The following is a 112,298-nucleotide window of genomic DNA, read 5'->3' as shown; positions in this document are numbered from 1 at the left end:
CGATCTTTACAGGATATTGAGGCTTTTATTTTATTGATAAACTCTTCCGCATCTGTGTTGTTAAATATAATAACCACAAACTCCTCGCCTCCTGAGCGGGCAATGAAAATGTCTTCGGAGATGAATGCCCCTAATTGCAATCCCGTATCTTTAAGAACTTTATCACCAAAATCATGGCCGTAAGTATCGTTTATGTTCTTGAAATGATCGATGTCGATAATGCAAAGGGTGCCACTTTTCGGCTCTAATTCTCTTAACTTTATATTAAGATGCCTTCTGTTTGGCAGCCCCGTTAACTCATCAGTTAATGATAATTTGACTGCGGCTTTGTAATTCCGATTTATGTATTTGACGAAGTTATTGAAGGACAGCGTGATAAGAAATATAGCCGGGGCATAAAGAAGCGCTGCAACCAGCGATGCTGAATCACGGTCTATCACTCCCAGCCCACCGGCAAGGGACACAAGACTTGAATTTAACAAAAGAAACAAACTGATCCTAAAAATCGCAAGGTGCTTTTCTTTTGATTGAATGTTAAATGACTTTCTTATGATCCATGTCAGAATTAAAACGGTGCAGGTATTAATAAGGAAATAGAAGTTAACTTTGGACGGGTTACCTATGGTAAACGCCAGAATAAAAATTATCGTCATTGTAAAACAGACGAATGCGATAATCATTCGATAGAGCAATCCGCGTGCCGACCCGGCCCCTTCAATAAGCTTGTCGTGTATTTTAAAGTTCATTTTCATTCCTTTGCTAACTTCGGGGCATAAGTGCTAATTATTCAGGCAGCCGGGGATATAATATTATATTGTTTTAGCCGCTGGCAAATGGGCACCCTGGAACACTACTCGTCCGTATCAATTAAGCGAACATCAGGATGCCGCTCGGTTGCTGCCTCGTGATAAATATCGCCCAGCCAGCCGGATAGCTCCTCTACCGTTAAATAAGGCGGGATCGCGACGTCATAAATGCGTGATGATTTACCCTCGTTGGGGTCAACGCGGTAGAGCAGCCATTGCTCACCGACTCGCTTTACGCCGACCCGGCGGCCAAAAACATCGAATTGCAACATGTTCGCTCCTTCTCAATACCCGCACCTCCGCCAATGATAAAAGCTTTGCGCGGCGTTGACGAGGTGATTGTCAGTCAGGCATCGCAATGGCTGTAAAATTCAGACATAAAAAATTTCGCTATATGTTGCGGAGTTGTTTCAATGAGTTAATGAGGCACGCCGCGCCCGGAGGAATTTTCCGGATTGAATCCCGGTTTTTCGCCGATCTTGTTGTGTTAGTTTTAGCATTCAGGGAATTTTAAGGGAGTGGCTATAGGTATGGATAAAAGCGTGACTGAGGAATTTCATCCCGACATGTTGCAGGTGGTAGGTACGGCTGTGATGCAGCTGCTTGCCCGGGAGCAGGCAATATCGCGGGAATCTATAGCCGATATGGTGCAGGTGGTTTACGCAAACAATCTGGACGACCTGGCGGTACAAAGGGCGGTTGATTTGCTCATTCTGGGATAAAACCAGACTGCAACTCAAGAAAACGGCCCACGGGCTGTTTTTTAACATCAGTTAAACCAACGTTTAAATCCCGGTTTTCTTTTCATACCCAAATGTTATAATTGATAGTGGTTATCATTATCAAATGGAGGTTTCATGAGTAAGATGCTCATTCTTTGCACGACTCTACTGTGCGCCACGGCGGCCCATGCCGCAAATAAACCGGCGTCCGAACTAGTCTGGACCGAAGCTGAAGAAGAAGGCTGCCGGGGCAATGTTTGCGTCAATAATGATTCGAACAAAAAGCCGGATATGTTCAGCAGGCTGGACAAAACGGAACGTCAATTGCTGACCGACCCTTATTCTAAATACGATCGCGATAGCAGCAGTACAGCCCGTGCCGGCGTTACGTTTAAGTGGGATTAATATAACCGAGCTTTGCTAATAATGAGAGCCGCCCGGCTCTCATCTTTGTTCAGTAAACCCGCCATACAAGTCAGAAAAAGCGATGCTGCGTGAGCACGCCTTTATCATCAATTAAGCCCTGAGCCACATGAACAAAATAGCGGCTAAGCTCTCCATTCTGCTCTTTCTCCATTTAATAATAAGCAACTTAAATGCTACTGTAAGATCAAACAGATAAGCCGGAGGCAAGATGGATAAAAAAGCAAAAGACGATGAGCTGTATCAGGAAATGTGCCGCGTTGTGGGAAAGGTGGTGCTGGAGATGCGCGACCTCGGGCAGGAGCCAAAGCATATCGTCATTGCCGGAGTGGTAAGAACGATGCTGGCCAACCACAAAATCAAACGCTCGGCGCTGACGGAAGAAGCCATGGAGCATGTTATTAAAGCGCTGGGCTACGAACTGTAAGCCCCTTTTACTCAGAACATAACCCCATCAGGAACCGCCTATGATTGCCAGCATCCTTATTATTCTGGTCGCATTGATTCACGTTTATATTCTGGTCCTGGAAATGCTGCTTTGGGATAAACCCACCGGACGCAAGGCTTTTGGCCTGTCTGCGGAGTTTGCCACCCAGTCCAAAACGCTGGCGGCCAATCAGGGGCTGTATAACGGCTTTTTAGCTGCCGGGTTAATTTATGGCCTGCTGGCGAGCAGCGCGGGCTATGAATTTAAAGTATTCTTCTTAATATGCGTATTAATAGCAGGGTTATTTGGCGGCTTTACTGCGAGTAAAAAAATTCTTTATGTTCAGGCAGTACCCGCTGCGCTGGCATTAATTGCGTTACTCAGCGGAGTATAAACGAAGAAAACCCGGCCATGCCGGGTCACCACAAGGCTATCATCATTAATATAATAGGTGATCGACCGGATCGTTTTTAAAGTGGTTCCGGTCCCCCCAGAGGAGGAGAAATATAGGCATATTTCGCTAACGGAATGAGGGTTCACAGCGTCAGCGAAGGCTCGAAATTATCCTGAGTCGGGGGCGTTGGCAAGAGCCGGAGGGTGATATTTTCTAATTATGAATTTTGAAACTAAATTTTCCAGAATAATCGGCCTGAAGAGTTTTTCAGATTCGTCTATGCTTTAAGTTCTGTGTTGTTTTTTTGAATGGACTAAGCGAATTTATCAGGAGTTTATATGGGATTCTGGCGCATCGTTTTCACTATTATTCTGCCGCCGCTGGGCGTGCTGCTCGGCAAGGGGTTTGGCTGGGCTTTCCTCCTAAACATCATTCTTACGCTGCTGGGTTACATCCCGGGGCTCATCCATGCATTCTGGGTGCAGACCCGGGATTGATCTGCTGCGGTTATCGCCAGCTCGGCCCACTTCGGTGGGCTATTTATTTCACTTAAATTAAAAAGAGTTCCTCAACCTGCAAAAATAATGCTTTTGTTTATCTGTTATTAAGGTTTTCTTAATAATCCTGTCATTAATAAATAGTTAAAATAATTTCGCCAGGAATTATTTTTTTATTTAAAGTCTTTGTAAAACAAGGATGTACAAACCGTTACACGAAAGCGCCGGGCAATACGCTAAGGTAATCCGGTTTATTGAGGTAGCGTTTATTTTAGCGGCCTTACTATGCCCATGTTTTCACTCCTGAGGTTATAATAATGAATCATCTTTTGATAACCGGCGCTACAGGTTTCCTGGGCGGCGCGGTTTTAGCTCGATCACTTTCTGAATCCTCTTTTAGCTCTGTTTTATTATTGGTGCGAGCGAATTCGCCTCAGGAGGGCGTGGCAAGAATCAGGAATAACCTGGTTAACTTTGGCTGCGACGAAGCGCAACTGGCGCGGATCACCGAAAAAAATATCCTGCTGGGCGACCTGGCCGAGCCGGAACACTTCCTTGATGACGAAAGACTGTCGCAGGTTACTCACGTTATAAACTGCGCGGCGGTGGCTTCCTTTGGCGAAAATGCGCTGATCTGGAAAGTTAACGTTGAGGGCACCCTGAAGTTTGCCCGCAGAATGTCACAGGTTGAAGGCCTGGAGCGTTTCCTGCACGTTGGCACCGCGATGTCCTGCGTGCCGGAAGCCGGGACTCTGGTGACCGAAAGCATGACCCGCAAGCCGGAAGAAGAGCATCTGGTTCAGTACACCTGGTCCAAGTCCACCATTGAACATATGATGGCCGAGCAGTTCCCGAACCTGCCGCTGGTTATCGCTCGCCCGTCCATCGTGGTTGGCCACAGCGAGCAGGGCTGCCGCCCGTCCAGCAGCATCTTCTGGGTGTTCCGCATGGTGCTGATGCTCGGCAAATTCATGTGCTCGCTCGACGATAACATCGACGTTATCCCGGTGGACTACTGCGCTGAAGCGCTGCTGTTGCTGGCGAAGAGCGACTCTCTGAAAGAGAAGGTCTACCATATTTCCGCCGGCGACGTGAGCAGCACCCGCTTTGCCGATATTGATATGGCGATGTCCGGCGCGCTTAACCAGCAGCCAATTTGCACCAATTACGAGCAGGTAGATTACAGCGAGCTGGTGAAGAGCCGCAGAAGCTTCAAGTCTATTTACGGGCCGTGTAACGAACGCCTGATGCTGAGGGCAATGCGCCTGTACGGTGAATTCTCGATGCTGAACGTGCGTTTCTCCAACGAGAAGCTGCTGGACCTGGGCATGTCTCCGCCGCCGCGCTTCGTGGACTATATCAGTCGTTGCGTGGAAACCACTCGCGAATACTCGATCCCCGAGCTGATGAAAGTCGACTTTAAATAACGAAGAAGGGAGCAAATGCTCCCTTTTTTATCAGCCATAGAAAAAGGAGCTTTCGCTCCTTTTGTCATTTCAGGTTTACCATTTCATTTCGCCGGTATTCACCTTCGCACTCATCTCAAGAGAACTTTCATCCGCGAGCTTAGGATATTTTTGCTTCATCTCCGCGATAACCGGTGCGCTTTTGCCTTTCTTCAGCGCCAGTTCGAAGTCCGCTAAATAATCCCCGGTGAAAACAACCGGAGCCGTGCCCAGCTTCACTTCACCGATAAAGTGGCCCGGGATCACGCGCTCAGGCTTCAGGGCAGCCATTTCGTCCAGCACGTCGCGCCATTCCTGGCGTGCTGCTTTAGTCTGCGAGTCTGCCGTCCAGACGTGAATGCCGGAATCTACGGCCACGCCGCCGAGGATGGTTTTATTCGCAGGGATCCACAAATAGGCGGCGTGAGAAGCGGGCTGGCGCAGTTCTACCTTTTCACCGTCGACGGTAAACGTGGTGGCATGGGTCACCTGAGGCACAAAGACTTTCTGCGGCGCGCCGTCTTTGAGGATCGGGCCCCAGTATTTAATTTTTGCGTCTTTGGTTTTATTGATGTGTTCAACGACCAGCGGAGTGGCTTCAATTTTCACATCCGGCCAGGCCTTAACAATCGGTTCCAGGCCAAAGTAAAAGTCCGGGTCACCGGCGGTAATCAGGATGCGGGTCAGTTTTTTACCGCTGTGCTGGATAATTTTGACCAGCTCTGCGCCGTCCTTAACGCTGAACTGGGCGTCAACCAGCGTTGCTTCGGTTGGGCCGGAAATCAGGGTGGAGGTCACAGGGAACACGCCCTTATCCTGCGGGTTGTAGACTTCAAGCGTTAACGGTGCGGCAAAGCTTGCGCCGCTGAATACCAGAGTGGAGATGGCCGCAGCCAGAGCATGTTTCTTCATATCATTAATCCTGATTAACTGAGTTGGTTAGCCCGTTTGGGAATAAAAGTAGTTTAAATTGCATTATGTGAATCGTAACGGCCTTATTCAGGTAACATGAATTTCATAAATCGAGCAGATAGGGTGAGAAATGGACAGAATAGTGGCGGCAAAGGTGTACACCAGAATTTGCGAACTCGGCAGCCTGAGCGCCGCGGCGCGAGCGCTGGATATGTCCCGCCCGATGGTAAGCCGCTATCTTGAACACATGGAGCGCTGGGCGGGGGAGCGGCTGCTGCATCGCTCCTCGCGCAAGTTAACCTTAACGCCTGCGGGCGAGCGGGTGCTCAGCCAGGCCCGCAGTTTAAATGAAGTTGCCGAGGGGATAACCGGCCAGAAGCAGCAGGATTTGCCCTCAGGTACCTTGCGCGTAGCCTGCTCGCAATTTGGTGCCCGCTATTACATCGTGCCTTTCTTGTCTGACTTTTTGCGCAACTACCCGGATGTCCGCGTTGAGCTGCACGTCAGCAGCCAGGCGGTAAACATGATAGAAGAGCGCATCGACCTCGCTATCCGCATCACTAACGACCTCGACCCGAATATTATAGCCCGCCGCCTCGGGGAGTGTGATTCGGTGCTGTGCGCCTCGCCCGCCTATATAGAAAGCAAGGGCATGCCGCGTTCGCCAGCCGATCTCGCGCACCATAATTGCCTGCAATACAGCTATTTTCTGCGCAACATTTGGCAAATGGTGGACGAGCAGGGCGAGCCGCTTAGTGTAGAGGTGAGCGGTAACTTTAGCGCCAATGACTCGGTAGTGTTGATGGACGCGGTGGCGGAGGGCGTGGGGATAGCCATGCTACCGGTGCAGGATGCGCAGCAGCGGCTTGATAGCGGCGAACTGGTGAAAGTGCTGGAGGATTGCCCGCCCAGAACGATGGGCATTTACGGTATCTATCGCAGCCGCAGCTATCTCCCGGCGGCGCTGAGGATCTTTTTAACCGCCCTGGCGGAGCGGCTGGCAAAATAATCTAAGAAAAATCTCACTAATTGGCCGCTGTACCGTTTACTTTTTATTCCAGGAATGTTCTGATCTCGCGGCGAAAAATGTGAGGAAGAAGTCGATGTTTCAATTAAAACCGGGCACCCTGGCGATGGTCATTGGCGCCCGCACCGCAGCAGGGCGGGTGAATATTGGTAAAGCAGTGGAACTGTTTGGCCTGTGCCAGCCGGGCGAGCGCTTTGTTAATCCGGTTACCGGCGTGGTAACGCAGCTGCCGCCGGAGGCGAATTACCCGCTATGGCTGGTCACCGGCGAAGTTATCGCATTTGATGGCCGCCAGGGTTACGCGTTTGTGCGAGCCGAGCACCTGATGCCGCTGGATAAAGATTTTTCCCTGGAAACCGACGAGCTGCATCTCAGCCATTAATCCACGTAGTGGCGCAGAAAATCGGCCAGCACCAGAGCATGGTTTTGGTCGGCATTTTTTGCGCCATACAGCAATGTTAACGTTCCTTCCTTTCCGTGTTTTGCCAGCGCTTTTGCCGCGCTGAGATTCTGTTCCAGCTCTTTTTTATAGCAGCGGCTGAATTCGGTGAAGTCGATGGCCTCGCTGTGAAACTCTTTGCGCAGTGCGCTGGACGGCGTCAGATCCTTCGGCCATTCATCGTAGTGTAAATCCGTTTTTTTAACTCCACGCGGCCATAACCGGTCTACCAGCACCCGGTAACCATCTTCCGGGGTGGGGGTCTCATAAACACGTTTGCAGCGGATCATGCTCTCTCCTTATCAACCTCTTCCAGTCTTTCCAGCAACTGCGGGATTTGGTGGTCGGCAAAAACCTCAATTCCGTGCTGGCGCAATAGCGCCGAGGCGACGCCCTGTCCCGGAATTGTCGCGCCTTCAAATTGCCCGTTGTAGATCTTTTGGCTGCCGCAGGTTGGGCTGCCGTCGGTAAGGATAGCAAAGCGGCAGTTATTTTCGCGGGCAGTTTGCAGGGCCAGCCACGCGGCCAGCAGATAGGGTTGGGTGACGTCGGTTCCGTCGCTTTCAACAATCGCGGCTTTGCCAAGAAATGCCGCTTCTCCATCGCCGCCCAGCAGCTCTGCGGGCAGACGCGGGGTCGCTAAACCGGCGGCCAGCTCCGGGCAGTGAACCACCAGGCGTTCTTCCTGCTGTAGCCGTTCAAGTGCGGCTCCGATTTGCGATTTTTCGCTGCCGTTGTAACGAACTTTGAACCCCATCAGGCAGGCGCTGACCAGTATTTTTGCTTTCATGGAAGTTTTATCTGCGAAGTGAACCTGCCACGGTACTACATTGCCCGCAGGCTTGGGAAGAGGGGGCGACCTGCTAATTTTTGCTGTTGTTAGCCCAGGGCAAAAAGCCTAATCTATCGTTCCTTATGTTGTTCTCCTCCCTCAAACATAAGGCCAACACAAGCATGTCAGACACACAGCTGAAGTCCACTTTACGCATTGCGCTTATCGGTGATTATAACCCTGCGGTTATCGCTCATCAGGCTATTCCTCTGGCATTAGATAACGCGGCCGCCGTGCTTGGCGTCAACGCCGACTACGACTGGCTGCCTTCGCCTGAAGTCACCAGCAATGAGGATCTGGTCGGTTACGACGCCATCTGGTGCGTTCCGTCCAGCCCCTATCTGAATGAAGATGCGGCTTACCTGGCCATTCGCTTTGCCCGCGAAAACAATATTCCATTCCTTGGCACCTGCGCGGGTTTTCAATACGCGGTGGTTGAATATGCGCGCAACGTCCTCGGCTGGCAGGATGCAGGGCACGCGGAAACCGCCAGCGAAGGCCGCCTGGTGATTGGTCGCCTGAGCTGCTCGCTGGTGGAAGTGTCTGATGTGATTGAGCTGAAAGCGGGATCCATCGTCGGCAGGGCTTACGGTAAAACGGAGATTGAAGAGGGCTACCACTGTAACTACGGCGTGGCCGATCTGTTTGCCACCGCGCTTGCCAACGAGCCTCTTAAAGCAACGGGCTGGGATAAGCAGCGCGAGATCCGCGCGGTAGAACTTGAGGGCCATCCTTTCTTTGTGGCAACGCTATTCCAGCATGAGCGTAACGCCCTGAAAGGCAAGCCTTCGCCTCTGGTTGAGGCCTGGCTGGCCGCCGCTGAGAAATAACAGATAAAAGCCCGCATTTTTGTGCTGCCACTGTGCGGGCAACATTAATGATGTTGGTACGACCCGATATTGATGTGTCGCATACTGGAATGAGCTTATTTTGCAAGTTTATAATGTCTCAAAACAATCTATAACTTAAGCTTACTCTATGTTTTTATAATTAAAATTAATAAACAGAGTTGGCTGGGGAAATTAATGACAAGTAAATCAATTGCGGCTAAAGTAAATTAAATGTGAAATATCGGTACTTTATGATCTTCAGTTTTAGATGAAGATATAACGGCTAATATGTCATGCTACGATTTCGTAGATTAATAAAAAAGGGATCGGTATCAGTCTCAACCACTAAGGTTGGTCTTGCCCTGATGGGCTTTTAAAATGGAGCAGTAAAATGATTAATCAACAATTCAGCCTGACGCAAAAGCAAATATCAGACTTCCGGGAAAAAGGATTCCTTTTACTGGTCGCAAAACATGAAGGCGAACGTCTGGTGGATAGCCCATTGTTTGCCGGACAGGACTACAGAGACCTCTCACTTTAGTTTAAAACTATCGGGGCTCGCTGCCCCCATTGAACAGGGCGCCATCATGTCTCAGATGTATCTCTATATCTTAATTGCAAACCTTACAATTGCGAGCCCGGGGCCGGGAGTGCTGCTCACTTTGACGAATACGCTAAATTACGGCCTGAGGAGTGCTTTAGCCGGTATCATCGGTGTATCAGGCGGTATGGGGGTGATTTCTATCGTCGCTGCCAGCAGTTTAGGGATAATTATTACGACCTCTCAGCTTGCACTGATCATAGTTAAAATTGTTGGTGCAGCCTATCTTGCCTGGTTAGGGGTAAAGCTATTTCGTAGCACGCCAAAGAAAATGAGTGATAGTGGCAGGTATCGTCTCCTGCCTTCAAAATCATCACGGTTTCGTCAGGGTTTTTTTGTCTCAATTTTTAATCCAAAACCTATCGTTTTTTTTATGGCCTTATTTCCTCAGTTTATTAATTATGAAAAATCTTTTATTTGGCAATTCTGTTTGCTTTCGGCAATCTTTTGCATCTTAGTTGTCCTTATTCATTTTATTTATGCGTTATCTGCAAGCACGGTTAAGAAAAGGCTGGCTAATGGTAATATGTTTTCCTGGCTGAACAAGATCGGTGGTTGCGTATTCATGGTTTTTGCTACCGGCTTGTTGATTTCAGCTCTGGTGCCCTATATAAATTGATTATATTTGAAGTTCAGGAAGCAGCTCTTAATACCAGAGCTGCTTCATTTTTCAATTAAACTCAAAACCACTATATTCAAGCGGTTTAGATTTCAATAATCTTTTTTTTTGTCGCCCTAAGGATCAAAAATGCCGGGCGGCGCAATTCTTTAGCAAGGGCGGGGCGCAGAGCCAGAGCCTCGGGTGTGGGCTTAGTTTCCAGCATTCGGGTGAGCGCAAAGCCGCTGTCCAGCAGCGTATTGATATAAGTTTCCGTGGTGCGGTGGTACTTTTGCACGTCCTCAACAAACCATCTGGTGTGGCGCAGCCCCTGCTGGTGGTAATGGTTTACCGGCCAGATGGTTTCCTCTTCGTAAGGCTGCCAGCCCACCGGGAAGGCGGTACACATAGGGTGTTCAACGGAGAAGATGAATTCCCCGCCTGGCTTGAGGGCGGCGAAGACTCTGTTGCTCAGCGCGGCAAAGTCTTCGATGTAATGTAGCGCCAGCGACGAGATGGCTAAGTCCCACGGGCCGGACTGTGCCGGAAATTGTTCTATCGGCAAATTATGGTAACTAATATGCTCATCCTGCGTGGCGGCGCGGGCCTGGGCCAGCATCTTCTCCGAGATATCAAACCCGGTAACGCTGGCCGCGCCGTGGCTGCGGGCAAAGCGTGCGAAATCGCCAAACCCGCAGCCCAGATCGAGGATCGTTAGCCCATCCAGCGCGGGCAGCAGAGAATACAGTTCGGGAATTTCCAGCAGCCCGTTAAGGCCGGAGTCGTTCTCGCGTAGCTGGCGGTAGTTTTCAAAAAATACCGGGTCATCAAAAATATTCTGCGGCGCTGCCGTGGTGTTTTTAGGGTTCATTCGATCCTCCTTGTTCATCGCCAGGCTATCAGGCGGCGGTTTTCTCCGCTGCACCTATCTCTTTCTGGCGGCCAGCATAAGCGCCAAATACCGCCATTACCACCGAAAGTAGCGCGCATCCCAGCAGGGGTAAAGCCCAGCTTCCCGAAATATCGTGGACTTTACCCATTACAGGCGGCCCGAAGGCGGCAAGCAGGTAGCCCACGCACTGCGCCATGCCGGAGAGCGCCGCGGCCTGGTGAGCGGAGCCGGTACGCATCCCGATAAACGAGAGGCCGAGGATCATCGCCGCGCCGGAACCAAATCCGCCGAGCGACACCCAGAATATTGAGAAGTCAGGCATCAGCCACAGCCCCAGCGTCGCCATACACCACAGAACGGCCATCAGGGCCGCTATACCGCGCTGATCTTTCAGCCGGCTGAGGATCAGGCCGACAAACAGGCCGGGAATAGCGGTGGCGAGCTGCAAAATACCGTGAATCGACCCGGCTTCTGCCTCGTTATAGCCGTGGCTGATAAGAATCGACGGCAGCCAGCCGATTATCACGTAATAAATCAGTGAGTTAATACCGAGATACAGCGTAACCTGCCAGGCCAGCGGTGAAGACCAGATGCCTCTGCTTTGCATCGCCGGGTTGCCGGAGAGGTTCATTACCGTGTGGCTGCCCAGTTGCGGCAGCCAGACAATCAGGGCAATCAGCGGGAAGATCATCAATGACAACATCGCGCCCGACCAGCCAAAACCGTGCAGGGCAATCGGGACCACCATCACGGAGCCAAGCGCGGCGGCAACGCCCATCGTCAGGGAATAAGCACCGGTAAGTTTTGCTACCTGTCCGGGGAAATCGCGCTTCAGCAAGCTCGGCAGCAGGACGTTACCCATCGCAATGCCGCAGCCGATAATCGCCGTGCCGAGGTAAAGAAACGCGGCGTGGCCCGCCGAGCGCAGGGCGATACCGGCACAAATAATAACCAATGCCCCGAACAGGCTGCGTTCGGTGCCAAAGCGGCGGGCGATCCCGGCGGCGAGCGGCGATACTACGGCAAAGGCCAGCAGCGGCAGGGTGGTCAGAATACCGATTTGCGCGGTGGAGAGCGCCAGCGCGTCGCGCACCATATCCAGCAGCGGCGCGGCTCCGGTAAAGGTGACGCGCAAAGTGGTGGCAATCATCAGAATACCGAGCAGAAGCACAAAGCGGCTCTTCTTGCTCGCTGAAGTTATCGAGGTCATGAGAGAGTATCCAAAAGTACGGGAGGGCAAAGATACACGCTTCTGCCTTTTTACGAATCAAGCTAGAATGACAGATTATCGCTAAATTCGGACAAGTTATGGAACGCGATTTAGATCTTGAGGGCTTTGACCCGGATAGCATTATAACGCCCGCGCTGGCGTTCAGGATCCGCGCGGCGCAAAGCTACAACGAAAAGCCAATTCATACCCACCGTAAAGGGCAATTGATTCTGGCACTGCACGGAGGCATCACCAGCGAAGTCACCAACTCAATGTGGATGGTGCCGCCGCAGTATGCGGTTTGGGTGCCGGGGCAAATGCCGCACAGCAATAAAGTCACCGCCGATGCGCGCCTCTGTTTTCTGTTTATTGAACCGGGTGCGGTCGCGATGCCCGATCAATGCTGCGCCCTTAAGATTTCGCCGCTGGTACGCGAGATTATCCTGCGCCTGTCTAACGTGCCGCATGAACACCTGGGCTGCGCGGCCACTCAGCGGCTGGTGCAGGTGCTCTTTGACGAACTGCCCAATCAGCCGGTAGAGCAATTGCAGTTGCCTATCTCTTCTCACCCGAAAATCCGCGCGATGGCGGATGAAATGGCAAAAAACCTGCAACAGAGGCGCACTCTGGCACAGTGGGCGGGCGAGATGGCGATGAGCGAGCGGAACCTCTCGCGGCTGGTGGTGAAGGAAACGGGGTTGAGTTTTCTGCGCTGGCGGCAGCAGATGCAGCTGATCATTGCCCTGCGGCTGCTGATTAGCGGCCAGACGGTGCAAAACGCGGCAGAGTCGCTGGGCTACGACTCCACAACCGCGTTTATCACTATGTTCAAAAAGGCGCTTGGGACCACGCCAGGGCGTTATTTAAGCACCCTGGCCGGGGACGATTTTACAGACTAGCGAGCTTAAACTGGGAAACGGCGGTATTCAGCTCGTAAGTTTGCGCTAGCAGAGATTCGGCGGCGGCAGAGGCCTGGTTCACCATTGCCGCGTTCTGCTGGGTGGTGACGTCCATCTGGCTGATGGCTGTGCTGACTTGCTCAATACCGCTGCTTTGCTCATCGCTGGCGTGGGTAATTTCCACCATCAGGGCGGCAACGCGCTTAACGTCCTGTACCACTGTATTAATGGTTTTACCCGCCTCGTTTACCAGCCTGCTGCCGTTAGAAACCTGATGTACCGAATCTTCAATCAGCCCTTTAATTTCTTTTGCCGCACTGGCGCTGCGCTGTGCCAGGCTGCGAACTTCACCGGCTACCACGGCGAAACCACGCCCCTGGTCACCCGCTCTTGCCGCCTCTACAGCAGCATTCAGCGCCAGAATGTTGGTCTGGAAGGCAATGCTGTCGATAACGCCAATGATATCGGTGATCTTGTTGGCGGAGGTGGAAATATCATCCATGGTTTGGACCACCTGAGCCACCACCGCGCCGCCCTGTTCAGCACTGCGTGAGGCGGTGCTGGCAAGCTGGCTGGCGCTTTGGGCGTTTTCTGCGTTCTGTTTGACCGTGGCGGTCATCTCTTCCATAGAAGAAGCAGTTTGCTCGAGCGCGCTGGCTTGTTCTTCAGTACGCGAGGCAAGGTCAATATTGCCGCTGGCGATTTCGCTGGAGCTGGTGGAAATTTGATTGCTGCTTTCGTGAACCAGATGAATAACCATCGTCAGCTGCTGGCACATGGTTTCCATCGCCGCCATCACGCTGTTTCGGTCCCCGTCGCGCACCTTAACCTCGCGGGTCAGGTCACCGCAGGCCACGGCGTTTGCGATTTCGGCCACTTCGCTCGGTTCCCCGCCCAGAGAGCGGAAAATCGTGCGGTGTACCCACCAGCCAACAACCAGCAGCAGCAGCACGGCGGCACCGGAGCCAATCAGCTGCCAGCGGGTTGAGATGTCGTTGCTGTCCCTGGCGTTTTCAACCGCGTTATCGGCATATTGGTCGGAGGCCTTAACAAGCGACTCGATCCCTTTTTGATGGGCAAAAAAATCTTTATCTGCGGCTTTGAGTTTTTCAAACAGCGGCGTTGGTGCGCCAGAGCGAATCAGCTCCACCAGCTCGTTGGCGTCTTTGATCATCGCCACTCCGGCCTTGTACTGCTCGCCGAGCAAGTTGTCCTGTAATTCCGGGGGGAGAGTGGTTTTCCAGTAATCCACACGCTGGTGCCACTGGCTGCTCAGGCGTTTGATTTCCGCATCGGCCTGGTCAACGTTCAGCGTGCCTTCTACCACGCGGGACAGCACCAGCCGCAGCTCAATAAGATAGATAGGCGCGGGCTTAATGTCCGACATTAAATCCTTGGCCAGCAGGCCGCTTTCGGTACTTTGCGCACTCCGGTGACTGCCGTACAGAGAAATAGCGGTAACCAGAGCAGACATCAAAATCGAACAGCAAATTAACAACAACAAATTGTGAGCCAGTGATTTCATTTTGCCTCTCCTGTTATTTTGAAAAGTTATCGGCGAGGAAGAGGGGAAACTTTGCCGCCTGATGCCAAAACCACAGGGTTAATCACAAATTTAGGCTAAAAAAGACCGATTTTTTATTTTTAAAATAATAACTTAGCAAAACTATTTGTTAAATCTATAAGCGAATGATTTAACCCTGCTTTAACTAATACAATTTTTGCATATGTAATGCAGGATTAAGTATTGGCGAGGGGAGAAAGCTTATGCGAGCGTAAAGGCATAGCTCGCTCACAGACGGGATAACAAGGGAAATCAATGGCACAGGTAAAGTCTTTATCTAAAAAAACTGCACACAACACAGCGCGCGGCAAAACCGCTCTTGCCTCTCTGGTTCTGGCCCTGTCCGGCCTGACCTCCGCCGCGGTCCACGCAGACCAGCTGGCGGATATCCACAAGGCTGGGGTAATCAAAGTAGCGACATTTGACGCTAACCCTCCGTTTGGCTCCATAGATGCCAAAACGCACGATATCGTGGGTTATGACGTTGATTTTGCTAAAGCGCTGGCAAAAACGCTGGGCGTAAAGCTGGAACTGGTGGCCACTAACCCGGCAAACCGTATTCCGCTGTTGCAGTCCGGCAAAGTGGATTTGATCGTCGCGGATATCACCATCACGCCCGAGCGTGCTCAGGTCATCGATTTCTCCACACCGTACTTCGTGACTGGGCAGCAATTCTTGGTTCCGGTTTCCGGGCCGGACAAGCTTGATGATTACGCCAAAGGGCGTGTGGGTGCGGTAAAAGGCACCACAGGAGAACAGGCGCTTCAGCAACGTTTCCCGTCAATTCGAGTGCTTTCTTATGACGATATCCCGCTCGCCTTTACCGCTCTGCGTAACGGCAACGTGCAGGCGATAACGCAGGACAGCACTATTCTTGCCGGGCTGCTGGCCGAAGCGCCGGATAAGGCGAAGTTTAAAATTCTGCCGGACCTGCTGAGTAAAGAGGAGATTGGCGTCGGAGTGAAAAAGGGAGAGCCAGCCTTGCTGAAAGCCGTTAACGACGAGCTGGTGAAGCTGGAACAGAACGGCCAGGCAGAGCAAATCTACAACGCCTGGTTTGGCCCGGACAGCAAAACGCCACAGCCGCGCAGCTTTAAAATTGTAGCCAAATAATATGTTTAAAAGACCGCCTCATTTGTCCGCAGCTTCGGCTGCGGATTTTTTGCATCTGGAGTCCGCCAGCGTGGAGTTTCGCAAAGCCAGTAAAAGCTATGGCGATAATTCCGTGCTGCGCGCGATAGATCTCAGCATCACGCCGGGCGAAGTGGTGGCGATTTGCGGCCCTTCCGGGTCGGGAAAATCCACGCTCATCAGGCTGATTAACCAGCTTGAAACGCTCAGCGATGGCGATATTTATATCGACGGGAAACCCACCCGGCGGCTGAGCGGTGCCGCGCTTCGCCGCCTGCGTAGCCGGATCGGTTTTGTCTTCCAGCAATTCAACCTTTATGCCCATTTAACCGCCGAGCAAAACATTACGCTGTCGCTGACTCATGTGCACGGCTGGAGCCGCGATAAAGCGCGTGAGAAGGCGCTGGCGCTGTTAGCGCGGGTGGGGCTGGCCGAGAAAGCTCATCACTACCCGGCGCAGCTTTCCGGCGGGCAGCAGCAGCGCGTTGCTATTGCCAGGGCGCTGGCCTCTTCCCCGCAAATCATCCTGTTTGATGAGCCAACTTCGGCGCTGGACCCGGAGATGATAGGCGAGGTGCTTCAGGTGATGAAGGATCTTGCTCACAGCGGCATAACCATGATTGTGGTCACGCATGAGATGCAGTTCGCCCGCGAAATTGCCGACCGGGTGGTGTTCATCGACGGCGGCGAAATCCTCGAGCAGGCGGCTCCGGCTCAGTTCTTTCGTTCGCCGCAGCACCCGCGGGCGCGCCGTTTTCTGCAAAAGGTTCTCGACCCGCTGCATGCGGATGCAAGGGATGAGTGATGAACAACTATTTTGACTGGGCCGGGGTGCTGACCGGCGCGCCGCGCGAGTGGCTTATCTCCGGCGTGCTGACTACCGCCTGGGTTACGCTTGCCGGGAGCGTAATTGCCACGCTCTGTACCTTGTTGTTGCTAGGGTTGCGGCTGGCGGGCGGGCGTTGGGGGCGTTTTATCGCCGCAGGCTGGGTGTCTATTTTCCGCAATACGCCGCTGCTGGTGCAGCTTCTTTTCTGGTACTTCGCCGCGTGGAACGCGCTGCCGCAAAGCTTACGCTGGTTTATCAACGACGATCACAGCTGGTCTCAGCTGCCGGGAGGCGTCTGGTGGCTGACGCCTGAATTCCTCTGCGCGGCCTGGGGGCTGGGGCTTTTTACCTCCGCATTTCTGGTCGAAGAGATCCGCAGCGGGCTACAGGCGGTGGGGAAAGGGCAAACCGAGGCGGCGCTTTCGCAGGGTTTTTCCGGCTGGCAGCTGTTCCGCCGCGTGCTGCTCCCGCAGGGCGTGGTCAACGCCTGGCAGCCGGTGGTCGGCCAGTATCTTAATTTGATGAAGCTCTCTTCCCTGGCGACCGGCATCGGCTTTGCCGAACTCACGAGTCAGGTGCGCAGAATCGAAAGCTACAACGCACATGCGCTGGCGGCCTTTGCCGTCGGAACAGTACTTTACCTGCTGTTGGGGCTGGTTATGAGCGGACTGTTTACGCTTTTTGCGCCGGGCAAGCACAGGCGGGAAGGGCAGGCTGCTTTAAAAGTGGAGGTGCAGCATGATAGCTAATCTGACCGTTATTTCGGATAACCTCGACTATTTGCTGTGGGGGCGAATGGCGCAGGGCGAGCCGGGGGGCGTGCTGTTAACGTTGTTGATGGCGGCCGGTGCCGGAGTGCTGGCGCTTATTTTCGGGCTTTTGTTCGCCTGCTTAGCCTGGCGTTACGGCGGAGTGGTGCGCAGAGTCTTGTTTATCTGGGCCGATCTTATCCGCGGTATTCCGCTGATCTTCGTTATCTTCTGGCTCTATTTCCTGCTGCCTGCAATCACCGGGCGTGACCTGCCTGGGCCGCTGACCGTCACGCTGGCGCTGGCGTGGTTTACCTCGGCGGCGGTAATGTACACCGCGCTTGCCGCCCTGGAGTCGCTGGCGAAGGGGCAGAGCGAAGCGGCCGTGGCCGGGGGCTTTACGCCGTGGCAGTCTTTAAGGCTGGTTCTGCTGCCTCAGGCGCTACGTAACGCATTGCCGTCTTTCGCCGGGCTGTTTATCTCGCTTATCAAAGATACTTCGCTGGCGTTTATCGTCAACGTGCCGGAGTTAACCACCGTTGCCGGGCAGGTTAACAGCCGGGTGCAGATATACCCGGCGGCTATCTTTATCTTTACCGGGCTGGTGTATTACCTGCTGTGCAGCGCGCTAGCCTGGCGGATTAGTCGCTGGCAGCGCCGCGGAGCTATTGCTTCCCCACTATAAGGGAAACCAGGCCCGCGGCAATCAGCGGCCCGACGGGAACGCCGCGGAACAAGGCGACGCCAATGACGGTGCCTACCAGCAGGCCGCCAACCAGGCCTGGCTGGTTGCCCATCAACGTTACGCCGCGCCCGCCCAGCCACGAAACGGCGATACCCACCACGATGGCAACCAGCGACTTCCAGTGAGTAAAGGAGTGGAGCAGGCTGCTGGCGGGCAGAGTGCCGCTGGCAATGGGCGCCATCACGCCGATGGTGAGGATAATAATCCCGACGGTCAGGCCCTGTTTTTCAATCCACGGGAAAAAGGTACTGAGCGGCGTAACCCGCACGATGATAAGCACGAGAATGGAGACGACGACCGTGGTGTTGTGGCTAACAAAACCCAGCCCGGCGAGGCCCAGAAGTATTAATAAAGTTGAGTCGAATATCATGAGGTTTCCTTGCAAAAACGAGCCAAAAGAAGATTTTTATCGTTATTCATTTGCTAATGTACCCGCCGCTTTATTTCTTAGCATTCATCATTTTGTCATTTTTGGTGTTTAATAATTGACCGATGTAATGGCTAAAGGCGGCAAGGCGATGAACGATCCTGCGTTTTTCGATACGCTCTGTATTACGGCAGTATTCCTGGTGATAGCTTCGGCGCTGGTGATGTCGGTACTTTATCTCGAGCGCCGCTGGTAGCTATGCCGTGCGGTGAAAATCCACCAGCTCGGGTTCGGCAATACGAAGGTAATCCTGCGCATTCATTACTACTGATTTTTCCAGCAGCCCGGCGTTAAAGGCTATTTCGTCGTAGCGCTCAAAAATAGACGGGTCTGCCACCAGTTTAAGCTGAGGATGAAAGCTGAACGGGGGGATAGCACCAAATACGCAGCCGGTTAGCTCATCCACTTCCGCAGGGCTTGCCAGCGAGGCCTTCAGCCCGCCAAGATGCTGCGCCAGCAGGCTTAAATCGGCCTGTTTATCTGCCGCCAGAATCGCCAGAACGTGCAGTTTCAGACCGTTGCCTTTCACCTTACACACCAGCGCTTTTGCCCCCTGACCAAGTTCGGTGCCGCGAATAGCCGAGACTTCCTCGCACTTGCCTGCCGCAACGTGGCTGACCACCCGATAACGAGCCTGATTCTCCTCCAGCAGGTTAACCAGCTGCTGATGAACCTTTTCACCTTTGATTTCGGTTGTCATTGCCTGCCTCTGTATAAACATTTTGTCCAGTATTCGATGTTTTATCTATTCAGGATGATAAATGCCGCAGGTCTGAAAATCCAGCTGGTAGCGTTCTCTTTTCATTGTCTTCGATTCTTTTAAAAGGGGGGGCTGTGAATATATACAGTGATGTCGGCCAGTTTCAATGCCTGAATTGGTAGGGTGACAGCGGGGGAGAGTTGGTGGAGAAGGAAGAGTAAAGGCCGTTGATGATCGGCCTTTACTTTGTGTGATCGCTAAATGGCGTTGGCCATGCAGTTGGTAATAATGTTTCCCAACGCTTTCTAAATATCATCCATGGTGTGGCCGACCACAATTTCCAGGGCGTTGCGGTAGACATCGCACATCACAACATCGTCGGTGGTTTCCAGAGCCTCCACCAGCCAGATGATAATGGCTTTGTTAGAAACAGACTTATTGGCAGACAGAATGGCCGTTATTGCCTGAGAAATAGCCGCATTCTCCTCGGCATGCCGATCTCCGGCGCTTCTGATGTAGTCGGTTAATGCTTTGTCAGAAAGCCCGGTATGCATTTCAGAGGTATTGGAAATTAGCTGTGTCATAGTCACTCACCGTTTTTCAGTTATTGGCCATGGGCCGCTAGTGGACATTTTTTGCGTTACGCTGGTTAGTCTCTACCGCTATTGAACGCGCTTCTTTTTCTCTCTTTCCCGCCGAAACCCGGGAAATATTGCCCTCAATTTCTTCGATAATTTTTTGCAGCACTTTGCGCCGCCGTGTGTCTTGTTCGGATATAAACATCGCCTCTAATTTGGCGACTAAGGCGCGAGTATTTATTGCGCTGTTACTTTTGAGCAGGGATAAAGCTGCCTCACCGATCATCTCGTCCGTTAATTGTTCATCATCGCTTCTCTTCACGTCTTTACTCCTGATTTCCTCGCCAGTATTTGGATAAGTGCTGGCATGAAGTCATTAGCCGGAGCCTGAGAATGAGGAAGAACTCAGTATTTGCAACACTGTGGCTTATCCCCTGTTGGGGGGCACAGACCACTAATCTGGTGGAACTCCGGTTTGGCCATCACGTTAGCGAGTGAAAAGCATGCCCAACAGCGCCTGATAATGCTTTTCTTCTTCGGGTTCCGAAACCTTGTCCAGGCGCGACAGTAATTTTGTACAAATCGCTTTTCTGTTCAAATTGCGGCCATCGCTAAGAATTTCTAGCACGATCTGCCCCATGGTCTCCTGCTGAGAGAGAGGGATTGCGTTGCTGAAATAACGAGCAATATCATTTTCTGCCGTGTTCTGACCGGGCATAAAAGTGTTCTGTCGCATAAGCCGCTCCTGTAATTTAAACTTTGCAAAATGTTAACTAAGTTATGCAATTGCTATAAAAACTGTACACAAAGGTGTATTACTTCGCTTGCTATTTTTTGATTAAAAGTGCTATTTGTTATTTATCAGTTAGTTATTTTTGGTTTTGTTTAAATTATTTGTGCGTCAACTTGTACAGGATAAACTCAGGGGGAATGCAAAAGAAAATGCGGGATGTTGTTCAATTGTTTAGGTTTTGTTGGGTTTGTGGCGACGTCTCAGCGGCTATCTGTTAAATTATTAGCTTATCCTTCCGCAGGGAACGCTCATGCTCACGACTATCATCTATCGCAGCCATATTCACAGCAGCACGCCTTTCGAGGTCTTGCAGGAGATGGTTTATGCCGCAAACGCTAAAAATATTGACGCGGATGTGACGGGAATACTGCTTTTCAACGGCACGCATTTCTTTCAACTGCTGGAAGGCCCTGAAGAATGTGTAGATAAAATTTATCACGCTATTTGCAAAGACAGCCGCCACTACAACATCGTTGAATTGCTTTGCGACTACGCGCCAGCCCGCCGCTTCGGGCGAGTGGGAATGGAGCTTTTTGATTTAAGAGAACACGATAAACACGATGTATTACAGGTCGTTCTGGAAAAAGGTACCAGCCGGTATCAGCTGGCCTATGATGACCGTGCTTTAAGTTTTTTCCGCACCTTTATCGAATCGACTGAAAAAGAAAATTATTTTGAGATCCCCCAACGCGGCACGTGGGAATTTGTCGTTGATGCGCCAGATAGCGGAGCTTCCGGCATGGATGACCCGCGTGCAAAGACTGTTTTTCAGCCGATTGTTGACCCCATGGCGCGCTCGGTAGCGGCGATTGAAGCATTAACAGCGGATGCGGTTTTATCACCTGACTCCGGCAATGAAGATATGAATGACAATCTTTACCTGCGCGATCTGCTGAATGCTAAAGCGGCCTTTGCCGCAGCACAGGGTGCGAATATTGGCCAGCAAACGCTATGCATCAACCTTCTGGCCATGACCCTGGTGATAATCCCCGGGACCGTAGAACAACTGCTAGCGGAAATTGAGTCTAACAAGCTTGTACCCGAGCAGGTGGTGATTGAATTTACCGAAAGTGAAATTACTCCGCATATTGGCGCCTTTACCGAAGCCATCAGGCAGCTTAAATCCGCAGGTATCAAGCTGGCGATAGATAATTTTGGTGCCGGTTTTGCAGGGCTTCAACTGCTGGCACAGTTCCAGCCCGAAAGACTCAAAATTAACAGAGAGCTTATTCGGGATATTCATAAAAGCGGGCCGCGGCAGGCTATCATACTGGCGATTATCAAGTGCTGCGCCTCGCTTGAAATCGCGGTCTCTGCAACCGGCGTTGAACAACCGGAAGAGTGGATGTGGCTGGAGGCGGCGGGGATTTCTCACTTCCAGGGTAACCTGTTTGCTAAACCCTGTGCCGGGGGCCATTTTGCGATTGCCTGGCCGGAACGACAGGCCGAATTGTGATGTCTGTCGAATACCCTGCCTGGCAGCCATTTAATTTTTTCTTGTACAACACCGGAAAAAATTGTACACATTGAACAGATTGACGGGTGTTTTAATGGAAGCATGAGAACTGTGTACGGGGAGGGACACTATGGCCTATTACACTATCGGCGATGTAGCAGAGCGATGTGGAATCAACCCGGTCACGCTGCGTGCCTGGCAGCGCCGATATGGTTTGCTAAAGCCTCAACGTAGCGAAGGCGGTCATCGGCAGTTTGATGATGCGGACATTCAGCGCATTGAAGAAATTAAATACTGGATGAGCAAAGGCGTTTCCGTGGGCAAAGTGAAAGCCCTGCTTGAGCGCACCCACGTTCCCGAAGAGCAGCTGTGGGTGACGCTGCAAGAAGAAATGATGCTACTTCTGCGAAAGGTTAACCCCGCAAAGCTACGTGATAAAATTGTTGCTTTGAGCCGGGAACACAGTGCAGATCTGCTTATCGATAATCTTTTGTTACCGGTGAGAAATAAACTCAGCCAGGATGAATCTACGGCCTCTTTGATGTGCAGCCTGCTGGATGGCGTGTTGATAAGGCACTGCGCACAATGCCTGACAGAAGGGCAAAGCCAAAGTGGGGAGGAGGTGCTGCTCATCGGTTGGCAAACAGACGACCGAACAGCGTTGTGGCTTGAGGCGTGGCGTCTATCCCGCAGAGGTATGCAAGTTAACGTGCTTGCGGAGCCTGTTGAAACTTTTCGCCCGGAGCTTTTTCCGGGGCAGCACATTTTTTTGTGGATGGGGAAAGCGCTATTAGAAGAGCAGCAGCATCAGCTCGCTCACTGGAAACAGTGGGGATATGACATCGAACTTCATCAATAAACGGACGTAAACTTAATTCATTTTATCCGTCCCGTTCCTCTGCCATTGATAAAAAAGCCGGTGATTCACCGGCTTTCGGTTTTATGCTAGCCATGAGCATCGCTGGTTTGCTTTTGAAACAGTTCTCGGAATACAGGATAGATATCATCCTGATCGCGAATATGCTGGATAGCAAAGTTATCAAAGGTGCTTTGCAGGTTTTCATATTCACGCCACAGGGTCTGGTGCGCCCTGCGGGTGATTTCTATGTAGCTGTAATAGCGCACTACCGGGAGTAGTTTTTTCGCCAGTATTTCGTGGCACAGCGGCGAATCGTCCGCCCAGTTGTCGCCGTCCGATGCCTGCGCGGCGTAAATGTTCCACTGCGCCGGATCGTAGCGCTCCTGAACCACTTCATCCATCAGCTTCAGGGCGCTGGAAACGATGGTGCCCCCGGTTTCCTGCGAATAGAAGAACTCGTGCTCGTCTACCTCTTTGGCCTGCGTATGGTGGCGAATATAAACCACTTCCACGTTTTTGTAGGTCCGGCTCAGGAACAGGTAAAGCAGAATATAGAAGCGCTTCGCCATATCCTTGGTGGCCTGATCCATCGATCCTGAAACGTCCATCAGGCAGAACATCACCGCCTGGCTGGAAGGCTCCGGGCGTTTTTCGTAGTTTTTGTAGCGTAAATCGAAGGTGTCGATAAACGGCACGCGGGCGATTTTTTCCCGCAGTTCGGCTATCTCTTTGCGCAGGCGTTCTTCTTCCAGCAACTGGGCCGGCTCGCTGCGGCTAACGGCTTCGAGACTCTCTTCCAGCTCATGTAGCAGGCGGCGCTTACCGGCGCTCATCGCCGTGCGGCGGGCCAGAGAGTTTTGCAGCGAACGAACGACGCTGATGTTGGCCGGAACCCCGTTTGAGGTAAAACCGGCGCGGTGTGATTTGAATTCCGTTATCTGCCGGTGCTGATTGCGCTTCAGGTTCGGCAGGGCGAGATCCTCGAACAAGAGATCGAGATATTCATCTTTGGAGATCTGGAATACGAATTCATCCTGGCCTTCGCCGTCCTGGCTTGCCTGGCCCTGGCCGCTCCCACCGCCACCTCCGCCGCCCTGAGGGCGTTCGATGCGGTCGTTTTGCACAAAGTGGTCATTGCCCGGGTGGACGCGGTGACGCAGGCCGCCGCGCCCCTGATGAAACATAGGTTCGTTGATATCTTCATTTGGAATGGAGACGGACTCACCGCTCTCCACGTCGGTAACCGAACGCTTGTTAATGGCCCCGGAGATCGACTGTTTAATTTGCGCCTTATAACGACGCAAGAAGCGCTGGCGGTTGACCGCGCTCTTGTTTTTGCCGTTAAGCCGCCTGTCTATAAAGTAGGCCATAGTTCCCCCAACTGCTTATGCCAGGTGCGCAAAGGGACCACGCCGCCCGGCGTGGTCCGCAGCAAACTCCCTTAAGAAGACTTACGCACCCGCAGATACCATTCGCACAGCAGGCGAACCTGCTTGCGGGTGTAGCCTTTCTCCATCATACGGTCGACAAAATCATCGTGTTTTTTCTGCTCGTCGGTGGAGGTTTTGGCATTGAACGAGATAACGGGCAGCAGCTCTTCGGTGTTCGAGAACATTTTCTTCTCGATAACCGTACGCAGCTTCTCGTAGCTGGTCCAGTTCGGGTTGCGACCATTATTATTGGCACGGGCGCGCAGCACGAAGTTCACGATTTCGTTACGGAAATCTTTCGGGTTGCTTATCCCGGCCGGTTTCTCAATTTTCTCAAGTTCCGCGTTCAGGGCTTCACGGTCAAACAGCTGGCCGGTGTCCGGGTCGCGGTATTCCTGATCCTGGATCCAGAAGTCGGCGTAGGTCACATAACGGTCAAAAATGTTCTGCCCATATTCCGAGTAGGATTCGAGATACGCGGTCTGGATCTCTTTGCCGATAAACTCCGCATATTTCGGGATCAGGTAGCCTTTCAGGTACTCGAGGTATTTCTCGGACTGATCCTGAGGGAACTGTTCGCGTTCGATCTGCTGCTCCAGCACGTAGAACAGATGCACCGGGTTGGCCGCCACTTCAACGTGGTCGAAGTTGAACACGCGGGAGAGAATTTTAAAGGCAAAGCGGGTGGAGAGCCCGTTCATCCCTTCGTCCACGCCTGCGTAGTCGCGGTATTCCTGGTAGGACTTGGCTTTCGGGTCGGTGTCTTTCAGGCTTTCACCATCGTAGACGCGCATTTTTGAGTAGATGCTAGAGTTTTCCGGCTCTTTCAGGCGCGACAGGATAGAGAAGCGGGACAGCGTTTCCAGCGTGCCTGGAGCGCAAGGCGCATGGGACAGCTCGCTGTGGTTAAGCAGCTTCTCGTAGATTTTGATCTCTTCCGAGATGCGCAGGCAATAAGGCACCTTGACGATGTATACACGGTCAAGGAAGGCTTCGTTATTCTTGTTGTTGCGGAAAGTCACCCATTCCGACTCGTTCGAGTGCGCCAGGATTATCCCGTTGAACGGCAGGGCGGAGATACCCTCGGTGCCGTTGTAGTTTCCTTCCTGAGTGGCGGTCAACAGCGGGTGCAGCACCTTAATGGGCGCTTTGAACATCTCGACGAATTCCATAATCCCCTGGTTGGCACGGCACAGTGCGCCTGAATAGCCGTAGGCATCAGGGTCGTTTTGCGCATGGTGCTCCAGCTTACGGATATCAACTTTACCGACCAGGGCGGAGATGTCCTGGTTGTTCTCATCGCCCGGCTCGGTTTTGGCAATAGCGATTTGGGCAAGAATAGAAGGCCAGACTTTCACCACGCGGAATTTGGTGATGTCGCCGCCGAATTCGTTAAGGCGTTTTGCCACCCACGGCGACATAATCGTGCCGAGGTAGCGGTTAGGGATGCCGTACTCTTTTTCCAGAATATTGGCATCTTCCTGCGGATTGAACAGGCAAAGAGGATGGTCGTTCACCGGGCTGCGTTCGCCGTTGGCGCTCAGCACATAAATCGGCACCCGCTGCATAAGCGCTTTCAGGCGTTCCGCCAGCGATGATTTACCGCCGCCCACCGGCCCCAGCAGATAGAGGATCTGTTTCTTCTCTTCCAGGCCCTGGGCCGCATGTTTCAGATAGGCAACAATCTGTTCGATGGCTTCTTCCATGCCATAAAATTCTTCAAAAGCAGGATAGCGGGCAACCACCCGGTTCGAAAAGAGACGGGACAGCCGTGGCTCTGTGGCAGTATCCACCATCACTGGCTCACCAATGGCCGTCAATAGCCGTTCTGCCGCGTTGGCATAGGCACTGCGATCTTGTTTACAGATAGCAAGAAATTCCTGCAGTGTGAACTCTTCGTCCTTGGCAGCTTCATAACGCTGGCGATAGTGATCGAATATATTCATGGCATGCCGTCCTTTCGTTTTTTAGCACAGGTTAAAGAGCCGTTGGAATGTGTAGTAGAGGCTCCCCGGAAGACGTCTGCTTAAGTTACAGCAACCCTTATGCCAGGTTGATGACGGGCATCAGCGCTGCTTTCCTGGTCGTTCGTCTCCCTAAAATAAAGCGTAGATGGCATTTGCAAAACTTGCATACGGCCGAAACTCAATTTCAATGACATATCAATAACTCATCATAAAAATTTCGCTTTTGAGATAAGCGAGGGAAACACCGTTCATGCCGCTGCCATAAATATGAAAACCTCCCGTCATCGAGTTACGGGATGTTTATGGGTTGGTTAAAGGTTGAGATTAAGTAAATTATTTGGGATGAGAGCCAAGGGCGGTTAAACTTCTTCGGCTGATTATTTGATTAAAGGACTGAAAGGATTGTGACCAATTTCAAACTTCTCGCATTAGGCGTGCTGCTTGCTTCTTCCGTTACCGCGGCTCACGCTGAAGGGCCGTGGTCCGTTGGTGCTGGTGCTCTGGTATCGCCAAACCCTTATAAAGGTGATCAGAACCGCGTTTATCCGGCTCCTTTGTTTGGCTATGAAGGGGAAAACTTCTACTTCCGTGGCTTCAACGCGGGTTACTACCTGTGGAATGACGAAGCGGACAAGCTTTCCGTTACCGCTTACTATTCGCCGCTGCATTTCAGGCCGAAAGACAGCAACTACGACAGCATGCGCGCGCTGGACTACCGCCATTCAACTGTGATGGCCGGTCTTTCCTGGGTGCATAACACCGATTACGGGTTCCTGCGTACCGTGCTTGCCGGGGACATCCTCGACAACAGCAACGGGATCACCTGGGATACCGCCTGGCTGTATCGCTACAATGCTGACCGCTTAACTCTGACTCCTGGAGTGGGTGTGACGTGGGACAGCAAGAAGCAGAACGATTACTACTACGGCGTAAGCGGCAAGGAATCTGCCCGCAGCGGCCTGAATGAGTACGACGCGGGCAACAGCTGGTCGCCGTATGTTGAGCTTTCGGTTAACTACAAGCTGACCGACGACTGGAATATCTTCGGCATGGGGCGTTATGTGCGCCTGTCTAAAGAAGTGACCGACAGCCCAATGGTTAACAGCAACTGGACCGGCGTTCTGCTGACCGGGGTTAACTATAGCTTCTAATTGGTGCAACTAACGCACTAAAACGGGGCGATTACGCCCCGTTTGCTTTTCTGTGGTGCAGGGGCTAAATCTGTTGCCCCGCGCTGGTGAAAGGTAGCTTAGCCTTTCTTCGCCACGCTGATGGTCTGGCTCAGGCGAGTTGGTTTTTCCGCAGCGGCTTTCTGCTTTTTAGAAGCACAGGCCGTTTCCACACAGACGAAGGTTTTGTAGCCGTCGTCCGGCATATCGCCCATTGAAACGGAGAGCGCCGGGCCAGGGTTCCAGCCGACGACGTTATAGTGATGGTGGTGAACCACGTTCAGGGTGCGCTTCAGGCTGCTTGCGTCGTGGATAACGCTGCACTCTTCCGGCTCCAGGTAGAGGCGGTCGGTACGGTCAGGGAAGGTCTGCACGCCGTCGGTCAGCTGACCTGCGGTTTCGTTCAGCACTTTATCAATATATGGATTACCCAGCCCGCTGACTTTCACATCGGCAATGTCGCCCACGTTGAAGTAGGTATGCAGGGCGGAGGTGGTTTCGAATTCGCCGTGGGCTTCCAGCTCAATTTCGCAGGTTTTGCCCAGCTTGAAGCGCGCGTACAGCGTGAATTCGTGCGGCCACAGCTTCAGCGTTTCTTCGTTATGATGCAGTTCAAAAGTCAGCACCGCGCCGTTGGCGTCTTCATTATGGGCGCTGAGCGTCCAGGGTAGATTGCGGGCAAAACCGTGTGCCTGAAGGCCAGCTTGCTCAGCCGGGCCAAACCACGGCCAGCAGATAGGCACGCCGCCGCGCAGGGCTTTACCTTTATGGAACGGGGTAATGTCGCTCAGCCACAGCACTTCGTCTTCACCGGCAGGCTGCCAGGAAAGCAGGTGTGCACCCTGAAGCGCAAAAGAGGCGCGAACCTGAGGGTGGTCAACGACGATGACGTCGAGCTGATCCTGCTTGCGCAAAGAGAGGGCGGGGCTAATTTGTTCGATAACCGGAAGGGCAAAAATTTTAGTAATCATTGGCTCAACCTTATTATTTCCCGGTGCACGTTCGGGTTAAGGCCAGCTGCGGCGTTAACCGAAAGGTGGGCGAGGGTGGAAGCAATAAAAAAGGGCGACATGCGTCGCCCTTTAAAGGATTAATTACTCATCTCAACTTATTTGGAGATGTGAGCAATCAGGTCCAGTACTTTGTTTGAGTAGCCAGTTTCGTTGTCGTACCAGGAAACCAGTTTCACAAAGTTGTCGTTCAGTGCGATACCAGCTTTAGCATCGAACACGGAAGTGCAGATTTCGCCGTTGAAGTCGGTAGAAACTACGTCATCTTCGGTGTAGCCCAGAACACCTTTCATGGTGGTTTCTGAAGCAGTTTTGATTGCTGCTTTGATCTGCTCGTAAGTTGCTGGTTTTTCCAGACGAACGGTCAGGTCAACAACGGATACGTTAGGAGTAGGAACGCGGAACGCCATACCGGTAATTTTACCGTTCAGTTCTGGCAGTACAACGCCTACCGCTTTAGCAGCACCGGTAGAAGAAGGGATGATGTTCTGAGCTGCGCCGCGGCCGCCGCGCCAGTCTTTGTGAGACGGGCCATCAACGGTTTTCTGAGTTGCGGTGGTAGCGTGAACGGTGGTCATCAGGCCTTCAACGATACCGAAGTTGTCGTTGATAACTTTAGCCAGTGGTGCCAGGCAGTTGGTGGTGCAGGATGCGTTGGAAACGATATCCTGGCCAGCATATTTTTCAAAGTTAGCGCCTTTAACGAACATTGGCGTTTTGTCTTTGGAAGGACCAGTCAGAACCACTTTTTTCGCGCCAGCAGCGATGTGCTTACGAGCGGTTTCGTCAGTCAGGAACAGACCAGTTGCTTCAGCAACAACGTCAACGTTCACTTCGTTCCACTTCAGGTTAGCCGGGTCACGTTCTGCGGTAACACGGATAGTTTTACCGTTAACAACCAGGTGGCCGTCTTTAACTTCTACAGTACCGTTGAAACGACCGTGAGTTGAGTCGTACTTCAGCATGTAAGCCATATAGTCAGCGTCTAACAGGTCGTTGATTGCAACGATTTCGATGTCAGAACGTTCCTGTGCAGCACGGAAAACGATACGGCCGATACGGCCAAAACCGTTGATACCTACTTTGATAGTCATATATTCCACCAGCTATTTGTTAGTGAATAAAAGGTTGGCTGTAAAATTACAAAAACCTTACGCAGCGTCAAGCGGAATCGTGTCAATCATTGCGACAAATCAATCCTGTGGACATGCTTTGTACGACTGAACGCCTCACACTTCCTTTTGGGCTAAAGTCCAAATGGGGACGATGCGGGGGATTTTAAACGCCAATTCCAACAAAAATGTGATTCACGTCACGTTTTGTGCCGTGCCAGAATTTCAGGGCTAAGTTTAGAACAAAAACCAGCACGGTGTTGTTAATTTTTTGTTAGAATAGCGCCGTGAGCTGTCCCAATTGAACTGACCGAGATGTACACCTATGTCTAATCAATTACCCCCTGATTCAAATAAGAAAAACCTCAGCGAAATGCAGTATTACGTGACCCAGAAGCACGGCACTGAACCCCCATACTCCGGGCGGTTACTGCATAATAAGCGCGACGGGATTTATCACTGCCTGGTCTGCGATGCGCCGCTGTTTCTTTCAGAGAGCAAATATGACTCCGGCTGCGGCTGGCCCAGCTTCTATGAGCCGGTGGACCCGGACGCCATCCGCTACCTGACCGATAACTCCCACGGTATGGAGCGCGTTGAGATCCGCTGCGGCAGCTGCGATGCGCACCTTGGGCACGTCTTCCCGGACGGCCCGCAGCCTACCGGCGAACGCTATTGCGTGAACTCCGCCTCTATGAGCTTTACCGACGGGCAAAACGGCGAGCAGGTTGACGGTTGAAGAATCGATTCAGCTAATTATTCCTCTGTGGGGTGAAAAATGAGCAATCTGGATGATATGTTGAGCGTGATGACGCCGGAAATTTACCAGCGTCTGGCGACGGCGGTAGAGCTGGGTAAGTGGCCCGACGGCGTGGCGTTAACCCAGGAGCAGAAGGACAACAGCCTGCAACTGGTGATGCTGTGGCAGGCGCGCCACAATACCGAGGCGCAGCATATGACCATCGACACCAGCGGCCAGATGGTGATGAAGAGCAAGCAGCAGCTGAAAGCGGATTTCGGCATTGAGCCTGCTCCGTTTGTCACCATGAAGCTGCAATAAGCAAAAAGGGAGGCACCGGCCTCCCTTCTTTTTCCAGGTTAAAAGTTACTTCGCGTGCTTAATGCCCAGCGATTCGGCGAGTTGCTTCGCCAGCTGGTTGTTATCATCCGCGCCGTACTCCCAGAACATCGCCCCGCCAAGACCTTTCTCTTTGATGTACTCGGCTTTGATTTTCACCGAGCGCGGATTTTCATAAGAAATCGCAAACAGCGGTTTGCCTTCAGCAGACTTCAGCGTCAGGTATGGCACCTTCGCGTCGTCGTCCCACTCTTCGGTAAAGCGCTTCTGCGGATCGTTCAGTATCTTCTTCACCAGATCGTTGTATTTAACGTAGGTGTCTTTCGTCAGATCCACGCCCAGGGCGGTTTTGAACAACTCAAGCTCCCGCTCGCCAAAATAAGGCTGGGTCACCGGGTTTTTCTGTGCATCCGGTTTTGACCAGTCAATACCCGGTTCGACGGCACGCTTAGGCACGCGGCCATAGAAGCCAATGCCGAGGTTCATTTGCTGCGGCTTCAGCCCGGCTGCCAGATAGTTATTAACCACGAAGTCCGCACTGTACTTATCAGCCTCGGCAACGGTTGGCCACTTTTTCGAGTCGTAAAGGTTGGAGTTGAAATACTGCGTGCCGTACGCCATGTCGTAGGTCATCAGGTTGATGTAGTCCAGCAGGGGGGCGATAGCTTTCACATCCACCCAGCTTTTTGGGCTTTCGGCATTTGCGCCAACGGCAATAGTTACCAGCTTTTTATCGCCCACCGCATGGCGCAGCTCTTTGAGCAGGGCGGTGAAGTTGTCCCTGTCTGCATCCAGCTTATCGACCAGCCCCCAGGCACCGTTCACCGGGAACTCCCAGTCGAGGTCGATACCGTCCAGGCCGTAGCGGTCCATCACTTCCTGAACAGAGCGGATAAACACCGCGCGGTTTTCCGCAGAGGCGGCTGCTCCGGAGAAGCCGCGAGCGCCCCAGCCGCCAACGGAAAGCAGGACTTTCAGCTGCGGATTCTGCTTACGCAACACCGGGAGTTTTTCCAGGTCGGCAATGACTTTAGGCGAGAGATAAATCTGGTGCAGTTTTGACGCGTCTTTTTGCGCTTCGTTCGTTTCGCCTTTCTCGTCGTTATAAATCAGGCCAAAGGAGTAGTTAAGGTGGGTAATCTGGCGTACGTCGAGCTTATTGATATCGCCGCCAGGCCCGGCGGTTACGTCGCCGCCGCCGTTAAAGTAACCCACGGAAAGCAATGATTCAGCTTGCGCAACGCCGCTAAAGGCTAACGACACCGCGGCCACAATGGGCAACAGTTTACGTGTGAATGGCATAATGATTCCTCTTTGACGGGTACAACATAAAGCTTCCCGGCCACGCAGAGCACTGACGAAAACGGCGGAAAGCGAAATCAGCTAAACTGCTGAATAAATTCATTGATTGTGATTATGAGAGCGCTCCCAGGATAGGGCGAGCAAAAAAAGCTTAGATTGTGAGCGGAATCGCTACAAGAATGCGGGGCGGTGGATCGCCCCTGGAATTATTGGCGGGTGGATTACTGGCAGGTAAAGTCTGCGAGGGTCATTAACGTTGCGCCGGCAACCGCCATATCCTGGAACGCGAACAGGCTGTCCTGCGGCTGTATATTCACGCCACGGCAGCCGTCGGTAATGACCGTGACCTCGTAGCCCAACTCCAGCGCATCCAGCACGGTAAACTTCACGCAGTAGTCTGTTGCCAGACCGAGGACAATAAGCTCCGCGATGCCGTGCTCACGCAGCCATTCGTCCAGCCCGGTTTTCTGCCGATGGCCGTTATCGAAGAAGGCGCTGTAGCTGTCAATCGCCGGGTTTTCACCTTTATGCACGATTTTGTCGATAGCTGAAGCGTTCAGCAGCGGATGCAGCCGGGCGCCTTCGCTGTTTTGTACGCAGTGATCGGGCCACCAGGTTTGTGCCAGCCCGTCCAGCTTGCCCTGGCCGTAAGGCTCCACATTTTGAACGCTGGCAAAACTGCCGTGGTTTGCCGGGTGCCAGTCCTGGGTTGCAACAACGCTTTCGCCGCGCGCCTTAGCCAGCTCGATTAACTGGTTCGCGATGTCGATAGTGCTGTCGCCCTCGGGGACGGCAAGCGAGCCTCCGGCGCAAAAATCATTCTGTAAATCAACCAACAATAAAGCGCGCTGCTTCATGGCAACTCCTTATTCGTCCGGCGTTAACTCGCCGCGCAGGTTCAGAGGCATGGCCTCGCGGATTGCCTGTGCGCCCAGCCCCTGGCTCAGCAAATAGTGCAGCTTGGTCAGGGTGGCTTCAACCGTCATGTCTGAACCGCCAATAACGCCTGCCTGCGCCAGCGCGTTGCCGGTGGCATAGCCGCCCATATTGACTTTGCCGGACATGCACTGCGTGAGGTTAACCACCACGATACCGCGCGCGCTGGCCTCCTGTAACTCTTTAATAAACGCCCCCTGCTGCGGAGCGTTGCCCACGCCGTATGAACGCAGGATCAGCGCTTTTACCGGCTGGCGCAGGAAATTGCCCACTACATCGGCGGAAATTCCCGGGTAGATGGTGACCACGCCAATGGGCTGAGGGGTTATCGGGTGAACAATCAGCTCGCCTTCACCGCCCGGCGCAGGCGGCGTATTCAACTTGCGGATGTGGATCCCGGCTTCCAGCAGCGGGGCAAGGTTAGGTGAAGCAAATGCGTCGAAGCCATCGGCATGCGCTTTGGTGGTACGGTTTCCGCGGTAAAGACGGTTGTTGAAGAACAGCGTCACTTCGTTGATCGGGTAGTTCGCCGCCACATAGAGTGAGTTCAGCAGGTTGATCTGCCCGTCGGAGCGCAGCTCGGCCAGCGGAATTTGCGACCCGGTAACGATAATCGGCTTGCTGAGGTTTTCCAGCATGAAGGAGAGCGCCGAGGCGGTGAACGCCATGGTGTCCGTGCCGTGCAGGATAACGAAGCCGTCGTATTCGTCGTAATGGGCTTTGATATCGTCGGCAATGTGCTGCCAGTCTTCGGGCGTCATGTCCGAAGAGTCCATCAGCGGGTTGTATTCGTGAATGGTGAAGTCAGGCATTTCCGGGCGATGGAATTCGGGCATCATCGCCAGCTGGCGCTGCAGGTGGCCGGAAACGGGGATATAGCCGTGTTCAGAACGCTGCATACCGATAGTACCGCCGGTATAGGCAACGTAGATGGATTTCTTTTGCATGGGGTAGCTCAACGCTTTCGATATTTGCGGCAGAGTATAGAGAGGATGGCGGAAAAAAAAAGCCCGGTTTAACCGGGCCGGGGATTCTTATAAAGTTCATTGTCCTAAATAAATCCGAACATCGGTCTAATAAAAACAATGAATTGTGTACTCTGGTTTACCCCAAACGGGCGAAAACCACGCTTTTCGGCTGTTTGTCATCAAGTAAAGCCCGGTGTAACCGGGCTTTGTGATTCATAAGCTTAAGTTAACGCACATCGCCACAGGTAAGGCAGAAGGCGTAACGGTTTTGCGGGTCGTTCATGGTGCCGAACTTATCGTTCTGGGCTTTAATCGCCAGCGCGGCATCGGCCAGCGGAGCAGGCAGGTAAGCCTGAATCGCCTGCGGCAGCGCCGCGCGAACTGAACCGGTCATGGCGTTAAACACCATATCGGTAAAGGTTGCGTCATCCTGCCAGAAGGCGAGGTGCCAGGTCTTCAGTTTCGCCAGCTCCGCAGCTTTGGCAACCGCATCGTCAAAGTCACCCAGGCTGTCCACCAGACCGTTGGCTTTGGCGTCTTCCCCGGTCCAGACGTGGCCCTGGGCAATCTGGTCGATTTGCTCCGGGGTCTTGCCGCGTGAAGCCGCCACCAGGCCGATAAAGCGCTTATAGCCGTTTTCAATACTCAACTGCATCATCTGCTGAACTTCAGGTGGCAGTTTTTTGGTAACCGCCACGTCGGCCAGCGGCGAAGTTGAAACGCCGTCGGTATGCACGCCAATGGAGTCCAGCGTGTTTTCTACGGTGTTAATCACGCCGAAGATGCCGATGGAACCGGTCAGGGTGGTTGGGTTGGCGATGATGTAGTTCGCAGGCGTGGAGATCCAGTAGCCGCCGGAGGCCGCCATGCCGCCCATCGAAACGACAATCGGTTTACCGGCATCGCGCGCGGCAACCAGCTCTTCACGGATGGTTTCAGAAGCGGTGACGCTGCCGCCAGGGCTGTTAACCCGGAAGACAATCGCTTTTACTTTCGGGTCAAGACGCGCCTCGCGAATTTGCATCGCCGTGGTGTCGCCGCCGACCTGGCCCGGCGTTTCTTCCCCGTCCATGATTGCGCCGTTGGCAAAGATAACCGCAATGGCCTCACCTTGCTCAACCGGTTTCTTCACGTTGTAGTCGTAGATGCTGGTGTAGCTAAAGTCTTTGTTGGCCTTGCTCCAGCCGAACTGCTTGACCAGCGCCTTATCAACTACCGCGCTGCTCGCCAGCTCGTCTACCAGTTTGTTATCCAGCGCGTATTTTGCCGTGTCGCCGCCCAGCTTTTGCAGGCTGTCCAGCAGCGCCTGAGCGCCAGGGAACACCTGCTGAGCGGTTATCTGGCGGTTAGCCGCTACGGTATTCAGGTAGTTTTGCCACAGTTCGCCAATCCAGCGGCCGTCCGCATCGCGGGCAGCAGGGGACATATCGTCGCGAAGGTACGGCTCAACTGCGGATTTATAGGTGCCGACGCGGAATACGTGCGTGGAAACCTTCAGCTTGTCGAGCAGCGTTTTGTAATACAGCGCGTTGGTGGCAAAGCCGTGCAGGTCAACCGTGCCTTGCGGTGAGAGCCAGATCTTATTGGCGAAACTTGCCAGGTAATATTGGCTCTGGTTGTAGCTGTCGCCCATCGCATATACCGGCTTGCCGCCGTCGCGGAATTCGCGCAGCGCTTTACCGATGTACTGCATGGAAGGCTGATCGGCCCCGGCAAAATCTTTCAGATCAAGCACGATCCCGGTGATATTGCGGTCATCTTTTGCCTGGCGGATCGCATCGACGATGTCGAACAGCGAGTTTTCCTGTAGCCGGTCTGAACTGGCACCCACCAGCTGGCGGCCAATGACGCCCAGCTTGTTGCTGACCGAAGGCTTATCGACCACGACGCCGGTGATGTCCAGGAGCAGCGCGCCGCGGGAAGGCTCCGTCGGCGTGCTTTTTACCTGCATCCAGACGCCGACTCCAACCAGAATCAGCAGGATGAGGAACAAGTTGAGAATAAATTCCCGAATAAAGTTAAGCAGACGCCAGGTCCACTTAAAAAAGCCGCTAATAAATCGCCCAATGGTGCGCATGTATTCTCCATAACCTTCAATAGGGGGATTGACCCGCACGCCGCAATCACTCTGGCTAACGCGGCGAAAGTAAAGGCTATCCTAAAGAGAGGGCGGGGAAATGTCAGCAGGAAATCGGGGTTGCGCTGTAACAAAAACTACGGCTGTGTTAATTTTGTGAATGAAAATCATTTAACAGACTGGTGACAAGCTTTGCACTTTGCCAGCCATTTCATGCAACTAAGGGGCTTTTAAATGGATGCACTTGAACTCTTGATTAACCGCCGCAGCGCGTCCCGCCTGGCAGAACCTGCCCCTGCCGGAGAAGTGCTGGAGAATATCCTGCGGGCCGGTATGCGCGCCCCGGACCACGGCACGCTGCAACCGTGGCGGTTTATCGTGATTGAAGGCGAGGGGCGCGAGCGCTTCAGCCAGCTCTTAGAGAAAGCGGCGATTGCCGAAGGCATGGATGAGAAGGGCGTAGAGAAAGCGCGTACCTCTCCGTTCCGCGCGCCGCAAATTATCGCCGTGGTCGCCCACTGCGATGCTAATCATAAAGTGCCGGTCTGGGAGCAGGTGGTTTCTGCGGGCTGTGCGGTAATGGCGATGCAGATGGCGGCGGTAGCTCAGGGCTTTAACGGCATCTGGCGGAGCGGCATCTGGACCGAAAACGACACGATCCGCGAGGCTTTTGGCGGCCGCGAGCAGGACAAAGTGGTCGGCTTCCTTTACCTCGGCACCCCGCAGCTAAAAGCGTCTACTACCATTAGCGTGCCGGATACTTCCGCCTTCGTTTCCCGCTTCTGAACCTCATCATTTGTTAACCCTGCCGGGCCGTTTCCGACGCCAGGCAGGTGACTCTCTTACTGTTTCTGGTGCTTAGCGAACTCGTCTTTGGCTTTCTGCAATTGCTGCTGGAAGGCCGGGTTAGTGTGCAGGGTTGCCACAACCGCAGAGCCGACCACGCGCGCGGCGTCGATGTCGCTCTGCCAGTGGTAGCCGCAAATTACGCGGCTCTGGCCGAGTTCGAACCCACGCTTGAGGATGTCGTTCTGGCGCTGCGGGTTAACTTCCGCCAGCACCAGCGCGGTGGCCCAGCCGATGGACGTGTGGCCTGAAGGGTAGGAGCCGTTTTTCGACAGCTTATCCTGCTCTTTGGTGTTGCAGGTCGGCACGCCGTAGAAGGCGAACGGACGAATGCGCATGTACTTCTCTTTGGCTCCGCGCGTCGCCAGGTCACCGGCATCTTCAATCATATTGGTCAGCAGCTTGTGCAGTTCAGGCGAATCTTTCTCGGTAATCGGTGAGCCAAAAGCGCCGGAGAAGGCGTTAGCCACGCCGCCGCCGCTGAGGTTGGCGTCTTCTTCCGCCAGCTTACCGCGCTCGGTGGAACGCAGCAGTCGGCCTTTCTCGTACATCGCCTGGTCATTTAAAAAGGCGATGCTGCCGATTTCCGGCGGCGGAGGTAACAGCGCCAGGCTGTCGATGGCCTGGGCGTTTGTCAGGTAATAGAGGTCAGGTTTGGTTGTGGCGTCGTTCCCGGCAAGGGCAAAGGCGGCTGAGGAAAATAAACCGGCAATACAAAAAGCAATTACGCGTTTTTTCATTCTTATTCCTTACTTGCGTTAACAGTCCAGAGAAGTGCCTCCCGGTTGTAACATTTCCGTCATAATTAAGTAAAAGCGGGCGTCGCCAAAATGTGGCGCAGGTTCACAAAACCGCTGGTTTGCCTGCATAGTGAGCAACGGGACGCGAATTAAGATAGACAGACTTACTCCCGGGGCGTTTGAGCGCTACCATATCAGGTACAGAATTTGGCAAAGAAAGGAGATGTTCATGAAGCAAACCGTTCGTTTGACCCAGTACAGCCACGGCGCAGGATGCGGCTGCAAAATTTCCCCTAAAGTTTTAGAAACAATTTTGCACAGCGAGCAGGCGAAGTTTGCCGATCCTAATCTGCTGGTGGGTAATGAAACCCGTGACGACGCGGCGGTTTACGACCTGGGCAACGGTACCGGCATCATCAGCACTACCGACTTCTTCATGCCGATTGTTGACGATCCTTTCGACTTTGGCCGCATCGCGGCGACCAACGCCATCAGCGATATTTACGCGATGGGCGGTAAGCCTATCATGGCGATTGCTATCCTCGGCTGGCCGATCAATACCCTGGCGCCGGAAATTGCCCGCGAGGTCATTGAGGGCGGGCGCTTTGTCTGCCAGCAGGCCGGGATTTCACTGGCGGGCGGCCACTCAATCGACGCGCCTGAACCTATTTTTGGCCTGGCGGTCACCGGCGTGGTGCCGACCGAACGAGTAAAGAAAAACAGCTCCGCCGAAGCAGGCTGCAAATTGTTCCTCACCAAACCGCTCGGTATTGGCGTGCTGACCACAGCCGAGAAAAAATCATTATTGCTGCCTGAGCATCAGGGACTGGCGGCGGAAACCATGTGCCAGTTGAACAAGGTCGGCACCGAGTTTGCCGATATTGCGGGCGTCACCGCGATGACCGATGTCACCGGGTTTGGCCTGCTTGGCCACCTGAGCGAGATGTGTCAGGGCGCGGGCGTCCAGGCGGATGTCTGGTTCGAGTGCGTGCCTAAACTGCCGGGCGTTGAAAGCTACATCGAACAGGGCTGCGTGCCCGGCGGCACTTCGCGTAATTTTGCAAGCTACGGCCAGCTGGTTGGCGACATGCCGGAAGCGTGGCGCAACCTGCTGTGCGACCCGCAAACCTCCGGCGGCCTGCTGCTGGCGGTGCGCCCTGACGCTGAGGCCGATGTTTTCGCCGTCGCGGAGCGTAACGGAATCAAACTCAGCCCTATCGGGGAGCTTAAAGATGCCCGCGCAGGCCGCCCAATGATTGAGATCCGTTAATTTCATGCGGCTGTTTATTGCGGAAAAACCGAGCCTGGCGCGTGCCATTGCAGACGTGCTGCCTAAGCCGCATCGTCGCGGCGATGGGTTTATCGAATGCGGCAACGGCCAGGTGGTGACCTGGTGCATCGGCCACCTGCTGGAGCAGGCGCAGCCGGACGCATACGACGGGCGCTACGCCCGCTGGAACCTGGCAGACTTACCCATCGTGCCTGAAAAATGGCAGCTTCAGCCGCGCCCCTCGGTGACAAAACAGCTTAATGCCATAAAAAAGCTGCTGGCTCAGGCAACCGAAGTGGTTCACGCGGGTGACCCGGACAGGGAAGGGCAACTGCTGGTGGACGAGGTGCTGGACTATTTACAACTGTCCCCGGAAAAGCGCCAGCAGGTGCAGCGCTGCCTGATTAACGACCTTAACCCGTCGGCGGTGGAGCGGGCGATTTCCCGCCTGCGTGCCAACAGCGAATTCATTCCTCTCTGCGTCTCGGCGCTTGCCCGAGCCAGAGCCGACTGGCTGTATGGCATCAATATGACCCGGGCTTATACCATTCTTGGCCGCAATGCGGGCTACCAGGGCGTGCTCTCCGTTGGCCGGGTGCAAACGCCGGTGCTCGGGCTGGTGGTGCGCCGCGACGAAGAGATTGAGAACTTCGTCGCCAAAGATTATTTCGAAGTGAAGGCCCATATCGTCACTCCTGCGGACGAGCGCTTTGTCGCCACCTGGCAGCCGAGCGAATCGTGCGAGCCGCATCAGGATGAAGAGGGCCGCCTGCTTAACCGCAAGCTGGCGGAGCATGTTGTGGCGCGGATTAACGGCCATCCGGCGCTGGTTACCGCCTATAACGATAAACGGGAATCAGAAATTGCGCCGCTGCCGTTCTCGCTCTCCAGCCTGCAAATTGAGGCGGCGAAGCGGTTTGGCCTCAGCGCGCAAAACGTGCTCGATATCTGCCAGAAGCTCTACGAAACCCACAAATTAATTACCTATCCGCGTTCCGACAGCCGCTATCTGCCCGAAGAGCATTTCGCCGGCCGCCACGCGGTATTAAACGCCATCAGCGTGCATCAGCCCGATTTGCTGCCGCAGCCTGCGGTAGATGCAGACCTGCGCAATCGCTGCTGGGACGACAAAAAAGTCGATGCCCACCACGCCATTATTCCGACCGCGCGCAGCAGTTCAATCTCGCTAAATGAAAATGAAGCTAAAGTTTACGGTCTGATCGCCCGTCAATACTTAATGCAGTTCTGCCCCGACGCGGTGTTCCGCAAATGCACCATCGACCTGGATATCGCCGGGGGCAAGTTTATTGCCAAAGCGCGTTTCCTGGCGGAAGCGGGCTGGCGTGCGCTGCTGGGTAACAAAGAGCGCGATGAGGAAAACGACGGTACGCCGCTGCCGGTGGTGGCAAAGGGCGACGAATTGCTGTGCGAGCACGGCGAAGTGGTCGAGCGGCAAACTCAGCCGCCCCGGCACTTTACCGACGCCACGCTGCTCTCGGCGATGACCGGGATCGCGCGGTTCGTGCAGGACAAAGATCTTAAAAAGATCCTGCGAGCGACGGACGGCCTGGGTACAGAAGCGACCCGAGCCGGGATAATCGAACTGTTGTTTAAGCGCGCTTTCCTGGTGAAAAAAGGGCGCTATATTCATTCTACGGAGCCAGGCAGAGCGCTTATCCATTCGCTGCCTGAATTAGCCGCAAGGCCGGATATGACGGCGCACTGGGAGTCAACGCTGACGCAAATCAGCGAGAAGCAGTGCCGCTATCAGGACTTTATGCAGCCGCTGGTGCAGACGTTGTACGAGCTTATCCACCAGGCGCGTACCACGCCGGTGCGCCATGCTTTTAAGGGCATCAAAGCCCCGGATGATGGAAAAAAATCGAAACGTTGGGCCAAAAAAGAAGGAAATGATGATGCCAGTAAAAAGCCTGCTCGCCGCCGCCGTGGCGCTAATGATGAGTCTGCCGGTGATGGCGGTTCAGCACCGTCAGCCTGACGTTGACGTGGTGGTACCCCCGGAAGTGTTTACCAGCAGCAACCAGCAGCAGGCCGCGCCCTGCAACCAGTGCTGTATTTACGAAAACAAAAGCTATACCGAAGGGGCGGTGGTGAAAACCGAAGGTATTCTGCTCCAGTGCCAGCGCGATGAAAAAGTGCTGGGGACTAATCCGCTGGTCTGGCGACGCGTGAAGCCATAAACGCTTTCAGCAGGGGAATATCCGCCGGGGCGAGGGCATAGTTCAGCGCCTCCGGCGGCTCGCACCAGACCAGGGCGCTGTGGCAGTGGGCGGTTAACTCGCCCTGAAAAGCCGCTACATGCCAGGCGTGCAGATGAATTACCCTGCCCGAAATCTCGCGCCGGTGGCTGGCAACATAATCGCCAATGTTTGCCGCAATGCCCAGCTCCTCCAGCAGTTCACGCGCCAGCGCCTCAGGCTGGGTTTCATCCGCTTCCACTTTGCCGCCCGGAAACTCCCAAAGTCCCGGCTGATCGCCATCTTCAGGGCGGCGAGCCAGCAGAATTTTTCCCTCGCGCTCGATAATAGCCGCGACAACATCAAGGTTTTTTAGCATCAGTGTCCATTCTCCGTGGGGCTGGCGTGGCATAATACCCGCCATCAAGGGTTATCTGAAGAGCTGAAGGATGATGGAAAGCAAACGCGCGGCCTGGATTGCGCCTCTGAAAGTTTTGCCAAAAATCCTGCGCCCGATTGTGGCTATGCAGGAAAAACATTTTGGCGCACCGCTGAACCCAACCCGCTGGTGGGGAAGGCTGCCGTATTTATTCTGGCTGGTGGCGCTGTTTGTTGGTTTTCTTGAGCGGCGGCGTGCAAAACTCGACCCTGTCACCCGTTCACTGGTGATGACCCGGGTGTCACAGCAGTGCAGTTGCGAATTCTGTATTGATGCCAATAGCCTGAGACTTGCCGAGCGTAGCGGCTCGCTGGACAAAGTGCTGGCGGTGGCGAACTGGCGGGAAGAAACTTGCTTTAGCGAACAGGAGCGCGCCGCGCTGGCCTATGCTGAAGCGGTAACGGCCACGCCTCCGGCAGTAGGAGACGAGCTGAAAGAGACGCTCAAAAAGCATTTCAACGAGCAGGCGCTCACCGAGCTAACCGCGCTGATTGCCTTCCAGAATCTCTCTGCCCGCTTCAATGCCGCGCTGGATATTCCCTCTCAGGGTTTATGCCCAACGAACGGGAAAAAATAGATGTTCGACAGCTACCTGCATCCCCGAATCAAGCCTGCATTAAATCGTATGGCGGGCGTTCTCGATAAGCCTGCGATTACGCCAGATGCCGTTACGCTGGCGGGTTTCGTTATCGGCCTGCTGGCGTTGCCGTTTCTGGCGCTGCACTGGTACGGCGCGGCGCTGGCCGCGATTCTGGTTAACCGCCTGTTTGATGGCCTGGACGGCGCGCTCGCGAGGCGAAGAGGGCTGACCGACGCGGGGGGCTTCCTGGACATCGCGCTGGATTTTCTGTTTTACGCCCTGGTACCGTTTGGTTTTATCCTCGCAGATCCGGCGCAAAATGCGCTGGCGGGTGCATGGCTGCTGTTTGCGTTCATTGGCACCGGCAGCAGCTTCCTCGCCTTTGCCGCGCTGGCGCAAAAACACAACATCGCCAACCCCGGTTACGCCCATAAATCATTTTACTATCTTGGCGGGCTGACCGAAGGCAGCGAAACCATTCTGCTGTTTGTGCTGAGCTGCCTGTTCCCCGGCTGGTTTACCCTACTGGCGTGGGTATTTGGCGCGTTATGCTGGCTGACGACGCTGAACCGCATCTGGAGTGGCTATCGGACGTTGAAGCGGATGGGAGGCCCCTCTTTATAAGGGGATCCACAGAGATGCCCTTGTCCCCTCAGCTCAGCAGACCATTACAGAAGGGGGAGCTGCCATTTATGCCAACCCGGAGGTAATTCCGTTCACGCAATATCCCGCTGCTTATGTAGCTCCCGGACTCGTGAACGTCTCAGGGGAGTCACCGTCACTCCCCCGAGACCCCGGACTCCCGGCGAGATAAATCGCCGCAAGCGGTAAACCTCCATTTTATCTCCCAGCCCCGGGTCGGCTGCGATGCGTTCCCGACGCTCACAGCCTCCGCCCGCTCCCGGCGTCCGGACCCTGGTCAGTCGGAGAGAAAACGGAGGCGATTTAAGCCGGAACAACGGCCACGCTTTTGTCTCTCAGCCACATTCAAACCCCACGTCGCGTTAAAACTAAAAGCCACGATCTTGTTCCCGGCGCCGGGGGCTGTCAGGGGGAATGGCGTATTTCCCCCTGACACGTTCACCGTTCGCGGCAGTGACAGAGATAATCTGCTGTGCGGGTGAACGGAACAACTGCGGGCTGACAGATTTCCCTCTGATAGAGGGTAGAGTGAAGGTTACTCTGGCTTACGTTCCCCGCTAACAACCGGGTTTTTAGGATCGGCGCTCCATTCATACCAGCCGCCGTCGTACAGGCTGACGTTCTTCCAGCCCATTGCCCGGGCATACATCAGCGTTTCCGAGGCGCGCCAGCCGGTGCCGCAGTAGAAGGAAACCTGTTGCTCCGGCGTGATATTCCACTCTTTCCACATCGCCGCTATGTCGCTCCCGGTGCGCATTGTGCCGTCCGGGTTGTGGAAATCTTCCATATGCGTGGAGTCCGAACCCGCGTGGCCCCAGCGTGCGCCGGCGATTTCACCTTTTGGTTTGATGTAGCTGTAGCCGCTGGTGGTGCCGATAAACTCAGGCCAGGAACGAATGCTGACCAGCGAGGCATCTTTGCGGTGTAGCAGGGCTCGGGCCTGCTCCATGTCCAGCACCAGCTGCGGCTGGCCGGGGATGGCGGCCCCGAAATCAGGTGCCGGTTCGACCTTCTCAGGCAGCCCGCGTTCAACCGGTAAATCAGCCGCGCTCCAGGTCGTCCAGCCGCCGTCCAGCAGGCGAACATCTTTCACCCCGGCGTAAAGCATGATCACCGCTACGCGCGCCGCGGCGTAGACATCGCGCCCGTACAAAATCACCGTTGTGTCGTGGCGGATGCCGTGTTTTGCCAGCATCTCTTTGAGTTTCTGGTCAGAAACTTTGTTCCACAGCGGCTCGCTTTCCACCTCTTCGGTATTGATATAGTCCGCGCCCGGAATATGGCTGAGCAGGTATTTCTTCGGCTTGCCCCAGCCCGCTTCTATAACCTTCCAGTCGCCAGCAGGAGCGGCAGTAACCGGCTTTTTATTCTGTAAATCATGGAGCCACCGGGGGTAAACCAGCTGTTCAAAATGTGCCAATTTTTGCAGGCGGGAAGGCTCTTTCAGGCCATCTGCGAGCATCGCAACGTGGCTGAAGCCCAGTTTTTCGAGGCGGTTTTTTACCGCCTGAGCGTTATCGCCGTAAAGTGCAATGAGGCTGGTTTTATCCAGCTGATGCTGTTTCACCCACTGCCCGAGCTGCTCATCGTTCATCAGCGTAAGCCAGCTGGCTGAAAGATTGAGCGCGGCCGGTTCATGCCCGCCCGTGTCGTTAAGCGACTGAGGCCAGCCGTTGTAAAACGCGCTCGGGCGCGTATCGATAACGGTGCCGCTTTCAGCTTTTACGCTGGCGAAGTTAAGACTGGAAGGCATAGCGGCGGCGAAGGAACATTGTGACAGCCCGGCAAGCAGCAGGGCGGTGGTTAACTGAGAAACACGTTTCATCTAATAACCTGAAGGATAGCAAAAGAGACGCCATTCTATTCACCCCCGGTTCTGGCTTCTTTGCGATATCTCATGTTCGGTTCCTTAAAGCCGGATAACCTGGCTGCCCGCTGGGATATCCTGAGGATCGTGGGTGACCAGCACCACCGGCAGCCCCAGACGTTCGGCTTCCTGCCAGACAAATTGCCGGAATGACTGGCGTAGCGGCAAGTCCAGCCGGGAAAATGGCTCATCCAGCAGCAGCGCTTGTGGCTCGGCCAGTAACGTGCGCAGCAGGCTTATTCGTGAACGTTCGCCGCCGGAAAGCGTAGCCGGATCTCTGCGTTGATAGTTTTCCAGGCCAGCACTCTCCAGCGCCTTTGCCACCAGGCTTTGCCGGTGCAAACGCCCCTTTGCGGCCGCCGGAAGCGCCATCATTAAGTTTTGCTCGACGTTAAGATGGGGAAACAGCAGCGCATCCTGAAACAATATCCCCGTGCGGCGGCGCTCAACCGGGAGCGTCTCTATCCTGCGCTGGTTAAGTAGTAGCGTTCCGCTGGCGCTAAAGGGCGGGTGTAAATCCCCGACCATCCAGTTTAAAAATGTTGATTTCCCGGAGCCGGACGGCCCCATAAGGGTGACGACTTCGCCTGCGGCGACCGTAAAACTGATGCTCCCGAGCAGCGGAAAATCGTCTTTAAAAATGGAGCAATCTTGCACGCTGAGCATTAGCGTAATCCTTTTCGATAGAAACCGGCCAGGCGGCTTAGCTGGGCCGTGGCGATAAATACCAGCAGCGGAAGCAGGGTTTGCAGTAGCGCCTGGATAGCAAATTGCTGCGGATCGCCGCCGCTGCTGAGCGCTACGGCCTCGGTAGTCGTCGTGGTAAAGCGCCCCGCGCCCGCATACAGCGTGGGGAGATATTGTGCGATGCTTACCGAGAAGCCTACCGCCAGAGCCGCCAGCAGGGGGCGAATCAGCAGGGGGATTTTTATCAGGCACAATATTTTGCCGCGTGACCAGCCAAAAGTTCTCGCCGTAAGCACTGAACGAGCGTCTATGCCCTGCCAGGCGGGGCGGAGAATAATCAAAGTATAGGGCACGACCCAGAGAAGATGGCTCCAGATAAGCGCGCCCGGGCTGCCTTCCAGCCTCAGCCTGAGCAGCAGCTGATATTGCCCTGCGGCCAGAGGGAGCGCGGGAAGCAACAAAGGAAGCAGCAGCCAAAAATCATGGTGCCGCTCGCCGCCTTCCAGCCACAGCAGCACGATAATGACCGCAAGCAGGGCGCTGACCAGCCCGGCAAAAAGGCTGGTAATGAGCGGCGAAAGCGCGGCCTGCTGCCAGCCGCCCAGGGAAAAGGCTTCGGGGAACAGCGCCGGGTAAAACCATCCTTCCGCGCAGGACCATACGGCTAAAATAGCGGCGGCACACAGCCCGATGAGCGATAAGGTTCGGGCCAGGATACGGGCGAAACAATTGAGACTGAAATCGCTACGCCGCCCGGAGAAATGCGCGCCGGTTTGCCTGACCAGGCTCCACAGTAAGCGCCCGCCAAAAATAAAACCGCCCAGCAACAGCAGTAAAATGCAGGATGCCGCCAGGCCCATTGCCTGCCGTTGGGTATCGCTGTCGGTCAGCCATTGCCAGGCCAGCACGGCGAAGGTCGGCGGATTATCGGGGCCGAGTATCAGCGCGACGTCGACAACCGAAAGGCTATAAGCCGTAATTGCCACCAGTGCCCAGCCAAGCCGGGGTAACAGCTGCGGCACCAGCACCCGCAGGCGCGATTGCAGCTCGCCGTAGCCGAGGGAGCGGGCGACGGTTAGCTGCTGGCTTATCCGCTGCGCTCCGAGCTGAGCGCCCGCAAACCACAGCAGAAACCAGGCCTCTTTCAACGCCAGCATCAGCCCCAGGCCCACGCCGTAATTATCCGCTGACAGGGAGAGGCCGAGCGCCCTGGGCAGCCAGCCGCCATCCGCAAACAAAAAGTAAAAGCCGCTGGCAAAAGCCACGTGGGGAAAGGCCAGCAGCGGCGGGAGGCGGCGAAGATAGCGTTGCCAGCGCTCTCCCGGATAGAGGCCGCACAGAATAATTAGCGCCAGCAGCAGCGCCCCGGAAACGCTAATTAAAGTTGAGACAAGCGTTGTCTCCAGCGCCTCGGTCCACTGGGAGTCGCGCCATAAAGCCAGCCATATTTCGCCCGCCAGCAGCGGTTTCGCCATTAAAACGAATCCGGGCAACAGCGGCATAAATACGATGCCAGCCGCCAGCCATGCCGCGCAGGCAAAGCCCTTTTTCATCGGGAACCGTAACGCCGGAGCCAGGCCTGCTCAATCGCCGTCACCCAGGCTGCATGAGGTTCTGCGAGGAACGGCACCGGGCGCTGGCTGCGCGGTGCCAGTTTTTCCAGCTGTGTTTTTTGGGCGGCGGGCAGGCTGCTGCTATCCAGTACGCTTGCGTCCCCCCAAACGGCGGGATCGGCCTTGCGGATTTGGGCTTCCGGCGACATCAGAAAATTCGCCACTACCTGAGCGCCCGCTTTAGCGCTGCTGTTGGCCGGAATAGCAACAAAATGCACGTTCCCCAGCATGCCGTTGTTAAAGCCAAACGAGCGCGCAGAAGCCGGGAGCTGGCGGCGGCCGATCAGGTTGTCAGCGTGGGCCGGGTTGAAGGTCAGGGAAAACAGAAGCTCGCCGTCGGCTAGCATGCGATCCATCCTGGCCGGGGTTGGCGGGAAGCTTTTTCCTTCGCGCCACAGGTAAGGGTGAAGCTGGTCGAGATAGTGCCAGAGCGGGGCGGTAACCTGCTCAAAAGTCGCCGGATCGGGCGCGGCCTTCAGCGTATCGGGCGTTTTGGTCAGCACAATCAGCAGTTGCTCCAGGAACGCGGTGCCGGTGAAATCCGGCGGACGTGGGTAGCTGATTTTCCCTGGATTAGCTTTGGCAAACGCCAGTAGTTGTAAGGGCGTTTGCGGGAAAGCGGGCGTGCGCTGCTCGTCGCCGATAAACATCAGTTGGGCGCTGCCCCAGGGGGTTTCTGAGCCGTCAACCGCGACGGAGAAATCTTCCCGCACCGGTTTTTTGCTGTCCACATAGCGCCAGTTGGGCAGGGTTTCGGCCCAGTTTTCGCTGAGCAAGCCCGCCTGCTTGAGCACGCTAAAGTTTTCGCCGTTCACCCAAAGCAGGTCTACCGAGCCACCGTTTTTTCTTCCGGCGGCGGCCTCGCTCTGAATGCGCCTCACCGCATCTGCGGCGTCCGCCAGCTTGACGATTTTAAGGTTCACGCCGTAGTGGGTTTTTACCTCAGCTTTTACCCAATCCAGATAGCTGTTTACGGCGGGGTCACCGCCCCAGGCATTGAAGTAAACCGTCTGGCCATTTGCCTGCTGGCTGAGGTTTTGCCAGCTGCCTTGCCCGGCCATAGCTCCGAAGCTGGTCAGCGTCAGGGCGAGGAGTAAGGCTCTTATTCCGGGAGCAAAAAGTTGCAAGATAAAGTCCTCAGTACGTTATTTAGCGGTTCGCTTTACCAGCCAGCGCGAAGCCAACGGCAGCAGACCGAGCAGGGTGAACATCAGCATCATGCCCGGAGAGACAATATCCCGCAGGCTCTCAATCTGGCTAAGCTGCCTGCCGGTATTGATATACACCACGATGGCGGGGAGCATGCCCAGCAGGCTGATAAAGGCATAGCGCGTGATGCTAATCGGCGTCAGCCCCATTAATAAGTTCACCAGTACAAAAGGGAAAACCGGCGTCAGCCGCAGCGCAAAGAGATAATGCCCGCCGTCGCGTTCCACCCCCTGATTCACTCTCTCCATCATGCGCGAAAAGCGCCTCTGTACCCAGTCGCGCAGCAGGTAGCGGCTGAGCAGCATGGCGACTGTCGCACCGCAGGTTGCCGCCGTTGCGACGAGCAGCGTACCGAACGCCAGGCCGAATAATGCTCCGCCCATCAGCGTGAGCAGCGTTGCGCCGGGGATAGAAAATGCCGCAATAAGAAAATAGCTGATGAAGAAAGCGCTCGCTGCCAGAACGGGATGTTTGGCATGCCAGAGCGTGAGCTGAGCCTGAGAGTGCTGGAGCGCCGCCAGGCTTAGGGTTCCGGGAGGCAGCCAGACCAGAAACAACGCCATAACAAGCACCAGCAGCAGGAAGATGATTTTACGCACGCGTCGTCCTTGCTTCTCGCCCGATGGTATCCATTTTTATCTTCTCTGTACTTTAAAGGCAGGGAGTATAGCGGAGTGTTTGAGGGGTTGAGGAGGCATGGTTTTCACAACTTTCCCGCTTCTTGAGTTATGTCATGAAGCGGGCAAAAAGCGGATACAGGCTTATACATTTCTGCACGCACGCCTGCGCTCAGCCCGGGCGTTTAGTTTGCTTTGGACATTTGTTTAATCAGCCAGTGGGAGACCAGCGGCAGCAGGCCAATCAGGGCAAAAAGCAGCAGAATGCCGGGAGATAAAATATCCCGCAGGCTCTCTATCTGGCTAAGCTGGCGGCCGGTGCTGATGTAAAGCACGATGGACGGCAGCAGTCCGAGAAGGGTGATAATAGCGAAGCGGGCGGCGGAGATAGGCGTCAGCCCCATCGCCAGATTAATGATTGAAAAAGGCAGTACCGGCACCAGCCGCAGGGCAAACAGATAGTGCGTAATATTGCTTTTTAAACCCTGGTTCAGCTTTGCCATCGTCGTTGAAAACCGGGTTTGCACCCAGTCATGCAGAAAATAGCGGCTCAGCAACATGGCAACGGTTGCGCCGCTTGCCGCCGCGGTCGCCACCAGAGCTGTCCCTTCTATCAGGCCAAACAGCGCGCCGCCCATCAGAGTCATTATCCGGGTGCCGGGAACGGAAAGGGCGGAAATCAGGAAGTAGCCGAGGAAAAAGGCGCTCATCACCAGCGCCGGGCGCTCGGCATGCCAGAGCGCGAGCCGGGCGTGATATTTTTGCAGCGTTGCCAGGCTGAGCGTGCCCGGCGGCAGCATAATGAACAGCAAGAGCAGCAGCGTGGCCAGCAGCAAAAACAGGAATTTACGCATTCTGTTCGCTCCTCGTCAGGGTAATAAACCGCATCTTGCTGTCCTTTTCAGGTGACCATTTGAGCTTTAGTATTCCTCTTACAGCTTAAACTGCGCCCAAACAGGCGCGTGGTCGGACGGTTTTTCCATGCCGCGGATCTCGTAATCAATGCCGGTTGCCACGCAGTGCGGTGCCAGTCCCTTGCTTGCCAGCAGCAGGTCGATACGCAGGCCGCGGTTATCGTCAAAGCCTTTTGAGCGGTAGTCAAACCACGAGAATTTATCCTGTGCTTCCGGGTTCGCGTGGCGATAAGTATCTACCAGCCCCCAGCCGAGCAGGCGTGCCATCCACTCGCGCTCTTCCGGCAGGAACGAGCATTTGCCGGTACGCAGCCAGCGTTTGCGGCTATCTTCGCCGATACCGATATCCAGATCCGTTGGGCTAATGTTCACATCACCCATAATCAATACCGGATTTTCCGGGTTTAACTCGGTTTGCAGGAAGTTTTGCAGATCCTGATAAAACTTAGCTTTGGCCGGGAATTTGGTCTCATGATCGCGGCTTTCACCCTGTGGGAAGTAGCCGTTGATAACGGTAAGGTTGCCAAACGGCGACGGGATTTCCGCCATGATAATGCGGCGCTGGGCGTCTTCTGCATCGCCAGGGAAGCCTTTGCGCACCGAAATTGGTTTTTCTTTGGTCAGGAGCGCTACGCCATAGTGGCCTTTCTGGCCGTGGTAAAAGACGTGATAGCCGAGCTTAGCCACATCTTCCAGCGGGAACATATCGTCATGCACTTTGGTTTCCTGCAGACCGATAACGTCCGGCTGATGCTGTTCCACGATGGCTTCAAGCTGATGCGGACGGGCGCGCAGGCCGTTGATATTAAAAGAGACAAATTTCATAGTCGCTGCCAGGTTGTCAGGTTAATTGTTGCAGGATGGTAGCAGAAAACGGCGCGTGTTGCTGCGTTGTGGGCAATCGCTGTCATAGGCGCGCAGGGCGAGCGAAAATAAAGCAACAATTGCACCAAAATTGATCCATATGCGCAAAAAGGGGGCGAAAACGGCAGGCAAATCCCGAAGGCGATCACAATTCCAGCATTATATTTTACCACTGCATAATATTTCGTGTTTTCGTGTCGCGATTCAGGCATCACGTTAAAACTATGCACTTTCTATTCATTTTTTATGAATAACGCTAATTCCTAACTCGTTGATTTTTCGTTTCACCCCTCGGTTTATGCAATTTTAGCGCTGGCTGGCACGAAGCCTGCAATCTACATTTACAGCGCAAACACTCAATTATTTAACATTTAATAAACTTTTTGTTTACCGTGAGGGGTCACTATGTCGCAGTCAATTACACGCCAAAATTTCGACGAATGGATGATGCCGGTTTACGCCCCTGCGCCTTTTATTCCGGTACGCGGCGAGGGTTCCACGTTGTGGGATCAGCAGGGTAAAGACTACATCGACTTCGCGGGCGGTATTGCGGTTAACGCCCTGGGGCACGCTAATCCAGAATTGCGTAAAGCGCTGGAAAGCCAGGCGGCGAAGTTCTGGCATACCGGCAACGGCTACACCAATGAGCCGGTTCTGAAGCTGGCTAAACAGCTTATCGACGCGACATTTGCCGACAAAGTGTTCTTCTGCAACTCCGGAGCAGAGGCTAACGAAGCCGCGCTGAAGCTGGCTCGTAAATACGCGCATGACAACTTTGGGGCGCAAAAGAGCGGCATCGTGGCGTTCAAAAATGCGTTCCATGGCCGCACTTTGTTTACCGTTACCGCCGGCGGGCAGCCTGCATACTCCCAGGACTTTGCGCCATTGCCGCCGCAAATTAACCATGCGGTATTTAACGAACTACAATCCGCCCGCGATCTGATTAATGATGATACCTGCGCGGTGATCGTGGAGCCGATGCAGGGTGAAGGCGGCGTAGTACCTGCCACGCCTGAGTTCCTTCAGGGGCTGCGCGAGCTGTGCGACAAGCACAATGCGGTACTGATTTTTGATGAGGTGCAAACCGGCGTGGGCCGCACCGGCTCGCTGTACGCGTATATGCATTACGGCGTAACCCCGGACGTGCTTTCTACCGCAAAAGCGCTCGGCGGCGGCTTCCCGATAGGCGCTTTGCTGGCGGGCGAACGTTTTGCCAAAGTGATGACCGTGGGCACCCACGGCACCACGTATGGCGGCAACCCGCTGGCGTCCGCTGTGGCGGGGCGCGTGCTTGAAATTATCAATACGCCTGAAGTGCTGAACGGCGTGAAGCAGCGCCACGAATGGTTTGTGGAGCGCCTGAATCACATTAATCAGAAACATCAGCTGTTCAGCGAAGTGCGCGGTCTGGGGCTGTTAGTCGGCTGCGCGCTGCGGCAGGAACACGCCGGTAAAGCTAAACTTATTTTGCAGGCCGCCGCGCAGGAAGGTCTGATGATGTTGATAGCCGGAGCCAACGTACTGCGTTTTGCCCCGGCGTTAACCGTCAGCGAGGCGGAAGTTCAGCTCGGTCTGGATCGCTTTGAACGTGCCTGCGAACGCTTCCTTGCGGGAGTCTCATCATGATGGTTATCCGCCCGGTTGAAAGAGGCGATCTGTCGGGGCTGCTTGCGCTTGCCGGGAAGACCGGCGGCGGGCTGACCTCGCTGCCCGCTGATGAAAAAACGCTGGCCGACCGAATCGAACGCTCGCTGCAAACCTGGCAGGGCGGGCTGCCGAAAGGAGACCAGGGCTATGTTTTTGTGCTGGAGGATTCCGCCAGCGGCCAGGTGGTCGGCATCTGTGCGATTGAAGTTGCCGTCGGGCTTAATGACCCCTGGTACAACTACCGGGTCGGCACGCTGGTGCATGCCTCTAAAGAACTGAATATCTACAATGCGCTGCCGACGCTGTTTCTGAGCCACGATCACACCGGAAGCAGCGAGCTATGCACGCTGTTTCTTGACCCGGCATGGCGCAAAGAGGGCAACGGCTACCTGCTGTCTAAATCGCGTTTTCTGTTTATGGCCGCCTTCCGTGAGCGGTTTAACGAGAAAGTGGTCGCCGAGATGCGCGGCGTGATTGACGAGCACGGGCATTCCCCGTTCTGGGAAAGCCTTGGCAACCGCTTCTTCTCGATGGAGTTTGCCCGCGCCGACTATCTGTGCGGCACCGGGCAGAAAGCTTTTATTGCCGAGCTGATGCCGAAGCACCCGATTTATACCGACTTTCTGTCTAAAGAAGCGCAGGCGGTTATTGGTCAGGTGCATCCTCAGACTGCACCAGCCCGCACCGTGCTTGAGGCCGAAGGGTTCCGCTACCGCAACTATGTGGATATCTTCGACGGCGGCCCGACGCTTGAGTGCGATATCGACCGCGTGCGTGCCATCCGCAAAAGCCGCCTGCAAACCCTCGCTATCGGCCAGCCCGCGACGGACGAACTGCCGCTTTGCCTGGTTGCCAACGAAAATTACCACCAGTTCCGTGTGATGCTGATTAAGGCTGACCCGAAAGGCGAGAAACTGGTGATTGATGCCGCCACCGCCGATGCGCTGAAGTGCGCCAGCGGTGACACCGTACGCGTGGTGCGCCTGTGCCCCGAGGAGAAAAAAGTATGACTAACTGGATCAATGGACATTGGGTTCCCGGACGCGGCGAAGCTTTATTAAAACACAACCCGGTAAACGGCTCGCTGCTGTGGGAAGGGCTGGTGGCCGATAAGGCGCAGGTGGAGGAAGCCTGTAAAGCGGCGCGAGCGGCTTTCCCCGGCTGGGCAAAACGCCCGTTTGCCGAGCGCCAGGCGATTGTTGAGCGCTTTGCTGCGCTGCTGGAAGCGAATAAAGAAGCGCTGGCCGAAACCATTGCCCAGGAAACCGGCAAACCGCGCTGGGAAGCGGCTACTGAAGCTACGGCGATGGTGAATAAAATCGCTATATCGATTAAATCGTATAACACGCGTACCGGCGAAACACATTCCACCCTGCCGGATGGCGCGGCAACGCTGCGCCACCGCCCGCACGGCGTGCTGGCTGTCTTTGGCCCTTATAATCTGCCGGGGCACCTGCCGAACGGTCATATCGTGCCGGGGCTGCTGGCCGGGAATACCATCATCTTTAAGCCGAGTGAGCTGACGCCGCGTATTGGCGAGCAGGTGATGAAGCTTTGGGAAGAGGCGGGCATACCTGCCGGGGTGCTGAACCTGGTGCAGGGCGGGCGTGAAACCGGCCAGGCGCTCTCCGCCCAGACGGATCTTGACGGCCTGCTGTTTACCGGCAGCGCGGGCACCGGCTACCAGCTTCACCGCCAGTTTGCCGGGCAGCCTGAGAAGATCCTCGCCCTGGAAATGGGCGGCAATAACCCGCTGATCGTTGAAGATCCTCAGGACATCGACGGCGCCGTTCATGTTGCTATCCAGTCTGCATTTATTACCGCCGGGCAGCGCTGCACCTGCGCCCGCCGTCTGCTGGTGAAGCAGGGCGCTCAGGGCGATGAATTTATTCGCCGGCTGGTAGAAGTTTCAGCCCGCCTGCAGCCGGGCGAGTGGGATGCCATGCCGCAGCCGTTTATCGGCGGGCTGATTTCGGTACAGGCCGCAGAGCGCGTGCTGACGTCCTGGCAGGAGCACCTGGCGCGCGGCGGCAAACCGCTGCTGGAACCCAAAATGATCTGCCCCGGCACCTCGCTGCTGACGCCCGGCATCGTCGATCTTAGCGGCGTGGGTAACGTGCCTGATGAAGAAGTCTTTGGTCCGCTGCTGGCGATCTACCGCTATGAGAGCTTTGACGACGCCATCCGCATGGCTAACAACACCCGTTTTGGCCTGGCAAGCGGGCTGATTTCGCCTTCGCGTGAGCAGTTCGACCAGCTGCTGCTGGAGGCTCGTGCCGGGATTGTGAACTGGAATAAACCGCTGACCGGGGCGGCCAGTACCGCACCGTTTGGCGGAGTCGGGGCTTCCGGCAACCACCGGGCAAGTGCCTGGTATGCGGCAGATTACTGCGCCTGGCCGATGGCTTCCCTGGAGAGCACCGGCTTCCCGCTGCCGCAAACGCTTAGCCCGGGGCTGGATTTTAGCCGCGAGGAGCAGCCATGAAGAAAGCGCGTGAAGCCAATTTCGACGGACTGGTGGGCCTGACCCACCATTACGCCGGGCTGTCGTTTGGGAATGAAGCCTCCACGAAGCACCAGTTTCGCGTTTCTAACCCGAAGCTGGCGGCGAAGCAGGGGCTATTGAAAATGAAGGCGCTGGCGGATGCCGGTTATCCGCAGGGCGTGATTGCCCCGCAGGAGCGGCCAAATGTCGGCGTGCTGCGCCAGATTGGCTTTAGCGGCAGCGACGAGCAGGTAGTAGAGCGGGCGGCTCGCCAGGCTCCGCAACTGCTGTCTGCCGCCAGTTCGGCTTCTTCTATGTGGGTGGCGAATGCCGCCACCGTTGCGCCCTCCGCCGATACGCTCGACGGCAAAGTACACCTGACGGTTGCCAACCTTAATAATAAATTCCATCGCGCCAGCGAAGCGCCCACGACGGAAAACGTGCTACGTGCGATGTTCCGGGACGGCAGGCATTTTAGCGTTCACGCCGCGCTGCCCCAGGTTGCGCTGTTCGGCGATGAGGGTGCGGCAAACCATAACCGCTTCGGCGGGGAATACGGCGAACCGGGCACGCAGCTGTTTGTTTACGGGCGCGAGGCGATGCAGAGCGGCCACGCTCCTGCTCGCTACCCGGCTCGCCAGACTTTAGAGGCCAGCCAGGCGGTAGCGCGTTTAAATCAGGTGCGGCCGGAGCAGGTTATTTTTGCCCAACAGAACCCGGCGGTTATCGACCAGGGCGTGTTTCACAATGACGTGATTGCGGTTTCGAACCGGCAGGTGTTGTTCTGCCATCAGCAGGCGTTTGTTGACCAGCAGCAGCTTTATCGCCAGCTGGGTGACAAAGTGCCGGGCTTTTGCGCCATTGAAGTTCCGACGAGCAAGGTTTCAGTTGCCGATGCGGTAGCCACTTATCTATTTAACAGCCAGCTGCTCAGCCGCGATGACGGCGGTATGACGCTGGTGTTGCCGGAAGAATCACGCCAGCATCCCGGCGTCTGGCGCTACCTTAATGAGCTGCTCCAGGCCGATAACCCGATTAGCGAGCTGAAGGTTTTTGACCTACGTGAAAGTATGGCTAACGGCGGCGGTCCTGCCTGCCTGCGCCTGCGCGTGGTGCTGACCGAACAGGAACTGGCGGCGGTGAATCCGGCGGTGATGATGAACGACACGCTATTTATGACGCTCAACGGCTGGGTCGACCGCTGGTATCGCGATCGGCTAACTCAGGCAGATTTAGCCGACCCTCAGTTGCTATTTGAAGGCCGCGAGGCGCTTGACGAGCTGACGCGGATCCTCGACTTAGGCCCGGTATACCCATTCCAGCAGTAGACGGAGGCACAATGATGGATTTTCTGGCGCAGACCCTGGAAGGGAAAGCGCCTAAACAGAGCGAGGGGGCAAATGCGCACCTGAGCTGGCGCTGGTGGGACGAGGGCATATTGACCCTGACGCCGCACCGGCAAACCGGCAAAGCGCTGGTGCTCTCGGGCGGCATTCACGGGAATGAAACCGCCCCGGTGGAAATTCTTGCCCAACTGGTGGATGCCCTGCTGGCGGGTGAACTGCCGCTGGAGTGGCGGCTGATGGTTATTCTTGGCAACCCGGCGGCGCTGCGCGTGGATAAACGCTATACCCACAGCGATATGAACCGCATGTTCGGCGGGCGCTGGCAGCAGTTCCCGGAAAGCGTTGAAACCCAGCGTGCCGCCAGGCTTGAGCACGCGCTTGAGCAATTCTGGTCGCGAAGCGAGGAGCAAACCCGCTGGCATCTCGATATGCATACCGCCATCCGCAGCTCGTACCATCCGCGTTTTGGCGTGCTGCCGTCGCGGCCGCTGCCGTACGGTGAAGATTTTCTGCACTGGCTGGGCTGCGCAGGGCTACAGGCGCTGGTGTTTCACCAGAAGCCCGGAGGCACGTTCAGCCACTTTAGCAGCGAGCACTTCGGGGCTCTGAGCTGCACCCTGGAACTGGGCAAGGCGCAGCCGTTTGGCGCAAATGACCTGAGCCAGTTTGCGGTTACCAAAGATGCTCTGGCGGCTTTATTGAGCGGAGGAGAGCAGCCTGCAATGGAAGCGGAGCCGCTGCGTTATCGCGTGGTGCAGCAGTTAACGCGTCTTTCAGACCACTTTGTACTGCACATGTCCAGGCAAACGCAGAACTTCACCGCATTCCCACGCGGAACGCTGCTGGCGGAAGACGGCGATAAGCGCTTTGTGGTGAATGAAGATAAAGAGTTCGTATTATTTCCCAATCCTGACGTTGCCCCGGGCCTGCGTGCCGGATTGATGCTTCAGGAAATTTAATATTTAAGCAGCTCTTCATTGCCGGGCTGCTTAATCTTTTTGTGTTATTTTAATATTTACAGAAGATTCCTGGAATGCTGCTTTATTCAGCGAGTGGATTGCTGTACACTTTCTTCATATTATCTTTAAAATCAGCGTTTTGTTATATTTTGTTTCAATAATCCCCGCCTTATTCCTTATTTTCTCCATAATTGATGCATTCTTGTTTTATACCCTTGCAATGATTTACCGATGGCATCGCTTCCTTGACGATAAGGCTCGTAAACTCATTCTCGTCAACACGGCGATGCATCTCACTGCGGGTCGTAAATTTAATTAAGAGAGAGAAGGTTAATATTATGCGTAAATTAACAGCACTGTTCGTCGCTTCTACTTTAGATCTGGGCGCAGCTAACCTGGCTCACGCAGCTGACACCACCACTCCGGCCGCCGACGCTAAAACCGATGCGCCGATGATGCACCATAAAATGATGCGCGGCCCGATGCATGAAATGATGTTCAAAGACCTGAACCTGACCGACGCGCAGAAACAGCAAATTAAAGACATTATGAAAGAGCAGCGCGGCAACATGCAGCGTCCGTCGGTTGAAGAACGCCGCGCAATGCATGACGTGATTGCCAGCGACAGCTTCGACCAGGCCAAAGCTCAGGCTCAGGTAGATAAAATGGCCGAGCAGAACAAAACCCGCATGCTGGCCCACATGCAGACTCAGAATAAGATCTACAACATTCTGACCCCGGAACAGAAAAAACAATTTAATGCCAATTTTGAGAAGCGTCTGACAGAACGCCCGACTCACGAAGGTAAAATGCCAGCAGCTCAGTAAGACTGAGCGAATAAATTAAGACCGCCGGTCCTGTTCACAATAGCGATGTACGCTGTGGACAGGACCGGCGGTTTTCTCGTTTCTGCAACATGAGGAGAAAATTGCAGGCTGCTCCGCAGTTTTTTTAGCCCGAACCTGACGATGAAAAATTTGCATTGATTCGCAGGAAAAAAATCGCTAAATCATTGCTACCAAAAATAAAAATGAAACCAGGCGCGGCGTTTTTTTGTGCGGCCTGGGCAGGTGTCATCTAAGGCTACAGCTACGGACACACTCTGCCGATAACAATGATTCAGGGCTAATTGCGCAGGCGATGCGCGAACTTCAGGAGTGGTGATGGAATTCTTTGATATACGGAAAGTGCCGGTCAGTTTATGGCGCAACGGCGCCGGGGAAACCCGGGAGATTTGCTGCTTTCCGCCCGCAACCCGGGATTTCAACTGGCGAGCCAGTATTGCCTCTCTGGCTAACAGCGGCGATTTTCCTGTGTTCCCGCAGGTTGACCGGGTAATGACGCTGCTTGAAGGCAGCGAAGTGGTGCTGGATGCCGGTAAGGCTTTTCGCCATACGCTAAAGCGCTACCAGCCGTTTACCTTTGCCGGTGACCAGCAGGTCAAGGCCGAGGTGACGCGCGGGATGTCGATGGATTTTAATATTATGACCCACCGCGACCGCTGCCGGGCGAAAGTTCGGGTTGCCGACCGCACCTTTACCACCTTCGGCACGCGGGGCGGCGTGGTGTACGTGCTGAGCGGCCAATGGCAGCTTGAAGATAAGCTGTTGTCGCCGGATCAGGGGGCCTGGTGGCAGCAGGGCACCCATACGCTGCGGTTGTTAAAAAATGAAGGGCAGCTGCTGTTTAGCGAAATTACCTACCTGTAAATCCTGAGTTTTCTTCTTTTGCTGGCCCGGAAACAGCCGCCGGGCTATGGCCTGTTCTTTAGTTCCGAATAAATTTCACAAGCGCGATCCTGCTCACCGTTCGATAAAAAAGTCCTATGACCAACTGGCGGATTTTTTGGTTTATTAGTTAGCTTGTATATACAAATACATACAGAACAGACTTTTCGACGCCACAGGATGCTGACATGTCAACGCAAAAGAAGTTATCCAGCCTTACCCCCGGTTCCGTTTCGCTAGCGATGCTGCGTGAAATTTACCATGGCACCGTGCTGCTGCGGCTTGACCCCGGCGCGGTAGCGGCCGTTGAGCGGGCGCTTGGCACGGTAGAGGCCATCGTTGCGCACGGAGATGTTGTGTACGGCATCAATACCGGCTTTGGCAAACTGGCGCAAACCACTATCGCCGCCGATAACCTTGCCGAATTACAGCGCAACCTGGTGCTTTCCCACAGCGTCGGTCTCGGTGAGCCGCTGCCGGACGATGTTGTGCGCCTGGTGATGGCCGGCAAAATAATCAGCCTGGCGCGCGGGCATTCGGGCGTACGCATGCTGCTTATCGACAGCCTGATTGCGCTGTTCAACGCGGGCGTGATGCCGGTTATCCCTGAAAAAGGCTCGGTTGGTGCATCCGGCGACCTCGCTCCGCTGGCGCATCTGTCGCTGATGCTGCTCGGCGAGGGCAATGTGCGGGTCAATGGCGAAGAAATTCCGGCTACCGAAGGGCTTAAGCTTGCGGGCGTTGAACCGCTGGTGCTTGGGCCGAAAGAGGGGCTGGCGCTGCTGAACGGGACTCAGGTTTCCACCGCTCTGGCTTTACGCGGGCTGTTTGAAGGCGAAAAATCTTTTGCCGCCGGGCTGGTGGCGGGCGCGTTGTCGCTCGAAGCCATTAAAGGTTCGGTGAAGCCGTTTGACGCGCGAATTCATCAGGCTCGCGGCCAGGCCGGGCAGATAGATGTTGCGGCGGCGGTGAGCGAACTGCTGGCCGGGAGTGAGATTGTTGACTCGCACCAGCATTGCGGGCGAGTGCAGGATCCGTATTCCATCCGCTGCGTTCCGCAGGTGATGGGAGCCTGCCTCGACAACCTGCGCCATGCCGCGCGTATTTTGCAGATTGAGGCGAATGCCGCTTCCGATAACCCGCTGGTCTTCAGCGATACCGGAGAGGTGATTTCCGGCGGTAACTTCCACGCCGAGCCGGTGGCTTTTGCCGCCGACATTATTGCCCTGGCGGTTGCGGAGATCGGCGCTATTTCCGAGCGGCGTCTCGCGCTGCTGCTGGACACCGGGCTCTCCGGCCTGCCGCCGTTCCTGGTGAAAGAGGGCGGAATTAACTCCGGTTTTATGATTGCCCAGGTCACCGCGGCGGCACTGGCCTCCGAAAACAAATCCCTTGCTCACCCAGGCAGCGTTGACAGCCTGCCGACCTCCGCCAACCAGGAAGATCATGTCTCAATGGCGACCTATGCGGCGCGCCGCCTGGGAGCGATGTGCTTTAATACCGCAGCGGTGGTTGGTATTGAGGCGATGGCTGCCGCTCAGGGCATTGAGTTTTACCGGCCGCTGCGCAGTTCGCCGCAGCTGGAGAGGGTGTTTGGTGAGATACGCGAGCGCGTTGCTTTCCTGGAAAAAGATCGCCTGCTGGCACCGGATATCGAGCAAATGCGCCTCTGGGGCGCCAGCGATAACTGGCCTGAAATGATTACCCGCCTGCTGCCTTCCTCGTCGGCGTAAAGTTTAGCGCGCCTCTCTTCCCCGGGGAGGCGCTAACCCAGCTCAATGATTTCGTATTCCCCGCTCAGCATCAGCTTGCAGAGAATTTTGTAGCCGTCATTATCGAAACCATCCGGTGGCTGCCGCAGCGTTCTTGCCTGCTCAAGCTGTTCGACGGAGCCCAGATAAAACCAGTGATCGATGATGTGATACTGCGTCAGCTCCGGTCCACTCTCCACGATAGCCACGGCCTGCTTCCACGGCCAGCAAACCAGCCGCACCTGCTCAAGCGCCGCCAGCAGGCGTGAGTGATGATCCTGATGCGTTTCCCTGCCGCAGCAGGCTCCGGCGCAGCGTTTTAGCGCCGAGCGAAAGCAGGCTCTTCCTTTGCTTAGCGGCTCCAGCCCAAGCAGCCCGTAGCAGAGCTGATGTTCATCGGCCAGCTGCTGGAGAATCTGAAGTGCCGCTCTGCGGTTGGCGTACAGCCCGTAAAGGCCTGGCTGGCGAGAGAAATCAACATCTTTGGCATAAACCACCTGAGGGATATCGCCCTGCAAAGAAAGGGAGCAAAGCTGGCGGTTACGGCGCAGGCGCTTGTTGAACAGCGGCTGCTGCTCTTTGATCATCCTTGCTTCGAGCAGCAGCGCTCCCAGTTCTCCCGCGGTGCGCGTAAAGGTTATGCGGCGCGACTGGCGCAGAAGGGGCGCTTCATCCGGGGTGCGGAAGTGGGACATTACGCGAGTGCGAATGTTGATGCTTTTACCGATGTAGAGCGGCATAACGTCGCTCTCGCCGTGGAAAACATAGACTCCCGGCTGCCTGGGCAGGCCGTCAAGCCAGGGCCTGAGGTGTTCCGGATATTCATAGACCGCCGCGGCTTCGAACTCCAGCCGCGGCGAATTTGCTCGCCTTACCACATCTGACTCCTGAATGCTGTTTATATGTCCAGTATAGCAGCGGGTAAGGCGAGGGGGAAATAGCCGTTAGCCGTAACGGCGGGTAGCGAGCCAGCAGAGCAGCGAGCCGCCCACAACCATCAGCACGCCCTGCCAGAAGGCAAAACCAGGGTGCAGGCCCAGCCAGAGCGTTGCCAGTAGGGCAGAGAGCACCGGCGTGAAGTAGGAGGCGGTCGCCAGCAGGGTCATATTCCCGCGCTGAATGCCGTAGTTCCAGGCGGAGTAGGCAACCGCGGTAGAAACGCCCATAAACAGCAGCTGGCCGGTGCCCGGCAGGGTAAAATGCATAGGGGGCTGGGTGGTGAAAATAAACTTGACCCACAGCACAACGGCGGTTGCGCAGAAAAACAGGCTGACGCCGCTTTTGCCTTCGCTCCAGCGGCGGGTCAGGTTGCAGTAGAGCGCCCAGACAATGGCTGCGGCAAAGGCCAGACCGTAAGCCAGCGGATTATCCTGAATATTGTGCCACATGGTTATCGGCGACCAGTCGCCGTCGCCCTTCATGACCTGAACAATTCCGGCAAGGGAGAGCGCCAGCCCCGGCCACAGCCAGAGATTACTGCGCTGGCCGTTGATAAACAGCGCGAAGAAGACGGTCAGGCACGGCCAGAGATAGTTGATCATGCCCAGCTCAAGAGATTGGGCGCGGGTATGGGCCAGGCCTATTGAGAGCGCCAGGCTGATTTCATAGCCAACAAATAAAGCGCCGCCAACCCAGAGATACCGAAGCGGCAGGCCGCGAATGTTGGGTAGGCCGCGCGCAATGCACAGGCAGACCGAACTGACGGTGTACAGCAGCGCCGCGCCGCCGACCGGGCCAAAATGTTCGCTGATGCTGCGCAGCAGGCCTACGGAGGTGCTCCAGAGCAAAATCGCGACCAGGCCGATAACCGTGGCCCGCTGCGGTGAGTTTTCCATGCTAATCCCGTAAAAAAGGCGGCAAATTGCCGCCCTGATGATTTATCTAAACTGAGTCTGAGGCGACTATTTCTTCCAGAAGTCGTCGAACACGGTAATCGGAGGGCGGCGTTTATGCTCGGTTTTCAGATACCAGCCTTCGATAATTTTGGCGGTCTCAGCGGGCAGCGTTTTGCCTTCCAGATAGTCGTCAATTTGCTGGTAAGTTACGCCCAGGGCGGCTTCGTCCGGTAGAGAAGGGCGGTCGTCTTCCAGGTCAGCGGTTGGCGCTTTCAGGTAAAGGTGTTCCGGGCAGCCCAGCGTTTTTAACAGCTGTTTCCCTTGGCGCTTATTCAGGCGGAAGATTGGGTTAATGTCGGTGCCGCCGTCGCCGTATTTGGTGAAGAAGCCGGTCACCGCTTCGGCCGCGTGGTCGGTGCCGACAACAACGCCTTTGCTCATCCCGGCGATGCTGTATTGAGCTTTCATGCGCTCGCGGGCTTTTTCGTTGCCGCGCACAAAGTCGCTCAGCTCAATACCCGCCTCACGCAGCGCCTGCTCGCTGGCAAGAACCGAGCCTTTGATGTTTACCGTTAGCACGCGGTCCGGCTGGATAAAGGTAATCGCGTCCTGGCAATCCTGCTCGTCGGCCTGCACGCCAAACGGCAGGCGCACGGCGATAAACTGATAGCTCTCGTCGCCGGTCTCTTCGCGCAGTTCGCTGATGGCCAGCTGGCACAGTTTGCCGGTCAGGGTTGAGTCCTGGCCACCGCTGATCCCCAGCACCAGAGATTTAATGAACGGGAAAGTTTTAAGATATGTTTTCAGGAAATCGACGCTGACGCGGATCTCCCGGGCGGCGTCTACCTGCGGCTTAACGCCCAGTGCCTGAATAATCTCTTGTTGCAGAGCCATTTAACCCCTCCGATTACCGAGTGCCCGCAACGCGCAGGCAGAAAATTTTTCTGCCTTAAAACTTACCCTGTTGCGGTTAAAACGACAAGGCTCAAAGGGTTAGGCATGCCTCGGACGGCGACTTTTAGCGCAAACCAGCGCTTAATCTCGTGGATACTCCATTTGTCCGAATTTCAGATCATTAACGGTAACAAGTTGAAAAATGTTCTTTTATATTCCAGGCTTATCTAACACGCAGGATCAACACGTTGATTGATGAGGATGATTATGAATAATAAATTTGCAGGTTTTTTAGGCGCGGCAGCAGTAATGACTATGTTGGCAGGGTGTACGGCTTACGATCGTACCAAAGATCTGGTCACCGAGCCGGTGGTAAAAGATGTTAAAAAGGGCATGACCCGTGCTCAGGTACAGCAGATTGCCGGGAAGCCTTCTTCCGAAGTGACGATGATCCACGCCAAAGGCACTTGCCAGACTTATATTCTTGGCCAGCGTAACGGTAAAGCGGAAACCTACTTTGTCGCGCTGGATGACGCAGGCCGCGTGATGAACTCTGGCTACCAGAGCTGCGCCGAATACGATACTGACCCGCAGGCACCAAAAGCTTAATGCACAAGGCCCGGTCGCTTTTGCCACCGGGCTTTTTTATGGCCCAAATATTTTGCCTGACGGCGTGGGTGTGGAAAGGGCTGAGATCGGGGGCGACGAGCAGACATGAAATCCGCTATTATGGGGATGTTGTTAACTAATCTTCTTTGAATTTCGTAGCCTATGAAACCACTTCGCCAACCGAATACTCGCCCGATAATTACCTACAAGCCTCGCGTGGAACCGGCACCGCCCGCTCATGCCTGGCGCGTGGATGGCTTCAAAGATGTCTATCTGCTGCGCGGGCAGTACATCGCGTTTGTGCTTTTGGGGGACGCCTTCCGCCAGTCGCCGCCGTTTACGCTGCCGGAGTCGGCGCAGCGCTGGGCAACGCAGGTTCGCCAGGAAAACGAAGTATAAAAAAAGGCCGCTAAGAATAGCGGCCTTTTTAATGCTTACGGTGGATTAGCGGTGGGCTAATTCCACTTCTTCATCGCTGTTCAGGATCTCTTTATCAGTCTGCTTCATCAGCTGGCTGGTGATTGTCCCGGCGGTCATCGAGCCGCTTACGTTCAGGGCGGTACGGCCCATGTCGATAAGAGGTTCAACGGAAATAAGCAGCGCGACCAGCGTGACCGGCAGGCCCATAGCAGGCAGGACGATAAGCGCGGCGAAGGTTGCACCGCCGCCCACGCCGGCAACGCCTGCGGAGCTAACGGTGACGATACCCACCAGGGTAGCAATCCATACCGGATCAAACGGGTTGATGCCAACGGTTGGTGCAACCATCACGGCCAGCATCGCAGGGTAGAGACCGGCACAGCCGTTCTGCCCGATAGTTGCGCCGAAGGAAGCGGAGAAGCTGGCGATGGACTCCGGCACGCCAAGACGGCGGGTCTGCGCTTCAACGTTCAGCGGAATGCTGGCGGCGCTGGAGCGGCTGGTGAAGGCGAAGGTCAGCACCGGCCAGACTTTACGGAAGTATTTCACCGGGCTAACGCCGTTGAACGCCAGCAGAACCGCGTGGACGCCAAACATAATCGCCAGGCCAAGGTAGGAAGCGACAACGAAGCTGCCCAGCTTGATGATGTCCTGCAGGTTGGAACCGGCGACCACTTTGGTCATCAGCGCCAGCACGCCGTATGGCGTCAGCTGCATCACCAGGCGAACCAGCTTCATCACCCAGCTTTGCAGGGTGTCGATGGCTACCAGAACGCGCTCGCCTTTCGGGGCATCATCTTTCAGCAGCTTCAGGGCGGCCACGCCGAGGAAAGCGGCGAAGATAACGATGCTGATAATAGACGTCGGGCTTGCGCCGGTAAGGTCAGCAAACGGGTTCTTCGGCACGAAGGAGAGGATAAGCTGCGGTACGGTCAGGTCGGCAACTTTGCCGATATAGTTCGACTGAATGGCTGCCAGGCGTGCGCTTTCCGCATTGCCCTGCACCAGGCCTTCCGCCGTCAGGCCAAACAGGTTGGTGACCAGCACGCCGACCAGAGCGGCAATCAGCGTGGTAAACAGCAGCGTCCCGATGCTCAGGATACTGATTTTACCCAGCGAAGAGGCGTTATGCAGCTTGGCTACCGCGCTCAGAATGGAGGCGAACACCAGCGGCATGACGATCATTTGTAGCAGTTGGACGTAGCCGTTACCGACGACGTTAAACCACTGAATGGAATCTTTCAGAACCGCACTTTCGGAACCATAAATGGTGTGCAGCGCCAGGCCGAAGACCACGCCGAGTACCAGACCGGCCAGCACTTTTTTGGCCAGGCTCCATTGTTTGTGGCGGGTTTGCGCCAGCAGCAATAGCAAAACAACGAACACCACAATGTTCGCTATCAGTGGAAAATTCATCCCCGTATCTCCTGATTTATTGTCATACAGCCGCTGTTACGCCGCCGTTATGTTGCAAAGCGTAACAGACTCCGCAGCACTGTCTTATATCCAAAAAGAATTGATTATTACCAAATGATGTTTCGGGGTTAATTAATGCTCAGCCTGGTGATTTAACAAGCTATAAAAGCTCATTTGTAAGGAATTTATCATTTGTGAGGACCAGCGCACTGCACCGTTTTCGGGCATGTTCTGCGGCATCCACACCGCGAAGCCAAACAGCGCCATGCAGAGTACACGCTCCAGCTGGTTGCCTTTTTGCGGCCTGACGACGGGGAAACGAAAGCGCCAGCGGCACGGCCAGAGCAGCGGCACTCCGGCGGGTGTCAGCATGTCGGCGATAATGTGGCTCAGGTAACCCAGCACCATGCCCTGGATAGCATCGGCCGGGATAACCCACGTTTCCGGCACTTTCAGGTAACACAGCGCCAGCCCGGCAAAGACGGCGAACAGGCTGTGGGTGAAGCCTCGATGCCCGCACATGCGCGCCACAGGTTTGGAGATCCACTTCAGCCGCTGGCCAAGAAAGGATTTGGGGTGGTCAATATCGGGGAGCAGGCAGGTCAGGATAGCGGACGGCACAATGTGCCACCAGTCGCCCTGGGCAAGTACGGGCGTAAGCTCGGCGTTTTTGGCAAATACTGCACAGGCAATAGAAAAAAGCAGGTGGCCTTCCGCCGTCATGATACAACCCGAATAAAAACTGTCGATTCATCCAGTATAGGGTTTTTGTACAGTATTCGGAAGAGGTGACGCTGTAACATTTTGTCAGCAAAACGGGCGGCCTGAGCCGCCCTGAGGCTCAGCCTTTGAGGTGTTTTTCGTTCAGCTCGACCAGAGAGGAGAGTTTTGCATCAGCCAGGCACCAGCGTGGGTCCGCACTATTTTCTTCCGCCGGAACCACTATCGAGCGCATGCGTGCGGCTTTGGTGGCGATCATGCCGTTAACCGAGTCCTCCAGCGTGACGCATGAAAGCGGGTCAACGCCAAGCTTTGCCGCCGCGTCCAGGTAAACCTGCGGGTGCGGTTTGCTGTACGGAAGATGCTCGGCGGAGGCAATAGCGTCGAAATACTGGCGCAGGTCGAACATTTCCAGCACTTTTTCCAGCATATGCAGCGGGGAGGCGGAGGCCAGGCCTACTTTGAGACCGAGTGCTTTACAGCGTTTAACCGCTTCGACAACGCCGGGCAAAAGCGGACGCTGCTCATCGACTAATGCGATGGCGCGTTCGATAACGAGTGCGGTGACTTCTTCTTTTGAAGGCCCGCTCCACGGCTGGCGTGAGAACCAAAGGTCTACCACTAAATCGATGCGCAGCCCGAGGGTGTCCGGCAGCTCATTGCGGCGCGTGATATCAACGCCAATACTTTGCAGGGTATCCAGTTCCGCACGATCCCAAAGCGGTTCCGAATCAATCAGTAGCCCATCCATATCAAAAATTGCCGCGAGGATCTGGCGCGTATCGGCCATAAAATGACTCCTTTCCGTTCGTCTTGAATAAATGATTGTGTATCTTTAGCCGGAAACAATACCTGAAGCCACCGCTTTTGCGAATTTCGCCCGCAAAGCTCAGGCGAAATAGCGCCATACAGGGTAGACTTTGTGGGTATAACGTTACGTCCTAAAAAAGGGGAGTGCATGACGTATCAACAGGCTGGACGCATTGCGATTTTGAAACGGGTTGCGGGATGGGTGATTTTTATCCCGGCGCTGCTTTCTACCGTGATTTCGGTTCTGAAGTTTATGTATCAACACAGCGAAAAACAGCCCGGCATTGATGCCGTGATGCTGGATTTTTTCCATGTGATGATTGAGATGATGCGTTTTAACACGCCGTTCCTGAATTTATTCTGGTACAACTCGCCGCAGCCGGACTTCCACGCTCAGGCGAACGTGTTTTTCTGGCTTATTTACGCTTTGATTTTCATCGGGCTGGCGCTACAGGATTCCGGCGCACGCATGAGCCGCCAGGCAAAATACCTGCGTGAGGGCGTTCAGGATCAGCTGATTCTTGAGCAGGCTAAGGGGGCGGATGGATTGAATAAAGCGCAGCTGGACGCGAAAATTGTTGTGCCTCACCACACCATTCTGCTGCAAATTTTCCCGCTCTACGTGTTGCCGGTTATCGTCATTGTTGCCGGTTACTTCTGCTTTAAGCTGCTCGGCTTCCTTTAAGACTGGCGGCCACTCCGCGCAGGAGTGGCCATCTTTTACGCCGCTAAAACCCGCTCAAGCGCTTTTTGCGCCGTGACCAGATGCTGGCCGCCGAACAAAATAGCGCGGTTCAACAGAGTATAGAGCTGGTAGATGGGCTGGCGCTCGAGGAAGCCCGACGGCAGCGGTGAAACCGACTGATAGCCATCGTAGATTTGTGGCGGCTGGTCGTTATGCAGCGGCAGCATCGCCAGGTCACACTCTCTGTCGCCCCAGTAGCAGGCCGGATCGTAAATAAACGGCCCGTCCGGACCCAGCGCGCAGTTTCCTGACCACAGGTCGCCGTGCAGCAGGGAAGGCTGGGGCTGATGAGAGGCCAGCGCCTGCTGAACAAAGTCGATAATCAGGTCAATATCGCCGTAGTCGATGCCTTTTTCCGCCGCCATCTCCAGCTGCCAGCCAATACGCTGTTCGGCGAAGAAGGTTGACCAGCGGCGCTGCCAGGCGTTGGGCTGCGGGGTGGTGGAAAGATCGTTGTCAAAATCGAGGCCGAACTGCGGCTGGTCGCTCCACTGGTGAAGTTTTGCCAGCTGCTGGCCGAGAAGAAAGGCATTGTGGGCATCAAGCGGTTTGCAGGGCAGGTATTCCAGCAGCAGGAAACTGTAGTCTCTGTCGCTGCCCAGCCCCCGGACTTTTGGCACCCGCACCGTTTTACTGCGCGAGAGCAGCTCCAGCTGGTCGGCTTCGGCGGTAAAGATGGGCAGGAGTTCGCGATCATCGCATTTGACGAAAATCTCATGGCCGGCGTAGTGAATGCGCCAGGCCGCATGGATTTCTCCACCGGGTAGCTCGGTGCGGCGCTCAATTTCGGCCTCACCCAGTTGCTCACTTAATAAATGACGGATGGCTTGCCACATGACTTTTCTCCCCAGGTTAGCTGGTAGACACTACAATCAATAGCTTATCGCCGTTTGCCGGGGCAAAACAGGCGCTAACGCACAATCCCGGCCTGCCATAAGTAAAATTTACGACTTTTGTTTCTGCCATATTTCCCAGCGGGTGATGGCCACCTCAGGCTCTTTACCCAGCGCCACGTTGCCTAATCCTCTGGCGAGTTCCTTAACCTGCTGCTCGTCTAAAGTGCTGGTCAGGCCAAAGTTGCCGGGGCCGAGTTCATGCACTTTCCCGTCGTCATCGGTGAGGGTGAGGGTGAAGCCGCCGAGCGTTAACTGATTATTCAGTTCGTTGATTTCGGTTAGCCCCTGTTGCTCAAATTTTACCGTCACCACATAGCGTTCTACGTCACTCATAGTCACTCCATTGTTATCCTGAAGGTTTAGCATAGTTCATGCTGTTGGAATGCGGAGCCTTGTGCGGCTCCGCATGATGCTGATGAAAATTAGCTTTTCAGGTAGCGATAGATATTTTGCGTATTTTCCAGCGAGCAAAGGCGGGTGCCTTTATTTAGCGTCGCGGCGCTCCCGGCCGCAACGCCATAGCGCACGATGTCCAGTAATGAAGCGTTTTCAGCGAGCTTCAGCGTCATGGCGCCGACCATGCTGTCCCCCGCGCCTACGGTGCTTTGGCTTTTTACCGGCGGGGGCACGACATGTACGCAATCCTGCGAGTCCACGCCCAGCGCGCCCTGCGGCCCAAGAGAAACCACAACGCGTTTCGCCTGGCCGCTGTTTACTATCTGCTGTGCGGCTTTACGCACATCATCCGGCTGGGTGAGTTCGCGCCCCACGAGGGCGCTCAGCTCTTTCTGATTAGGCTTAACCAGTTCTATATTGCCAAGGGCAAGCGTGGTTTTTAACGCCTCGCCCGAGCTGTCCACGATGCAGCGGATCCCTTTATCCTGCGCGGCTTTCACTAATCGGCAAAGTTTTTCTACCTCAACGCCCGGCGGCAGGCTACCGCTAATCACCAGAATATCGCCGCTGCGGATGGAGAGCGCTTTTTCCTCAAGGCGGTGAAACTCATCATCGGTTAATGCGGCACCCGGCATCACGAAGCGATACTGTTCCCCGGTTGATTGGGTATGAACGTGGAGATTCTGGCGCGTCCAGTCTCCGGACTCGACCGTATCGACGGCAACTTTCTCCCGGAGCAATAATTCGCTTAGGTGCTGCCCGGTTGCTCCTCCGACCGGAAAAATCGCCGTTGCGTGACCGCCAAGGTGCGCAATGGCACGCGCAACGTTGATGCCGCCGCCGCCCGGCTCAAAGACCGGCGAGCTGCAGCGGAGCTTTCCTTCAGGGTAAATCTGGTCAGTGACGGTTGCGCTGTCCAGAGAAGGGGCGAGCGTTAATGTGTAGATAGCTGTCATATCTGCTCCTTTTTTTAGCCATTGTCCTAAAGCGTAGCACCGAAGCGGCGGCTTAAATGTTAATTAAAATCATGATTTATCGAATGATTATGCTAAATCCACAATCTTCGTATCCTTATGAAAATAAAAGTATTTTCAGAGCCCTCTTAGATAAAAAATGAAATAAGAATCCATTGCTATGTTAATCGGGAGTTTTTATAATTTGTAACCTTTCCGGGCGGTCTGAGATTTGACCTCCGGGGAAAGATTCCGGAACCTTGATGGTTTCTTTTTTGTGTTGTGCGGATTAATAAATGAAGCTTTTAAAGACAGTACCGGTTGCACTTTTACTCACCGGTGGAGCGTTCTTTAGCCACTTTGCGGTGGCAGATGACTCAGTATTTACTGTCATGGATGACCCGACTACCGCGAAGAAACCCTTCGAAGGTAATTTGAATGCAGGCTATCTTGCGCAGGCAGGCAACACCAAAAGTTCCAACTTGACTGCTAACACCAATATGACCTGGTACAACACCGCTACCGCGTGGTCAATTTGGGGTAACGCCAGTAACACCTCTTCCAATGACGTGCGCTCTTCTGAGAAATACTCGGCGGGCGGGCGTGGTCGTTACAACATGACCGACTATGACTATGTATTTGGTCAGGCAAGCTGGCTGACCGACCGTTACAACGGCTACCATGCGCGCGATGTCTTTACCGCGGGTTATGGTCGCCAGTTGCTGAACGGCCCGGTTCACAGCCTGCGTGTGGAATTCGGTCCAGGCGTTCGTTATGACGAATTTACCGATGGCGAGCACGAGACTCAGGCGCTGGGTTATGCGTCTGCGACTTATAACTGGCAGCTGACCGACAACGCTAAGTTTATTCAGGGCGTTTCGGTGCTGGGCAGCGACGACACTACGGTGAACTCTGAAACGGCTCTCGACGTGGCTATCAGCGAGCATTTTGGCCTGAAAGTGGGCTATAACGTGACCTGGAACTCCGATCCTCCGTCAACGGCACCAAACCATACCGACAGACGTACGCAAATTACCCTCGGGTATAAAATGTAATATTAATAAGCCGGATAATATCCGGCTTTTTTTTCTTCGCGTTGTTCTTTATTTGAATAGCGTCGGGACGATCGACGAATCAGGGGATGCATTCACCTTTTCGTTAGTGTTACCAACTTATAACCAACATGAATTGACCCTGACCCCGAATATGCTCCAGTCATAATCAGGAATAACCGGCCTCATGTTGGCTGCATATTATTGCAACTGACAGACTTCTCGGCAAATTCAGATGGCGTCATCCAGCCCAGCGCAGAATGGGGACGTCTCTGGTTATAGTGTATGCGCCAGGCCTCGATTTTGCACCGTGCGTCCTCCAGGGACATGAACCAGTTCTCGTTCAGACATTCCTGCCGCAGCCTGCCATTAAACGACCCCACAGTGGCATTGTCCGTCGGTGTTCCCGGGCGTGAGAAGTCTATACGGATCCCTCGTTCATATACCCATTTGTCCAGCATTTTCCCTGCAAATTCAGAGCCATTATCGGTTTTCAGTAATTGTGGTAAGGACCGTCTGAGCGCAATGGAATTCAGCATCTCTGCGACCTCCGTTGAGCGCAGATTCTGGCCCACGCAGATCCCCAGACATTCGCGGGTGTAGAGATCAATGACCGTCAGCAGACGTAACCGACGCCCGTCAAATAAGGCGTCAGAGACAAAGTCCATGCCCCAGATATGATTCGGATACAACCCCTGAGGCTGGGGCTGCCGACGCTGTGCCGATTTATTCCGGCGCGGGCGTTTGAGACGCAGGGACAACCCCTGCTCACTGTAGAGCCGGTAAATGCGTTTATGATTATCCCGCCAGCCCTCCCGCCTGAGCATGACGTGAACCCGGCGGTAGCCATAGTGGACCCGGGTTTCGGTGATCTCCCTGATACGCAGGCGTAGCGCACTGTCGTCTGCTGCCACAGAACGATAGCGGAAAGAGCTGCGGCTGATCCGTAGCGCAAAACAGACCTGCCGCTCGCTGGCCCCGTAGCGTGCCTGCAAGTCCCGGACCCATTCGCGCAGACGCGCCAGCGTCAGGTCTTTTTTGCCAGTACATCCTGCAGCATGGCCTTGTCGAGGCTCAGCTCGGCAACCAGCTTCTTCAGCCTGAGATTCTCTTCCTCAAGCTGCCGCATGTGCTTCAGCTCCGAAGGAGAAATCCCGCCGTATTTCTTGCGCCACGTATAGAACGTGGCATCGGAAATGCCCAGTTTGCGACAGACGTCCGGCACGGACGTCCCTAGTTCAGCCTGCTTCAGGGCAAAAACAATCTGCTCTTCGGTGAATCGTGATTTTTTCATCGGCACCACCTCCGTTCAGGGAGTGTAGATCATGCCGGAATTCTGTTTCTGAATGGAGCAGGATCTTGGGTCAGGGTCAGATACAAATTTGGCTGGAGGTGATGGCCAAAATAACACTAGATTTGTGAATGGGTACGGTGGATCAAGCTTTTGGGGAGGTAGCCGAAGAGCGGGGCAGTGCACTACATCATCACCGCGAATCGCGAAAGCACTGGTTCCAGGTGGGGGGAGCTGGCGCATATGACACACAAGTGTTTTCCACTCGCTTCTTTGGTGGTGAAGGCGCTGATGGGATATGCCTTGAGGAGGAGTTTGCATGAAATATGCATTAATTACAGATGGAATAGTTGTAAATACTGTTATCTGGGATGGGCAAGGTCATATTTTTGATGATTATGAAATCGTTAAAATAGATGATGCCCCATATGGAATTGGTTGGTTTTATGAGGAAGGGGGGGTATCGATTCTGAATAAAACCCTAACCAATCAAATGTTTACAAAGGATTTCGATCAAAGCTGGGACTAGAATCACTTATCTATGTACAGCATAAGCATTGATGATATGATTTTCCGTATAATTTCCCCCTTTTAAATAAAATTGTTATGAAAATTTCAAGATTTTATGCTGTGGATGGTTTGAGAGGAATTTTTGCATGCGCAGTGCTACTAAATCATGCAATAAACTCTGTGAGTGGATGGAAAAATGACGGCCCATTCAATGGGCCTCATTTGGCTGTAGCTTACTTTTTCATCATATCTGGATTCGTTCTTACCCACGCCGTAAGGAATGGAACAACCTTTTCGTCTTACTTCCTTACCAGATTTGCAAGGCTTTGGCCTTTGACAGCAATCTCATCAATTGCGATGGTAGTAATTTACTACATTAATAGCCTAAATGGTGGGTATGTTCCTGGTGATTATGTTTTCAGTATCAGAACATGGATTGCTAATTTATCGTTCATACATGGTTCAACTCCTATTTATTTCAACTTGATCAACGAACCATCATGGAGTGTTAGTATTGAGTTTTGGGCATCTATGCTCATACCATTTCTTTTCATTAAAATATCAATGTATTTAAGGGTTCTGGTCTCAGTTCTTATTTTTATATTTCTGGCTGTTTTTTCCGGAAAAGGTTTGGGCAGTCCTGGGTTATTCGGAATGTACAACTTTATTTTTGCATCAACCTGTCTCTTGCTTGGTTCAGGGATGTATTCGATCATAAAAATGAAGTGGATGGAAAATCTTAATAGGCTTCCGCATAAAAATACTCTTCTGGTTGTGTCATTGATAGTCTGCTTTATTGGGCTTTACGCTCAACCAGCACACACAGATAGGATGGATTATTTCTACATACTTGCATTCCTACCTTTGTTGACAGTTGATTTTACTGATGATGATTCAGTGGTTAGGCGATTTCTTTACTCGGAGCCAGTTCAGTTTCTGGGTTTTATTAGTTTTCCTCTGTATTTACTTCATTTTCCAGTAATGATCACCGGTATTGCTCAGGGAGACCCGACAATTGGTGCCATTAAGTTTATTTTAGTTTCTATTTTGATTGCATATCTCTACGCTGCATTTATTGATGTCAGAATGTACAAGTTCTTAAAAAGAAAGATAAATGAGTTAATCCTTAAGAAAACTGAGGCAGTTGGAAAAAAGGAAGAAGCATGATACTGGAACCCGCGAAAGCGGGTTTTGTTTTGATGGGGCATGCATGAGGCAAAAAATTAGCGCAAAACAACTCAAAACCACGGATGGTGTCGATTCGTCTTGCGCTAATGCTCTGTGTCAGTTCGCTCTTTATGTGCAACTGAATGCCGTGTACTATTGTGCTGCGTAGTTAGAGAGCTGGAGAGGGTACTTCGGGGACAATGTTCTTCCGGACGTACACAGTTTGCAGAGTGAAGCATTCAACTCACCTCAACTCTCTGATTAATCTAAACTTCAATAGAACTGTATGTGATCTTTCGTGTGGGTCACCACTGCAGATAAGGACATAACATGCCTGTTATTACTCTTCCTGATGGCAGCCAACGCCATTACGACAAACCCGTTAGCCCGATGGATGTTGCGCTGGATATTGGTCCAGGCCTCGCAAAAGCGTGTATTGCCGGTCGCGTAGACGGTGAACTGGTAGATGCCTCCGATATTATCGACCACGATGCGAAGCTCGCCATCATCACGGCAAAAGACGAAGCCGGTCTGGAAATTCTGCGCCACTCTTGTGCTCACCTACTGGGTCATGCCATCAAGCAGCTGTGGCCGCACACCAAAATGGCGATTGGCCCGGTTATCGACAACGGTTTCTACTACGACGTTGACCTTGACCACACCCTGACGCAGGAAGATCTTGAGCTGCTCGAAAAGCGTATGCATGAGCTGGCCGAGAAAGATTATGACGTCATTAAGAAGAAGGTGAGCTGGCAGGAAGCGCGTGAGACTTTTGTCAATCGCGGTGAAAACTACAAAGTTGCCATTCTTGATGAAAATATCAGCCATGATGACAAACCCGGTTTGTATCATCATGAAGAATACGTGGATATGTGCCGCGGGCCACACGTACCGAACATGCGTTTCTGCCATCACTTCAAGCTGCAGAAAACCTCCGGTGCTTACTGGCGTGGCGACAGCAACAATAAGATGTTGCAGCGTATCTACGGCACCGCCTGGGCGGATAAAAAGCAGCTGAATGCTTATCTGCAACGCCTGGAAGAAGCGTCCAAACGCGACCACCGTAAAATCGGCAAGCAGCTTGACCTGTACCATATGCAGGAAGAAGCGCCGGGTATGGTGTTCTGGCACAACGACGGCTGGACTATCTTCCGCGAACTGGAAGTATTTGTTCGCTCCAAGCTGAAAGAGTACCAGTACCAGGAAGTGAAAGGCCCGTTCATGATGGACCGTGTGCTGTGGGAAAAAACCGGCCACTGGGACAACTATAAAGATGCGATGTTTACCACGTCTTCCGAGAACCGTGAATACTGCATCAAACCGATGAACTGCCCGGGTCACGTGCAGATCTTCAACCAGGGCCTGAAGTCTTACCGCGACCTGCCGCTGCGCATGGCCGAATTCGGTAGCTGCCACCGCAACGAGCCTTCGGGTGCGCTGCACGGCCTGATGCGCGTGCGCGGATTTACTCAGGACGATGCCCACGTCTTCTGTACTGAAGAACAGGTTCGTGATGAAGTAAACAGCTGCATCCGTATGGTGTACGACATGTACAGCACCTTCGGTTTTGAAAAAATCGTCGTCAAACTGTCTACCCGTCCGGAAAAACGTATCGGCAGCGACGAAATGTGGGATCGCGCGGAAGCGGATCTGGCCGTTGCGCTGCAGGAAAACAATATCCCGTTTGACTATCAGCCGGGTGAGGGTGCATTCTACGGCCCTAAAATTGAATTTACCCTGTACGACTGCCTTGATCGTGCCTGGCAGTGTGGTACCGTGCAGCTTGACTTCTCCCTCCCAACTCGCTTGAACGCCTCTTATATCGGCGAAAACAACGAGCGTTTGGTGCCGGTAATGATTCACCGCGCCATTTTGGGCTCAATGGAACGCTTTATCGGTATTCTGACCGAAGAGTTCGCCGGGTTCTTCCCAACATGGTTGGCTCCGGTGCAGGCTGTGGTGATGAATATCACCGATGGCCAGGCCGATTACGTTAACGAATTGACTCGTAAACTCCAAAATGCGGGCATTCGCGTAAAAGCAGACTTGAGAAATGAGAAGATAGGCTTTAAAATCCGTGAACACACGTTACGTCGTGTCCCTTATATGTTGGTTTGTGGCGATAAAGAGGTCGAAGCAGGCAAAGTTGCCGTTCGTACCCGCCGCGGTAAAGACCTGGGGAGCATGGACGTCAACGAATTGATTGAAAAGCTGCAGCAAGAGATTCGCAGCCGCAATCTTCATCAACTGGAGGAATAAAGTATTAAAGGCGGAAAAAGAGTTCAACCGGCGCGTCCTAATCGCATTAACAGAGAGATTCGTGCCACTGAGGTTCGTCTGACCGGTATAGATGGCGAGCAGATTGGTATTGTCAGTCTGAATGAAGCTTTAGAAAAAGCCGAAGAGGCAGGGGTTGATTTAGTTGAAATCAGTCCAAATGCCGAACCGCCTGTTTGCCGCATCATGGACTACGGCAAGTTCCTCTACGAGAAAAGCAAATCTTCTAAGGAACAGAAGAAGAAGCAAAAAGTTATTCAGGTTAAGGAAATTAAATTCCGACCTGGCACCGATGATGGCGACTACCAGGTAAAACTCCGCAGCCTGGTTCGCTTTCTGGAAGAAGGAGATAAAGCCAAGATCACACTGCGTTTCCGCGGTCGTGAGATGGCTCACCAACAGATTGGTATGGAAGTGCTTAACCGCGTCCGTGACGATCTGAGTGAACTGGCAGTGGTCGAATCATTCCCTACGAAGATCGAAGGCCGCCAGATGATCATGGTGCTTGCTCCTAAGAAGAAACAGTAAGGCCATCAAGTAACATGCCGCGGGGCTCCGGCCCTGCGGATTTTTGTTCGCCTACTGGTTCGTTTTATTAACAATGCGAAGTGGAAATTGAAATGCCAAAGATTAAAACAGTACGCGGCGCCGCTAAGCGCTTCAAAAAGACTGCTTCTGGCGGTTTTAAGCGTAAGCACGCTAACCTGCGTCACATTCTGACTAAGAAGTCTACTAAGCGTAAACGTCATCTGCGTCCGAAAGGCATGGTCTCCAAAGGGGATCTGGGCCTGGTAGTCGCGTGCCTGCCGTACGCATAAGTAAACTTTTTTTAATTAATTCAGAATATAGAAACAGGAGAGCTAAATGGCTCGCGTAAAACGTGGTGTAATCGCACGTGCTCGTCACAAAAAAATCCTCAAACAAGCCAAAGGCTACTATGGTGCGCGTTCTCGCGTATACCGCGTTGCCTTCCAGGCTGTTATCAAAGCTGGTCAGTACGCTTACCGCGACCGTCGTCAACGTAAACGTCAGTTCCGCCAGCTGTGGATTGCACGTATCAACGCTGCAGCTCGTCAGAACGGTATCTCTTACAGCAAATTCATCAACGGCCTGAAAAAAGCCTCTGTTGAAATCGACCGTAAGATCCTGGCTGACATCGCAGTATTCGACAAAGTGGCATTCACTGCCCTGGTCGAAAAAGCGAAAGCAGCTCTGGCTTAAGCCAGTTAAGAGAGGGAGCTTGCTCCCTCTTTTTATATACAAGATAATCAATTTATTGACTTTTAGCGCCCGGGCTCGTTCAATAGCCGAAGCGAAAACCGTCGAAATAAGGTAACTGCAAGCATGAATGCTGCTATTTTCCGCTTCTTTTTTTACTTTAGCGCCTGACTCAGGGGGCTTTGCGCGTAAGAAAAGAAACGAAAAACAGCGCCGAAAGCCTCCTGTCCGGAGGCTTTTTTTTTGCGTTTCGTTTTCGAATCAGACCAACCACCCCGGCAGTTTGCCGGCATAAGAGGAATACCATGCCACATCTCGCAGAGCTGGTTGCCAGTGCAAAAGCAGCCATAAACGATGCCCAGGATGTTGCCGCGTTAGATGTTGTACGCGTCGAATATTTAGGGAAGAAGGGCCACCTGACCCTCCAGATGACGACCCTGCGTGAACTGCCGCCGGAAGAACGTCCGGCAGCTGGCGCGGTCATCAACGAAGCTAAAGAGCAGGTTCAGGAAGCCCTGAACGCCCGCAAAGCCGCGCTGGAAAGCGCAGAGTTGAATAAACGCCTGGCCGCGGAAACCATCGACGTTTCTCTGCCTGGCCGCCGTATCGAAAATGGCGGTCTGCACCCGGTTACCCGTACTATCGACCGTATCGAAAGCTTCTTTGGCGAGCTGGGCTTTACCGTGGCGACCGGTCCGGAAATCGAAGATGACTACCACAACTTCGACGCGCTGAATATTCCCGGGCACCACCCGGCTCGTGCTGACCACGATACCTTCTGGTTCGATGCGACTCGCCTGCTGCGTACCCAGACGTCCGGCGTGCAGATCCGCACCATGAAAGACAAGCAGCCGCCAATCCGTATTATTGCGCCGGGCCGTGTCTATCGTAACGACTACGATCAGACCCACACCCCGATGTTCCACCAGATGGAAGGCCTGATTGTTGATACCAATATCAACTTCACCAACCTGAAGGGCACGCTGCACGACTTCCTGAATAACTTCTTCGAAGAAGACCTGCAAATTCGCTTCCGCCCGTCCTACTTCCCGTTCACCGAGCCGTCCGCAGAAGTGGACGTAATGGGTAAAAACGGCAAGTGGCTGGAAGTGCTGGGCTGCGGCATGGTGCACCCGAACGTGCTGCGCAACGTCGGTATCGATCCGGAAGTTTACTCCGGCTTTGCCTTCGGTATGGGCATGGAGCGTCTGACCATGCTGCGCTACGGCGTGACCGACCTGCGCGCATTCTTCGAAAATGATTTACGTTTCCTCAAACAGTTCAAATAAGGGCGGGATATCCAATGAAATTCAGTGAACTCTGGTTACGCGAATGGGTAAATCCAGCCAACAGCAGTGACGAGTTATCCGGCCAGATAACCATGGCTGGTCTGGAAGTAGACGGCGTTGATGCCGTTGCGGGCGCATTCCACGGCGTAGTGGTGGGTGAAGTGGTTGAGTGCGGTCAGCACCCTAACGCCGACAAGCTGCGCGTGACAAAAGTCAACGTAGGCGGCGATCGCCTGCTTGATATCGTCTGCGGCGCATCAAACTGTCGTCAGGGCCTGAAAGTGGCCGTAGCGACCGTTGGTGCGATACTGCCGGGCGATTTCAAAATTAAAGCGGCTAAGCTGCGTGGTGAGCCTTCTGAAGGCATGCTGTGCTCCTTCTCCGAGCTGGGTATTTCCGGCGACCACGACGGCATCATCGAGCTGCCTGCGGATGCACCTGTCGGCACCGACATCCGCGAATTCCTGAAGCTTGACGATAACACCATCGAAATCAGCGTAACGCCAAACCGCGCGGACTGCCTGGGCATTATCGGCGTGGCTCGCGACGTTGCCGTGCTGAACAAGTTGCCTCTGGTTGAGCCAGAAATGGCCGCCGTAGCGGCTACCGTCAACGACACGCTGCCGATTCGCGTAGACGCCGCAGAAGCCTGCCCTCGCTACCTGGGCCGCGTTGTTAAAGGTATCAACGTTAAGGCGCCAACCCCGCTGTGGATGCAAGAGAAACTGCGCCGCTGCGGTATTCGCTCCATTGATGCCGTGGTTGACGTAACCAACTACGTGCTGATGGAACTTGGCCAGCCGATGCACGCCTTCGATCTGAACCGCATTGAAGGCGGGATCGTAGTGCGTATGGCGCAAGAGGGCGAAACCCTCGTACTGCTGGACGGCAGCGAAGCTAAACTGAACGCGGATACCCTGGTCATCGCGGACCATAACAAAGCGCTGGCAATGGGCGGCATCTTCGGCGGCGAGCACTCCGGCGTTAACGATGAAACCCAGAACGTCCTGCTGGAATGCGCCTTCTTCAGCCCGCTTTCCATCACCGGTCGCGCACGTCGTCACGGCCTGCACACCGACGCTTCCCACCGCTATGAGCGTGGCGTAGACCCGGCTCTGCAATACAAAGCGATGGAGCGCGCTACCCGCCTCCTGATTGATATTTGCGGCGGCGAAGCCGGCCCGGTTATCGACGTAACAAATGAAGCCCACCTGCCTAAGCGCGCAACCATTACTCTGCGCCGCAGCAAGCTGGATCGCCTGATTGGCCACCATATCGAAGATGCGCAGGTTAGCGACATTCTGCGCCGCCTGGGCTGCGAAGTGACCGAAGGCCAGGATCAATGGACTGCCGTTGCGCCAAGCTGGCGTTTCGACATGGAAATTGAAGAAGATCTGGTGGAAGAAGTTGCCCGTATCTACGGCTACAACAGCATTCCAAACAGCCCGGTACAGGCAGGCCTGGTGATGGGTACGCATCGTGAAGCGGACCTGTCCCTGAAGCGTGTGAAAACCATGCTGGTGGACAAAGGCTACCAGGAAGTCATCACCTATAGCTTCGTTGACCCGAAAATTCAGCAGCTTCTGCACCCGGGCGAAGAAAATCTGATTCTTCCTAATCCTATCTCCAGCGATATGTCCGCGATGCGTCTGTCTCTGCTGACCGGCCTGCTGACTACCGTGGTTTATAACCAGAACCGTCAGCAAAGCCGCGTGCGTATTTTCGAGTCCGGCCTGCGCTTTGTGCCTGATACTCAGGCGGACCTTGGCATTCGTCAGGATCTTATGCTGGGCGGCGCCATCTGCGGAAACCGCTATGAAGAGCACTGGGATCTGGCGCGTAACGGCGTTGACTTCTATGATCTGAAAGGCGATCTGGAGTCTGTTCTGGCCCTGACCGGCAAACTTTCGGACATCGAATTCAGAGCAGAAGCAAATCCGGCCTTGCATCCAGGGCAAAGTGCTGCCATTTATTTAGCAGGTGAATGCATTGGTTTCATTGGTGTTGTTCACCCGGAGCTGGAGCGTAAGCTTGACCTGAACGGCCGCACGCTGGTGTTCGAAGTGCTGTGGAACAGGCTCGCAGACCGCGTGGTGCCTGACGCTCAGGAGATTTCACGCTTCCCGGCAAACCGCCGTGATATCGCCGTTGTGGTGGCTGAAAACGTTCCCGCAGCAGATATTTTGGTCGAGTGTAAGAAAGTTGGCGCAAATCAGGTAGTTGGCGTAAACTTATTTGACGTGTACCGTGGCAAGGGCGTAGCCGAAGGCTACAAGAGCCTGGCCATAAGCCTTATCCTTCAGGATACGGGCCGTACACTCGAAGAAGAGGAGATTGCCGCTACCGTTGCAAAATGTGTAGAGGCATTAAAAGAGCGATTCCAGGCATCATTGAGGGATTGAACGTATGGCGCTTACAAAAGCTGAAATGTCAGAATATCTGTTTGATAAGCTTGGTCTTAGCAAACGAGATGCCAAAGAGCTGGTAGAGCTGTTTTTCGAAGAGATCCGTCGCGCTCTGGAAAACGGTGAGCAGGTTAAACTCTCGGGCTTTGGTAATTTTGACTTACGCGATAAAAACCAACGTCCCGGGCGCAACCCGAAGACCGGTGAAGATATTCCCATTACGGCGCGCCGTGTGGTGACCTTCCGACCTGGTCAGAAGCTAAAAAGTCGGGTTGAAAACGCGTCGCCAAAAGACGAGTAACCTGAGTTAACAAAAGGCCGCTAACGCGGCCTTTTTCTTTTCTTGTTCTCACCCATAAACTCCCCGTAAAATCAGGCGCATAAATGTGCCGGGCTGGAGCCTTTACGCTGATGCTGAGTTTTGTTACCAGGCAACGTCGATTCGAGCGGCGCTGGCTTTTTGCGCTGATCTTCGCGATGGCCGCGGTGGCGGCGCTGAGCCTGTGCGCCGGTGACGTCTGGTTTTCGCCGCTCTCCTGGTGGAGCGATGAGGCGCATCTATTCATCTGGCAAATAAGATTACCGAGAACGCTGGCGGTGCTGCTGGTCGGGGCGGCGCTGGCGGTATCCGGCACCGTTATGCAGGCGCTGTTTGAAAACCCGCTGGCTGAACCCGGTCTGCTGGGCGTGTCTAACGGCGCGGGCGTGGCGCTGGTCGGCGGGCTGCTGCTGGGGCAGGGGATATTGCCCGGCTGGGCGCTCGGCCTGTGCGCTATCTCCGGGGCGCTTGCCATCACTCTTATTCTGTTACGTTTTTCCCGTCGTCATCTCTCCACCAGTCGTCTATTACTTGCAGGGGTGGCGCTGGGTATTATCTGTAGCGCGCTGATGACCTGGGCGGTCTACTTCAGCTCCAGTCTCGACCTGCGCCAGTTAATGTACTGGATGATGGGCGGTTTTGGCGGCGTGGACTGGCAGCAGGCCTGGCTAATGGCGACGCTGCTGCCGGTGATTATCTGGCTATGCCGCCAGCATGCGCCGTTGAACCTGATGGCGCTTGGGGAAAACTCTGCCCGCCAGCTTGGCCTGCCGGTTTGGCTCTGGCGCAATATTATGGTGGTCGCGACAGGCTGGCTGGTAGGCGTGAGCGTTGCGCTTGCCGGGGCGATTGGCTTTGTTGGCCTGGTTATCCCGCATATGCTGCGCCTCAGCGGGCTGACGGACCATCGTGTTCTGCTGCCCGCCAGCGCATTAGCCGGTGCGGCGGTATTAACCGGGGCGGACGTGGTGGCGCGGCTTGCATTAAACTCAGCCGAGCTGCCTATCGGCGTGGTCACCGCCACGCTGGGCGCACCGGTATTTATCTGGTTGTTATTGAAAGCCGGGCGTTAACCCGGCTCACTGATTAAGGGGATGCTATGCAAAGCAATGTTCTGAATACCGAAGTAACGACCATTGAAGGCGAAAACACCACGCTGGAAAACTGGCAGGGTAAGGTGCTGTTGATTGTTAACGTCGCGTCTAAATGCGGCCTGACGCCTCAGTACGAGCAGCTGGAAAACCTGCAGAAAGATTTCGAGGCACAGGGTTTTAGCGTGCTGGGCTTCCCGTGCAACCAGTTTCTGGGCCAGGAGCCGGGCAGCAGCGAAGAGATCAAAACTTTTTGCAGCACCACTTATGGCGTAACCTTCCCTCTGTTCAGCAAAATCGACGTTAACGGCGAGCACCGTCACCCGTTTTATCAGAAGCTGATCGACGCTTGCCCGGCCGCCGTTGCGCCGGAAGGCAGCGGCTTCTACGAACGTATGAGCAGCAAAGGACGCGGCCCGCTGTACCCGGACGATATCCTGTGGAATTTCGAGAAATTCCTCGTCGGGCGTGACGGTAAAGTTATCCAGCGCTTCTCGCCGGATATGACGCCGGAAGATCCGATTATTCTGGATGCCATCAAGCAGGCGCTGGCGAAATAATTTGCCACTCCTGCAATTAAACGGGGTCACCGTCGCAGACCGGCTTGGGCCGATTACCGCGACGGTGGAGCCGGGCGAGCTAATCCACCTCGTGGGGCCTAACGGGGCGGGTAAGAGCACCTTGCTGGCGCGCATGGCCGGGCTAAGCGAGGGGCAGGGCAGTATTCAGCTCAACGAGCAGCCGCTTGAGGCCTGGCTCCCCGCCGCGCTTTCACGTCGCCGCGCCTGGCTTAGCCAGCAGCAACTTCCTCCTTTTGCTATGCCGGTCTGGCATTATCTGCAACTGCATCAGCCTTCGCCGGATGCGGAACCGGCGATGATGCGCCTGGCGGAGGCTTTGTGGTTGACGGATAAGTTAACGCGGCCGGTTAACCAGCTTTCGGGCGGCGAGTGGCAGCGGGTGCGGCTTGCAGCGGTGCTGCTGCAAATTGACCCGGAGGCCAATCCTCTCGGGCAGCTTCTGCTGCTGGACGAGCCGATGAACAGCCTTGACGTTGCCCAGCAGGCGGCGCTTGACCGCGTGCTGCTGGCGTTTTGCGAAGCCGGTATTGCGGTTGTGATGAGCGGCCATGACCTGAACCACAGCCTGCGCCACGCCCATAAAGTGTGGCTGCTGCGCGAGGGTAAAATGGTGGCTCAGGGTTGCCGCGATTTGGTGCTGACGCCGCAAAATTTAGCCGCCGCTTACCAGATGCCGTTTCGCTTATTGCGCATTGAAGGGCACAGTATGCTGATAAGTCCGCTATAACATCGCGGAAAGCTTGCAATAATTTCGCATGGCAGGCTAAATTATCGGAAATTATAACGCCAGGAGATGTCTGAAAAATGCGTTTGTGGCTTATTGCAGTGGCATGCATAGTTTTGGTGGGGTGTAGCCATAATGCTCCTCATCCAAACGCCCGGCTTTCGGACTCCATCACCGTTATTGCTCAATTAAACGATCAGTTGCGTAGCTGGCACGGCACGCCGTACAGCTATGGCGGCATGAGCCGCCGCGGCGTTGACTGCTCGGGCTTCGTGTTGATGACCTTCCGTGACAGGTTTGAACTGATGCTGCCGCGTATGACCAGCCAGCAGGCGGAAATCGGCACCCGAATCGATAAAGACGATCTGTTGCCGGGTGATCTGGTTTTCTTCAAAACCGGCTCGGGAGAAAGCGGCCTCCACGTTGGGATCTATGATACCGACAATACCTTTATCCACGCCTCTACCAGCCGCGGCGTAATGCGCTCCTCGCTGGATAACGTCTACTGGCGTAAAAAGTTCTGGCAGGCGCGCCGTATCTAGCTTCTTCCGTTAAATCTGGCTGAAAATCGTGACCGTTCCCGCAAATCTGCGGGCGGTGTCAACGCGCTTTTTAATATCAGGTAATATCGGCAAGCACTCTGTTTTTCCCGCTAAGGATTGTTCAATGGTTACCCTCGAAGATGTTGCCGCCCACGCCGGTGTCTCTCGCGCCACCGTCTCTCGCGTGGTGAACGGCGATACTAAGGTTAAATCGCATACCCGGACTAAAGTCGAAGCCGCGATTGCCGAGCTGGGTTATTCCCCCAATCCTGCCGCGAGGGCGCTGGCCTCCAGCCAGAGCCACACCATCGGGCTGGTGACTACGTCTTACACCGGCGGCTTCTTTGGCTCGCTGATGGACACGGTGCAAAGCGAAGCCGAATCAAACGGTAAACAGCTGCTGGTAACCCAGGGGCGCGGCGTGGAAGAGAACGAACGCAATGCCATCCAGCGGCTCTACAATCTGCGCTGCGACGGGCTGGTTATTCACGTTCGTGCGATATCTGACGAAACCCTTGTGCAACTGGCCGAGCGCGGTAATAAATTTATCGTGCTCGACAGAGAGGTTCCGGCGCTTCGCGAGCGCTGCGTGGTCTTCGATCATCGCCTTGCCAGCCAGATGGCGACCCAATATCTGCTGGATGCCGGCCACCGGGCTATCGCCTGTCTTCACGGCCCAACTCAGCGAGCCTCAAGCCTGCTGCGTCGCCAGGGATTTCTGGACGTGATGGAACGCGACGGCATTAAGCCGGTCGCGGTGGTGGAGGGCGAGTACGACATGCCCAGCGGCTACAAGCAGACGGCGGCGCTGCTGGATAAGTATAAAATTAGCGCCCTTTACTGCTGCAATGAAGAGATGGCCGTCGGCGCTATGTTAGCCATTACCGAACGCGGTTTACGCATCCCGCTGGATATATCCCTTATATGTTATGACAGTGGAGACCGAGCGGCATTTGTTCGCCCGGCGTTAACCAGCGTCTATTTCCCCATCGGGGATATGGCGCGTTACGCAACGCGTAAATTATTAAATGAACAATGTGAGAATGAATCTTTTTTACCTTCGATCGTAGCCCGCGACTCGGTGCGTGATTTGCGTTAAAAACTGGCTATGTACGGATATCCAGGATAAGCTGCAACTAATTAAAAGATAAAGCTTAAACGTTTCAGGGATGAGTGTGAAATACACAGCGATAGCGGCTATCCGAATTTTCTCGGAGTGGCGCTGTATCTCTCTGCCGTCCAACCGGAAATCTACAGGGCTGGCAAATGATTGTTTCACTTGATATTGTTTATTGTTCTCACCTCTACTTTCACCCGGCAATGAAGCCGGATGATAGCGTTATGGGCGTGGAAATAGTGGCAAACTTTATCGGTGAGGATGCGCCGGTGCGTATTCCCGTTGAGCTTCTTACTCCCCATCTTAGCCCGCAGCAGCAGCTCTCCCTGTTTAGCGAAAAATTAGCGCTTATTGAAGAACATAAAAGTTTCTTTATCTCTCAGCGTCTGATTGCCTGGGTTCATATTAATGAAATCATTGTTGACGCGCTAATTAATGACCAGAGTTTATTCCTCAGGTTAAAAGCGCTGCCGTTTATTGAATTAACCCTGAGCGAAAGTTTCCCCGACCTGAATAGCGGAACGGCTAATTTAAGGCTGGCGAAAATTGCGGGTGATTTTTCACTGGTACTGGCTGACTTCGGTGCCGGAAATGCCACCACAAAACCTATTTTTGACGGCCTGTTCAGGCGCGTGATAATGGATCGTTTCTTTATCCAAAAACAGCTGCCGGGGCGCAGTTTTACGCCGTTTATGCTGGCCATCATCGGGCAAATTTCCCCTTTTTGTGAATCGCTGCTGGTGGACGGAATCAATACCAGCGCCGCCCGGCGCAAAGTACAGGGGCTTGGCTTTGCCGCGATGCAGGGCAAGCTCTGGCCGCTGGTGCCGCCCAATGAGTTAGTTTCTCTTTTACCTCCGCACGAGGGGCTGATGCACTAAAGCCCCTGCTGGCTGACCGTGTTTAAAAGTCATGACAGGGGCTACACTGTGGGCCGGAGGAACCATGACCAATACTTTAGCTTTTCTGAACAGCTGGCACGACGAGCTGCCGGGGTTCTACAGCGAATTAAAACCGACCCCGCTGAAAAATGCGCGGCTGCTCTATCACAGCCGGCCTCTGGCCGATGAACTCGGGCTGGATGCTTCGTTTTTTGATGCGCAGCACGCGGGCATCTGGAGCGGCGAAACACTGCTGCCGGGTATGCAGCCGCTGGCGCAGGTATACAGCGGCCATCAGTTTGGGGTCTGGGCAGGGCAACTGGGGGACGGGCGAGGCATTCTGCTGGGCGAGCAACAGCTTGCCGACGGGCGCAAAGTTGACTGGCACCTGAAAGGTGCAGGGCTTACCCCTTACTCGAGAATGGGCGACGGGCGGGCGGTGCTGCGCTCAACTATTCGCGAGTTTCTCGCCAGCGAAGCCATGCATGCGCTGGGTATTCCCACTACGCGGGCGCTGACCATTGTTACCAGCGAAACGCCGGTGCAGCGTGAAACGGTTGAGCAGGGCGCGATGCTGCTGCGGGTGTCAGAAAGCCACCTGCGTTTCGGCCATTTCGAACATTTTTACTATCGCCGGGAGCCGGAAAAGGTTCAGCAACTTGCCGATTACGCCATTCTCCACCACTGGCCGCACCTTCTGGGGCTGAACGAGCGCTACGAATTGTGGTTTAGCGATGTGGTGGAACGCACCGCCTCGCTGATTGCGCACTGGCAAACCGTTGGCTTTGCGCACGGCGTAATGAACACCGATAACATGTCGATTCTCGGTCTGACCATGGACTACGGCCCGTATGGTTTCCTTGACGATTATCAGCCCGAATTCATCTGTAATCACTCTGACTACCAGGGGCGTTACGCCTTCGATAATCAGCCTGCGGTCGGCCTCTGGAATCTGCAACGCCTGGCCCAGACCCTGTCGCCCTTTATCCCGGCTGACAGGTTAAATACCATTCTGGACGGCTACCAGCCCGCGATAATGCGTGCCTTCGGCAAACAAATGCGGGCTAAGCTCGGGTTGTTCAGCGAGCAGCAGAACGATAACCAGATCCTTAGCGAGCTGCTTGCTCTGATGAGCAAGGAGGGAAGCGATTACACCAGAACCTTCCGCCTGCTCGGCATGACGGAGCAGCAGAGCGCGGCTTCACCGCTGCGGGACGAGTTTATCGACAGGGCGAGTTTTGATGCCTGGTTTGCTCGCTATCGTGAAAGATTGCAGGCTGAGCAGATAAGCGACGCGGAGCGCCAGAGGAAAATGCAGGCGACAAACCCGGCGCTGGTGCTGAGAAACTGGCTGGCGCAGCGGGCAATTGCCGCTGCGGAGCAGGGGGATACAGGCGAACTGGAGAAGCTACATCAGGCGCTGCTTCAGCCGTTTACCGACCGCCAGGACGATATCACACGGCGTCCGCCTGACTGGGGAAAACGGCTGGAAGTCAGCTGTTCGAGCTAGTTTACTGGCGCAGGCCCACCTGGGGAACCGGGTGTTCCGGGTGGCGGAATACCCGCAGGTCGGCCTGATACCAGTGCTGTAAAACTTGCTCATCGAGCACCTCGTCCGGCGTACCGTCGGCCACCATTCTTCCCTTATGCAGCAGCACGATGCGGTCGGCCCAGAGCGCGGCCAGATTCAGGTCGTGCAGCACTACGCAAACCGACAGGGTACCCATTTGCGCCAGGCGGCGCAGCAGGCGTAAAACGTGCTGCTGGTGGTATAAGTCCAGGGCAGAGGTCGGTTCGTCGAGGAACAGCCAGCCGTGCGGCTGACCGTCGCACCACAGCTGAGCCAGCGCGCGGGCAAGCTGCACCCGCTGCTGTTCACCGCCGGATAAGCGGCAAAAATCTCTTCCGCTCAGATCATCGCAGCCGGTAAGCGCCATCACTTCGGCCACTACTTTGCCGGTAGATTCCTGCGGCCAGGGCGCTCGACCCATGGCAATCACTTCTTCTACCGTCCAGCTAAAAGCCATGCTGCTTTGCTGGCGCATCACCGCACGCTTGCGGGAAAGCGCCTCACTTGACCACTGCGTCAAATCGTCACCGGCCAGGGCAACATGCCCGCTGTCGGGCAGCTGAAACCCGGTAAGCAGGCGCAGCAGCGTGGACTTACCCGCGCCGTTAGGGCCTATCAGGGCGACCACTTCACCCGGTTTAAGGGCGACGTTGACGTCATCAATCAGCAGTCGGTGACCCATTTTCAGCGAAACATGGTGCGTTTGCAGAACCGCAGACATCAGCCTTTCTCCTTGTTGCGGAATATCATCGCCAGGAACCACGGGCCGCCAATCAGGCTGGTGAGTAAGCCAACCGGCATTTCGGCAGGTGCGACCAGGGTACGCGCCAGAGTATCGGCAATCAGCAGCAGCATTGCGCCCGCCAGCACCGAGCCCGGCACCAGCCAGCGGTGGTCGGAGCCGAGCCACATGCGCACCAGATGAGGGACCACAAGGCCGACAAAACCGATTACGCCGCTGATTGCCACCGCCGCTGCGACCAGCAGCGCGCTGAGGATCAGCAACTGGCGCTGGGTGGTTTTCACGTCAACGCCCAGGTAATGCGCTTCTTCGTCACCCAGCTGGAGCAGGTTAAGGCGTTTAGCCAGCAGCCAGATACCGACGGCGGCGGGCAGAATAAGCGAAGCGGTCGCAAGCAAGGTTGACCACTGCGCCTGGCCGAGACTGCCCATACCCCACAGCGAAAGCTGGCGCAGCTGCGCATCATTGCTTACCCACGACAGTACGCCAACCGCCGCGCCGCACAGGGCGTTGATAGCAATCCCGACCAGCAGCAGGCGTGACAGGCTATTGCTGCCTTTACGACTAAGCAGGAAGATGGCAAGGGTCACAGCAAGGCTGCCGACAAAAGCGGCAAGCATTGGAGCATATAACGCGAGCACGGCAGGCAGAGCCAGCGGGAGGACGACGGACAGTCCGACCGCCAGCGCGGCTCCGCTGCTGATCCCCAGCAGGCCAGGGTCGGCCAGCGGGTTACGAAACAGCCCCTGCATTACGCAGCCGGAAAGCGCCAGCGCGCCGCCGATAAGCGCGGCCAGCAGCACCCGGGGGAGACGAATGTTTAGCCAGATGTCGCGCAGCGCTTCATCATGAGCCTGCCACAGCACGGCAACGGACAGCCGCATCGCGCCGAGATTAGCGGCGAGCAGCGCCAGCGCCAGCAGCACCAGGCCCATTAACCACAGGGCATGATGGGGCAGGGGGCGACGTATCACGGGAGTTGCTCCGCTTTCTGGCGCAGGGCGAGAATAGCCTGCGGGGTATCAATCCCGAAGCCGAGCAGCGCCATATCGTCAACTACCATCAGCTGTTTATGCTTGCCCGCAGGGGTTTGCGCCAGGCCCGGTAAGGCCCAGACGTTAGCTTCCCCGCCGAGGGTTTTCACGCCGTCTGTTGTCACCAGCACTAAGTCAGGCTGGCTGGCAATTACGCCTTCCTGAGAGAGCGGCTGGTAGCGCTTAAAGCCCTGCATCGCATTACTTAGCCCGGCAGCATGAATTGCCGCGTCTGCCGCGGTTTCCTGCCCGGCGGCCATCGCGGTCATCCCGCCGTGGCTCATAATAAACAGCACTTTTTTACCCAGCGGTTTTTCAGGGATAGCGGCCAGCTGGTCGTTAAGCTGTTTACGCAGCTTGTCGCCCTGTTCCGTTTTCCCCAGCGCACCGGCAACGGCGGCCACTTTGGCATCGATTCCGTTGAGATTATTATCCGCCGGTACGGTAATGACCTTTACCTTGCTGGACTCAAGCTGCTTAAGCGCCAGCGAAGGCTGGGCCTGAGCGCTGGCAAGTACCAGAGTAGGGCGCATAGCGAGGATGCCTTCGGCGCTCAGCTGGCGCAGATAGCCGACATCCGGTAGTTTTTTCACGGCCTCAGGATGAAGGCTCGTGCTATCACGAGCCACCACGTCCTGACCCGCACCCAGAGCCCAGGCGATTTCGGTGACATCGCCACCGATTGTCACCACGCGCTCGGCCGCACCTGCCATTAACGGCAGGGCGAATAAGGTGAGGATCAGGCGTTTCATGCTGCCAGCCCTTTGCCGGTCAATGCGTCAATCTGAAGACGCCATTGCTCCTGCTCCGGCTGGCCTTCGGTGCGCTGGCCGTACAGCTGGGCAATCTGCGTACCGTCGGCGGCAAACAGCTCAAGGCTGGTTACGTGGCCGTCTGCGGTTGGCTTGCGCGTTACCCAGCTCTCGGCGATGGTATCGGCCATCAGGTGCAGGGTGAATTCCGGGTTGAAGATATTGACCCAGTTTTCCATCGGCACGACTTTCTGAATTTCGCCGGTGAAGATCTGCACGCAGCCGCGGTTGCCAACGAACACCATGATCTCGTTGCCGTCTTTCTTCGCCTGGTTCAGCAAATGAGAAAGCGCTTCGTTATCCACGCGGCAGGCCAGATCGTCTTTCACCAGGCGGAAAGCCTGCTGACGAGTCAACTGGTGGCGTTTCAGCAGCATAAAGAACTGATGCACGTCGGTCATGGCGCGCCATTCGCTATCGAGCTTGTCGGCTTCTACGGTTGGGGTCATTACCGCTTCTTCAACGGCTTTTAGCTCAAGCGCTGGGTTATCCGCGTGAATGAAACGGGTCAGCACCTGGCTCCATGCATCAAAGTCGGTATTGTCGGTGGTGTACACCTTCAACAGCGCATCGCCCTGATGGTCGAAGAACTGAATACTTTGACGCTCGCCGCGAGCGGTTGTTTCGCGGACGTGGAAGATGCTGGCCCACTGGTTCAGGAACAGGCGCAAGTCCAGGGCGCGAGGGTTCAGCACCAGCCCGGCATGGCCGTTCAGATGCTGGTTCTCAAAGCGGCCCACCTGCTCGTGTACCGCATATTCGTTGCGGCAGATGCATTTGGTTTCGCCAACGGCTTCCAGCGCGGCAAACACTTCTTTTACATCACCTTTTAAGCGCCATGCGTCGTGTCCGACGCGGGCATGGGTCAGTTCCGCTTCACTGATTTGCATCAGTTTGGCGATATCCCGGGCGTATTTCTTCGGGTGTTCCTGCTTCAGCTGCAACCAGCTGTCATAACGCTGACTCATGAAAAACTCCTTTACCATTGATAGCTCACGAAAATTTTACCGTTACGGCCATCCTGCGGCATACCCTGCGGTGACCAGTACTCTTTATCGAAGGCGTTACCAAACACCAGCGTGGTGGTTAAACCGCGCAGCTGCTGTTGCCCCGTATAGCTGACATAGAAATCGTTGACCGCGTAACCCGGTTGCTGAGCATAAGAGCTGCTGATGTGGGTAGAACGCTCGGCGAAGGTGCCGACCCAGCCCACGGAGAAGCCGCTGTGTGCCACAGGAATGTCCAGCGTGGTGGTCACGGTGTCCGGGTTCAGGCTGGAAATGTACTCGCCGGTATCTTCGTCTTTACCGCGGGTGCGGTTATAAGCGGTATCCAGGCTGAACAGGTCGGCGGTGTATTTGGCGTTAACGTCCCAGCCCCAGATTTTGGCTTTCGGCACGTTGTAGGACATGGTCGTCATCTTGCGCATATCGACCGTGGTGGAGATATAGTCCTTCGCTTTGGTATCGAAGTAGCTCGCTTTGAACTCCAGGCCGTCGTTAGCCATTGCCAGGTTGTCGAAGCGCAGGCCGAAACCGTATTCCTGAGTTTCGTTGGTTTCCGGGCGCAGGTTAGGGTTTGGCACCCAGTAGTTAGTCCCCATGCGAGGGATGGTGAAGTGTTTGGAATCGTTATACATTTCGCCCATAGTTGGGGCGCGGAATGCCTGAGCATAAGAGCCAAACAGCATCAGCCAGTCGGTCGGGCTAACGGACACGGCGCCGCGAGATGACCACTTATCGGCATCTACGTCTTTATAACCCTGGCTGCTGCCGCTGTAGTTGTCATAGCGGGTTCCGGCGAGGATAGAAACAGGCAGGTCACGCAGGGTGATTTCGTCCTGCAACCAGCCGGAGCCGAAGTCGATTTTCGCCTGTGGGAAACCGGTGGTCAGGCCGCCTGGGTTCTGCTGCTGGCGATAATATTCGCCGCCGTAGGTCAGTAGGTTAGCCGCAAAGCTGTCGTTAAACAGACGGCTGCGGTTTTCCAGTTTGCCGCCTTTGGTGGTTTGCTTGCGGAACTCGCCGCCCGCTCCCGGGGTTTCGGCATTGATACGCGCTTCTGACCAGTAAGCCGTCGCATCAGCGTTCAGCCAGTCGTTATCCTGCGGATCAAGGTGATATTTCAGCTGGGCGTCGCGCTGGATGGTAGAGCGGTTGGTCATCGGGTTAGAGGAAGATGCGTCCGTCGTTTGCGGGTTCTTCGGTTCGCGAGCGCTGTTGTTGTAATAGCGCAGGGAGCCTGCCAGAGACTGGGCGGAGTCGATGTACCAGGTGCCTTTGGCCAGCATGTTGCCGATGTTTTCGTCGTTCGGCGCGGTTTCACCGTCGCTCTGACGCAGATTGCCGCGGTCGCGGCTGGACCAGGCAACGACGCCGTCCAGATTATCGGTACGGCCAAATGCGCTGGCGCCCAGACCGAGGCTGTGGTCGCCGGTGCCGCCGGTGCCAAATACGCGGTAACCGCTGTTCTGGCCTTCAAACAGTAAATCAGCCGCGTCGGCGGTTTCATAGGAGATAACGCCGCCCAGCGCGCCGCTGCCGTACAGCAGAGCCGCAGGCCCACGCACGACTTCAATACGTTTAATCAGCGCAGGATCGAGGAAGGTGCTGTTCAGGTGCCCGGTGTCAGTGCCCTGGCGAATGCCGTCCACCAGGGTCAGAACGCCGCGGCGATCGTAGCCGCGCATATTGATGTCCTGGCCGTTAGTGCGCCCGGAGCCGTCGATGGTTATCCCCGGAACTTTACGCAGCATGTCGGCCGCGGACGTTGCCGTCTGGCTTTCTGGAGAGCTGCCGTCGATGACGCTAACCATCATCGGCGCCTCAAAGGTGCTGCGCTGGTTGCCGGTGGCAACGACGGTCATCTGCTCGTCTTTAGCAAAAGCGGGCAGGGCGGTGAATACGGCTAATGTGAGTAAAGACAGACGGAAACCCGCCGTGTGTGTGCAAGGCATAGCGCAACTCTCCATAGGAATAACGAAAGCGCTGGCTGCCTGGGGATGACCTGGGTGGCTGGCTAATGTCCCCGTTTTAGTCAGGGGAACGGTTTGTTTAAATTTATTTAGTCAGGATAAGCTTTCCTGCCTGAGTCTGGCGTAACAGGTATTGCTGCCCTTCATGGACGATAACCACGCGGCCGTCTGCGCCAAGCAGCGCTTTGCTGTCAATCCGGCGGGGTTCCGTTGTGGTCTGCGGGCTGGCAGGGGTGAATGGCTTTTCCATACGCTTTACTCTGTATAAAAATGACAATCAGTGTAACAATGAGAATCATTATCAGAAAAAGGCGATTCTGCGGCAAGCATTATTTGTAAGAAATATGTGAATTGCGGAATTTTGTGACAAAACGGCTGTCGTTACGGGTAACGCTATGAAATCCGGCGGGTTATTAAAATTCCCGCCGGAAAATATGGGCTAGAAACGTCGGGCGGTGGCTTCCGCCAGCATGTTGACCAGGGTTTCAGTGTCTTCCCAGTTCAGGCACGGGTCGGTAATCGACTGGCCGTAGTTCAGCGGCTGTCCGGCAACAATCTGCTGGGTGCCTTCCTTCAGGAAGCTCTCAGCCATAATGCCGGAAATAGCGCGGGATCCGTTGCGGATCTGGGTGCAGACATCCTCACACACGTCCAGCTGGCGGCGATGCTGTTTCTGGCAGTTGCCGTGGCTAAAGTCGATAACCAGGTGCTCCGGCAGGTCGAAAGCGCTTAGCGTATCGCACGCTGCGGCAATATCTTCCGCATGGTAATTCGGCTGCTTGCCGCCGCGCATGATGATGTGCCCGTAAGGGTTGCCGCTGGTCTGGTAGATGGTCATCTGCCCTTCTTTATCCGGGGAGAGGAACATATGGCTGGCACGCGCGGCGCGGATAGCGTCAACCGCGATGCGGGTATTGCCGTCGGTGCCGTTTTTGAAGCCCACAGGGCAGGAGAGCGCAGACGCCATTTCGCGGTGGATTTGGCTCTCGGTGGTGCGTGCGCCAATTGCGCCCCAGCTAATCAGGTCGGCGATATACTGCCCGGTCACCATATCGAGGAACTCCGTGGCGGTCGGCACGCCCAGCTCATTAACCTGTAACAGCAGGCGTCGGGCCTGCTCGAGGCCGTAATTAATGCGGTAGCTGCCGTTCAAATCAGGATCGGAGATAAGCCCTTTCCAGCCCACCACGGTGCGCGGTTTTTCAAAATAAGTACGCATGACAATCTCAAGGCTGCCCTGATATTTGTCGCGCAGGGTCTTGAGCTGCCGGGCGTAATCCATCGCGGCATCGAGATCGTGAATCGAGCAGGGGCCGACGATAACCAGCAGGCGTTTATCTTCGCCGGTGAGGATCTTTTCAATGCGGCGGCGGGCCGCGGTGACGTGCTGTGCCACCTCAGCGGAAACCGGGAAGCGTTCGGTCAGCTCGGCCGGGGTGACCAGGCTGTCGATGCGCGCGGTCCGCAATTCATCTGTTTTATTCATTGGGTGTCTCAGAAATTTTGTCTTCTCTGCGGCGATTTACCGGGAAGTGATGGGGATCACAATAAACCAAAGCTGACCGATTTCAACTCCCGGGCCGCTCTGATGGATGGATTACCCCAACGCAGTCTGTACACCCTAACATACAGGGAAAATCTTTTGTACTAGTTTCTTAGTACATGCGGCGATTCAGTCCCATAATGTCGAGGATCTTGGTCGCCATTTCTTCGACTGAATAATTGGTGCTGTTGAGGTAGCGAATCTGGTTTTTACGAAACAGCGCTTCGACCTCGGCCACTTCAAGGCGGCACTGACGCAGGGAGGCATAGCGGCTGTTTTCCCGGCGCTCTTCACGGATAGCCGCCAGCCGCTCGGGGTTAATCGTCAGGCCGAACAGCTTATGCTGAAGCGGTTTGAGTACCGCCGGGAGCTGAATATTATCCATATCATCGGCGATAAACGGGTAGTTGGCGGCGCGAATGCCAAATTGCATCGCCAGATAGAGGCTGGTCGGCGTTTTTCCACAGCGAGAAACACCCAGTAAAATCACCTGAGCCTGGTCAAGATTACGCATTGAAATGCCGTCATCGTGCGCCAGCGTGTAGTCAATAGCGGCGATACGAGCATCATACTTTGTCAGGTTGCCGGGGTTAAGGCCGTGGGTGCGGTGGGCAACGGGTGTAGGGTCGAGTTTTAGCTCCTGCTGCAGCGGGGCGACCAGCGTCTGCACGATGTCCTGACAAAAGCCTTCGCTCTGCACAATGATGTCGCGGATTGCGGGCAGCACGATGGAATAAAACACCAGCGGGCGCACGCCGGTCTGCTGATAAATCGCGTCAATTTGCTCTTTAACCGCCCTGGCCCGGCTTTCGTTTTCCACAAACGGCAACGTAATACTGTTGATAGATACCGGGAATTGTGACATCACCGCATGGCCAAGCACTTCGGCAGTAATAGCGGTGCCGTCGGAAATACAAAATACGTGACGATCGACTAAGTTATCCATTTTTATTCCTGAACCCTGGATGCCATTTTTCTAAAGCATAAAGTAAAACAAGGTATTCCGAGTAGCGCTAATCTTAATTTTAAAAGTGAAATAGCGTTTTTAAATTTAATAAACCATCGCAAATATAATCAATACAATACTATAACCATTTGTATAGTGTGGACTATATGATAATCAACGGTTTATGAAGTGAGCGGATCTATCCGAAAATCTCATATTTTATTTTGCTTGAACGATTCACCGGTTTCATTCCACCCTCAGAATATGCAAAGCTAAATACGAAGTCTGGTGTTTCTTGTACCCATTCATTTAAAAAAGGATTGTTTCGATGTCCAATAATGGCTCGTCACCGCTGGTTCTTTGGTATAACCAACTCGGCATGAACGATGTAGACAGGGTCGGGGGCAAAAATGCCTCCCTGGGTGAAATGATTACCAATCTTTCGGGTATGGGTGTCTCCGTCCCGAATGGTTTTGCCACTACCGCCGAGGCGTTTAACCTGTTTCTCGACCAGAGCGGCGTGAACCAGCGCATTTATGAGCTGCTGGATAAGACCGATATTGATGATGTCACCGCGCTGGCAAAAGCCGGGGCGCAGATTCGCCAGTGGATTATCGATACGCCATTCCAGCCTGAACTGGAAAACGCAATCCGCGAAGCCTATCAAACTCTCTCTTCAGACGATGCCGAAGCCTCTTTCGCGGTACGCTCCTCCGCTACCGCCGAAGACATGCCGGACGCCTCGTTTGCCGGGCAACAAGAAACTTTCCTTAACGTGCAGGGCTTTGACGCCGTGCTGGTGGCGGTGAAACACGTTTTCGCCTCGCTGTTTAACGACCGCGCTATTTCTTACCGCGTGCACCAGGGCTACGACCATCGCGGCGTGGCGCTGTCTGCGGGCGTGCAGCGTATGGTTCGTTCAGACTTAGCTTCCTCCGGCGTGTTGTTCTCCATCGACACCGAATCCGGTTTTGACCAGGTTGTGTTTATCACCGCCGCGTGGGGCCTGGGTGAAATGGTGGTGCAGGGCGCCGTCAACCCGGATGAATTTTACGTCCACAAGCCGACGCTCGAAGCGGGCAAACCGGCTATCGTGCGCCGCACGATGGGGTCGAAAAAAATCCGTATGGTCTACGCTCCAACCCAGGAGCACGGTAAGCAGGTGCGCATCGAAGACGTGCCGGAAGCCGACCGCGACCGCTTCTGCATCACCCCGGATGAAATCCAGGAGCTGGCGAAGCAGGCGGTGCAGATTGAAAAACACTACGGCCGCCCGATGGATATCGAGTGGGCTAAAGACGGGCATACCGGCAAGCTGTTTATCGTTCAGGCTCGCCCGGAAACCGTTCGATCTCAGGGCCAGGTGATGGAGCGCTACCAGCTGCACGCCCAGGGCCAAATCGTGGCCGAAGGGCGCGCTATCGGCCACCGCATTGGCGCCGGGCCGGTAAAAGTGATTCACGATATCAGCGAAATGAACCGCATTCAGCCGGGCGATGTACTGGTCACCGATATGACCGACCCGGACTGGGAACCTATCATGAAGAAGGCGGCGGCGATTGTGACCAACCGCGGTGGGCGTACCTGTCACGCGGCCATCATTGCGCGCGAGCTGGGTATTCCTGCGGTTGTGGGCTGTGGTGATGCGACCGAGCGCATGAGCGAGGGCCAGAACGTGACCGTCTCCTGCGCGGAAGGCGATACCGGCTATGTGTACGCCGAGATCCTCGACTTCACCGTAAAAAGCTCTACCGTTGACGCGATGCCCGATCTGCCGCTGAAGATAATGATGAACGTCGGCAACCCGGACCGCGCTTTCGATTTTGCCTGCCTGCCGAACGAAGGCGTTGGCCTGGCGCGTCTGGAATTTATCATCAACCGCATGATCGGCGTGCATCCGCGTGCGCTGCTGGAGTTTGACCAGCAGGAACCGGCTTTGCAGGCTGAAATCCGCTCGATGATGAAAGGCTACGACGATCCGATCGAATTCTACGTGGGCCGTCTGACCGAAGGGATCGCAACCCTGGGGGCGGCCTTCTGGCCGAAGCGCGTTATCGTTCGTTTGTCTGACTTTAAGTCGAACGAATACGCCAACCTGGTGGGCGGCGAGCGCTATGAGCCTGAAGAAGAGAACCCGATGCTGGGCTTCCGCGGGGCGGGCCGCTATGTGGCAGACAGCTTCCGTGACTGCTTCGCTCTGGAATGTGCGGCCATGAAGCGCGTGCGCAACGAAATGGGTCTGACCAACGTTGAAGTGATGGTGCCGTTCGTGCGTACCGTAGCGCAGGCAAAAGCGGTGGTTGAGGAGCTGGAGCGGCAGGGCCTGAAGCGTGGCGAAAACGGACTGAAAATCATCATGATGTGCGAGATCCCGTCCAACGCCCTGCTGGCCGAGGAGTTCCTGCAATACTTTGACGGCTTCTCTATCGGCTCGAACGACATGACTCAGCTGACGCTGGGGCTGGACCGTGATTCCGGCGTGGTTTCCGAACTCTTTGATGAGCGCAACGACGCGGTGAAAGCGCTGCTGTCGATGGCTATCAAAGCGGCGAAGAAGCAGGGTAAATACGTCGGGATTTGCGGGCAGGGGCCTTCCGACCATGAGGACTTCGCCGCGTGGCTGATGGAAGAGGGGATTGATAGTCTGTCCCTGAACCCGGACACCGTGGTGCAGACCTGGCTGAGCCTCGCCGAACTAAACAAGTAAGACTTAATCTTCCCCTCTCTTTGAAAAAAGAGAGGGGAATTATCCCTCCTGAAATAAAATCCTTCGCATCGTTAATAATCAACCCGGAACAGAGGGTGTAAATTCCCCACGCGCCATAAAAAATCAGTTTTCATTCATGTTGGCGATCACATTCCGGCAAAAAAACAAAAAATCATAAACCCACAGTTTAATTCTACAATTGTCGCTGTCTGCCGACTTTTTAATACTCAGGGTGCGTCGTGCAATACCGGCATTGAATATTGCACCACGGGTTGAAAATGCTTTTTAACCTGATAAGGCAGATAATAATGACAATATCCTCCGTACTCTCTACGAAAGATAAAATTGGCTATGGCCTTGGCGATATGGCAAGCGCCCTGGTGTGGCAAACGGCTACGCTATTTCTTGCTTATTTTTACACGGATGTGTTTGGCCTACCGGCGGCTATTATGGGCACCATGTTCCTGCTGGTGCGGGTTATTGATGCTTTTGTTGACCCCTGTATTGGCGCGCTGGTAGACAGAACGCAAACCCGCCACGGCCGTTTTCGCCCCTGGCTGCTGTGGTTTGCTATTCCGTTCGGCGTCAGCTGCATTATAACCTTCTACGTGCCGGACGTGGGCGAGACGGCAAAAATAGCCTATGCGTGCCTGACCTACGCGCTGCTCAGCTTTATCTATTCCGCGATTAATGTGCCTTACTGCGCTATGCCCGGAGCCTTAACTATGGACCCGCATGAGCGCCATTCCCTTCAGTCCTGGCGCTTTGGCCTGTCGTTTGTCGGCGGGCTGATTGTGACGGTGATTGCCCTGCCGCTGGTGGCGAGCCTTGGCAAGGGCGACGACAAGCAGGGCTATTTTTATGCCATGAGCCTGATGGGCCTGCTGGGGATTATTCTTTTTTTCTGCTGTTTCTTTTTTACCCGCGAACGGTTCACGCCACGCAATGAAACCTCTGGCTCGCTGGTTGGCGACCTGAAACTTCTTGCGGCTAACGGCCAGTGGAGAATTGTCTTTCTGTTTAATATTTTGCTGCTGACGGCGGTAGTCACGCGTGGCTCGGCGACAATGTATTACGTGAAATATGTTTTACTGCGCCCGGAAATGGTCTTTACCTTTATTGTCGGCGGGATGATTGCCGCGCTGAGCGGTGCGCTTTTATCCGCAAAATTGCTGGGGAAATTTGACCGGGTGCGGGCTTACCAGTGGACGATGGTGACCTTTATTATTTTTTGTGTGCTGATTTTCTTTATTCCTGCCGAAAACGTGTGGCTTATTTTTGGCCTCAATATCGTTTTTAGTTTTATTCAAAATTTGACCACGCCGCTTCAGTGGACCATGTTCTCGGACGTTGTCGACTACGAGGAGCATCGCAGCGGGCGACGGATGGACGGACTGGTCTTTTCGACCGCGCTGTTTGCCATCAAGTTTGGTCTCGCTCTCGGCGGTGCGGTGGTGGGCTGGGTGTTGGGCATGGTGGATTATGTGCCGAATCAGGCGCAGCAGGCGTCAGGCGTGCTCACCACTATCAACTTGCTGTTTACCTTTATCCCTGCCGGACTCTTTATTGCGATGGTCGCGCTGCTGGCGATTTACAAACTGAACAGCCGCACGGCAGATACTATCGCCCGCGAGCTGGCACAAAAGCGAGCCAACGGCGCGGGGCAGGCACAGCAGCCAACCTTTCATTCAGCTATCCAGGAGTAACCGATGACCGTAATCTACAAAGACCCGCAGCGCCCCGTAGCCGAGCGAGTTGCCGACCTGCTGGCGCGAATGACGCCGGAAGAAAAATTTGCCCAGATGCATGCTTACTGGCTGGTGCTTTCAGAAACCGGTGAACACCGTGAAAGAACGGATATGAGCGATGAGTTTGCCGGTGTTTCGGAACAGGCCTCGCTGGCACAAAGGTTGAAGTCTGGCGTCGGGCAAATAACGCGGCCTTTGGGGACGCATGTTGTTGAGGCTAAAGAGGGCGTGCGGGCCGCCAACAAGCTGCAAAAAATGCTGGTCGAGGAGACCCGACTCGGTATTCCTGCGCTGTTTCATGAAGAGTGCCTGGTGGGCCTGCTCTGCAAAGATGCCACTCTTTTCCCTTCTTCGCTGAACTACGGTTCAACCTGGGACCCGGCCCTTATTCGCCAGGCCGCCATGCACATTGGAGACGAGGCCCGCAGCACCGGCTGCCATCAGGGGCTTGCTCCGGTGCTGGACGTTTCCCGGGATGTTCGCTGGGGACGGACGGAAGAGACATTCGGCGAAGATCCCTGGCTGGTGGGGCTTATGGCCTGTGCTTATGTCGAAGGGTTGCAGGGTAAAAAACGCTATTTGCTGGCGACGTTAAAGCACTACGTGGGGCATTCGTTCAGCGAAGGTGCGCGTAATCATGCGCCGGTTCATCTGGGGTTTTGCGAACTAAATGATACCTTCCTGCTGCCGTTTGAGATGGCGGTGAAGCTGTCGCACGCAGGCTCCGTGATGCCCGCCTATCACGATATCGACAATCAGCCCGGCCACAGTGACGGCTTCCTGATGACGGATATTTTGCGCGAGCAGTGGGGGTTTGACGGCATCATCGTAGCGGATTACGGCGGCGTCAGTCTTCTACATCAACATCACGGCGTTGCGCGGGATGCGGCGGAGTCGGCGGCGCTGGCGTTTAATGCCGGGCTGGACGTGGAATTACCCAAGGATGATTGCGTCCGCCATTTAGGCGATGCGGTGGAACGCGGGCTTATCAGTATGGCAAAAATTGATGAGATTGTTGCCCGCACGCTGGCGGTGAAGTTCCAGCTTGGCCTGTTTGAACGGCCTTATGCCGATGAAACGAAGGTCGTGCTTCAGAGCAAACAAGCGCGGCAGGTTGCCAGAGACGTTGCCACGCGTTCCGTTACGCTTCTGGAAAACAGGGCGGCAATACCGCTGGCAGAAAATCAGAGGATGGCCGTGATCGGGCCGACCGCCGACGATCCTCTGGCGCTGCTGAGCGGCTACAGCTTCCCGGTGCATTTGATAATCAGCGACATGCTTGAGGAAACAACGCAGGTCACCACGCCTCTGGCGGCGCTGCGCCATTACCTGGGCGATGAGAAGGTCAGCTATGCCAAAGGCTGCCATATTATCGAAAAACGCATGGCCGGTGCGCCGGTTTTCCCCGGCGACAGCAGCGGAAAACCGATTCAGCATTCACCGGTTTCGCTTGATACTTCTCTGATTGCGCAAGCGGTTCGTACTGCGGAGCAAAGCGATATTGTTGTCGCCTGCGTGGGCGACCTCGCCGGGCTTTTCCAGAGCGGTACGGTGGGGGAAGGGTCGGATACTGACTCTCTTAATTTACCCGGCGTTCAGCAGCAACTGCTGGAAGCGCTGGTAGCGACCGGAAAGCCGGTCATTGTAGTGATGACCGGCGGGCGCCCTTATAACCTGGGGGGGCTGGAAGATAAAGTTTCAGCACTCATTATCGCGTGGGCGCCGGGTCAGGAAGGCGGCTGGGCGATTGCAGACGTTTTGACAGGCCGGGCGGAGCCGCAGGGTAGGTTGACCGTCAGCATACCGAAGAGCGCCGGAGCGATGCCTTATTATTACAATCACAAACTGAAAAGCGGCGGCACGCCGTATGCGTTTCATTTTGGCAGCCGCTACCCGTTTGGCTATGGCAAAAGCTGGACCAGCTTCAGCTACAGCCCGATAACCCTGCGCGGTAAAACGGTGGCGATAGACGGAGAGATTACGCTAAGCGTGACCGTAACCAACACCGGGGAGCGCAGCGGAAGTGAGGTTGTTCAGCTTTACGTTCACGACAACGTAGCCTCGATGGTGCGACCGGTTAAGGAGCTAAAGGGTTTTGAGCGCGTTGAACTTGAGGCGGGGGAATCGGCCACGCTGACCTTTATTCTGCCCGTCGATATGCTTAATTTCACCGCCCGCAGCGGGAAACGCATTGTTGAACCGGGAGAGTTTACGCTGATGGTGGGCGCGTCGTCTGAGGATATTCGCGAGACAACTCAGGTTGAAGTGCTGGGGGAAACGCGAACTTTGCCGAAGATATGGCGAATGCTGAGCCACTGCGAAGTTAGCCGCTAATTTTTATGTTTGTGACAACCCCTCTTTCGGCCGGAAGAGGGGCGCTGTCCGGCAAGCCACGAAGCAGGAAAGAATTACTCCCGCTTAATCAAATCCTTCACGCCCGCGATAATGGCCTCGCACCAGGCGGCATAGTCATGGCCGCTTGACCACGGGTGAAAACTGACCTCATAACCTTTGTCGCGCAGCACCGCCTCAAGCTGTTGCGTATTACGGTAAATTCCGCCGTCTGCACCTTTGCTTTCAAATCGCCCTGCCTGAAGCCAGAAGCGAACCGGCAGGCGAGGAGACTGCTGATATTGACGAGTAAGCCAGCCCGGTGCTTCGCCCTCAGGCGCCCACCAGTAAGAACCGGACAGGCTCAGCACGTTGCCGAAAACGTCGGGGTGACGCAGGGCAACCCACGACGAAGCCAGGCCGCCATAGCTTGAACCAGCGACAATAGTTTTCTGCGCCGTCAGGCTAATGCCCTGACGTTGTAGCCACGGCACCAGTTCCTGGGCCATAAAATCGGCGAAGTCCCGATTTGGCGGCAGCTCTTTTTCGCGCCGATCGCCGTCGAGGCTGTCAATAAATACCGCATTGATTGGCGGGAGTGAATGGCGGGCGATCAGGCCGTCCAGCACGTTAGCGAGACGGTAGCGATTCTGATACATGCGGCCATCAAACAGCATCAGCGTCCAGCGTGCGGGCTGGCTGCCGCGCGGGCGATAGACAGTGACTTCGCGGCTGTTAGCAAGCTTCTTGCTCTCCACCTGATAGCGCACCAGCGAACCGTTGCGAATCGGCTCCGAGGTTGCGTGAGGCGTGAAGTAGCGGGTGGACGTGAGGTTTAAAAGCGAGAAGCGGTTCCAGCGGTCGGCCTGGCCTGCGGGACTGGACTGGGGGTTGAGCGGGTCGGCCTGGGCGCTCACCAGAATAGCGCGACGCTGTTCGCGAGCGGTGCCTTCTACCAGAGGAACGTCCGGCGCGAGCTTATATTGCATCAGCGTGTCGGCCGGAACGACATAGCTGCGATACCAGACGTCCGACTGGCCGAGGCGGAACATCGGGTCGTGATCCCCGGCGGGAGAGCCAAGCACGAAGACATTGCTGGTCGCGCCGCGCCACAGGAAAGTCACGCGTTTATTACTGGCGTCTATTGCCTCCACCAGGGGCGTGCCTTGTTCACGTCTTGCCTTCCAGAAAGCATCGGTATTGCCGCCGTGACTCAGAGCCTGCTCCAGAGCCAGCAGCACAGGGCTTTCCGGGGTCAGCACTTCATTCCGTTTCAGAGGAACGGTTTCGCGAATTTGCCAGCGGAACCGCCAACGCTGGCCGGGTTCCCCGCGCAATACCAGGGTTGAGGGCACGCCAACCGGCAAAGCAAAGAGAGGATTATGCTTGCCATCCACCGGACCATTTTCCACCAGCGCGCGCCAGACACGGCCTTTACTGTCAAGCAGGCTGGCGTCCGTTATGCCCGCGAGTTTCACATTGGCGTAGTTATCCCTAAGAGCGGGAAGGCCAAAACAGATTTCACCGCTGGCGTCGAACTTCCCCTCCTGCTCTCCCTGGCTACCGGTAAATGTGCAGGTTGCGGCGACCGCCGAGGCTGAACAAAGTCCGATCATTAGTGCGCTCCACGCGGCTCTCATGTTGTTCCATCTTTGCTGTAAAAAAAGTTGTTACACGCTAATGCAAATGAGATTGATTTGCAATAACATTGCGAACCGTTGCGCTTTATGACAAAACGTAACCGGAGATCGCGGGGCGATCTTTGTTAACCCAGTAACAGGGGACGTAACGGTAATGAATTTTAAAAACAATAAAATGACCCACGGCATCTTGCTGATGGGTCTGAGTAGCATTGGGATGGTTAGCGGCGCGCAGGCGGAAGACCGCCGCGCTGCTGAAGAGACGATTGTGGTATCCGGCAGGGTGAGTGAGGATCCCTCCGCGCCGGTGAAAGGGATAGTGGCGACTAAAACGCTGTCCGCCACTAAAACGGTTGCCGACCTGGTGAAAACGCCGCAGTCGGTCTCGGTTATTACCCGCGACCAGATGAACGCCCAGGATGTCACCTCCGTCTCCCAAGCGCTGCGCTATACGGCAGGGGTCTTTACCGAATACCGGGGCAGCTCGAACCGTAATGACGAGGTTTTTGTACGCGGCTTTAGCTACGTGCCTAAATACCTCGACGGCCTGAGCTACGGCGCAACCGCCTCGTCGCAGACCGGGACTTTTGACCCCTGGCTGCTGGAGCGCGTGGAGCTGGTTCGCGGCCCGGCCTCGGTGCTGTTTGGCCAGGTGAACCCCGGCGGGCTTATCAGCATGACCAGCAAACGCCCGGTACGCGAAGCAATACATGAAGTGCAGTTCCGCACCGGGAACCAACATCTTGCCGAGGGCGCTTTTGATTTTGGCGGTCCGCTAAGCGACGATGGCCGCGTGCTTTACCGCCTTAACGGCATCGCCCGCACCCAGCATAGCCAGGTTGCCGATTATAAAGAGCAGCGTATGGCGATTGCCCCGGCGCTGACCTGGTATCCAAATGATCAGACTCGTTTTACGCTGCTCACCAGCTATCAAAAAGATCCGCAGGCGGGCTACCGTAATTTCCTGCCCGCCGCAGGCCTGGTCACTAAGACGTCTGCCGGGTATATTCCGCTGGACTTTAACGTCAGTGACCCGAGCTATGACCAGTCGTGGCGCGAACAGACGATGATTGGCTATGAGTTTGAACATAGCTTTAATGATATCTTCACCTTCCGCCAGAACGCCCGCTACGCGAAGATTAACCAGAAGTACCGCTATCTTGTCTATTCCACCTCCAAAAGCGACACGCTGCTTTCGCGCCGCGCCCAGCATGAAACACGCGACACCGAAGAGTTCGGGCTGGATAACCAACTAGAAGCGCAGTTCGACACCGCCAGCGTCGGGCATACCCTGCTGAGCGGGCTTGATTATAAATCCAGTCACGACCGTCAGCAGCTTAGCCGCGGCATGGGATCTCAGTATGATCTTTACTGGCCAAACCCGCGTTACGGCATCAACGTAGATGAAAGCACTTTCAGCGCGGTGAGCGACGACCAGCAGAATCTCGATCAGGTTGGGGTCTATTTGCAGGATCAGCTCAGTTGGAATAACTGGCAACTACTGCTTTCCGGGCGCTACGACCAGGCCGAGGTGCGCACAACCGACCGGCTCAAAAACAAAATGGTGCAGCAGAATGACGGTAAATTCACCTGGCGTACCGGCCTGCTGTACGTTTTTGACTTCGGGCTTTCGCCGTACATCAGCTACAGCACTTCGTTTGAACCGAATCTGCAAACGAATCGTGCTCCGGGGGCGGCACCTTTTGACCCGAGTCTCGGCAAGCAAACCGAAATCGGGCTGAAGTATCAGCCGCAGGAACAGACATACATGACGCTGGCGCTGTTTGACCTCCGCCAGACCAATGTCGGGACTTATAACAGCGCGAAGGGGTGGTTCGAAAACGCCGGTGAAGTCCACTCTAAAGGGCTTGAAGCGGAGGTTCATTCGACGTTATTCGACAGTCTTAATCTGATTGGCTCTTACACCTGGACCGATGCTGAAACCGCCAGCACCACCGTGGCCGGAACCGAAGGCAAGACGCCAGCCCGTATCCCAACGCATATGGCTTCGGCGTGGGGCAGCTACACCGTTCCGGGAGGCCTGTTTAAAAACCTGACCACCGGCGTGGGCGTGCGCTATATCGGAACAAGCTATGGCGATGCGAAAAATACCTTTAAAGTAGCGGCCGTGGATTTATATGACGCGATGGTGCGTTATGAGCTGGGTGAAGTCAGCAGCAGCCTGAAAGGGGCGGCCGTTCAGTTCAACATCAATAACCTCGCCGACACTAAGTATGTTGCGTCCTGCGCTTCGGACTCGGCCTGCTTCTACGGTATTGGCCGCACCATCACGGCAACCGTCAGCTACGGCTGGTAAGGAGAAAAACGTGCGCTACCTGCTAACAATGCTTATGGCGCTCATCGCTGCCCCTGCGGGGGCTGTAGTGAGTGAAGATAAGCCCTATACGCTGGCGAATACGCTGGTGCATACCCTTAGCTCGCCGGAAAACGGCGATTATAAAATTCTGGTTTCGTGGCCGCAGGGCAAAGCCCCGGCTGAGGGCTGGCCGGTAATTTACCTGCTGGACGGTGAGTCGGTGTTTCCGGGAGCCGTCTCGCTGATGCAGCGCCTGACCTGCGAGCGCTGCCCGCTGGTGCCGGGTGTTATTGTCGCCATTGACTACCCGGAAGAGAGCCGACGGGAGAGGGATTACCGCCCGGCGGTTGATAAAATCGTGCTGGAAGCGAATCCCGCCGGTGGCACTTATCCGCCAGGAAAGCCGGGTGAAGCACAGAAATTCTGGCAGTTTATCGATATCGAGCTTAAGCCATGGGTCTCGCAGCGCTGGGAAACAAATCCTCAGCGGCAGGCGCTGTTTGGCCACTCTTATGGCGGGCTGTTTACCACCTGGCTGTTTATGACCTCGCCAAACGCGTTCCAGCATTTTTACGCCGCCAGTCCTTCGGTATGGTGGAACAATCGTTACCTGTTGCGCACGGCGCAAAATTGGCAGCCGGACGATAGTCGCTCTCACCTGTCGGTTTATGTCGGAGAGTATGAGCAGTCGCTTCAGCCCCATGAGATGAAGCTCCCGGAGGCGAGAAAAGCGGTCCTGGCCCAGCACCGGGGCCAAAGAGCAATGGTTGACGGCGCTCGCCAACTGGCCGAGTCGCTTAAAGCTAAAGCCCCGCAGCGCGTTGATTTTAGCCTTGTTGAAGGGCAAACCCACCTGACGATTGCGCCGCTGGTATTGCACGGCGCTATTATTAATCACTTTGCTAAGCCTGAATGAACAATAGCCCATCATCACGATGGGCTGAACTAATAACTGTTATCGCCTGAGAGTGTCTGTTATTAAAAGCGCTTTTTAATAGCGACAGGATTAATTGTATTTATAAATATCAGTGATGTTTATTTTCGGTTCGTTCACTCTCAGGAGATAGCAATATGCCTAACACCGTTCTCGAAATGTCACCTCTGGCTCGCTCATCCCACAGTATAAATATAGACGACCTGCCATCCCTTCCTGCCGACAGCGATAAGAATAATTCTCCGCTGGCTTCCCGACTAACAAGGGCTAATAACAGCGCGGAAGAGTTATCTATGGACATTGCTTCTGAATCCGACTCTGAGGTTGAGCCTGCACATAGGCAGGGGCGATTTTTAAACGTCTCAGAGGAAGAGATTCCGCCCCCTGCGACCGAAGAAAGAAGCATAAGCTGGAAAGGTAGAGTCTTATTCGCCCTGAGCAGTGTAGGAATAATCGGTTCGGGATTGTACATAATATCTAATTATGGGAGCACACCATCCGGTGAACGAGAAATGATCATGAGGGCATATGCTTCAGATATACCGATTGCTCTGACATAAAAATATAATATAGAGCCTGCCCATATATTGAAAAATAGGCAGGCCATTTCAACGTATAAAACATCTTTTATTCTTTTCTCATCCATGAATCACTGTATTTAATCAAACCCTACAGGAGCGACATAAATCCATTTTTATGTTCCTATTTCAGCGCCTTCTCTCCCTTCCCAGACAGTCGGTAACTGTAGTCGGCTGCCCACGAAATCGCCCCCGGATTCTTACCAACCTGCTTCGCCAGGAGCCTGAGCGGCCGGATGTTACAAAAAAAGGGCAAAAAAAAGCCCATCATCAAGATGGGCAAAGACTACACACAGCAATTCGTTGTTTCACTCAGGGGATATCGATGTTTATAAATCAAGGGGTTGATTCATAACCGTGAGTTAAATAGTAGGCATCCCGGCAAAAGCAGTCACTCAGATTCGTCTCAATAGTTAACGAAAGGTGAATAGTTACCGACAGGATAGCGGGGCGCGCGCGGTTCAATGGCCGGAATAGCGCCAAAAAAATACGCTATAGATTAGATTTATTAACTAGTTGCGAAAGGTGACTCCCCCGGATGGCGGGGGAGTCAGGGGGAGATTATTTTTTAACGTTTAACGTATCCTGCTCTTCGAGCAGTTCAACGACTTCTTCCGGAGAGTCCTGCGGGGCAGGTGCCTCGTGCATCCAGACTGAAATCAGGCGATAAGAGACGGCCAGCAGCACCGGGCCGATAAACAGGCCAATCATCCCGAAAGCAATCAGGCCGCCGATAACACCCGAAAGGATCAGAATCATCGGCAAATCCGCGCCCATGCGAATCAGCACCGGGCGAATAAAGTTATCCATGGTGCCAACCACGCAGCTCCAGACCAGCAGCACGGTGCCCCAGGTGGTGTCGCCGCTCCAGTAAAGCCAGATAATCGCCGGAACCAGAATCACCAGCGGGCCAAGCTGGATAAGACAGCTAAGCACCATCAGCACGGTGAGCAGCGCGGCGTAGGGAATGCCGGACACCGCCAGACCGATACCGCCGAGCACGCCCTGAACCAGAGCCGTTACCACTACGCCCAATGCTACGGCGCGAATGGCCTGGCCTGCCAGCAGCACGGCAGCATCGCCGCGTTTATCCGCAAGGCGGAAGGCAAAATGGCGAATGCCGTTGCCGAGGGTTTCGCCTTTGGCGTACAGCAGGACGCTAAACAGCAGCATCAGCCCAAGGTGCATGAGCAGGGTGCCGATGTGTACCGCCTGGCCCAGGAACCAGCTGGTCGTGGTGCCGATATAAGGGCGAACTTTTTCCATAATGGCGCTGCCGCCGCTGCTAACCAGCGCATTCCAGCCGGTATAAAGCTTGTCGCCTATCAGCGGAATGCTGTGCAGCCACTCAAAGGTTGGGAGCGCCATATGGCCCTTTGTTGCCCAGGCGATAACCGGGCCGCTGTTGTCCACCAGGCTATTGACCAGCATAGCGATAGGAATAACGAACAGCATCAGCAGCAGGAGCGTCATCACCAGCACCGCAAGCGAGCGTTTACCCCACAGCAGTTTTTGCAATTTAATCAGCAGCGGCCACGTCGCAAGAACGATGGTTCCCGCCCAGGCAAATCCCAGAACAAAGGGACGCACAATCCACAGACAGGCGATAATCATCACCGAGATAAACAGCACGGACAGCAGGATCTGCAGCAGATCCTTTGGCTGACTGACTTTGACCATAGAAAGAATCACCTCAATAAAAAGAGCCAGCGCTAAATTCGCTTAGCGGATGCTTTAATGATGATGTATTTCCTCGATTTTGGACAGGCGCAATTCGCGAAGCATTATCTTAAATAACAGCCGCAAATCCTGACGGAATATGATAAAAACAAGACAGACACGCAAACGATAACTCTTACAACGCAACACAGGGTCGACCCGTCAATGATCCCACAAATTTCTCAGGCACCGGGCGTAGTTCAGCTGGTGCTCAATTTTTTGCAAGCACTGGAGCAACAGGGTTTCACCGGCGATAGCGCCACCAGCTACGCGGATCGCCTGACAATGGCGACCGATAACAGCATTTATCAGCTGTTGCCGGACGCGGTGCTGTTTCCCCGCTCGACCGCAGACGTCACGTTAATCACCCGCCTGGCCTCAGAAGAGCGCTTTAAAACCCTGGTCTTTACCCCGCGCGGCGGCGGTACGGGAACCAACGGGCAGTCGCTCAATAGCGGCATCGTGGTGGATATGTCCCGCTATATGAACCGCATCATCGAAATCAACCCGGAACAGGGCTGGGTGCGCGTAGAAGCGGGCGTCATCAAAGATCAGCTAAACCAGTTCCTCAAACCGCACGGCTATTTCTTTGCGCCTGAACTCTCCACCAGCAACCGCGCCACGCTGGGCGGGATGATCAATACAGATGCCTCGGGGCAGGGGTCGCTGGTGTACGGCAAAACTTCCGACCATGTTTTGGGCGTGCGTGCGGTGTTGATGGGCGGAGAGATCCTGGACACGCACCAGATGGCGACCACGCTTGCCGAAGAACTTGGCCGCGAGCAAACCATAACCGGGCAGATTTACCGCACCGTGCTTGAGCGCTGCCGCGAACAACGCCAGCTGATCCTCGACAAATTCCCCAAACTAAACCGCTTCCTGACCGGCTACGATTTGCGCCACGTATTCAATGACGATCTTTCTAAGTTCGACCTGACGCGCATTCTTACCGGTTCGGAAGGCACGCTGGCCTTTATCACCGAGGCTAAGCTGGATATTACCCGGTTGCCGAAAGTGCGCCGCCTGGTCAACGTAAAATATGACTCCTTCGACTCGGCTCTGCGCAATGCGCCTTTTATGGTGGAGGCGAGGGCGCTGTCGGTGGAGACGGTCGATTCTAAAGTCCTTAACCTGGCGCGGGAAGATATCGTCTGGCATTCGGTCAGCGACCTGATTACCGACGTGCCGGATAAAGAGATGCTTGGCCTGAACATCGTTGAGTTTGCCGGTGACGATGAGCCGCTTATTGAAAGCCAGGTTAGCTCCCTGTGTGAACGCCTCGATGCTTTGATAGCGTCGGGCGAGGGCGGGGTGATTGGCTGGCAGATTTGCAGCGAGCTGGCCGGTATCGAAAAAATTTACGGGATGCGTAAAAAAGCCGTTGGCCTGCTGGGTAACGCTAAAGGGGTGGCAAAGCCAATCCCGTTTGCGGAGGACACCTGCGTGCCGCCGCAGCACCTGGCTGACTACATCGTAGAATTCCGCGCGCTGCTGGACGGCCACAACCTCAGTTATGGCATGTTCGGCCACGTTGACGCAGGGGTGCTGCACGTTCGCCCGGCGCTGGACATGTGCGACCCGCAGCAGGAGATGCTGATGAAAAGTATCTCAGATGACGTCGTGACGCTGACGGCAAAATACGGCGGCCTGCTGTGGGGAGAGCACGGTAAGGGCTTCCGCGCGGAGTACAGTCCGGCGTTCTTTGGCGAGACGCTGTATGAGGAACTGCGCCGGATCAAAGCCGCCTTCGACCCGAACAACCGTCTTAATCCGGGGAAAATATGCCCGCCGCTCGGCGTGGATGATCCAATGATGCAGGTGGATGCGGTAAAACGCGGGACTTATGACAGGCAAATTCCTATCGCGGTGCGCACTTCATGGCGCGGGGCGATGGAGTGTAACGGCAACGGCCTGTGCTTTAATTTCGACGTGAAAAGCCCGATGTGCCCGTCGATGAAGATTTCCAGCAACCGCATACATTCTCCGAAAGGGCGTGCGACGCTAACCCGTGAATGGCTGCGCCTGCTGGCAGAACGTGGCGTTGACCCGCTCCAGCTTGAAAAGCAATTACCGGAACAAAAAGCCAGCCTTCGCAGCCTGATTGAGCGGACGCGCAATTCGTGGCATGCCAATAAAGGCGAATACGACTTCTCCCACGAGGTGAAAGAGGCGATGTCCGGCTGCCTGGCCTGCAAAGCCTGCTCCACCCAGTGTCCGATTAAAATCGACGTACCGGAATTCCGCTCCCGCTTCTTGCAGCTTTACCACACCCGCTATTTGCGCCCGCTGCGCGATCACGTTGTGGCCTCG

At 54.9% G+C, this 112,298-nt stretch carries 114 protein-coding genes, 1 other RNA gene and 1 other annotated feature (2 of these 116 only partly in view); of the genes, 64 read left to right on the top strand and 51 right to left on the bottom strand.

All coding sequences use genetic code 11. The features are described from left to right. Together FOC35_RS22350 and FOC35_RS22345 are read right to left on the bottom strand one after the other, a co-directional pair. Nucleotides 1-746, bottom strand: partial view of a GGDEF domain-containing protein gene (locus tag FOC35_RS22350; RefSeq protein ID WP_254065329.1) — the 5' portion only. 148 nt of this gene lie to the left of the window's left edge; the window shows 746 of its 894 coding nt (coding positions 1-746); the start codon lies at nt 744-746; the stop codon falls past the left edge of the window. Nucleotides 747-850: 104 nt separating this feature from the next. Then, entirely contained in the window at nt 851-1,078 is a 228-nt protein-coding gene (locus tag FOC35_RS22345) for a hypothetical protein (protein ID WP_172570257.1), read from the bottom strand. 270 nt (nt 1,079-1,348) lie between these two features. Here FOC35_RS22345 and FOC35_RS22340 point away from each other — a divergent pair, with 270 nt between their 5' ends. The 6 genes from FOC35_RS22340 (at nt 1,349) to FOC35_RS22315 (ending at nt 4,696) form a co-directional block, all read left to right on the top strand. Then, nucleotides 1,349-1,528, top strand: coding sequence for a hypothetical protein (locus FOC35_RS22340; RefSeq protein WP_227317680.1), 180 nt, complete (start codon nt 1,349-1,351; stop codon nt 1,526-1,528). Between the two features lie 135 nt (nt 1,529-1,663). Beyond that, nucleotides 1,664-1,933 (top strand): hypothetical protein, encoded by a 270-nt coding sequence (locus FOC35_RS22335; RefSeq protein WP_172570256.1) that lies wholly within the window; start codon nt 1,664-1,666, stop codon nt 1,931-1,933. A gap of 229 nt (nt 1,934-2,162) precedes the next feature. After that, entirely contained in the window at nt 2,163-2,378 is a 216-nt protein-coding gene (gene fumD, locus FOC35_RS22330; protein WP_016535926.1) for a fumarate hydratase FumD, read from the top strand. A 40-nt stretch (nt 2,379-2,418) separates the two neighbouring features. Then, nucleotides 2,419-2,772 carry a DUF1304 domain-containing protein gene (locus tag FOC35_RS22325; protein WP_016535927.1) on the top strand — a complete coding sequence of 118 codons (354 nt, stop codon included), beginning with the start codon at nt 2,419-2,421 and terminating at the stop codon, nt 2,770-2,772. Between the two features lie 338 nt (nt 2,773-3,110). After that, nucleotides 3,111-3,269 (top strand): YqaE/Pmp3 family membrane protein, encoded by a 159-nt coding sequence (locus FOC35_RS22320; RefSeq protein ID WP_016535928.1) that lies wholly within the window; start codon nt 3,111-3,113, stop codon nt 3,267-3,269. Between the two features lie 317 nt (nt 3,270-3,586). Further along, on the top strand, nt 3,587-4,696 hold the full coding sequence (locus FOC35_RS22315; protein WP_016535929.1) for an SDR family oxidoreductase: 1,110 nt from the start codon (nt 3,587-3,589) through the stop codon (nt 4,694-4,696). Nucleotides 4,697-4,771: 75 nt separating this feature from the next. Here the strand turns inward: FOC35_RS22315 and FOC35_RS22310 are convergent, their stop codons facing one another. Then, on the bottom strand, nt 4,772-5,626 hold the full coding sequence (locus FOC35_RS22310; protein ID WP_172570255.1) for a Vmh family MBL fold metallo-hydrolase: 855 nt from the start codon (nt 5,624-5,626) through the stop codon (nt 4,772-4,774). A 130-nt stretch (nt 5,627-5,756) separates the two neighbouring features. On the opposite strand from FOC35_RS22310, the gene FOC35_RS22305 reads away from it, so the two are divergent. Next, nucleotides 5,757-6,635, top strand: a complete 879-nt coding sequence (locus tag FOC35_RS22305; protein WP_172570254.1) for a LysR family transcriptional regulator — start codon at nt 5,757-5,759, stop codon at nt 6,633-6,635. A 94-nt stretch (nt 6,636-6,729) separates the two neighbouring features. Further along, nucleotides 6,730-7,035: a hypothetical protein gene (locus tag FOC35_RS22300; RefSeq protein ID WP_016535932.1), complete on the top strand. Its 306-nt coding sequence runs from the start codon at nt 6,730-6,732 to the stop codon at nt 7,033-7,035. On the opposite strand, the gene FOC35_RS22295 is transcribed toward FOC35_RS22300, so the two are convergent. Further along, nucleotides 7,032-7,382 (bottom strand): DUF488 domain-containing protein, encoded by a 351-nt coding sequence (locus FOC35_RS22295; protein WP_172570253.1) that lies wholly within the window; start codon nt 7,380-7,382, stop codon nt 7,032-7,034. The genes FOC35_RS22300 and FOC35_RS22295 overlap by 4 nt on opposite strands. Continuing rightward, nucleotides 7,379-7,882: a DUF523 domain-containing protein gene (locus FOC35_RS22290; RefSeq protein WP_016535934.1), complete on the bottom strand. Its 504-nt coding sequence runs from the start codon at nt 7,880-7,882 to the stop codon at nt 7,379-7,381. The genes FOC35_RS22295 and FOC35_RS22290 overlap by 4 nt, the downstream gene beginning before the upstream one ends. A 164-nt stretch (nt 7,883-8,046) precedes the next feature. Here FOC35_RS22290 and FOC35_RS22285 point away from each other — a divergent pair, with 164 nt between their 5' ends. The 3 genes from FOC35_RS22285 to FOC35_RS22275 all read left to right on the top strand — a co-directional run bounded on the left by FOC35_RS22285 (nt 8,047) and on the right by FOC35_RS22275 (nt 9,974). After that, nucleotides 8,047-8,754 carry a CTP synthase gene (locus FOC35_RS22285; RefSeq protein WP_172570252.1) on the top strand — a complete coding sequence of 236 codons (708 nt, stop codon included), beginning with the start codon at nt 8,047-8,049 and terminating at the stop codon, nt 8,752-8,754. Nucleotides 8,755-9,145: 391 nt separating this feature from the next. Beyond that, on the top strand, nt 9,146-9,295 hold the full coding sequence (locus FOC35_RS22280) for a hypothetical protein (protein ID WP_016535936.1): 150 nt from the start codon (nt 9,146-9,148) through the stop codon (nt 9,293-9,295). Nucleotides 9,296-9,341: 46 nt separating this feature from the next. Further along, nucleotides 9,342-9,974: a LysE family translocator gene (locus FOC35_RS22275; RefSeq protein ID WP_172570251.1), complete on the top strand. Its 633-nt coding sequence runs from the start codon at nt 9,342-9,344 to the stop codon at nt 9,972-9,974. Between the two features lie 85 nt (nt 9,975-10,059). Here the strand turns inward: FOC35_RS22275 and FOC35_RS22270 are convergent, their stop codons facing one another. Together FOC35_RS22270 and FOC35_RS22265 are read right to left on the bottom strand one after the other, a co-directional pair. Next, nucleotides 10,060-10,824, bottom strand: a complete 765-nt coding sequence (locus FOC35_RS22270; protein WP_254065328.1) for a bifunctional 2-polyprenyl-6-hydroxyphenol methylase/3-demethylubiquinol 3-O-methyltransferase UbiG — start codon at nt 10,822-10,824, stop codon at nt 10,060-10,062. Nucleotides 10,825-10,852: 28 nt separating this feature from the next. Next, the gene (locus tag FOC35_RS22265) at nt 10,853-12,055 is read right to left on the bottom strand and encodes a CynX/NimT family MFS transporter (protein ID WP_016535939.1); all 1,203 of its coding nucleotides are present in this window, start codon (nt 12,053-12,055) and stop codon (nt 10,853-10,855) included. A 98-nt stretch (nt 12,056-12,153) separates the two neighbouring features. On the opposite strand from FOC35_RS22265, the gene FOC35_RS22260 reads away from it, so the two are divergent. Beyond that, nucleotides 12,154-12,954, top strand: coding sequence for a helix-turn-helix domain-containing protein (locus FOC35_RS22260; RefSeq protein WP_016535940.1), 801 nt, complete (start codon nt 12,154-12,156; stop codon nt 12,952-12,954). Here the strand turns inward: FOC35_RS22260 and FOC35_RS22255 are convergent. Beyond that, the gene (locus tag FOC35_RS22255; protein WP_172570249.1) at nt 12,944-14,479 is read right to left on the bottom strand and encodes a methyl-accepting chemotaxis protein; all 1,536 of its coding nucleotides are present in this window, start codon (nt 14,477-14,479) and stop codon (nt 12,944-12,946) included. The genes FOC35_RS22260 and FOC35_RS22255 overlap by 11 nt on opposite strands. 294 nt (nt 14,480-14,773) lie before the next feature. Between FOC35_RS22255 and FOC35_RS22250 the strand changes: the two genes are divergently transcribed. Genes FOC35_RS22250 through FOC35_RS22235 form a run of 4 tightly spaced genes read left to right on the top strand, consistent with a single transcriptional unit; the run spans nt 14,774 to nt 17,912 of the window. Continuing rightward, the gene (locus tag FOC35_RS22250; protein WP_016535942.1) at nt 14,774-15,631 is read left to right on the top strand and encodes an ABC transporter substrate-binding protein; all 858 of its coding nucleotides are present in this window, start codon (nt 14,774-14,776) and stop codon (nt 15,629-15,631) included. 1 nt (nt 15,632) lies between these two features. Next, the gene (locus FOC35_RS22245; protein WP_172570248.1) at nt 15,633-16,454 is read left to right on the top strand and encodes an amino acid ABC transporter ATP-binding protein; all 822 of its coding nucleotides are present in this window, start codon (nt 15,633-15,635) and stop codon (nt 16,452-16,454) included. After that, entirely contained in the window at nt 16,454-17,227 is a 774-nt protein-coding gene (locus FOC35_RS22240; protein ID WP_172570247.1) for an amino acid ABC transporter permease, read from the top strand. The genes FOC35_RS22245 and FOC35_RS22240 overlap by 1 nt, the downstream gene beginning before the upstream one ends. Beyond that, complete coding sequence (locus FOC35_RS22235) at nt 17,217-17,912, top strand: amino acid ABC transporter permease (RefSeq protein WP_172570246.1); 696 nt, start codon at nt 17,217-17,219, stop codon at nt 17,910-17,912. Before FOC35_RS22240 ends, FOC35_RS22235 begins: the two co-directional genes overlap by 11 nt. Here FOC35_RS22235 and FOC35_RS22230 read toward each other — a convergent pair. Beyond that, a complete protein-coding gene (locus FOC35_RS22230) occupies nt 17,893-18,339 on the bottom strand; it encodes a DUF441 domain-containing protein (RefSeq protein WP_172570429.1) in 447 nt (148 codons plus the stop codon). The genes FOC35_RS22235 and FOC35_RS22230 overlap by 20 nt on opposite strands. Nucleotides 18,340-18,457: 118 nt before the next feature. On the opposite strand from FOC35_RS22230, the gene yoaI reads away from it, so the two are divergent. Further along, on the top strand, nt 18,458-18,595 hold the full coding sequence (gene yoaI / locus FOC35_RS22225) for a small membrane protein YoaI (RefSeq protein WP_172570245.1): 138 nt from the start codon (nt 18,458-18,460) through the stop codon (nt 18,593-18,595). Here yoaI and FOC35_RS22220 read toward each other — a convergent pair whose 3' ends face one another. The 4 genes from FOC35_RS22220 to ycgZ all read right to left on the bottom strand — a co-directional run bounded on the left by FOC35_RS22220 (nt 18,596) and on the right by ycgZ (nt 20,413). Next, nucleotides 18,596-19,099: a YbaK/prolyl-tRNA synthetase associated domain-containing protein gene (locus FOC35_RS22220; protein WP_172570244.1), complete on the bottom strand. Its 504-nt coding sequence runs from the start codon at nt 19,097-19,099 to the stop codon at nt 18,596-18,598. 305 nt (nt 19,100-19,404) lie between these two features. Then, nucleotides 19,405-19,671 carry a biofilm development regulator YmgB/AriR family protein gene (locus tag FOC35_RS22215; RefSeq protein ID WP_371810774.1) on the bottom strand — a complete coding sequence of 89 codons (267 nt, stop codon included), beginning with the start codon at nt 19,669-19,671 and terminating at the stop codon, nt 19,405-19,407. A gap of 49 nt (nt 19,672-19,720) precedes the next feature. Next, nucleotides 19,721-19,999 (bottom strand): hypothetical protein, encoded by a 279-nt coding sequence (locus FOC35_RS22210; protein ID WP_016535951.1) that lies wholly within the window; start codon nt 19,997-19,999, stop codon nt 19,721-19,723. A 165-nt stretch (nt 20,000-20,164) separates the two neighbouring features. Further along, nucleotides 20,165-20,413: a regulatory protein YcgZ gene (gene ycgZ, locus FOC35_RS22205; RefSeq protein WP_172570242.1), complete on the bottom strand. Its 249-nt coding sequence runs from the start codon at nt 20,411-20,413 to the stop codon at nt 20,165-20,167. A 307-nt stretch (nt 20,414-20,720) separates the two neighbouring features. Here ycgZ and FOC35_RS22200 point away from each other — a divergent pair, with 307 nt between their 5' ends. Next, nucleotides 20,721-21,926, top strand: a complete 1,206-nt coding sequence (locus tag FOC35_RS22200) for a diguanylate phosphodiesterase (protein WP_172570241.1) — start codon at nt 20,721-20,723, stop codon at nt 21,924-21,926. 130 nt (nt 21,927-22,056) lie between these two features. Then, nucleotides 22,057-22,785: a MerR family transcriptional regulator gene (locus tag FOC35_RS22195; RefSeq protein WP_172570240.1), complete on the top strand. Its 729-nt coding sequence runs from the start codon at nt 22,057-22,059 to the stop codon at nt 22,783-22,785. Nucleotides 22,786-22,871: 86 nt separating this feature from the next. On the opposite strand, the gene FOC35_RS22190 is transcribed toward FOC35_RS22195, so the two are convergent. Both FOC35_RS22190 and yeaG read right to left on the bottom strand, forming a co-directional pair. Continuing rightward, entirely contained in the window at nt 22,872-24,155 is a 1,284-nt protein-coding gene (locus FOC35_RS22190) for a YeaH/YhbH family protein (protein ID WP_016535956.1), read from the bottom strand. 71 nt (nt 24,156-24,226) lie between these two features. Next, nucleotides 24,227-26,161, bottom strand: coding sequence for a protein kinase YeaG (yeaG, locus tag FOC35_RS22185; RefSeq protein ID WP_016535957.1), 1,935 nt, complete (start codon nt 26,159-26,161; stop codon nt 24,227-24,229). A gap of 425 nt (nt 26,162-26,586) precedes the next feature. Between yeaG and FOC35_RS22180 the strand changes: the two genes are divergently transcribed. Beyond that, the gene (locus FOC35_RS22180) at nt 26,587-27,333 is read left to right on the top strand and encodes a MipA/OmpV family protein (protein WP_016535958.1); all 747 of its coding nucleotides are present in this window, start codon (nt 26,587-26,589) and stop codon (nt 27,331-27,333) included. A 98-nt stretch (nt 27,334-27,431) separates the two neighbouring features. Here the strand turns inward: FOC35_RS22180 and FOC35_RS22175 are convergent, their stop codons facing one another. Beyond that, nucleotides 27,432-28,322, bottom strand: coding sequence for a D-hexose-6-phosphate mutarotase (locus FOC35_RS22175; RefSeq protein ID WP_016535959.1), 891 nt, complete (start codon nt 28,320-28,322; stop codon nt 27,432-27,434). 137 nt (nt 28,323-28,459) lie between these two features. Continuing rightward, nucleotides 28,460-29,455 (bottom strand): glyceraldehyde-3-phosphate dehydrogenase, encoded by a 996-nt coding sequence (gene gapA, locus FOC35_RS22170; protein WP_016535960.1) that lies wholly within the window; start codon nt 29,453-29,455, stop codon nt 28,460-28,462. 343 nt (nt 29,456-29,798) lie between these two features. Here gapA and msrB point away from each other — a divergent pair, with 343 nt between their 5' ends. After that, a complete protein-coding gene (msrB, locus tag FOC35_RS22165) occupies nt 29,799-30,212 on the top strand; it encodes a peptide-methionine (R)-S-oxide reductase MsrB (RefSeq protein WP_016535961.1) in 414 nt (137 codons plus the stop codon). A gap of 39 nt (nt 30,213-30,251) precedes the next feature. Next, nucleotides 30,252-30,533 (top strand): YeaC family protein, encoded by a 282-nt coding sequence (locus FOC35_RS22160; protein ID WP_016535962.1) that lies wholly within the window; start codon nt 30,252-30,254, stop codon nt 30,531-30,533. A gap of 45 nt (nt 30,534-30,578) precedes the next feature. On the opposite strand, the gene FOC35_RS22155 is transcribed toward FOC35_RS22160, so the two are convergent. The 4 genes from FOC35_RS22155 to sppA form a co-directional block, all read right to left on the bottom strand. Then, a complete protein-coding gene (locus FOC35_RS22155) occupies nt 30,579-31,853 on the bottom strand; it encodes a glycoside hydrolase family 18 protein (protein WP_172570239.1) in 1,275 nt (424 codons plus the stop codon). 221 nt (nt 31,854-32,074) lie between these two features. Then, the gene (gene pncA / locus FOC35_RS22150) at nt 32,075-32,710 is read right to left on the bottom strand and encodes a bifunctional nicotinamidase/pyrazinamidase (RefSeq protein WP_172570238.1); all 636 of its coding nucleotides are present in this window, start codon (nt 32,708-32,710) and stop codon (nt 32,075-32,077) included. Nucleotides 32,711-32,719: 9 nt separating this feature from the next. Continuing rightward, a complete protein-coding gene (ansA, locus tag FOC35_RS22145) occupies nt 32,720-33,736 on the bottom strand; it encodes an asparaginase (protein ID WP_172570237.1) in 1,017 nt (338 codons plus the stop codon). A gap of 247 nt (nt 33,737-33,983) precedes the next feature. Further along, complete coding sequence (gene sppA / locus FOC35_RS22140) at nt 33,984-35,834, bottom strand: signal peptide peptidase SppA (protein ID WP_016535966.1); 1,851 nt, start codon at nt 35,832-35,834, stop codon at nt 33,984-33,986. A gap of 234 nt (nt 35,835-36,068) precedes the next feature. Here sppA and FOC35_RS22135 point away from each other — a divergent pair, with 234 nt between their 5' ends. After that, nucleotides 36,069-36,620: an NAD(P)H nitroreductase gene (locus FOC35_RS22135; protein ID WP_172570236.1), complete on the top strand. Its 552-nt coding sequence runs from the start codon at nt 36,069-36,071 to the stop codon at nt 36,618-36,620. A gap of 56 nt (nt 36,621-36,676) precedes the next feature. Here the strand turns inward: FOC35_RS22135 and phoC are convergent, their stop codons facing one another. Next, nucleotides 36,677-37,420 carry an acid phosphatase PhoC gene (gene phoC / locus FOC35_RS22130; RefSeq protein ID WP_016535968.1) on the bottom strand — a complete coding sequence of 248 codons (744 nt, stop codon included), beginning with the start codon at nt 37,418-37,420 and terminating at the stop codon, nt 36,677-36,679. A gap of 229 nt (nt 37,421-37,649) precedes the next feature. Here phoC and selD point away from each other — a divergent pair, with 229 nt between their 5' ends. The 3 genes from selD to FOC35_RS22115 are packed head-to-tail and all read left to right on the top strand — an operon-like array spanning nt 37,650 to nt 40,891. Beyond that, nucleotides 37,650-38,690 (top strand): selenide, water dikinase SelD, encoded by a 1,041-nt coding sequence (gene selD, locus FOC35_RS22125; protein WP_172570235.1) that lies wholly within the window; start codon nt 37,650-37,652, stop codon nt 38,688-38,690. A 4-nt stretch (nt 38,691-38,694) separates the two neighbouring features. After that, nucleotides 38,695-40,689, top strand: a complete 1,995-nt coding sequence (locus FOC35_RS22120) for a DNA topoisomerase III (protein ID WP_016535970.1) — start codon at nt 38,695-38,697, stop codon at nt 40,687-40,689. Further along, complete coding sequence (locus tag FOC35_RS22115; RefSeq protein WP_371810773.1) at nt 40,646-40,891, top strand: YnjH family protein; 246 nt, start codon at nt 40,646-40,648, stop codon at nt 40,889-40,891. Before FOC35_RS22120 ends, FOC35_RS22115 begins: the two co-directional genes overlap by 44 nt. Here the strand turns inward: FOC35_RS22115 and FOC35_RS22110 are convergent. Continuing rightward, entirely contained in the window at nt 40,857-41,267 is a 411-nt protein-coding gene (locus tag FOC35_RS22110) for a pyrimidine (deoxy)nucleoside triphosphate diphosphatase (protein ID WP_172570234.1), read from the bottom strand. The two genes, FOC35_RS22115 and FOC35_RS22110, sit on opposite strands and share 35 nt — an antisense overlap. Before the next feature lie 70 nt (nt 41,268-41,337). Here FOC35_RS22110 and FOC35_RS22105 point away from each other — a divergent pair, with 70 nt between their 5' ends. Further along, entirely contained in the window at nt 41,338-41,904 is a 567-nt protein-coding gene (locus FOC35_RS22105; RefSeq protein ID WP_172570233.1) for a carboxymuconolactone decarboxylase family protein, read from the top strand. Then, complete coding sequence (locus FOC35_RS22100; protein ID WP_172570232.1) at nt 41,905-42,531, top strand: CDP-alcohol phosphatidyltransferase family protein; 627 nt, start codon at nt 41,905-41,907, stop codon at nt 42,529-42,531. A gap of 553 nt (nt 42,532-43,084) precedes the next feature. Here the strand turns inward: FOC35_RS22100 and FOC35_RS22095 are convergent. From FOC35_RS22095 to xthA, 7 genes are all read right to left on the bottom strand, one after another. Then, nucleotides 43,085-44,374 (bottom strand): rhodanese-like domain-containing protein, encoded by a 1,290-nt coding sequence (locus FOC35_RS22095; RefSeq protein ID WP_172570231.1) that lies wholly within the window; start codon nt 44,372-44,374, stop codon nt 43,085-43,087. Nucleotides 44,375-44,458: 84 nt separating this feature from the next. Beyond that, nucleotides 44,459-45,082 (bottom strand): ATP-binding cassette domain-containing protein, encoded by a 624-nt coding sequence (locus FOC35_RS22090; protein WP_172570230.1) that lies wholly within the window; start codon nt 45,080-45,082, stop codon nt 44,459-44,461. Then, nucleotides 45,082-46,656, bottom strand: a complete 1,575-nt coding sequence (locus tag FOC35_RS22085; protein WP_172570229.1) for an ABC transporter permease — start codon at nt 46,654-46,656, stop codon at nt 45,082-45,084. Before FOC35_RS22085 ends, FOC35_RS22090 begins: the two co-directional genes overlap by 1 nt. Next, nucleotides 46,653-47,777 carry an ABC transporter substrate-binding protein gene (locus FOC35_RS22080; RefSeq protein ID WP_254065402.1) on the bottom strand — a complete coding sequence of 375 codons (1,125 nt, stop codon included), beginning with the start codon at nt 47,775-47,777 and terminating at the stop codon, nt 46,653-46,655. Before FOC35_RS22080 ends, FOC35_RS22085 begins: the two co-directional genes overlap by 4 nt. An 84-nt stretch (nt 47,778-47,861) precedes the next feature. Beyond that, nucleotides 47,862-48,524 carry a TVP38/TMEM64 family protein gene (locus FOC35_RS22075; RefSeq protein WP_172570227.1) on the bottom strand — a complete coding sequence of 221 codons (663 nt, stop codon included), beginning with the start codon at nt 48,522-48,524 and terminating at the stop codon, nt 47,862-47,864. Between the two features lie 203 nt (nt 48,525-48,727). Beyond that, complete coding sequence (locus FOC35_RS22070; RefSeq protein ID WP_016535980.1) at nt 48,728-49,396, bottom strand: TVP38/TMEM64 family protein; 669 nt, start codon at nt 49,394-49,396, stop codon at nt 48,728-48,730. A 78-nt stretch (nt 49,397-49,474) separates the two neighbouring features. Then, nucleotides 49,475-50,281 carry an exodeoxyribonuclease III gene (xthA, locus tag FOC35_RS22065; RefSeq protein ID WP_172570226.1) on the bottom strand — a complete coding sequence of 269 codons (807 nt, stop codon included), beginning with the start codon at nt 50,279-50,281 and terminating at the stop codon, nt 49,475-49,477. A gap of 444 nt (nt 50,282-50,725) precedes the next feature. Here xthA and FOC35_RS22060 point away from each other — a divergent pair, with 444 nt between their 5' ends. From FOC35_RS22060 to hutH, 8 genes are all read left to right on the top strand, one after another. Continuing rightward, nucleotides 50,726-51,946 (top strand): aspartate aminotransferase family protein, encoded by a 1,221-nt coding sequence (locus FOC35_RS22060; protein WP_172570225.1) that lies wholly within the window; start codon nt 50,726-50,728, stop codon nt 51,944-51,946. Next, a complete protein-coding gene (gene astA / locus FOC35_RS22055; protein ID WP_016535985.1) occupies nt 51,943-52,977 on the top strand; it encodes an arginine N-succinyltransferase in 1,035 nt (344 codons plus the stop codon). The genes FOC35_RS22060 and astA overlap by 4 nt, the downstream gene beginning before the upstream one ends. Continuing rightward, complete coding sequence (gene astD, locus FOC35_RS22050; protein WP_172570224.1) at nt 52,974-54,452, top strand: succinylglutamate-semialdehyde dehydrogenase; 1,479 nt, start codon at nt 52,974-52,976, stop codon at nt 54,450-54,452. The genes astA and astD overlap by 4 nt, the downstream gene beginning before the upstream one ends. Beyond that, the gene (gene astB / locus FOC35_RS22045; protein WP_172570223.1) at nt 54,449-55,780 is read left to right on the top strand and encodes an N-succinylarginine dihydrolase; all 1,332 of its coding nucleotides are present in this window, start codon (nt 54,449-54,451) and stop codon (nt 55,778-55,780) included. The genes astD and astB overlap by 4 nt, the downstream gene beginning before the upstream one ends. A gap of 11 nt (nt 55,781-55,791) precedes the next feature. Then, nucleotides 55,792-56,757 carry a succinylglutamate desuccinylase gene (astE, locus tag FOC35_RS22040; protein ID WP_172570222.1) on the top strand — a complete coding sequence of 322 codons (966 nt, stop codon included), beginning with the start codon at nt 55,792-55,794 and terminating at the stop codon, nt 56,755-56,757. 338 nt (nt 56,758-57,095) lie between these two features. Next, the gene (spy, locus tag FOC35_RS22035; protein WP_172570221.1) at nt 57,096-57,584 is read left to right on the top strand and encodes an ATP-independent periplasmic protein-refolding chaperone Spy; all 489 of its coding nucleotides are present in this window, start codon (nt 57,096-57,098) and stop codon (nt 57,582-57,584) included. A 336-nt stretch (nt 57,585-57,920) separates the two neighbouring features. Then, a complete protein-coding gene (gene ves / locus FOC35_RS22030; RefSeq protein WP_172570220.1) occupies nt 57,921-58,466 on the top strand; it encodes an environmental stress-induced protein Ves in 546 nt (181 codons plus the stop codon). Nucleotides 58,467-58,672: 206 nt separating this feature from the next. After that, nucleotides 58,673-60,217, top strand: a complete 1,545-nt coding sequence (hutH, locus tag FOC35_RS22025) for a histidine ammonia-lyase (RefSeq protein ID WP_172570219.1) — start codon at nt 58,673-58,675, stop codon at nt 60,215-60,217. Between the two features lie 32 nt (nt 60,218-60,249). Here hutH and cho read toward each other — a convergent pair whose 3' ends face one another. The 3 genes from cho to nadE form a co-directional block, all read right to left on the bottom strand. Then, complete coding sequence (gene cho / locus FOC35_RS22020; RefSeq protein ID WP_172570218.1) at nt 60,250-61,113, bottom strand: excinuclease Cho; 864 nt, start codon at nt 61,111-61,113, stop codon at nt 60,250-60,252. Nucleotides 61,114-61,179: 66 nt separating this feature from the next. Next, nucleotides 61,180-62,070: an aromatic amino acid DMT transporter YddG gene (gene yddG, locus FOC35_RS22015; RefSeq protein ID WP_172570217.1), complete on the bottom strand. Its 891-nt coding sequence runs from the start codon at nt 62,068-62,070 to the stop codon at nt 61,180-61,182. 66 nt (nt 62,071-62,136) lie between these two features. Beyond that, entirely contained in the window at nt 62,137-62,964 is an 828-nt protein-coding gene (nadE, locus tag FOC35_RS22010) for an ammonia-dependent NAD(+) synthetase (RefSeq protein WP_016535996.1), read from the bottom strand. A 267-nt stretch (nt 62,965-63,231) separates the two neighbouring features. On the opposite strand from nadE, the gene osmE reads away from it, so the two are divergent. Next, nucleotides 63,232-63,573: an osmotically-inducible lipoprotein OsmE gene (gene osmE, locus FOC35_RS22005; RefSeq protein ID WP_039899236.1), complete on the top strand. Its 342-nt coding sequence runs from the start codon at nt 63,232-63,234 to the stop codon at nt 63,571-63,573. Nucleotides 63,574-63,735: 162 nt separating this feature from the next. Then, on the top strand, nt 63,736-63,972 hold the full coding sequence (gene cedA, locus FOC35_RS22000) for a cell division activator CedA (RefSeq protein ID WP_016535998.1): 237 nt from the start codon (nt 63,736-63,738) through the stop codon (nt 63,970-63,972). Nucleotides 63,973-64,017: 45 nt separating this feature from the next. Here cedA and FOC35_RS21995 read toward each other — a convergent pair whose 3' ends face one another. From FOC35_RS21995 to hxpB, 3 genes are all read right to left on the bottom strand, one after another. Then, nucleotides 64,018-65,409, bottom strand: coding sequence for an L-cystine transporter (locus FOC35_RS21995; protein ID WP_016535999.1), 1,392 nt, complete (start codon nt 65,407-65,409; stop codon nt 64,018-64,020). Between the two features lie 132 nt (nt 65,410-65,541). Beyond that, a complete protein-coding gene (locus FOC35_RS21990; protein WP_016536000.1) occupies nt 65,542-66,132 on the bottom strand; it encodes a metal-dependent hydrolase in 591 nt (196 codons plus the stop codon). A 118-nt stretch (nt 66,133-66,250) separates the two neighbouring features. Next, on the bottom strand, nt 66,251-66,919 hold the full coding sequence (gene hxpB / locus FOC35_RS21985; RefSeq protein WP_172570216.1) for a hexitol phosphatase HxpB: 669 nt from the start codon (nt 66,917-66,919) through the stop codon (nt 66,251-66,253). 168 nt (nt 66,920-67,087) lie between these two features. Between hxpB and FOC35_RS21980 the strand changes: the two genes are divergently transcribed. Further along, a complete protein-coding gene (locus tag FOC35_RS21980; RefSeq protein ID WP_172570215.1) occupies nt 67,088-67,624 on the top strand; it encodes a YniB family protein in 537 nt (178 codons plus the stop codon). Between the two features lie 35 nt (nt 67,625-67,659). Here FOC35_RS21980 and FOC35_RS21975 read toward each other — a convergent pair whose 3' ends face one another. The 3 genes from FOC35_RS21975 to pfkB all read right to left on the bottom strand — a co-directional run bounded on the left by FOC35_RS21975 (nt 67,660) and on the right by pfkB (nt 69,932). Continuing rightward, nucleotides 67,660-68,520 carry a fructosamine kinase family protein gene (locus FOC35_RS21975; RefSeq protein WP_172570214.1) on the bottom strand — a complete coding sequence of 287 codons (861 nt, stop codon included), beginning with the start codon at nt 68,518-68,520 and terminating at the stop codon, nt 67,660-67,662. A gap of 108 nt (nt 68,521-68,628) precedes the next feature. Further along, entirely contained in the window at nt 68,629-68,913 is a 285-nt protein-coding gene (gene ghoS, locus FOC35_RS21970; protein WP_039898102.1) for a type V toxin-antitoxin system endoribonuclease antitoxin GhoS, read from the bottom strand. Between the two features lie 89 nt (nt 68,914-69,002). Beyond that, complete coding sequence (gene pfkB, locus FOC35_RS21965; RefSeq protein ID WP_172570213.1) at nt 69,003-69,932, bottom strand: 6-phosphofructokinase II; 930 nt, start codon at nt 69,930-69,932, stop codon at nt 69,003-69,005. Between the two features lie 293 nt (nt 69,933-70,225). Here pfkB and FOC35_RS21960 point away from each other — a divergent pair, with 293 nt between their 5' ends. Next, nucleotides 70,226-70,984 carry a YdiY family protein gene (locus FOC35_RS21960; protein WP_016536006.1) on the top strand — a complete coding sequence of 253 codons (759 nt, stop codon included), beginning with the start codon at nt 70,226-70,228 and terminating at the stop codon, nt 70,982-70,984. Nucleotides 70,985-71,166: 182 nt separating this feature from the next. On the opposite strand, the gene FOC35_RS21955 is transcribed toward FOC35_RS21960, so the two are convergent. Then, nucleotides 71,167-72,275, bottom strand: a protein-coding gene (locus FOC35_RS21955; RefSeq protein WP_371810714.1) for an IS3 family transposase whose coding sequence is annotated in 2 segments (ribosomal slippage) — nt 71,167-72,014 and nt 72,014-72,275 — 1,110 coding nt in all. Because the reading frame shifts where the segments join, the coding sequence is not laid out codon by codon here. A gap of 316 nt (nt 72,276-72,591) precedes the next feature. Here FOC35_RS21955 and FOC35_RS21950 point away from each other — a divergent pair. The 17 genes from FOC35_RS21950 (at nt 72,592) to selO (ending at nt 87,903) form a co-directional block, all read left to right on the top strand. Beyond that, nucleotides 72,592-72,801, top strand: coding sequence for a hypothetical protein (locus FOC35_RS21950; protein WP_172570211.1), 210 nt, complete (start codon nt 72,592-72,594; stop codon nt 72,799-72,801). Between the two features lie 77 nt (nt 72,802-72,878). Continuing rightward, nucleotides 72,879-73,949: an acyltransferase gene (locus tag FOC35_RS21945; RefSeq protein ID WP_172570210.1), complete on the top strand. Its 1,071-nt coding sequence runs from the start codon at nt 72,879-72,881 to the stop codon at nt 73,947-73,949. A 330-nt stretch (nt 73,950-74,279) separates the two neighbouring features. Continuing rightward, nucleotides 74,280-76,208 carry a threonine--tRNA ligase gene (thrS, locus tag FOC35_RS21940; RefSeq protein WP_039898108.1) on the top strand — a complete coding sequence of 643 codons (1,929 nt, stop codon included), beginning with the start codon at nt 74,280-74,282 and terminating at the stop codon, nt 76,206-76,208. Nucleotides 76,209-76,211: 3 nt separating this feature from the next. Then, nucleotides 76,212-76,754, top strand: coding sequence for a translation initiation factor IF-3 (infC, locus tag FOC35_RS21935; protein WP_071704088.1), 543 nt, complete (start codon nt 76,212-76,214; stop codon nt 76,752-76,754). Between the two features lie 92 nt (nt 76,755-76,846). After that, a complete protein-coding gene (gene rpmI, locus FOC35_RS21930) occupies nt 76,847-77,044 on the top strand; it encodes a 50S ribosomal protein L35 (protein ID WP_006118955.1) in 198 nt (65 codons plus the stop codon). Between the two features lie 46 nt (nt 77,045-77,090). After that, nucleotides 77,091-77,447, top strand: a complete 357-nt coding sequence (rplT, locus tag FOC35_RS21925; protein WP_000124850.1) for a 50S ribosomal protein L20 — start codon at nt 77,091-77,093, stop codon at nt 77,445-77,447. A 118-nt stretch (nt 77,448-77,565) separates the two neighbouring features. After that, nucleotides 77,566-77,689, top strand: a sequence feature (Phe leader region). Continuing rightward, nucleotides 77,571-77,615: a pheST operon leader peptide PheM gene (gene pheM / locus FOC35_RS21920; RefSeq protein ID WP_106120997.1), complete on the top strand. Its 45-nt coding sequence runs from the start codon at nt 77,571-77,573 to the stop codon at nt 77,613-77,615. Its footprint overlaps the feature before it by 45 nt. A 60-nt stretch (nt 77,690-77,749) precedes the next feature. Further along, complete coding sequence (gene pheS, locus FOC35_RS21915) at nt 77,750-78,733, top strand: phenylalanine--tRNA ligase subunit alpha (RefSeq protein WP_016536038.1); 984 nt, start codon at nt 77,750-77,752, stop codon at nt 78,731-78,733. A gap of 14 nt (nt 78,734-78,747) precedes the next feature. Then, on the top strand, nt 78,748-81,135 hold the full coding sequence (gene pheT, locus FOC35_RS21910) for a phenylalanine--tRNA ligase subunit beta (RefSeq protein ID WP_172570209.1): 2,388 nt from the start codon (nt 78,748-78,750) through the stop codon (nt 81,133-81,135). A gap of 4 nt (nt 81,136-81,139) precedes the next feature. Beyond that, a complete protein-coding gene (gene ihfA, locus FOC35_RS21905; RefSeq protein ID WP_001229265.1) occupies nt 81,140-81,439 on the top strand; it encodes an integration host factor subunit alpha in 300 nt (99 codons plus the stop codon). 110 nt (nt 81,440-81,549) lie between these two features. Beyond that, nucleotides 81,550-82,530, top strand: coding sequence for a vitamin B12 ABC transporter permease BtuC (gene btuC, locus FOC35_RS21900; RefSeq protein WP_172570208.1), 981 nt, complete (start codon nt 81,550-81,552; stop codon nt 82,528-82,530). A 26-nt stretch (nt 82,531-82,556) separates the two neighbouring features. After that, complete coding sequence (locus tag FOC35_RS21895; RefSeq protein ID WP_016536041.1) at nt 82,557-83,108, top strand: glutathione peroxidase; 552 nt, start codon at nt 82,557-82,559, stop codon at nt 83,106-83,108. Nucleotides 83,109-83,118: 10 nt separating this feature from the next. Then, complete coding sequence (gene btuD / locus FOC35_RS21890; RefSeq protein ID WP_371810772.1) at nt 83,119-83,856, top strand: vitamin B12 ABC transporter ATP-binding protein BtuD; 738 nt, start codon at nt 83,119-83,121, stop codon at nt 83,854-83,856. Nucleotides 83,857-83,933: 77 nt separating this feature from the next. After that, nucleotides 83,934-84,395, top strand: coding sequence for a C40 family peptidase (locus FOC35_RS21885; RefSeq protein WP_172570206.1), 462 nt, complete (start codon nt 83,934-83,936; stop codon nt 84,393-84,395). A gap of 124 nt (nt 84,396-84,519) precedes the next feature. Then, the gene (locus FOC35_RS21880; RefSeq protein ID WP_172570205.1) at nt 84,520-85,494 is read left to right on the top strand and encodes a LacI family DNA-binding transcriptional regulator; all 975 of its coding nucleotides are present in this window, start codon (nt 84,520-84,522) and stop codon (nt 85,492-85,494) included. A 167-nt stretch (nt 85,495-85,661) separates the two neighbouring features. Continuing rightward, on the top strand, nt 85,662-86,393 hold the full coding sequence (locus tag FOC35_RS21875; RefSeq protein ID WP_172570204.1) for an EAL domain-containing protein: 732 nt from the start codon (nt 85,662-85,664) through the stop codon (nt 86,391-86,393). 64 nt (nt 86,394-86,457) lie between these two features. Beyond that, nucleotides 86,458-87,903 carry a protein adenylyltransferase SelO gene (gene selO / locus FOC35_RS21870; protein ID WP_172570203.1) on the top strand — a complete coding sequence of 482 codons (1,446 nt, stop codon included), beginning with the start codon at nt 86,458-86,460 and terminating at the stop codon, nt 87,901-87,903. A gap of 1 nt (nt 87,904) precedes the next feature. Here the strand turns inward: selO and FOC35_RS21865 are convergent, their stop codons facing one another. From FOC35_RS21865 to FOC35_RS21830, 8 genes are all read right to left on the bottom strand, one after another. Then, nucleotides 87,905-88,684, bottom strand: coding sequence for a heme ABC transporter ATP-binding protein (locus FOC35_RS21865; RefSeq protein ID WP_016536047.1), 780 nt, complete (start codon nt 88,682-88,684; stop codon nt 87,905-87,907). Continuing rightward, a complete protein-coding gene (locus FOC35_RS21860) occupies nt 88,684-89,640 on the bottom strand; it encodes an iron ABC transporter permease (RefSeq protein WP_016536048.1) in 957 nt (318 codons plus the stop codon). The genes FOC35_RS21865 and FOC35_RS21860 overlap by 1 nt, the downstream gene beginning before the upstream one ends. 35 nt (nt 89,641-89,675) lie before the next feature. Continuing rightward, nucleotides 89,676-90,491 (bottom strand): hemin ABC transporter substrate-binding protein, encoded by an 816-nt coding sequence (locus FOC35_RS21855; RefSeq protein WP_172570202.1) that lies wholly within the window; start codon nt 90,489-90,491, stop codon nt 89,676-89,678. Further along, the gene (locus FOC35_RS21850; RefSeq protein ID WP_039898123.1) at nt 90,488-91,519 is read right to left on the bottom strand and encodes a hemin-degrading factor; all 1,032 of its coding nucleotides are present in this window, start codon (nt 91,517-91,519) and stop codon (nt 90,488-90,490) included. The genes FOC35_RS21855 and FOC35_RS21850 overlap by 4 nt, the downstream gene beginning before the upstream one ends. A gap of 11 nt (nt 91,520-91,530) precedes the next feature. Beyond that, nucleotides 91,531-93,507: a TonB-dependent hemoglobin/transferrin/lactoferrin family receptor gene (locus FOC35_RS21845; RefSeq protein ID WP_039898125.1), complete on the bottom strand. Its 1,977-nt coding sequence runs from the start codon at nt 93,505-93,507 to the stop codon at nt 91,531-91,533. 103 nt (nt 93,508-93,610) lie between these two features. After that, nucleotides 93,611-93,775, bottom strand: coding sequence for a hemin uptake protein HemP (gene hemP, locus FOC35_RS21840; protein ID WP_016536052.1), 165 nt, complete (start codon nt 93,773-93,775; stop codon nt 93,611-93,613). A 189-nt stretch (nt 93,776-93,964) separates the two neighbouring features. Beyond that, nucleotides 93,965-95,011, bottom strand: coding sequence for a 3-deoxy-7-phosphoheptulonate synthase AroH (aroH, locus tag FOC35_RS21835; RefSeq protein ID WP_172570201.1), 1,047 nt, complete (start codon nt 95,009-95,011; stop codon nt 93,965-93,967). Nucleotides 95,012-95,180: 169 nt separating this feature from the next. Continuing rightward, the gene (locus tag FOC35_RS21830) at nt 95,181-96,014 is read right to left on the bottom strand and encodes a pyruvate, water dikinase regulatory protein (RefSeq protein ID WP_016536054.1); all 834 of its coding nucleotides are present in this window, start codon (nt 96,012-96,014) and stop codon (nt 95,181-95,183) included. 328 nt (nt 96,015-96,342) lie between these two features. Here FOC35_RS21830 and ppsA point away from each other — a divergent pair, with 328 nt between their 5' ends. From ppsA to FOC35_RS21815, 3 genes are all read left to right on the top strand, one after another. Continuing rightward, nucleotides 96,343-98,721, top strand: a complete 2,379-nt coding sequence (gene ppsA, locus FOC35_RS21825) for a phosphoenolpyruvate synthase (RefSeq protein WP_172570200.1) — start codon at nt 96,343-96,345, stop codon at nt 98,719-98,721. A gap of 308 nt (nt 98,722-99,029) precedes the next feature. After that, nucleotides 99,030-100,427 (top strand): MFS transporter, encoded by a 1,398-nt coding sequence (locus FOC35_RS21820; protein WP_172570199.1) that lies wholly within the window; start codon nt 99,030-99,032, stop codon nt 100,425-100,427. A 3-nt stretch (nt 100,428-100,430) separates the two neighbouring features. Beyond that, the gene (locus tag FOC35_RS21815) at nt 100,431-102,803 is read left to right on the top strand and encodes a glycoside hydrolase family 3 N-terminal domain-containing protein (protein ID WP_172570198.1); all 2,373 of its coding nucleotides are present in this window, start codon (nt 100,431-100,433) and stop codon (nt 102,801-102,803) included. Nucleotides 102,804-102,877: 74 nt separating this feature from the next. On the opposite strand, the gene FOC35_RS21810 is transcribed toward FOC35_RS21815, so the two are convergent. After that, a complete protein-coding gene (locus tag FOC35_RS21810) occupies nt 102,878-104,440 on the bottom strand; it encodes an alpha/beta hydrolase-fold protein (RefSeq protein WP_172570197.1) in 1,563 nt (520 codons plus the stop codon). A 196-nt stretch (nt 104,441-104,636) separates the two neighbouring features. On the opposite strand from FOC35_RS21810, the gene FOC35_RS21805 reads away from it, so the two are divergent. From FOC35_RS21805 to FOC35_RS21795, 3 genes are all read left to right on the top strand, one after another. Further along, complete coding sequence (locus tag FOC35_RS21805; protein ID WP_254065401.1) at nt 104,637-106,757, top strand: TonB-dependent siderophore receptor; 2,121 nt, start codon at nt 104,637-104,639, stop codon at nt 106,755-106,757. Nucleotides 106,758-106,767: 10 nt separating this feature from the next. Continuing rightward, the gene (locus FOC35_RS21800) at nt 106,768-107,673 is read left to right on the top strand and encodes an alpha/beta hydrolase (RefSeq protein WP_254065326.1); all 906 of its coding nucleotides are present in this window, start codon (nt 106,768-106,770) and stop codon (nt 107,671-107,673) included. Nucleotides 107,674-107,828: 155 nt separating this feature from the next. Further along, a complete protein-coding gene (locus FOC35_RS21795; RefSeq protein ID WP_172570195.1) occupies nt 107,829-108,251 on the top strand; it encodes a hypothetical protein in 423 nt (140 codons plus the stop codon). 270 nt (nt 108,252-108,521) lie between these two features. On the opposite strand, the gene rprA is transcribed toward FOC35_RS21795, so the two are convergent. Together rprA and ydiK are read right to left on the bottom strand one after the other, a co-directional pair. After that, nucleotides 108,522-108,628: antisense sRNA RprA (rprA, locus tag FOC35_RS21790), an RNA gene on the bottom strand. 202 nt (nt 108,629-108,830) lie between these two features. After that, the gene (gene ydiK / locus FOC35_RS21785) at nt 108,831-109,949 is read right to left on the bottom strand and encodes an AI-2E family transporter YdiK (protein WP_016536065.1); all 1,119 of its coding nucleotides are present in this window, start codon (nt 109,947-109,949) and stop codon (nt 108,831-108,833) included. Nucleotides 109,950-110,153: 204 nt separating this feature from the next. Here ydiK and FOC35_RS21780 point away from each other — a divergent pair, with 204 nt between their 5' ends. Further along, nucleotides 110,154-112,298, top strand: the 5' portion of a protein-coding gene (locus tag FOC35_RS21780; protein ID WP_172570194.1) for an FAD-binding and (Fe-S)-binding domain-containing protein. The gene runs 912 nt beyond the window's last position; only the first 2,145 of its 3,057 coding nucleotides appear in the window; its start codon is at nt 110,154-110,156; the stop codon falls past the right edge of the window.

It is taken from the genome of Cedecea sp. FDAARGOS_727 (assembly GCF_012273235.1).
Classification (GTDB): Bacteria; Pseudomonadota; Gammaproteobacteria; order Enterobacterales; family Enterobacteriaceae; genus Cedecea; species Cedecea davisae.
This window is presented reverse-complemented; position numbering and strand designations above follow the sequence as displayed.

Bases quoted from the DNA above. Each gene is read 5' to 3' on its own strand.
- FOC35_RS22345 (WP_172570257.1), bottom strand. From the start codon at position 1,078: ATGTTGCAATTCGATGTTTTTGGCCGCCGGGTCGGCGTAAAGCGAGTC.
- FOC35_RS22335 (WP_172570256.1), top strand. From the start codon at position 1,664: ATGAGTAAGATGCTCATTCTTTGCACGACTCTACTGTGCGCCACGGCG.
- fumD (WP_016535926.1), top strand. From the start codon at position 2,163: ATGGATAAAAAAGCAAAAGACGATGAGCTGTATCAGGAAATGTGCCGC.
- FOC35_RS22325 (WP_016535927.1), top strand. From the start codon at position 2,419: ATGATTGCCAGCATCCTTATTATTCTGGTCGCATTGATTCACGTTTAT.
- FOC35_RS22320 (WP_016535928.1), top strand. From the start codon at position 3,111: ATGGGATTCTGGCGCATCGTTTTCACTATTATTCTGCCGCCGCTGGGC.
- FOC35_RS22315 (WP_016535929.1), top strand. From the start codon at position 3,587: ATGAATCATCTTTTGATAACCGGCGCTACAGGTTTCCTGGGCGGCGCG.
- FOC35_RS22310 (WP_172570255.1), bottom strand. From the start codon at position 5,626: ATGAAGAAACATGCTCTGGCTGCGGCCATCTCCACTCTGGTATTCAGC.
- FOC35_RS22305 (WP_172570254.1), top strand. From the start codon at position 5,757: ATGGACAGAATAGTGGCGGCAAAGGTGTACACCAGAATTTGCGAACTC.
- FOC35_RS22300 (WP_016535932.1), top strand. From the start codon at position 6,730: ATGTTTCAATTAAAACCGGGCACCCTGGCGATGGTCATTGGCGCCCGC.
- FOC35_RS22295 (WP_172570253.1), bottom strand. From the start codon at position 7,382: ATGATCCGCTGCAAACGTGTTTATGAGACCCCCACCCCGGAAGATGGT.
- FOC35_RS22290 (WP_016535934.1), bottom strand. From the start codon at position 7,882: ATGAAAGCAAAAATACTGGTCAGCGCCTGCCTGATGGGGTTCAAAGTT.
- FOC35_RS22285 (WP_172570252.1), top strand. From the start codon at position 8,047: ATGTCAGACACACAGCTGAAGTCCACTTTACGCATTGCGCTTATCGGT.
- FOC35_RS22280 (WP_016535936.1), top strand. From the start codon at position 9,146: ATGATTAATCAACAATTCAGCCTGACGCAAAAGCAAATATCAGACTTC.
- FOC35_RS22275 (WP_172570251.1), top strand. From the start codon at position 9,342: ATGTCTCAGATGTATCTCTATATCTTAATTGCAAACCTTACAATTGCG.
- FOC35_RS22270 (WP_254065328.1), bottom strand. From the start codon at position 10,824: ATGAACCCTAAAAACACCACGGCAGCGCCGCAGAATATTTTTGATGAC.
- FOC35_RS22265 (WP_016535939.1), bottom strand. From the start codon at position 12,055: ATGACCTCGATAACTTCAGCGAGCAAGAAGAGCCGCTTTGTGCTTCTG.
- FOC35_RS22260 (WP_016535940.1), top strand. From the start codon at position 12,154: ATGGAACGCGATTTAGATCTTGAGGGCTTTGACCCGGATAGCATTATA.
- FOC35_RS22255 (WP_172570249.1), bottom strand. From the start codon at position 14,479: ATGAAATCACTGGCTCACAATTTGTTGTTGTTAATTTGCTGTTCGATT.
- FOC35_RS22250 (WP_016535942.1), top strand. From the start codon at position 14,774: ATGGCACAGGTAAAGTCTTTATCTAAAAAAACTGCACACAACACAGCG.
- FOC35_RS22245 (WP_172570248.1), top strand. From the start codon at position 15,633: ATGTTTAAAAGACCGCCTCATTTGTCCGCAGCTTCGGCTGCGGATTTT.
- FOC35_RS22240 (WP_172570247.1), top strand. From the start codon at position 16,454: ATGAACAACTATTTTGACTGGGCCGGGGTGCTGACCGGCGCGCCGCGC.
- FOC35_RS22235 (WP_172570246.1), top strand. From the start codon at position 17,217: ATGATAGCTAATCTGACCGTTATTTCGGATAACCTCGACTATTTGCTG.
- FOC35_RS22220 (WP_172570244.1), bottom strand. From the start codon at position 19,099: ATGACAACCGAAATCAAAGGTGAAAAGGTTCATCAGCAGCTGGTTAAC.
- ycgZ (WP_172570242.1), bottom strand. From the start codon at position 20,413: ATGCGACAGAACACTTTTATGCCCGGTCAGAACACGGCAGAAAATGAT.
- FOC35_RS22200 (WP_172570241.1), top strand. From the start codon at position 20,721: ATGCTCACGACTATCATCTATCGCAGCCATATTCACAGCAGCACGCCT.
- FOC35_RS22195 (WP_172570240.1), top strand. From the start codon at position 22,057: ATGGCCTATTACACTATCGGCGATGTAGCAGAGCGATGTGGAATCAAC.
- FOC35_RS22190 (WP_016535956.1), bottom strand. From the start codon at position 24,155: ATGGCCTACTTTATAGACAGGCGGCTTAACGGCAAAAACAAGAGCGCG.
- yeaG (WP_016535957.1), bottom strand. From the start codon at position 26,161: ATGAATATATTCGATCACTATCGCCAGCGTTATGAAGCTGCCAAGGAC.
- FOC35_RS22175 (WP_016535959.1), bottom strand. From the start codon at position 28,322: ATGATTACTAAAATTTTTGCCCTTCCGGTTATCGAACAAATTAGCCCC.
- gapA (WP_016535960.1), bottom strand. From the start codon at position 29,455: ATGACTATCAAAGTAGGTATCAACGGTTTTGGCCGTATCGGCCGTATC.
- msrB (WP_016535961.1), top strand. From the start codon at position 29,799: ATGTCTAATCAATTACCCCCTGATTCAAATAAGAAAAACCTCAGCGAA.
- FOC35_RS22160 (WP_016535962.1), top strand. From the start codon at position 30,252: ATGAGCAATCTGGATGATATGTTGAGCGTGATGACGCCGGAAATTTAC.
- FOC35_RS22155 (WP_172570239.1), bottom strand. From the start codon at position 31,853: ATGCCATTCACACGTAAACTGTTGCCCATTGTGGCCGCGGTGTCGTTA.
- pncA (WP_172570238.1), bottom strand. From the start codon at position 32,710: ATGAAGCAGCGCGCTTTATTGTTGGTTGATTTACAGAATGATTTTTGC.
- ansA (WP_172570237.1), bottom strand. From the start codon at position 33,736: ATGCAAAAGAAATCCATCTACGTTGCCTATACCGGCGGTACTATCGGT.
- sppA (WP_016535966.1), bottom strand. From the start codon at position 35,834: ATGCGCACCATTGGGCGATTTATTAGCGGCTTTTTTAAGTGGACCTGG.
- FOC35_RS22135 (WP_172570236.1), top strand. From the start codon at position 36,069: ATGGATGCACTTGAACTCTTGATTAACCGCCGCAGCGCGTCCCGCCTG.
- phoC (WP_016535968.1), bottom strand. From the start codon at position 37,420: ATGAAAAAACGCGTAATTGCTTTTTGTATTGCCGGTTTATTTTCCTCA.
- selD (WP_172570235.1), top strand. From the start codon at position 37,650: ATGAAGCAAACCGTTCGTTTGACCCAGTACAGCCACGGCGCAGGATGC.
- FOC35_RS22120 (WP_016535970.1), top strand. From the start codon at position 38,695: ATGCGGCTGTTTATTGCGGAAAAACCGAGCCTGGCGCGTGCCATTGCA.
- FOC35_RS22115 (WP_371810773.1), top strand. From the start codon at position 40,646: ATGATGAGTCTGCCGGTGATGGCGGTTCAGCACCGTCAGCCTGACGTT.
- FOC35_RS22110 (WP_172570234.1), bottom strand. From the start codon at position 41,267: ATGCTAAAAAACCTTGATGTTGTCGCGGCTATTATCGAGCGCGAGGGA.
- FOC35_RS22105 (WP_172570233.1), top strand. From the start codon at position 41,338: ATGATGGAAAGCAAACGCGCGGCCTGGATTGCGCCTCTGAAAGTTTTG.
- FOC35_RS22100 (WP_172570232.1), top strand. From the start codon at position 41,905: ATGTTCGACAGCTACCTGCATCCCCGAATCAAGCCTGCATTAAATCGT.
- FOC35_RS22095 (WP_172570231.1), bottom strand. From the start codon at position 44,374: ATGAAACGTGTTTCTCAGTTAACCACCGCCCTGCTGCTTGCCGGGCTG.
- FOC35_RS22090 (WP_172570230.1), bottom strand. From the start codon at position 45,082: ATGCTCAGCGTGCAAGATTGCTCCATTTTTAAAGACGATTTTCCGCTG.
- FOC35_RS22085 (WP_172570229.1), bottom strand. From the start codon at position 46,656: ATGAAAAAGGGCTTTGCCTGCGCGGCATGGCTGGCGGCTGGCATCGTA.
- FOC35_RS22080 (WP_254065402.1), bottom strand. From the start codon at position 47,777: ATGGCCGGGCAAGGCAGCTGGCAAAACCTCAGCCAGCAGGCAAATGGC.
- FOC35_RS22070 (WP_016535980.1), bottom strand. From the start codon at position 49,396: ATGCGTAAATTCCTGTTTTTGCTGCTGGCCACGCTGCTGCTCTTGCTG.
- xthA (WP_172570226.1), bottom strand. From the start codon at position 50,281: ATGAAATTTGTCTCTTTTAATATCAACGGCCTGCGCGCCCGTCCGCAT.
- FOC35_RS22060 (WP_172570225.1), top strand. From the start codon at position 50,726: ATGTCGCAGTCAATTACACGCCAAAATTTCGACGAATGGATGATGCCG.
- astA (WP_016535985.1), top strand. From the start codon at position 51,943: ATGATGGTTATCCGCCCGGTTGAAAGAGGCGATCTGTCGGGGCTGCTT.
- astD (WP_172570224.1), top strand. From the start codon at position 52,974: ATGACTAACTGGATCAATGGACATTGGGTTCCCGGACGCGGCGAAGCT.
- astB (WP_172570223.1), top strand. From the start codon at position 54,449: ATGAAGAAAGCGCGTGAAGCCAATTTCGACGGACTGGTGGGCCTGACC.
- astE (WP_172570222.1), top strand. From the start codon at position 55,792: ATGATGGATTTTCTGGCGCAGACCCTGGAAGGGAAAGCGCCTAAACAG.
- spy (WP_172570221.1), top strand. From the start codon at position 57,096: ATGCGTAAATTAACAGCACTGTTCGTCGCTTCTACTTTAGATCTGGGC.
- ves (WP_172570220.1), top strand. From the start codon at position 57,921: ATGGAATTCTTTGATATACGGAAAGTGCCGGTCAGTTTATGGCGCAAC.
- hutH (WP_172570219.1), top strand. From the start codon at position 58,673: ATGTCAACGCAAAAGAAGTTATCCAGCCTTACCCCCGGTTCCGTTTCG.
- yddG (WP_172570217.1), bottom strand. From the start codon at position 62,070: ATGGAAAACTCACCGCAGCGGGCCACGGTTATCGGCCTGGTCGCGATT.
- nadE (WP_016535996.1), bottom strand. From the start codon at position 62,964: ATGGCTCTGCAACAAGAGATTATTCAGGCACTGGGCGTTAAGCCGCAG.
- osmE (WP_039899236.1), top strand. From the start codon at position 63,232: ATGAATAATAAATTTGCAGGTTTTTTAGGCGCGGCAGCAGTAATGACT.
- cedA (WP_016535998.1), top strand. From the start codon at position 63,736: ATGAAACCACTTCGCCAACCGAATACTCGCCCGATAATTACCTACAAG.
- FOC35_RS21995 (WP_016535999.1), bottom strand. From the start codon at position 65,409: ATGAATTTTCCACTGATAGCGAACATTGTGGTGTTCGTTGTTTTGCTA.
- FOC35_RS21990 (WP_016536000.1), bottom strand. From the start codon at position 66,132: ATGACGGCGGAAGGCCACCTGCTTTTTTCTATTGCCTGTGCAGTATTT.
- hxpB (WP_172570216.1), bottom strand. From the start codon at position 66,919: ATGGCCGATACGCGCCAGATCCTCGCGGCAATTTTTGATATGGATGGG.
- FOC35_RS21980 (WP_172570215.1), top strand. From the start codon at position 67,088: ATGACGTATCAACAGGCTGGACGCATTGCGATTTTGAAACGGGTTGCG.
- FOC35_RS21975 (WP_172570214.1), bottom strand. From the start codon at position 68,520: ATGTGGCAAGCCATCCGTCATTTATTAAGTGAGCAACTGGGTGAGGCC.
- ghoS (WP_039898102.1), bottom strand. From the start codon at position 68,913: ATGAGTGACGTAGAACGCTATGTGGTGACGGTAAAATTTGAGCAACAG.
- pfkB (WP_172570213.1), bottom strand. From the start codon at position 69,932: ATGACAGCTATCTACACATTAACGCTCGCCCCTTCTCTGGACAGCGCA.
- FOC35_RS21960 (WP_016536006.1), top strand. From the start codon at position 70,226: ATGAAGCTTTTAAAGACAGTACCGGTTGCACTTTTACTCACCGGTGGA.
- FOC35_RS21950 (WP_172570211.1), top strand. From the start codon at position 72,592: ATGAAATATGCATTAATTACAGATGGAATAGTTGTAAATACTGTTATC.
- FOC35_RS21945 (WP_172570210.1), top strand. From the start codon at position 72,879: ATGAAAATTTCAAGATTTTATGCTGTGGATGGTTTGAGAGGAATTTTT.
- thrS (WP_039898108.1), top strand. From the start codon at position 74,280: ATGCCTGTTATTACTCTTCCTGATGGCAGCCAACGCCATTACGACAAA.
- rpmI (WP_006118955.1), top strand. From the start codon at position 76,847: ATGCCAAAGATTAAAACAGTACGCGGCGCCGCTAAGCGCTTCAAAAAG.
- rplT (WP_000124850.1), top strand. From the start codon at position 77,091: ATGGCTCGCGTAAAACGTGGTGTAATCGCACGTGCTCGTCACAAAAAA.
- pheS (WP_016536038.1), top strand. From the start codon at position 77,750: ATGCCACATCTCGCAGAGCTGGTTGCCAGTGCAAAAGCAGCCATAAAC.
- pheT (WP_172570209.1), top strand. From the start codon at position 78,748: ATGAAATTCAGTGAACTCTGGTTACGCGAATGGGTAAATCCAGCCAAC.
- ihfA (WP_001229265.1), top strand. From the start codon at position 81,140: ATGGCGCTTACAAAAGCTGAAATGTCAGAATATCTGTTTGATAAGCTT.
- btuC (WP_172570208.1), top strand. From the start codon at position 81,550: ATGCTGAGTTTTGTTACCAGGCAACGTCGATTCGAGCGGCGCTGGCTT.
- FOC35_RS21895 (WP_016536041.1), top strand. From the start codon at position 82,557: ATGCAAAGCAATGTTCTGAATACCGAAGTAACGACCATTGAAGGCGAA.
- FOC35_RS21885 (WP_172570206.1), top strand. From the start codon at position 83,934: ATGCGTTTGTGGCTTATTGCAGTGGCATGCATAGTTTTGGTGGGGTGT.
- FOC35_RS21880 (WP_172570205.1), top strand. From the start codon at position 84,520: ATGGTTACCCTCGAAGATGTTGCCGCCCACGCCGGTGTCTCTCGCGCC.
- FOC35_RS21875 (WP_172570204.1), top strand. From the start codon at position 85,662: ATGATTGTTTCACTTGATATTGTTTATTGTTCTCACCTCTACTTTCAC.
- selO (WP_172570203.1), top strand. From the start codon at position 86,458: ATGACCAATACTTTAGCTTTTCTGAACAGCTGGCACGACGAGCTGCCG.
- FOC35_RS21865 (WP_016536047.1), bottom strand. From the start codon at position 88,684: ATGTCTGCGGTTCTGCAAACGCACCATGTTTCGCTGAAAATGGGTCAC.
- FOC35_RS21860 (WP_016536048.1), bottom strand. From the start codon at position 89,640: ATGGGCCTGGTGCTGCTGGCGCTGGCGCTGCTCGCCGCTAATCTCGGC.
- FOC35_RS21855 (WP_172570202.1), bottom strand. From the start codon at position 90,491: ATGAAACGCCTGATCCTCACCTTATTCGCCCTGCCGTTAATGGCAGGT.
- FOC35_RS21850 (WP_039898123.1), bottom strand. From the start codon at position 91,519: ATGAGTCAGCGTTATGACAGCTGGTTGCAGCTGAAGCAGGAACACCCG.
- FOC35_RS21845 (WP_039898125.1), bottom strand. From the start codon at position 93,507: ATGCCTTGCACACACACGGCGGGTTTCCGTCTGTCTTTACTCACATTA.
- hemP (WP_016536052.1), bottom strand. From the start codon at position 93,775: ATGGAAAAGCCATTCACCCCTGCCAGCCCGCAGACCACAACGGAACCC.
- aroH (WP_172570201.1), bottom strand. From the start codon at position 95,011: ATGAATAAAACAGATGAATTGCGGACCGCGCGCATCGACAGCCTGGTC.
- FOC35_RS21830 (WP_016536054.1), bottom strand. From the start codon at position 96,014: ATGGATAACTTAGTCGATCGTCACGTATTTTGTATTTCCGACGGCACC.
- ppsA (WP_172570200.1), top strand. From the start codon at position 96,343: ATGTCCAATAATGGCTCGTCACCGCTGGTTCTTTGGTATAACCAACTC.
- FOC35_RS21820 (WP_172570199.1), top strand. From the start codon at position 99,030: ATGACAATATCCTCCGTACTCTCTACGAAAGATAAAATTGGCTATGGC.
- FOC35_RS21815 (WP_172570198.1), top strand. From the start codon at position 100,431: ATGACCGTAATCTACAAAGACCCGCAGCGCCCCGTAGCCGAGCGAGTT.
- FOC35_RS21810 (WP_172570197.1), bottom strand. From the start codon at position 104,440: ATGAGAGCCGCGTGGAGCGCACTAATGATCGGACTTTGTTCAGCCTCG.
- FOC35_RS21805 (WP_254065401.1), top strand. From the start codon at position 104,637: ATGGGTCTGAGTAGCATTGGGATGGTTAGCGGCGCGCAGGCGGAAGAC.
- FOC35_RS21795 (WP_172570195.1), top strand. From the start codon at position 107,829: ATGCCTAACACCGTTCTCGAAATGTCACCTCTGGCTCGCTCATCCCAC.
- ydiK (WP_016536065.1), bottom strand. From the start codon at position 109,949: ATGGTCAAAGTCAGTCAGCCAAAGGATCTGCTGCAGATCCTGCTGTCC.